This window comes from Phycisphaerae bacterium (genome assembly GCA_017999985.1).
Lineage (GTDB): Bacteria > Planctomycetota > Phycisphaerae > UBA1845 > Fen-1342 > JAGNKU01.
On record JAGNKU010000009.1, the window covers coordinates 57,672 to 173,014 of the forward strand.

Consider the following 115,343-nt stretch of genomic DNA (forward strand, 5'->3'; position numbering starts at 1 on the left):
CTCCTTGCCAGTGAAGTTCGTCCAACGGTTGACTATCACGTCGCAGTACAGCGGGTCGAGCTCCATCAGGAACGCGTGCCGGCCCGTCTGCTCGGCGGCGATCAGCGTGGACCCGCTGCCGCCGAACAGATCGAGGACGTTTTCGCCGACGCGCGATGAGTACTGGATCGCGCGCACCGCGAGCTCGACCGGCTTCTCCGTCAAATGCACCATGTTCTGCGGGTTGACCTTCTTCACATGCCAGAGGTCGGTGGCATTGTTCGGCCCCAGGAACACGTGCGCCGCGCCCTCGCGCCATGTATAAAAGCACCATTCATGCGCTCCCATGAAATCTTTGCGGGTGAGCACCGGATGCTGCTTGTCCCAGATGATCGCCTGCGAGAAGTACAGCCCCGCCTCCTTCAGGGCGGCCGGGTAATTCGAGCAGTTGGCGTAGCCGCCCCAAATGTAGGCGGCGCGGCCCGGCAGCAGAACGCGTGCGATGTTGCCGAACCACGCCCGCAGCATGGCCGCGAAGGCTTCGTCGCTGACGAAGTCGTTCTCGAGCGGGCGGTCCTTGGGGCGCAGCTTGCGCGCGGCACGCTTCACCTTCCCCGGATCGCGTGCGAGGTCGAAGCCCTGATGGTGCGTCATCGCGCCGTCGCGCCGCGCGCTCTCCGTGGCCTGAAATGACGACAGGCCCGCCGCGATCGCGTTGTTGCTGCGGGGCTCGACCTTCACGTTGTACGGCGGGTCGGTATTGCAAAGGTGGACCGGTTGTCCCCCCAGCAGCCGATCGACGTCCTCGGGTTTGCTGCTATCGCCGCAGAGCAAACGGTGATCGCCGAGGACGATCAGGTCGCCCGGCCGCGTAGTGGCCGCGTCCGGCGGCTCGGGCACGTCGTCCGGGTCGGTCAGGCCCTGCTTGAGCTCGCCACCGAGTAACTTGGCCAGTTCGTCCTGGTCGAACCCGAGCAGCGACCAGTCGATGCCGGCGCCCTGCAGCTCGGCGAGTTCGATCGGCAGCAGGTCGAGGTTCCACTCGGCCAGTTCCGCCGTCTTGTTATCAGCGATGCGATACGCGCGAATCTGCTCGGGTGTCAGGTCGCGGGCAACATGCACCGGCACCTCGGCCAGGCCGAGTTTCTGCGCCGCCTTCCAACGCGTGTGGCCACAGACGATGACGCCGGCCTCGTCCACGACGATCGGCTGGCGGAATCCGAAACGGCGGATGGACTCAGCGACGGCATCGACCGCGGCGTCATTCTGACGCGGGTTCTTCTCGTACGGCTTGATCGCGGCCAGCGGTCGCAGTTCAACGTTCAGCATCGGTGGGACCTCCATGTCTCGCGTTGCGGGCGGAACCTCGGCCGCCCGGGCGGCCCCCAGACCGCGACGTTTGGCCTCGGGGCGTAGCGGGGCCGCCGTCTGGTACCGACGTACCAGCCCCGCCCGGCGCGCGGCCCGGGTTGGCCCCGGTTGCGCCGCCGTGCGTCCGGACCGGCGCAACAAACTCTGTCGCCTTTCGGTGGTGTTCCCGCGGGCCCAGACTGGCCGCAGGCCCAGGGAGGAACCGTTGGTGACGTCCAATAACGTAGCTTGCGCACTTGTGTGTGCGCGCGCGCAAGCACAACGCGTGCGCCGCCGCCTTGTGGCGGCGCGCGCAGCGGGGGGTATAAGGGGGGTGCGCGCGCACACACAAACTCGTCACCAGCGGGGTCATGAACGGTCCTCCAGCGGTTCGGGAATGAGCGCGAAGGCGGCCGGCTTCCGGCCCGTGCCGCCCCAACGGTGAACCAACCCGCGCCCTTCGGCGGTGTACAGCAGCTCCTGCGCGCGGCGGCGGGAGAGCCCCAGCGCGCTCGCCGCGTCCAGCACCGCCATGCGTGTCTGCGGACGCTCGGTGATCAACGTCTGCACGAACCCCTCGGCATCCCAGTCCGCGGGCGTTTCGGCTTCGCCCTCAGGTGGGTCGCTGCGCCGGCGCAGTTTTTCGCTCCGCAGCGCGGCCGGATCGAGCTCCGGTGCAGGTCGCCAGACCGGGAACTCCCAGCGCAGCGCGATCGGCGTGACCGGCGCCCAGGAGCGCACCACGGCCTCAAGCACGACCGCGCCGGGCTCCTCGTGCGGGCGCAGCACGAGATGCGCATCCGCGGCCCGGCTCTGACTGCCCGCCCCGGCCCCGACATCGGTGACCGACTTGGCAGATTGGTTGCCCTTCGTCGTATGGTGAATCGCGATGAAGCAGCAGCCCAGCCGTTCCGCATACGCATCGAGGCGGTTGTAGATGCCCGCCATCGCGCCGTTGTCATTCTCGTCGGTGCCCGCCGGCATGAAGCGGTACATCGCGTCCAGGATGATCGCGGAGTAATGCCTGGGTTCGATCGCGTCGAAGTACGCCGCCATCGCCAGGATGTCGCGCAATTGCCCACGCAGCGGGTGGACGTAGATCTGCTCGGCGATCTCGTCCATACCGATCCCCAGCGCGGCGGCCACCTGTGGGATGCGGTGGGCGATCGTCTCGGGGTGGAGCTCGTTGTCGAGGATCAGCACGCGGCCGCGCTCGGCCGGGAACAGCCCGAGCCACGGTCGGCCCGTGGCGATCGCCATGGCCTGGCCCAGAACCAGCCAAGACTTCCCGGTCTTGGGCGCCGCGATGACGTTCATGGTCTCGCCGCGGCGTAACAAACCGCGGATAACCGGCTTGCGCAACGAATGCAGCTTCATGATCTCCCTCGACGATAAGGGGCCGGCGGCCGGTTGCCGGCGGTCCTGTCCGTAGTGGTCTTCGATCAAGGCGACCGCGATGCTGTCGGGGGCATAGCGTGCGATACTCGCGGCGATGCGTTCGACTTCGCGCTGCGGCATTGGCGGGTGACAGCGGTCGATGTTGACGCGCAGCAGGGCCGCGAGGATCTCGGCCTGCGACATGCCGACGCGCCGCATCGCGCCGGCGAGCCGGGCCAGCGTTGCGTTGCGCTGCCCGGTCGGGATCGCGGTTTCGCTCACTGGCGTGGCGGACGTGACGCCGTCGCGCGCGGCGATACGGTCGAGCAGTGCGACGAGCCAGTCCGGCGGCGGGTCCAGCTTCTCGGCGGCGGGGAGATCGAGACCACCGAGCCAGCGATACGCAGTGCCGGCGACGATGGACGGCGCCACGACGACATACCCGCCATTGGCGCGGGTATCGACATGCGCGGCGAGTTGCCCGGCGGTGTTGCGCCAGGCCCGCCCGGCGGGCTGCCGGAAGATGTACTGCCGGCCGCCGCGCGGTGTCAGCGACGTGGGAGCGATGGCGAGCCGCTGAAGCTTGTCAGGCTCGTCCAGGAGCCAGGGATTCTCGGCGCCGTCGACGTCGACGACGAGCAGCCCGTTCGTGCGGATGGCGACATTGGCCTGCGGGTAGCTGCTCCACCACTCGGAAATCTGCTCGGGCTCCGTTGTGGCGTCGAGCAAGCCGTGATCGGTGATGGGCGTCTTGCGGCCCGGCGCGCAGGGGAAGACGGGATAGCCGAGGTCGGCATACCAGAGCGCTGCGTTGAGCAGAGCGCCGGACATCAAAACGGCACCTCGCGCTCATCCAGCGGTGCCGCGTACTCCGGCAGGCCATCCTCGCCGTCGAGCCGCGGAGGTTTGGGGCCCAGCTCGTGTCGCATCACGCGGTCGAATTGCTCACCGGGTTTGCGCTCGACCGTGATGCGTTGCGTCGGCGCGAGCGCGCCGGCTTGGGCGAGCTCGACGGCCTCCTCGGCGGACGCCGGCACGGGCTCGTGCGAGCGCCGCGCCCACCACTGCGCGGCCTTCTGCCGGGCGAAGCCGTTATGTTCGACGCAGATCCACTCCGTGACGTATTGGTTGAAGCCGACGCGGTAGTCGACGCGCATCGTGCGGGGCGCATCGGGCGGGGCGTTGCGTTTCGTGTGGACGGCGTAGAAGACCTCCTCGACGTCGTAATCGACGCGCGTCACCTGGTCGGACAGGATGCCGGCGTCGCTGGCGCGACGATCGTGCTGCCGCATCTCGCGCGGCGGGAAGACGTGCCCGCAGGCCGGACAGGTCGCGTACCCGGCCGCGACAAGTTCGTGGCAGGTCGGGCACTCCTTCACCGGCGCCTCGCCCTCGCCATGGGCCGCGTCATCCACGCGCAACTGGTCCACGGGCCCATGCCGCAGAGCATTGCCGCCAAAGTCGAGCACCAGGCAGTCCGTCTTGCCGGGATGCAGCCGGAATCCGCGACCGACCATCTGGTAATAGAGCCCGGGCGAGAGCGTCGGCCGCAGCAACGCGACGCAGTCGATGTTCGGCGCGTCGAACCCGGTGGTGAGCACGTTCACGTTGACGAGGTACTTGAGGTCGCCACTGCGGAAGCGCTGCAACGTGTCGGCCCGCTCGAACGGCAACGTGTCACCGCAGACGAAGCCGCATTCGGCACCGTGACTCCCGCCGAGCACGCGCGCAACGTGCTGCGCATGGCGGATGCCCGACGCGAAGATCAGCACGGACTTCCGGTCCACCGCATGGGTTACGATTTCGCGACACGCGGACAGGACGAGCGTGTCCTCGTCCATCAGGGCTTCAACCTCGCTGGCGACGTACTCTCCGGCTCGCACGTGCAGCTTCTCGGTGTCGGGCTTCTGTGTGCCGGCCTTGGTGCGCAGCGGGCACAGGTACCCCTGCACGATCAGGGTGCGGACGCCGATTTCGTAGCAGACGGCGTTAAGGATGTTCTCGGGCGCACAGATCGTGCCCGTCTTCATCCGGAACGGCGTGGCCGTGAACCCGATCACCCGCACCAGCGGGTTGGTCTGCTGCATTTCTGCCAGGAACTGCCGATACATGCCCTCGCCGTCTGGCGGAATGAGATGCGATTCATCGACGATGACCAGATCAACCGCCCCGACGTCGGCCGCGCGCTGGTACACCGACTGGATGCCGGCGACGGTGACGGCGTAGCCCAGGTCACGGCGGTTGAGGCCGGCCGAATAGATGCCAAAGGGCAGGTCCGGCGCCACGGCGCGCAATTTCTCTGCGGCCTGCTCAAGCAGTTCCTTCACATGCGCGAGGATCAGTACTTTCCCGCCCCAGCGCTGCACGGCATCGCGGCAGATCGTCGCGATCACCGGCGTCTTGCCGCCCGCGGTCGGGATGACCACACAGGGGTGGTCATCCCGCTCGCGCAGGTGGCGATAGACAGCCTCCACGGCCTCGAGCTGGTAGGGACGGAGCTGCATCATGCGGCCGCCGGCTGGGTTTCCTCGGGCAACGGGAACAGCTCCTGGCGGGCCGGATACAAGCGCGCGAGTCGCTCGTGTCCCAGGAATGCAGCGAGCGCACGTTCGGCGAGGCCGTAGCACTCGCGACGGCTGGCAGCCTTCCGGTTGCCGGCCATTCGGGCCAGTGCCTGAAAGAGCAGCATGATCGGCTCGTCGTGCTCGCCAATGGGACGCCCGCTCATCAGCACGTCAGCGAAGTGCCGCAGTTGCGCGTGGTCCGCCGAATACCAGGCCCGGGCCAGCACGGCGCGCGTGACGGCGGTAGCCACGTTCTTCACCCGCCCCTGGTGTCCCAGGCACGCTAGTGCAAAACGCACCGCGTCGAGATGCCGGGCCAGCAGCGTCCCCTCGTCGCCAGGCGAGCGCCGGCGCGTCAGCCCAATTCCGAGGTACATCGCGCGCAGCGTCGACAGCTCGTTGCAGGTCACATCGCCGAGGCCGGCCGTGAGCGACAGAATCTGGTCATTCCGCCTGCGTTGGCCGGTGTCGAGCACCTCCATTGCCTCCGGCGGTTCATTGACGAACACGCGGATCGGAACGGTGATGCCGGCCAGGGCCGCGGCCCACAGCCGGTGCTGACCGTCGAGCAGCACGCGGTTGGAGCTGAAGGCGATGCCCTGGTGTGTGAGCCTCCAGCGCCCGGCCTTCATCTCCTCCACCAGGTACTCGACGTGGGAGTCGACGAGCTTGCGGTTGTGCGTGTTGCAGTGGTCGATCCAATCCGTGGCCATTTCGGGCGTGAGCTCGACGACGAGGTTATCGCGATCCGTGTGAGCGAACAGTTCTTCAAGTTTCATGCGGAGACTCCTTCAAGGTGCTTCGTGAGGAACACGACCAGCGCGCGGAGGTAGGTCGCGTCGAACAGCTCAATCAGTGTGCGGGCGCCCATGACGGGGTCCCGGGGCATGTTGAGGGCGCGCATCGGTTGGGGGGTGCTGTGTCCGCGCACGGGCTGGAAGGCGTTCTTGGCAATGCCGCCCCGGCGAGCGCGCCGGCCAATCTTGGACGTGTTCACGGCGCGCCCATCGCGCCCCACCCGGGTGGGTGTCTGCGAGACCGGCGACTTTGAATTCTTCAAAGTGGCGTCGAGCGCGGCCCGGTGATTCCCGACCATGCGGTTGCTGACGCCCACGTGCGAAGCGATGGCCATGTCGCTCAGGTCGGGCCTCATTCTCAGCGCCTGGGCGACGGCTTTCGCTTTGTCCTCATTCGATCGTCGCACCCCGTGCGCCTTGTTCGCCGCCAAGCTGAGCCAGCGGGCTTCAGTCAGCTCGCCGGTGATGACCTCCGCCTTGATCTGCTGGCGGCTCAGCCGCCGATGCGCGAAGAAGCGGTGGAAGCCGTCCACCAGCCAGTGCGCTGCTCCGTCGTGCACGACCGTGACGGGCGGGAACTGCACGCCAGCCTCCATGGCTTCGGCGTATTCCTGCACGATCCCAGGGTTGATGGCCGTGCGGGGCTGGGTGTCGCCATCGATCCGCACGATGGACATATCGAGCATCTGCTCGCTCATTTCGTGACTCCTTCAGTTGAGAGAGGGGGACCAGATCGCCGCGTCGTCGGGCGGCTGCTGGCCGGCGGCCAGATCGCGGATCGTGACAACCACGCGCCCGCCGCGCACCACCTGGGTGCGGCGGATCAGCAGCCAGACGATGCGGCTGTCATCGGGGAACGCGCCGCCGTGCTGGCACGCGTCGAGCACGGCCTTCAGCAAATTGTCGATATCGCGGCGCCGGCGATCGGGCGGAAACACCTCGACCGTGACGGCCAGTCGGCCGAGCGCCGGGGACAGGCGGCGGGCCGCGAGAATGCGGCCCACCTCCACCCGAAACGCGCGCCCGGCGCGGCTGATCAGCGTCCGCGACCCCACACGCCGGTAGTAGTGATTCACCGACGGCGGCCACGGCAGCTCGATCTTCGTCGGCGCTACCGCTGCCATGGCGCCTTCCCGTTCGCGGCGCCGGCCGTGGCCGGACGCGGCGCCGCGGCGCTCGCGCTGGCGTAGCTCTTGATGACGTTCGCCGGTTCGCCCGTGTCCTTGCGGTTCTTGCAGTCGACCTTGAGCACCAGTGGAACGTTGTGCAGCTCCACCGAGTCCTTCGGCGCGAGCACGCCAACGGCCCGGCAGACAGCGGACAACTCCGCCCGGGCGATCTTCACCGCCTGCGCATCGGGGTTGTCCAAGTTCAGGCGCGCCCACAGCAGCCGGCCCTTGTGCTCACCCTCGACAACCTGGAACGTGAGCTCCAGATACTGCCCCGTGCCCTTCTTCGTCGGCTTCATCTCGCTGGCCGTGATCACCGCCGTGTAGTTGCCGGGCGGGATTGGGTCGAAGGCGAAATTCGGATCGACATCGTTTGCGTTGAAATTGTTCAGACCGGCCATGGGTCTATGCTCCTTGTGCAGCAGGTTCGGGTTCGGAAACGATGGGGTTTTCACCGCGCACGAGCGCGGCGTAGAGGCGGTAATCGAGGGGGAGTTCATCCGGCAGCCCGAGGCGGTTCTTCGCCACGTGTGCGGGGCGCTCAGTGGTGCGGAGGATGCGTTCGCCGGTGCCAAGGCCCTGTACACGCTTGCGATCGAAGGACTCGGTCGTGGTCTTGGTGAGGACCTTGTACGTGGCGAACAGGACTTCGTCACACCATTCCTGCACCAGCGCCGACGCCAGCTTCTGCAAGCGCGGGCTGTAGCGGTCGTACGTGTCCGTCTCGGGATTGGCGAACCTCTCGATCTGGGCGTGGGCGATCAGGATGATGCCCATGCCGCGCTCATTGCGCAGCGCGTCGAGACCCGCCAGCACTTCGCGCCAGGGGGTCAGTGCGAACATGTAGCCCTTGCCGTAGGGGATGTCCTCGATCGACTCGACGTTCCGCTCTTTGCAGATGCGGGCGAAGATCAGCGTTTGCAGCCAATCGAGCGAGTCGAGCACGAGCGTGCGATACTCATGCGGCTCGGTGTAGAGGGCTGCCAGGGCATTGAGCACGTCGCCGCAGTTCTGCGCGAGCGGGAAGCGCTCGCACTCGATGCCGCCCAGGCCATCCTCGGTCGGGAGGAAGATCGGCGCCTCGGCCATGGCGCCAAACGTGCTCTTGCCGATGCCGTGCGTGCCGTACACGAGCGTGCGGCGGGGGGCCGTGACGCGGCCCCGTTGAACTTGCTCCAGCAGTGTCATGCGTTCTCCTTCATTCGTTTGACCTCCGTTCGTACCGTGAATCCGGGCGCGGGGCCGGTACAGGGAGTCCGGGCCGCAAACGAGCGAGGAGGAGGTGGGGGAGCCACGGCCACGCCACCCGGCCCCGGGCCCGGGTTCACAGGCGATCAATCACGCGCAGCTCCTCGTAACGGGTGAACCAGTTGCCGGTCGCGCGGCAGCGGCCGAGCTCGGCCATCGCGGCTTCGTTCTGGCGCTGCACCTCGTCCAGTACCGACGCGACGACATGCCAAGCGCCGCAGCGGAACGGCTCGCGCTTCTCGACAGCGACAATGTGCACGGGGACGACGTAGCTGCTGACGAGCGCGACGAGCGCCCGGTAGAACGCGACCTGGTGGATGTAGTCGAAGGCGCGGACGGCCAGCTCGAATTCGTCGAGGTGGTCGCAGGTCTTCAGGTCGACGATGCCGACGTCGGTGTGCGGGTTGATCCAGTCGATGCGCGCCTGGCAGGGGAACTCCCCATAGCGCGCCCGCACCACGCCCTCGGCCACGCCGTCAGCGAAGAGTGGGCCGGCGACGCAGTGCGCACGCACCGCCGCCGCCATCTGCTCGACCAGCGCCCCCTGCGCGTCGCTGAGCACGGACCTGCTCTGGCGCGCCGCCCATTCCGCGAATGTCTTCGTCTGCGAGCCGAACGGCTGGCCCGTCTTCGGGTTGATCGGGCCACCGACGGCGAACTCGCGCTCGTAGCGCTGCCGGCCCTCGAGGATCAGGGCGTGCGCGGCGCGACCGATGAGGTACGCCGTCGTGTCCCGCTCCGGCACCAGCCCGAGTTCCTTCTTGCGGTACAGCAGGGGGCAGCGGCGGAAGTCGTTAAGGGTGTGGGAGGTCAGGAAGTCCTTCGCCCTGGCGTGATAGACCTCGGCGGGTTCGCGGATCAGGAAGTGAAGCCCCAGCACCGGGCGCTCCGGTGAGTCCGACGCAACCGGACCAGCCGAATAGTCGCGGCGATAGTCCCCTTGACCGAGCGACACGAGTGGCGGGTTGTGGGGAGGCGCGCTCATCAGTAGCCCGCCTCATCAAGCTCGCGCCGCGCTGCCGCAACCTGCTCGCGACGTTGCTCCTCGAATCGGGATTGTGAAACTCGGCGGCGTCGGCGCGGTGCCGCAGCGGAGGCATCTGCCGCGGCTTCGCACAAGTCGAAGTACTTCGCGTCGGCGTCTGCCAGCGCGCGGCCGAATTGCTCCAGCCAGCCCGGCGTCGTGTAGATCATGCCGCCGATGCGCAGGTGCTGAAGCCGAACGCGCTCGCCGTTGCGGCTCTTCACGCCGCGGCGGCACCACCGCCAGACGCAGTTGGTGGACGGCCGCCCCGGGGCGATCTTCGCCGCCTCCGTCAGCGTGATGTAGTTTCCAGTTGCTGTCGCTTGCTCGTGCATCGGAACCTCCTGAGGCGTGAGTGCCTTGCGTCCGATGCACGCGTTGTAAGAGCCAGTTTTTAGCCCTAACCCGCTAACCCGAGTTAGCGAGCATCGCGCGGACTGCCCGGCGTGCTAAGTGCGGCGGCACTCGGCATTTCCGGACCCGAAGGATGTTCGAAGAAAAGCGCGGCCAGTGTCGGCGGCTAGCGAAGTTGCACAGTTAGCGGCAACGCAGCGCCTTGCGCGCTGCCTGCCGCCAATCGCGATAAAATGGGAAACGCCGGGTGAGCCCTGCATGGCACATCCGGCGCTCCATGTCTCAGCCAACTGGGACTCAGCTCAACCGACACGCTTCATGATTTCAATCACCTTCGCGCGATCGCGTTCTGCATAGACAGCGTCGGTGACCGTTGCGCTGGAGTGGCCCAGCGTGAGTTGAGCGGCCTCGAGCCCGAACTCCCGCCGTAGCACCGTCGCGGCGGTGTGCCGCAACTGATGCGGATGCCACCGGTGCTCGCACCGCCAGGCCAGGAGGTCTTTCCACAGGTGCTCCCGCTTCAAGCGCGCCTCCCATTGCTTGGTCGTCTCGCCAGCCATTCTCGCCAACGGCGCCGGTGGCGGGAACGCTCGATCGCACGCGTACCGAATGGCGCGGCGGTAGCTGGCAGTCGCGTAGTGTTCGCCCGGGGTGCGCCGCGGCGTGTCCCGGCGATTCGTTCCGGGCCGGTTACCCTGATTGAGCGGGGTGCATCGCGTCGCGGTCAGACGGGCGCGCCGCTCCACATCCGCCTCAGCTGGGCTGAAGAGGTACGCGGTCATCGGCCGCCCGACGAGAAACCGTCGCAGTATGCGCTGGGCGCGCGGGCCGAGGTAGATCGTCCGTTCGCGCTCGCGAAAGGCATTCTTGTGCTGCTCAGGCCGGTAGGCCCAGATGTCGCTGTGCGGGTCGATCTCGATGTCGCAGGCACGCATGCCGACCAGCTCGCCCGCCCGCGCCCCGGTCAGCAGTTGCAGCCGCACCAGGGCCCGCGCCGGCCGGCTCATGTATCGCAACGAGCGGCGCAGCAACGTGCTGGTCACCGGGCCGACCCGGACTGTCTCTCGCGCGGCGGTCCGCCCGCGCTTCAGCGGCTCGAGTGTCGCCAGCGCCTGGTGGACCGTTGCCGGGATCAGCTCGCGGGCGACCGCCCACTTGAAGAGATGTCGAATGCGCTGCACGGATGCGTTGATGCACGTGCGCGACCACGGCTTGCGCGGCGGATCGGCGCTGGCGTCGCCGAGAATCATCTGGTCACGAAGCATTCGCAGCTTGTTCGGGCCGAAGTCGGCGGCCGGTGTGCTGCCGTAGTACTTCCGCAGAACGCCGAAGACCATCTTCAGGACGTTGATGTGTTCCGGGCAGTAGTAGCTCTCCCCCCAGCGCCGGTACTCGACGAGCAGCTCGTCAATCGTCATCGCCGCAGGCCCGGCGGCCGGTGGGGCATCCCCCGGCACCATGGGCCAGCACCGGCCGCGTGCTTCCCACTCGGCGATCAGCCGGTGGTAGAGCTCGCGGCTCTCGGGCGTGCCATACTCGCCGAGCCAGAAATCGCGGGCCCGGCCGGTGGCGGAGTCGCGGAGCGTGACAACCGCGCGGTCGCGATCCGGGCGGTACCGATAGGCGGGGGGCTTGGTTTTTCGGTGTTTTTTGGTCGACATCGCGGCACCTCCAACGCTTAGCGCGGTCAGTGACCGCGCTAACTTGCGTCTTAGGCCGCGCTGCCGACTCTCGGCAGGTCCCCACAACTATCGGGGGCGGCGTGGTTTACAAAAAATGGAGCCGATGAGATTCGAACTCACGACCTCTTGCATGCCATGCAAGCGCTCTCCCAACTGAGCTACGGCCCCAGGAGGTTATCAGTTTTCAGTTCTCAGTATCCAGCTAGCGAAGCTCCTCACGCTACCAGCCGCGCCGTCCACCACGGCATCATCCGCACCACACCGCCAAGCCACTGGTCCGGCTGATAGCTGACGGCTGACGGCTGATGGCTTCCTCAAGTGGTCAGGGGCGGATTTGAACCGCCGACACACGGATTTTCAGTCCGTTGCTCTACCAACTGAGCTACCTGACCAGCCGCCCCGCCACTGCCGTGCCAGGGCCCTTCGCAGACCTCGCAACTTAAGGCCCAGCCCCCCTCCGAGTCAAGAGCCGGACCCCTCCGCCGGACCTTCCGGCGTCACTCCCGCCGGTTCACCGGGGCCTCCCGCTCTGCCAGTGGCTGCCGCGCCATCCGGCTCGTCCGACCCCGGTTCCGGCTCGTCCCGCGCGCCGCGCGCCGCAAGCCACAGCCCCAGCTCAAACAAGACAATCATCGGCCCCGACAGCAGCAGATGGCTCATCAAATCCGGCGGTGCCAGCAGCCCCGCCATGAACACGATCACGACAATCACGATCTTGCGGTACTTCCTGAACGTCGCTACCGACACGATCCCCGCCCGCGCCAGGAACACCACCACCAGCGGCATCTGAAATGCCGTCCCGAACGCGACCGTGAGGATCAGCACGAACGACAGGTACTCGCCGATCTTGAAATGCGTCGTCACCATCGCCCGCCGGTCATCGCGCAGGAGCTGGAACGAGTACGTCTCCTGCGGCCACCGGACCTTCAGCTTCCCGTCCGGCATGTTCACCCAGATCGTTCCCACCGGCGGGTCGCACGGGTCCGCCTCCAGCAGCGGCACGACCGGCGCCTGGGCCATCCCCGGCTGCGACGCCGGCGCCACGAATTCCGGCATGTCCAGCAGCGCCCGCTCGATCGCGTTCGGACTCGCCTTCGGCAGCGGCAGCCACCCGCTGAACCCCACCAGGAAATTCAGGCTCAGCAACAGCGCGAAGATGTACATGAACGCCACGCCAGCAAAAAACAGCCCGACGCTCACCGGCACGATCTGCCAGACCCACTTGCGTTCGTGCCGATACAGCCCCGCCGCCACGAATTTCCAGAGCTGGTAGATGATGTACGGACCGGCGATCACCACGCCGAAGATGAGCACGACCTTGATGTAGACCATCAGGCTTTCGACCGGCCCGGTCGCGAGAAAGCTGTCCGGCTGCCCGTGGCGGCGCAGCGCCAGCACCATCGGCCGCGCAATCAGCTCCAACAGGTACTTCGCCGGCCAGATGCACGCCAGGCACGCCAGCACCAGCGCGATCAGGCAACGCCCCAGGCACCCGCGGAGCTCCTCCAAATGCTCCCCGAGCGTCATCCGCGACTCGTCAGGATTGAGAATGGCCTTCCGCCGAAACAGCGCCATGCGGCGATGATAACCGCTGCACGCCGACTAGCCACCCACCCGGCTCCCCCGCCTCCTACTTCGGCCGGGGCCAGAACACCAGGTCGTTCGTGTCGCCCTTCGGGTCGTGCACGCCCGCGTCGTCCGCCCCGTTGCCGCCGACCGAGTACAGCAGGAAGCCGTCGCCCGAGCGCCGATACACAAAGCCGCCGTTGCTGTACGGATCGATCGTGAAATCGCCCCCCGCGAACGCCTCCAGCGACTCCGGGTACTCCCCGTGCGTCTGCTGATACGCGTGCAGGTTCGTCACCAGCAGCGCCGCCCGCCGGACGGCCTCGCCGCGCGTGCGCAGCGTTTCGTAGCGTGCCAGAGAAGGCGCCATCACTCGGAGGATCGGATTCGTGTTCGGGCTGCTTGCGAGGACGTTTTCCAGCGACTCCAGGCGCCGGCGCGCCTCCGGGTGCGGCTGGGCCAGCGCTTCGGTGATCGCGTTGTAGTACAGGTTGACCTCCGCCACGGTGTCTTCGTATCCGACCCGCGCAAGGTGCTCGGCCAGTTCGGGCGTGTCGGCGTTCCCGACCTGGGCGAACAGCGACTGCGCGAATTCGACGTTCGGCGTCACCGCTCCGGTCCGGGGATCGACGTCCCACATGCGCTGCACCGAATCCAGGGCCATCGCACGCTCACCCTGCACCGTATCCGCCGCTGGCCGCAACGGGCGGTACGCCGTCGCCGCGTCCTGCGCCAGCGCAGTGAAGTCCAGCGCCTCCGCTCCCGGGGCCGCCTGCAGATCGAGCAGCGCGTCGGCGGCCGAGGCCTGGATCGCCACCCCAACCAGGTTTTCGATGATGGTCATGCCGCCGCCGGCGTCGGCCCCCGCCGCGAGCACGTCCATGAAGAGCTGGGCAGCCTCCGCCGGCCGCCCCGCGTCCGCCAGCCTGCGTCCTTCGATCACACCGGCCCGCGCGAGGGTGCGCATGCCGGCCAGATCCGGCAACAGGATGCCGATCAGACTCCCGTCGTTGCTCTGGAAATTCCAGCCCCGCGCCCCCACCTGCGATGCCGCGCGAAACGTCGCCAGGGCGTCCGCGTTCGACGCCAGCCACTGCGCCAGCTCCGGCGCCCGCAGCGCCGCCGGATCACCGCGCAGCGCCGCCTGAATCAGCCCACCATCATCCTGCCAGGGCACAATCCGCGCGATGGCGTCCTGATACAGTGGATTCGCGTCCGGACCCGACACGCGGCCCAGTTCGTTCAGCCACGCGACGTAGTCCACCCGCTCTGCGAGGTTCGGCATCGGCACCGCAACGCGCGTGTACGGCGACGCCGTTGCCGCGGCGGCTGCCACCTCCGGCGGGATCGAGTGCGGGGCGGCGGCCGCATCGTGGTCCGCTCCCGAAGCCGCGCGCGACTCGGGACTGGAAGCCTCCGTCACGCGCCCGTCGCCGGCAGCCGGTGCTGTCTCGGTTGGCTGCTCCTCCGTTGACGCGCCGGTCTCCGCGGACACCTGCTCGGCGATCGCCGCGGCTTGCGCCCGCTCTTCCGGACTCATCTCGGTCAAGCCGGCCAGCGGCTCCGCCGGCGGCGTCTCATCCGCCACCCCGTGATCCAGGAGCAGCGCCAGCACCTCCGCCGGCACCGCTCCCTCATCCGCGCCCGCTGTCTCCTTGCCCCGCACCACGCGCAGCGTCTTGAGGTCGACCCGAATCGTGCGCCCCGACGCCAACTGAATGACGAACTCGTTCGCCGCGGTGTCAAACGCCGGCCGCGCTTCCTGTAACCACCGCACCGCGCGGCGCTCGACCGTCACCTTCGACCAGTCCACCTTCTCCAGCAGATCGGTCAACACAAAGTGCCGCAGCAACTCACCTTGCGCTCCGTAAATCACCAGCGCGTGCCGTGCCCCGCCCCGCCGGTATTCGTCCAGCGTCACAACGAAACGACCATCATCCCGTATCAGCGCCTGCGCCGGAGCCACATCATTGACCAGCGTCCGTTCCCACACCCGTCGCCCCCGGCTGTTCAGGTCCGCGCCGTCCACCAACGTCGCCTGGCATCCGCGGGCCGTCCGGCCCGGTCGGCCCGGCTCCACACGCAGCGTGAACCGCCCGTTCGCCGAGCGGGCCTCGCGCAGCGGCCGCTCCCCCTCGGCCACCGCCGCCTGCACAACCAGACCAATCCCGGCCCCCACCATCCAACGCAGGCAAGTTCTCATCGCCACATCCTCAGGCCCCGACGCTGCTCCGGCCGCCGGTATAATCACCTACGTAATCCCAACATGATACCCGCAACGCCTGAGGAGGTGCACCGCGCATGCCCCCACGCTGGCTCGTCTCCGGGGCCTCCGGTCAGCTCGGCAGCCACGTGGTGCGTCGCTTGGCCCGCGACGCGCCCGGCGAACCGATCTGTGCCCTGGTCGGCCAGAACGCCGTCGGCACGGCCGGCGTCGAGGTCCAACGGGTGAGCCTGGCCGACGCGATCGCGCTGCGCCGCATCGCGCACGCTTTCCGACCAACCCACATCCTGCACCTCGGCGCCATGACCGCCGTCGGCGACTGTCACGCCCGACCCGCGGAGGCCGAGGAGGTCAACGTCAGCGCCACCCGGGCGCTCGCCGAGGCCGCGACCGACCTGCACGCGCGGCTGGTGTTCTCCTCGACCGACATGGTCTTCGACGGCGACCACGCACCGTACCGCGAATCCGACCCCACGCATCCCCTCAGCTATTACGGCCGCACCAAGGCCGCCGCCGAGCGCGTGCTCGCCGAGTTCGATCACACGCTCGTCGTCCGCATCCCGCTCCTGTACGGCCTGCCGTGCTCGACGCGCCCGACAACGTTCAGCCAACAGCTCACCGCGCTGCACAATCGACAGCCGCTGCGCCTGTTCACCGACGAATTCCGAACCCCCGTGTGGCTGGCGGACGCCGCCCGCGCGCTCATCGGCCTCGCACGCGACGACCTGACCGGCGTGATTCACGTCGCCGGCCCCGAGCGTCTCTCGCGCTACGAGCTCATCGCCCGCTGCGCCGCGCTGCTCGGCATTTATGCTCCGAACCTGATCCCCGTCTCACGACTCGAGATCGCCGCCGCCGAGCCGCGTCCGGCGGATCTGTCCCTCGACGGTGCCATGCTGGTTCGCCGGCGGCCAGATCTGCAACCCGGGGCTCTGCGAGCCGCCGTCGTGCAGCCCCCGACTTGAAACCCGGCGGCAGGCGCGGCTTACTTCACTTCCTCGAGCTCGAAATCGCGTGTCAAAATCGGTTCGGGCTCCCGCCCGCTGTAGACCTTGGCCGTGAACGCCTCAGCACCCGCGCCGGTCAAGGCGGCGGTCGGCACGGGGAACGACATCCCCTGCGCCCCGGACGTGCCGGACCAGACGAACTCCTGCTCGAACAGGGTCTCACGCCCGTCCCGCGGCACGATCGCCACGCGAAAGTAATTGCGGTCGCACTCTTCCGGCAAGTCCCGCACGACCAGCATGAACTCCGCCTGATCGCGCGGCAGCTTCTTCGGCGTGTCGTACTTCCCGTCGTAATAGTCCGTTGCAACCAGCAGCATGTCCTTCTTCAGCTTCACTCTCGTGCGCGTCGGCGCGATCAGCTTGTAGAACTCGACCGACAACTCGCGCGCCGCTTCCGCCGCCAGCTCCTCCGCGCCCGCGCCCGCCGGCTGGTTATACGAGGTGACCGGCCGCGGCGCCACCCGGGCGGAATGGCTCAGCAGGATCTTCCCCGTTGCGGCGTCGATCACCCGCACGCTGGCTTCCACCTCTGCTCCGGTCGTGTAGATCCACGTGATGTCCTCACCGACCACGATCGGCCGCCCCGCCCGGTCACGCAGCGGGAACCCGCGCCGGTTCAGCGCGTACCGCGGGACCGCACGCCGCTCGCGCTCCGAAATCAACCGGTAGTCCGTGATCTTTGTCGCCACCAGGGCCTGCGCGATCTCGATCTTGTTTTCCGGCAGCAGCGTGCCTTCGTCCACCCCATCCGCCAGCCGCGACAAATCCTGCTCGGCAAAGACATCCTTGAGCTCGGACCGACTGAGCACCTTGAACGCCCCGTTCTGCGCGAGCGCCGTCGTGAGCCGGTCCGCCAGCAGGCGCGCCTCGCGCACTGCCTGCGGCGTCGACGCCCGCCCCGGCAAGACGGCCAGCCGCTCGTAGTGCTGGTAGTCCCACTGCGGGTACTGCGTCACGTACGTACCGCGCGAGCGCCCACTGCAGCCCATGAGCCCGCCCAGCACGACCAGCAACCCGAGGGTCGCCACATGTCGGTTCATCGCCCGCCTCAACGCATAGAGTTCCCACGACCACCGGTGCCGTCGCACACCCAGGCCGCAGCCGCCCGCCGCACGCATCCACCGGCGGCGCTCACACCCCCGTTTCTCGGGGCTAGGCGCCGGCTTGCGCGTCGATCATGGACTGCAACACGTTCGCGACGATCGTGTTGAGCCCCGTTGACAGGACCGAAGACCAGATCGACGACAACTGCTGATCGCTGAGCCCACACCCTTCCAGCGTGAATAGACTGCTGGCCGCCAGCGTCAACGCATAATAACGCACGCGCGTGTACCAGGTTCTCATCGCACAATACCTCTCTGTACCTGCTGCGCCCAAGCCGCGGCAGTTTACCTGCTTTCAAGGCCCTTGGCGAGCCGGCTGCGTCGTCGTCTGCGTCGTCGTCTGCCGGGCCCGCTCAATCAGCTCCATTTCACGCTCATGCTGGGCCCGGTCGCGCGCTGCACGCCGCAACACTTCCTCCGCGTCGCGCACCGCGGCCTGGTCCACCCGCCGGCGTTCCAGTTGCTCAATCCACGCCTGCGCCAGCCGCGCCACCATCGGCTCCGCACGCTGCGCGGCGATCGGCTGGAGCCGCGCCACGGCGTCGTCCCACTTTTGCTCCACCAGCGGCTTGCGCCCCTCGGCCGCGATCGCCGCCTCCACCAGTATCAGCCGCTGCCCCCACGGCCCGTGCAGGTCGGGCCCCTCCACGGGGCGCGTGGCCGCTGCCGGGCGCGAGGCCCCCGCCGCCGGGCCGCCGGCCCTGTCCGCGACGTGCGATCCCGCGCGCAGCCGCGCCGCGGCTTCGTCACTGATCGGCTCCACGTGCGCATCGGAGACGTACAGGCGCACCTCCGCCGGCGGCTCGATCTTCAACCATTCGCCCTGCTCGCCCACGATCCGCACAACCGTCCCCCGCTCCAGCAGCACCTGCACCTCGGTCTCCCGCGGGTCCACGTCCTGCACCAGGCTGCCCACCCGCACCCGCAGCGCCCCGCTCCGCACCGAGACGATCCCCTCCGTCGGCCCGCGCCGGTCCACAAACTCGGCGGCCACGAACGAGAACACATCCTCCGGCGGCACAATCGCGTACCACCCGTAAGGATCGCGCCCGGTCGCACGCAACAATGTGTCGCGCTCCACCCGCGCCACGGACAAGCTGTTGGCATCCGGCCGCGAACGCAGGTTCACCTGGTCCACGATCACGCGTAACCAGACCGGCCCCGCCGACGGCTGCGTGACCGGCTGTGTGGCAGCCACCACGTCCGTCACCTGCGCAACCCCCGGCCCCGGCAGCACGCCCAGCACCACCCCGACCAGCATCGTCAGCCGCATGTTCGTCCCGCACCCGACCGTCATCTTCCGCACCCAACCTGCCGCACCAGCCCACCCTGCAACCTACCGGTCGCGCGCCAGGCTGTCAAACCCCCCGCCGGCGGATGCTCCCCGGCACGACATTCATGCCGCGCGCCCTTGGCGCCGCACCCGGCCTGCGGGACATTCTAGCTATCATGGCCAAGCGTCGCCGCCCCGCGGATCCCATCGTCGTTCTGTTCACGTGCATCGGACGCCGCGTGGAGTTGGTCCAGGCTTTTCGCGCCGCCGCCCGGCGCCTCGGGTTTGCCCTGCGCGTGGTCGGCGTCGACAGCGACCTCACCGCGCCGGCCCTCACCTGCGTGGACGAACCAGTCATCGTCCCGCGCGCCAGCGCTCCCAACTACATGCCCGCCATCCTCGCCGCGGTCCGTGATCAGCACGCCCACCTGTTGATCCCCACGACGGACACCGATCTCGCGGTTGTCAGCCAGCACCGTGCCGCCATCACCGACCTCGGCTGCGTGCCGCTCATCGCGGAGCCCGAGGTGATCAGCATCTGCCGCAACAAGGTCCAGACCTTCGAACACCTCCGCCGCTGCCACATCGACACTCCGGATACGTACACGCCGGCCACCCTGCCGCCCCCCGGCGCCCGGCGATTTCCGCTGTTCATCAAGCCGCGCACCGGCAGCGCCAGCCAGTGGGTCCACAAACTCGAGGATGAGGTTGATCTCGAGTATTACGTCCGCCACGTCGCCGACCCCATCATCCAGGAGTTCGTCACCGGCGTTGAACATACGCTCGACGTCTACGTCGGCCTCAACGGCGCACCGCGCTGCGTCGTCCCCCGCGCCCGCTGGCAGGTCCGTGGCGGCGAGGTCTGCAAAGGCGTCGTCGTCAAAGACCTCGACATCATGAACGCGGGCCGGCACCTGGTCGAGACGCTCGGCCCCTCCGTCCGCGGAATCGTCACGCTGCAGTGCATCGTCACGCCCGAGCACCGCATCCGCTTCATCGAGATCAACCCGCGTTTCGGTGGCGGCGCGCCGCTGGCCATCGCGGCGGGTGCCGACTTCCCCGGGTGGCTGCTCCAGGAGCTCCGCGGGCAGACCCCCGCGATCGCATTTGACGGCTTCCAGCATGGGCTGTGCATGCTGCGCTACGATTGGTCCGCGTTCGTTCCTCTGGAGGCTGACCTCCAGCCGCGGCTTGCCCCGCCGCTGCGTGGCAGCCCCGATTTCGCATAGCGCGCCGCACGGCGCCGGTGCCGACGCCGCCCACGATCGCCCAAAAGAACAGGCAGCTTGCGGTACCGCGGCGGTCACGCAAGCTGCCCGGCTCACACTCCCCAAACCCTGTCCCCGCCGACGGCTTCTCTCCCATCCACGTTAATCGCGGGGCAGACTCACCCGCTGCGCCCAGATCCGTCAGGGGACTAATCGACGTTCGCTCGCCGCTGCAGACCCTCTCCGACTCTTTTTCCGGACAACGCTTCTCGGAAACAACGATCCCTCGGAAAGCACCCGAGCGACGCCGGTCACCCAAGCTTCTCAGCAAGATCGGTACCGACGAGTCCCCCTTTTTCCACATGTTCACGAAGATGACCGTAACCGCTTCCCGGAAAGCGGCTTGCGGATAGTCTCCACCCCACCCGCACCGATGCCTCTCCGCAGCCATGTGGCGTCAAGACAGCACCAAATTTAATCAAAAATTAACAATCAGACTTAAACGGCCACCCGCAAAAACCTTCCAGCGTGTTGCCGATAATCAACGCCATCCTGGAACCGCCTCACCAAGGATTGCTCAACACTCGACATTATAAGACTATCATCCGACCGTGTGCGCGCAGGATTGCCCAGGTTCACTCGTACGCCGCGCCGTGCGACCGAGAAATCAGCCCCACCACGTCCTTCACCTGCTCGACCGCGTCCCTCCGGCACACCAGTGTCGCGTCGCCACTATGCACGACAACCACATCCGATACACCAATCATGACGACCAGATGCTGGTCCTCGCTGACCACCACATTCCCCTGAGTCTGCACAAACAGCCCGCTGGCCCCCACCACCACGTTGCCATCCGCATCGGCCGGACGCGTCGCCGCAACTGCGGCCCAGGATCCGAGATCCTGCCAGTCACAGTCCATCTCCACGACCAGCACGCGTGCCGCGCGCTCCATCACGCCGAAGTCAATCGAGACCCTGCGCAGACGCTCGAACTGCTGCCTGGCCGCCTCCGTGCCTGCAAGCTGCGCCCAGTCCGCGCCCAGCTCGGCCAACCCGCGCGCATTCTCCGGCAGCAGCCGCCCGATCTCGGCCAGGATCGCGCGCGCCCGCCACGCGAACATACCACTGTTCCAGTAGTACGCGCCCGATCGCAGGTACGCCTCCGCCACCGCGCGCGTCGGCTTCTCCTTGAACTCGGCCACCCGATACGTGCCCGGCCCCAGCACCGCCCCACGCCGAATATACCCATACCCCGTCTGCGGGCTGTGCGGCTTGATGCCAAACGTGACCAGACTCTCCGGCAAACTCTCCGCCGCCTCCAAGCCCGCCTGAATCGCCGCCGTAAATCGCTCCTGCGGCCGGATGATGTGGTCGGCGGTGAACACGGCCATCGTCGCATCCGGGTCGCGCCGCGCGAGCAGGTTCGCGGCCAGCCCGATCGCGTTCGCCGTGTCACGCCCCATGGGCTCGCCAATCAGATTCCCGCGCGGCAGATCGGGCAGTTCGGCCGCGACCTGATCGATGTAGTTCGCCGAAGTGATGACCCAGATATTCTCCGGCGCAAACAGACCCTCCAGCCGCCGGCGCGCAAGCTGCAGCAGCGACGCGCCCTCGAACAGGCGCAGGAGCTGTTTGGGCCGCCGTTTGCGACTCAGCGGCCAGAGCCGTGTCCCCGACCCGCCGGCCATGATCACCGCGTGCCGCATGCCTGTCGTCCTCCGGCCGGTCAGACGAGATACTTCCCGCCGCGCTTCGCGAACCGCTTGTATTCGGCCGCCTGCTTCTCGTAGCCGCGCTTGCCCATCAGCGCAAACGTAAACTCCTTTCCCGTCTGCACCGCCGGCTGATCGTACGGGTTGATGTTCAGCAGCCCGCCCGCGATTGACGTCGCCGCTTCCCAGAGCATGATGAACTGGCCAACCGTCTCCTCGCTGACCACCGGGAAGCGGATCGTCAGGCACGGTCGCCGACTCGCCACCAGCGCGAACTCCGTCGCCCGCTTCTCCGCGTTGAGCAGGGTCCCAAGCGTGCTGCCCTGCAGGTAGGCGAGGTCCTCGGGCAACCCCGCCACACGCGGGATCTTCACGTCCCGCGTGAACTTGCCCACCTCCAGGAAGATGAACACCTTGTCGTTCGGCCCTTCGCGGTAGAGTTGTACCTGCGAATGCTGATCCGTCGTGCCCAGCGCCTTGATCGGCGTCGGCCCCACGACCACCGGCTGCCCTTCCAGGTCCTGCTGCTTGCCCAGGCTCTCCGCCCACATCTGCCGGTACCAGTCCGCCAGGTCCTTGAGTTGGTAGCTGTACGGCATCATCACGTGCAGCCGCTTGCCGCGTACATAGAACGCGTGCAGCAGCATGGCCAGCATGCCCGCCGGGTTTTTGCGCGCCGCGGACTGCCCGACCCGCGCTCCCATCGCCGCCGCCCCCGCCAGCAGCCGGTCGATCTTGATCCCGCACATCCCCGCCGAAAACAGCCCCACCGCCGATAGCACCGAGAAACGCCCGCCCACGCCCGGCGGCACCGGCAACGCATCGTAACCCTCGGCGTCCACGATCCCGCGCATCGTCCCGCCCGCCGGGTCGGTCGTCACCACGATGTTCGTCTTCAGCCCCCGGCGCCCCAACTTGCGTGCCACCAGGTCGCGCACGATGACGAACTGCGACGCCGTCTCCGCCGTCTCGCCCGATTTGCTGATGACGTTGAACAGCGTCTTGCGCAGCTCCGGGCCGATCACGTCGAGCAGGCTGCCGAACTGCACGGGATCCACGTTATCCATGACAAACAACCGCGGCCCGCGCCGCGCCCGAGCCGCCAGCAAATTGTGCAGCGGCGGATTCAGTGCCGTCTGCAGCGCCGTATTGCCCAGCGCCGACCCGCCGATGCCCAGCACCACCAGGTTCTCGAACTTGCCGGCATAGCGCCGCACCGCCGCCCGCACCTGCTTGAGCATCTCCGTGTCGTGCGGCAATTCGCGGTAGCGGTGCTGCCCGGCTTTGCGTTCGCGCTCGATCCGCGCGACGACGTCGCGCGCCGCCGCCTCTGAGCGCTTGATCTCGGCCAGGCTCAGCCCGTGCGCGGGGCCGATGACGGAATCCAGGATGTTCGCATAGTCCAGTTGCAAGGCAGGTATCGGCATCGGATGACACTCCTTCAACGGCCAAGGCTGCAAGGACGCCAGCATACCGCCTGGCACCCAACACGCCACCGACCGCTACTTCTCGGTCAGCTCCAGCGCCCCGCTCCAGTCGTCCGGCGGGGGCGCCGCGATGAAATGCTGCACGGCAGCCGCGTATTGCCGCGCTGCCAAGTCGTCCGGCCGCTGCCGCAGGCACGCTTCGAATGCCGCCCACGCTTCGGTCCACGCACGCTGCTGAAACGCCGCCACGGCCGCACCGAATTGATCGGCGTACCGGCACAGCGACTCCGGCACCGCGCCGCGCCGCCCCAAGAGCTCGAAGATCGGCACCGCCTGCGTCTTGCCCTTGACCCGCACGCCGCCGAGCGGTCGTACCACGAAACCGTCGCCAGCCTGCGCATACGTCGGACCGCTCACCAGGATGCGCGTGCCGTAGAACTTGTTGGCCGATTCGAGCCGCGAAGCCACGTTGACCGAGTCGCCGATGCACGTGTAGTCGTATTTCTGCTCCGAGCCGCACGGCCCCACGACCGCGTTACCCGTGGCAATCCCGACCCGCAGTACGAGTTCGCCGAATACCTCGTCGCCGCCCGTCCGCCGTTGCTCATCGATCAGCGCACGCAGCCCCGCGCCCAGATCCACCGCCGCCTCGCACGCCCGCCGCGCATGGTCCGCCTGCGGGTAGATCACCGGGTTCCAGAACGCGAAGACCCCGTCGCCGATGAACTTGTTGATCATCCCCTCGTGCCGCAGGATCACGTCGCTGAACCGCCCCAGCGCCAAGTTGAGCACGTGCTGCGTGCGCTCCGCCCCGATGCGCTCCGAAATCCGCGTGAACCCTTCCAGGTCCGTGAAGACCGCCGTGACCTCGCGCGACTCCGCCCGCCGGCACAGCTCCGCATCTTCCGCCATCTTCCGCGCCAGCGTCGCCGACGTGTATTGCCCCAGCGCCGTCGCGATCTGCCGCGACTCGCGCTCCAGGAACACGTAGCGGTACAGCAGCACGGCGACGTAGCTCACGGCCACCGCGATGATCGGCGGCACGAGCGCAATCCAGCACGTCCAGAAGTAGAACGCCACGCCGCCTGCCGCCACCGCATAGAGCCCGATGAGCAGCACCAGTCCCACCGCCGCCGTACGCGGCGCCCGCCGCACGCTGATATACGTCGCCAACATACCCAGCGTGACGGTCAGCAAGGCATCCAGCCACATCGGCGCCCAGTACGCCATACGCCCGCTGAGCATGCCATTGAGCAGGTTCGCGTGCGACACCACGCCCGGTGCACGCTCACTCGTCGGGATCGGCGTCATGTCGGCCAGGGCCGTCGCGGTGTAGCCCAGCAGGCCGATCTTCCCCGCCAGGCGCGCGCGCAGCCGCGCCAGCGTCGCGTCGATCTCCGCCTGGTACGCGGCGTTGGCAGCCAGCGCCCGCCCCAGCCGTTCGAGCGCCTGCCCCACGCCGGCTGGCTGTGTCGCGTCTGTCACAGCGCCGTTGACGGCCGCACGCAGCGCCGCCGCCCCCTCCGGCAGCAGCCTGCGATACTCGGCCAGCCCCTGCGCCTTGAGCCGGGCCTCTGCCCTGCGCCCCAGGCACCGCGCCCAGCGCAGCTCCGTCTCCAGCCGCAGCGCATCACGCAGGTCCACGAGATACTGCTCATGTTCACGCAGGTAACCGGCGCCGATCAGCTCGCCCAGCTGCGCCGTGATCCACTCATCGTTATGCAACATCGCCTGCCGCTGGTCGTATATCTGCCAGACGCTGCCCACCGGCACGTGCTCCCCAAACTGCCGCGCCCAATCCCCCTGCGGCACCCACGGCACCAGCGTGTAGCCGGCGTCATCGAGCTGGATCACCACGGGCTTTGCCCCACCCGGCGGTCTCAGCATCAGCCGCCCGGGCTCCGCCGTGACGTCCTCCGCCTTCAACTCCAGAACGTCCAGGGCCACCGCGAAGGCCAATTGCGGCAACACTCGGCCCCCGTGCTGCACCAGCAGCCGCGTCCGCCGCATGATCCCGTCCGCGTCCGGCTTGAACACCACGAATCCGCACCGCCGCGCCGCTCGCGCCAGCCGGAAATACACCGGCGAAATCGCGTCGACCGGCGGCGCGGCCGCCCGCACGCGCTCCAGCGGCAACGGCGTCGCCGCCATCGTCGCCCGATACCCCAGGACTTCGCGCAATGCCGCCGCCAGCGCCTCGCCATACGCCGGTGACTGCGGAATCAGCGCCTCCTCCAATGCGGCGAACAGCGCCGGCTCACGTTCCTGCCAGCGCGCCGGCTCCGCATCGAGCCAATCCTCGATTCGGCGTTCGAGCGCCAAGGCCCGGCACGGCTCGCACGCCAGCGCCACGGCCTCGGCGTCTTGGGCGCCCATCTGCCGCGCCAACGCCGCGGCGTCGAGCGTGGGTTCGCGCTCCAGCGCGACAACGATGCGCGCCCAGAGCAGTGGCGCCCGCGCCGGCTCGGCGTGGTGCCCCAGCCGCAGACCCAGCTCCGCGGCCCGGTGCGCGGCCTCGTCATTCTGGTTCGCTACGAGGGCAGCGATCACGCCGACGAACGCATCGCTCCGCAGTATGTCCTCCCAGACGTTCCCTGCTGCGTAGTCCGTCGCGAGATACACCTGCCCGAAGTCCGCCAGCGCCGCCTGCAATTCCAGGTCCGGCAGTGCCCGCACCGGCTCCGCTTCGAGCAGCGTCGTCGGCTCCTCCACGATGTCCACTTGCCGCGGCACAATCGTCCGCAGCGGCTCCGGCTCGGCCAGCGTGATATCCGTGAGCAGCGCCTTGAGCCCCGCCTCGTGCAGCACACCCAGCACGCCCGCCTGGATGTCCCGTGCCCAGGGCCAGCGCCCGACCAGCCCGAGCGCTGCATCGTCAATGTCGATGCACACCAGGTCGGCGCGCTCCGAAATCGAGTTCGCGTAATGGAAGCGCAGGTCGAGCGTCTTCAGCTCGAGCCAGTCGAGCCCCCCGACGGCATAGGCGATGAGCACGACGACCGTCGCCGTCAGCCCGATCCCCAGCGCCTGCCACCGTGCTGTCCGCCGCTGCGTGCTCACAGGCAACCATTGTGCCCGCCCGCGCCCCCCAGTGCCACTGCTCTCGAGCAGTGCGCGCTCCGCAGTACCCACTCGCTCGCGCTCGGGGCTCTGATTGCGCGCACCGGGTGGCACGCCCTGGCGCAGCCAAGCCGTGGCGGACGCGGTCACGGTGCGCCTACTTCGCCGCCACCTCTTCCACCCCTGCGCACGTGCAGAAGAGGTTCCGGTCGCCCCAGACGTTGTCGATCCGCCCCACCGGCGGCCAGAACTTGTGCGCCTTCACCCACGGCGCCGGAAACGCCGCCTGCTCGCGCGCGTACGGCCGGTTCCACTCCGTCGCGCATACCGCCGCCGCCGTGTGCGGAGCATGTTTCAGCGCACTGTCCTCGTACTTCACCCGGCCGGTCTCGATGTCGCGAATCTCCTGCCGGATCGCGATCAACGCGTCGCACAGCCGGTCGCACTCCGCCCGCGACTCGCTCTCGGTCGGCTCGATCATCAGCGTCCCCGCGACCGGCCACGACATCGTCGGCGCGTGGAACCCATAGTCCATCAGCCGCTTCGCGATGTCATCGACCGTCACGTGCGCCGTCTTCTGCACTTCGCGGCAATCCAGGATGAACTCGTGGGCGACTCGGCCGTTCTGCCCCGTGTACAGCACCGGGTAATGCTCGCGCAGCCGGTTCGCCATGTAGTTTGCGTTCAGGATGGCAACCTGCGTCGCCTTCGTCAGCCCGGCCGTCCCCATCAGCCCGATGTACATCCACGAGATCGGCAGGATCGACGCGCTGCCGAACGGCGCCGCCGCCACCGGCCCGATCGCCTGCGCCCCGCCGCACGCCACCACCGGATGCCCCGGCAGGAACGGCGCCAGGTGCACCGCGCACGCGATCGGCCCCACGCCCGGCCCGCCACCGCCGTGCGGAATGCAGAACGTCTTGTGCAGATTCAGATGCACCACGTCGGCGCCGATATCCGCCGGCCGGCACAACCCGACCTGCGCGTTCATGTTCGCGCCGTCCATGTAGACTTGCCCGCCGTGCTCGTGGACGATCTGGCACAGCTCGCGAATGCCCGCCTCGAACACGCCGTGCGTCGATGGATACGTCACCATGATCGCGGCCAGCCGGTCGCGGTGCTCGCTCGCCCGCGCCCGCAGATCGGTCAGGTCGATGTTGCCCTGCGCGTCGCACGCCACCGGCACGACGCGCAAGCCCGCCAGCGCCGAGCTCGCCGGGTTCGTCCCGTGCGCCGACACCGGGATGAGGCACACGTCGCGCTCGCCCTGCCCGCGCGCCGCATGGTACGCCCGGATCACCTGCAGCCCCGCGTATTCGCCCGCCGCGCCCGAGTTCGGCTGCACCGACACCGCCTGGAAACCCGTGATCTCGGCCAACCAGGCCGACAGCGTCCGCATCAGCTCGGCATAGCCCTCGGCCTGCTCCGGCGGCACGAACGGGTGCAGGTTCGCGAACTCCGGCCACGTGATCGGCAACATCTCCGCCGTCCCGTTCAGCTTCATCGTGCACGAACCCAGCGGGATCATCGACTGGCACAGCGACAGGTCGCGCGCCTGCAGCCGGTGCAGATACCGCAGCATTTCATGCTCGGCATGGTAGCTGTTGAACACCGGATGCTGCAGGTAGCCGCTCGACCGCGCCAGCGGCGCCGGATACACAATCGCGCCCGCCCCGGCCAGGTCTTCGACCGAGAACGGCACCTCGTGCTTGCCCGCGAAAATCCCCCACAGCTCGGCCACCTCAGCCTTCGTGCTCAACTCGTCGAGCGACAAGCCGACGGTGCCGTCGCCGTAGTCCCGCAGGTTGATCTGCTGCTTCCGCGCGCGGCTCAGCACGCCCGCCGCCGCCCGCTTGCCCACCTTGATCCGCAGCGTGTCAAAGAACGGCTCGTTCCCGAGCTCGATCCCCAGTCGCCGCAGCCCCGCCGCCAGCACCTGCGTCAGCCCATGCACACGCTGTGCGATCCGCCGCAAGCCCTGCGGCCCGTGGTACACCGCGTACATGCCGGCCATGATCGCCAGCAGCACCTGCGCCGTGCAAATGTTGCTCGTCGCCTTCTCGCGCCGAATATGCTGCTCGCGCGTCTGCACGGCCAGGCGATACGCCGGATTGCCGTGCGCGTCCTTCGATACGCCGATCAGCCGCCCCGGCATCTGCCGCGCGAATTCGTCGCGCGTCGCCATGAACGCCGCATGCGGCCCGCCGAAGCCCATCGGCACGCCGAACCGCTGCGCCGACCCGACCACGATGTCAGCACCCCACTCGCCCGGCGGCCTCAGCAGCGTCAGCGCCAGCGGGTCCGCCGCCACCACGGCCAGCGCCCCGGCCGCGTGCGCTGCCTGCACCAGGTCGCTGTAGTCGTAGACGCGCCCGTCCGTCGCCGGGTATTGCAGCAGGACGCCGTACAGGCCCTGCTTCTCGAAATCGATGTCCTGCACGTCGCCGACGTGAATCTCGATCCCCAGGGCCTTCGCCCGCGTCTGCACGACAGCGATCGTCTGCGGGTGGCAGTTCGCCGCCACGAAGAACCCGTTCTGCGGGCGCTTGGCGACGCGGTGCGCCATCGTCATCGCTTCGGCGGCCGCCGTGCCCTCGTCCAGCAGTGACGCATTCGCCAGCGGCATCCCCGTCAGGTCCGCCACCATCGTCTGGTAGTTCACCAGCGCTTCCAGCCGGCCCTGCGAGATCTCCGCCTGGTATGGCGTGTACTGTGTGTACCAGCCCGGGTTCTCCAGGATGTTCCGCTGGATGATCGGCGGCACGATGCAGCCGTAGTAGCCCATGCCGATCAGGCTGCGCTGCACCTGGTTCTTCGCCGCGATCGCGCGCAGCGCCGCCAGCAGCTCGTATTCCCCCCGTGGCGGCGGCAGATCGAGTGGCTTCTGCACACGGATCTCCGCCGGCACCGTCGCCTGCACGAGCGCGTCGAGCGACTCGTAGCCCAGCGTCGCGAGCATCGCGCGGATGTCGTCGTCGCTCGGGCCGATGTGACGATGGATGAACGTATCGGAGGGGCTCAGAAACTGCGCGGCGTTGAATTCATGCGACATTGCGGTAGGAACTCCCTGCGGAGCAGCCAGCTGTGCAAACGGGCGGCGAGCAGGCAACAACCGCGCCGCGCTCTCGCGCGGCGCCCTTGTCACCTTGTCACGTTGTCACCTTATCACTCTCTAGTGTTCCGCGATCATCCGGTCGTAGGCGGGCCCGTCCAGCAGCTTCGCGAGCGGGCTGAGATCGCTGCACTGGATCCGGATCATCCACCCCGCTTCCAGCGGATCCGTGTTGAGCAGCCCCGGCTCGTCGGCGAGCTTCGTGTTCACCGCCGTCACCGTCCCCGACACCGCGCAATACAGCTCGCCGGTCGCCTTGACCGATTCGATCTCGCCAAAGTGGCTCCCCCCCGTCACTTGCGCCCCCACCTTGGGCAGATCGACGAACGTGATATCGGTCAACTCATCAGCCGCAAACTGCGTGATGCCGACCGTGACCGTGTCGCCCTCGACCTTGAACCATTCGTGCGTCTGCGAATACTTGCGATCGTTGGGCACCGCCATGCCGGGACTCTCCTAAAAAACCCGTCCTGCCCGCCGGCCGGATGACCGGCGGAACGAGCATTCTATAGCTCACCTCGCCCCAGCGGTAGCCCCGGCGCGCCCTATGGCGAAACGCCCCCCGTCCGCTGCCGGGCCGCCTCGAGCGCTGCCCGTGCCCCGGCGTTTTCCGGATCAAGCCGCAGCACCTCGCGGTACTCCGCGATCGCCGCCGCCAGGTCCCCCTGCTGCTCCAGCGCCAGCCCCAGCTTCAGCCGCGCGCTTGCCCGCCGCGCATCGAGCGCGAGCGCCATCCGGTACTGCGCTGCTCCCTGTGCCAGCCTGCCCTGCCGGCACAGCAGCAAGCCCAGGTCTTCGCGCAGGCCCGCGTCCTGCGGCTGCACTGACACGAGCATCTCATACTCGCCGATCGCTTCCTCGATCCGCCCCTGCTGTATCAGCAATGCCGCCAACGCGGCCCGCAGCTCGACTTGCCCCGGCTTGAGCTGCAACGCGGCCTGCAACTGCGCCGCCGCCTCGTCCAGACGCCCACGCTGCGCCAGAATCCGTGCCCGGGCGGCATACATCTCGCTCGCGCGCAACGCTCGCGGGTCCAACCGCAGCGCCTGGCTCAGATACGTGTCCGCTTCTTCCAGCCGCCCCTGTGCCAGGTGCGCAAATCCCAGGTTCGCCTGCGCCCGTGCGTAGTCCGGCTGCACGCGCACCGCGGCCAGGAAGCTCTCCACCGCTTCGTCCGTCCGCCCGCGGTCCAGCAGCAACGCGCCGCGATTGTTCAGCGCCAGCGCATAGCCGGGCTGAATCTCCAGCGCCCGGTCATACGCTGCCAGCGCCGCGTCCACGTCGCCCGTCATCGCCCGCACGTCGCCTACACAGCGGTACATCGCCGGCTTGAAATCCAGCCGTTCCTCCACAAATGGCCCCGGCACCGTGCCCAACAACACACATCCGCCGAGCACGCCACCAGCAAGCGCGCTCTGCCCCCACCGCCGGCGAGCCACCAGGTCCACCAACGCCAGGGCCCCCGCCGCCGCCAGCAACACAACCACCGGCACCAGCGGCACGCGATACCGCCCGGTCACGAACACCAACACCACCGCCAGCGGATACAGCGTCAGAAACAGCCAGACCGGCGCAGGAACCCGCCGTGCCCGCCAGATCAATCCTACGACCGCCAGCGGCAGCACCACGCCGAACGGAAATCCAAAGCCCCCGAGCTTCCATACCAGCAACCGGATCAGCCCCGACCACTGCGCGAACAGGTACACGTTGACATTGCGCGGAATCTCGCGGGAGTTCACGAACTGCAGCGCCTTGTGCGCCAATCCCGCGACGAACGCCCCGGGCTGCGTCGCCGCGTAGTCGCGCGTCTGCGCATAGAACCAATCCGCCTTGTCCCAGAACGCTGTCCGCCCATCCTGCTCAGGCAACAGCGTCAGCCGCTCCCACTCGTCGCCTGGCTGCACCGTCACCAGCTCGTCATAGTGCGGATTGTTGCCAATGTAGAAGTTAATCCCACCCGACGCCGGCAAGATCGTGAATCGCCCGCTGGCGCGAGAGCTCAGGCTCGCCACCGGCAGCGCCACGCACGCGAAGCCCGCAGCCACCACACCGGCAACCTGCCCTGCCCGCTTCCCGCCGCCGCGTCTCCACGCCACGACCAGGAGCCACACGCACGCGGCAACGAATGGCGGCAGAAACGTCGGCCGCGTCAGCACGCTCAGTGCCCCACAGACGCCCAGCGCCCCACAGGCCCCCATCCCCAGCGTCGCCTGCGCCCGCAGCAGTAGCAACAGCAACACCACGCCCCACAGCGCCGCCCACCCCTCCGCCAGCAGCTCCCCCTCCAGGAAGATCAGCGGGGCGTAAAACGCGACCACGATCCCCGCGACCACGCCCGTCCGGCGATCAAAGATGCGCGCCCCCAGCCGATACGTCAGTACGCACGTCAGCGCCCCCAGCCCCGCCTGCACGATCTTCGCAAACAGGATCGACGATCCGCTGACTGCGTACACCACGGCCAGGTACATGGGATAGAAGAAGGGTTGCCAGAACCACTCCTTGGTCAGCGGCTTGCCCGCGACCAGACTCCGCGCCAGGTTGTGGTACGTATCGGCGTCGACGATTGGTGCGTAGAACGTCGGGTTGGCCGCGCTTTGGTACAGGTAGATCAACCGCACCAGCAGCGCGAGGACGAACAGCCCCACGACGACCCGCAGGTCCCCGGTCACCCGGGCAGAAGTGTCCTGCACCGCGCCGCGCGGCGACTCCGAAGCTGCACGGCGCTGTGCCCGCCCGCGCGACATGTCCCGAGCCTAGCCGCAACATCCGGCCCGGGTCAACGCCGCCTCGCCGCCCGCGGCGGTACGGCGCGGCGCCCCTTCACCGCCCTCCAGCTCCCTGCGTCGCCCGCGGTCGGCCAGTTGTCAGAGTGCCCCCGCCGGCTCGGCCGCCGTATGCGCCACTGCCGGTGCGGCGTACGAGCCGCCCTTCACCATCGCGACCAGTTGCCCAACCATGTCCTGCACGGCCGCGGCCTCGCGGCCCAGACCCTCGGCCAGCGTCTGCGTGTCCGCCGCCCCGACCGCGTTCTGCTGGGTCATCTTGTCCATCTGTGACACGGCGGAGTTGACCTGCTCGGTGCCTTGCGCCTGCTCCTGCGACGCCTTCGTGATGCCGTTGACCAGCTCGGACACCCGCGTCGCATCGCCGACGATTGCGCTGAGTGACTTGGCCACATCGCCCGCCACGGCCGTGCCCTCGCGCGCCCGCGCGACCGAGTTCGCAATCAGCTCGCCGGTCTGCGCCGCCGCTTCGCTAGCCCGCTTGGCCAGGTTGCGCACCTCTTCCGCCACCACCGCGAAGCCCTTGCCGTGCTCGCCGGCGCGGGCCGCCTCTACCGCCGCGTTCAGCGCCAGCAGGTTCGTCTGGAACGCGATCTCGTCGATGGCCTTGATGATCTTGTCGATCTTGCCGGCGGACTCGTTGATCGCCGCCATCGCCTGGTTCAGCCGCACCGTGTTGCGGTCGCCCTCCGCGGCGGCCTCACGCGCCTTCGATGCCAGTTCGTTCGCCTGCTTCGCGTTCTCGGCGTTGGTGCGCGTCATCGCCGCCATCTGCTCCAGGGCGCTGCTGGTCTCCTCCAGCGAGGAGGCCTGCTCACTGGCCGAGTTGGCCAATCCGGTGCTCGACTGCCCCAGCTTCTGCGCGATCTCCACCAGCGCCTTCGAGCGCTGAGTCAGCGCGTCAATCATGTTCTGTAGCGCCCGCACCAGCGGCCGCACGACCACGGGCAGCAGCGTCGCGGCCATGACGAGGATCGCCGCCAGCGCCAGCCCCGCCGAGACCCACAGCGAGCGGCGCACCCCGGCCTCGAACTTGCCCTGGGCTTCCGCCAGCATGGCGTTGATCTTCTCCTTCGAGAAGCGCAGCCGCAGCAGGCCGTAGAGCTGCCCCGGCTGCGTGTCCGGCCGCAGCCGCACCATGTCCGCATCCACGCGCAGCGGGTAGTACATGGTGTAGGCCTGCGTGTCTTCGACCACCAGCACGTCCGTGGCCGTCTGGGCCTGGTCCAGGATGCCCCGCTCGATCACCTGGCCCACGCGCTCGGGTGGCGACGAGTGCTCGATCGTGCCGTTCGCGCCGACAAACGAGAATTCGTCGATGTCGGCATGCAGGCGCTGCTGTTCCGCGAACTGCACAAACTGCGTGTATTCGCCGGTCTGCAGCATCCGCTGCGTGGCCGCCACCTCGCCCTGCACGAGGCCCTGCGCCCCATCGCGCTTCACGCTCAGCGACGAGTCCTCCACGCCGCTCAGCGTGTTCTCGAAGCTCCGCACGTACAGCCGGTGCTGGATCGTGAACAGCACCGCCATGAACACGCCGAACAGCACCAGCGTCGGCAGAAAAATCCGCTTACCCAGGCTGGCCTTGCGAAACATCATGACTGGGTCCCCTTTCGATCCTGGTCGCTGTACGCGACGGCGTGATACTTCTCACCCTTCCGGTAGAACGCAAACGACTGCTTGTGGGCGAAGTCCTTGCTCGTGCAGGCGATGCACGGCGCGCCCGCCCGGATGCACCAGTTCACCCCGCCGTTCCACTGCCGCCGCGGACAGTTCGTGTGACTCAGCGGACCGAGGCACCCCAGCTTGAACAGGCAGCCCTCGTCCCCGAACTTCTCCGCGAACTCCTCTTTCTGCCAGTAATGGAAACGCGGGCAGTCGTCATGCACTGAGTGCTTGTAGAACATGTCCGGCGTAAACAGCTCCGGGTCGACTTTCGGATAGCCCTTCGCCGCCGCGTACGCCAGTGTCCCCACCAGCGATTCCGGATGCACCGGACAGCCCAGGCAGTTCACCAGCCGCTTCTCGACCGGGATCCCCTTGCTCTGCATGAACTGCACCAGGCCCACCGCGCCGGTCGGGTTGCCCTCGGCCCCCGGGACGCCGCCGAACGCCGCGCACGTCCCGGCCGTGACGACCAGGTCCGCGCGCCGCAGGGCGTCCGGCAGAATCTCCGTCAGCGGCCGACCGCCGACCACGCACGCCTCCGGCATGTCCGCCGGCAGCGCGCCTTCCAGGATCAGGTAGTAATTGCCCTCCTTCGTCACCTGTTGAACCGTCTCCAGCACCTGCGCCCCCTGGGCTGCACCCACCGTCGGGTGGAGCACCAGCGAGATCATCTGCGTCAGGATCTCGAACGGCCCCGGCTCGGTGGAGTTCAGAAACGACACGGAGCAGCCGCTGCACGACATCCCCTGCAGCCACATCACGCGCTTCTGCCGTTCAAAGATCTTCTGCAACCCGTCCGCCAACGCGCTTGCGACTCCGCGACTCAGCCCTGCGCCGGCCGCGAGGAACGCCGCCATCCGCATGAAATCACGTCGTGAATATGTGGCCATGACTCCGCCTTCTGTACGTTGCCTGACACACCCGCTGCACGTCCGCACCCGGCTCAATGCACTGCGCACGCAAGGCAGGGATCGTACGAACGCACCAGACGCCCGACCTCGATCGGCTGCTCCGGATCCTGTATGTGCATGCCTTCCAGCGCCTTCTCCACCGGCCCCGGCTGCCCCTGCGCGTCGCGCGGCGAGCAGTTCCAGGTCGTCGGCACGACGCACTGGTAGTTCGCCACGCGGTAGTCCTCGATGCTCAGCCAGTGCCCCAGCGCCCCGCGCGGCGCCTCCGTCAACCCAAACCCCTTCGCGCTCTTGGGCAGCTCGAAATCCGCCGCGGCGGGCGCATCAATCTCGATCTCGTCGAGCCAGCGCCGGGCCTGTCGCGCCAGCCAGGCGGCCTCCAGCGCCCGGGCCACATGCCGCCCCAGTACCGAGGTCAGCTTCTCGAGCGGGACGTTGGCCTGCGCGCAGAACGCGTCCACTTCCTTCTTCACCCAGCCGCCATCGCCCGCCAAGTAGTTCACCATGACCCGCGCCAGCGGCCCGACCTCCAGCGGTCGCCGCCGATACCGCGGCGCCTTGATCCAGCTATACGCCCCGGCTTTCGCCGGCTTCGGCTCCGTTGCTCCTTCCCCCGGGTGCCGCGCGGCGGCGTCGGCATACCGCGCACACGACGCCTCCTCCGTGATCTGCTGCTGGTCGAACGCTTCCCACTTCCCGTCGACCACGACACCCGGCTTGAAAAACCGGTTGCCGGCGTCGTCCATCTCGAACACGCCATAGCTCAGGAAGTTCCCGTAGCCCCCGCCGGTCTCGAGGTATTGCGGGAACTCGGCCGCCACTTCGAGCAGGTCGGGCACGTACGTGCCCTCCACGAAGTCCAGCACGCGGTCAAGCCGGGCGCGGTACGCCAGCACGCTCTCGACGGTCGGCGTCTGCGTGCAGCCGCCGGGCACCAGCGCTGTCGTGTGGGGCAGCCGCGCGCCAAACACGGCGCCCATCTCATGGCACACCTGCCGCAACCGCAGCGCCTGCACATAGTGGGCCAGCAGCGCGGCGTTGCGGTCGGTGCTCTTCACATAGTCCACCTCGTAACGCGGCAGGAACGGCGCCGCTGGAAACGTGTCCTGGCGCCCCAGTGCGGCTTCCACCCAGGTCCTGACCGTCTTCAGCGTGCGGTCGCTGCCGGCATACTGCAGCACGGCCTTCACGTCGACAAAATCCAGCGCCGCGAGCTGATAGAAGTGCAGGATGTGTGAATGCAGGTAGTTCGCGGTTTGAATCAGGTTCTGCAGCAGCCGGCCATTGTGATTCGGCTTGATCCCGTACGCCGCCTCCTGCGCGCGAACCGAAGCGATTCCGTGTGACACCGGACAGACGCCGCAGATGCGCTGTGTGATCTGCTGCGCATCCAGCGGATCGCGACCGTGGAGAATGCGCTCCAACCCCCGGAACATCTCGCCTTCACAGCGCGCTGCCGTGATGCGCACGCCCTGGCCTGCATCTCCCTCCACCGGCTCCGTCTCTGTGTGAACCGCGAGGTGCCCCTCAATCCGCGTCACCGGGCTGACCGTCACTGTGCTGCTCATGTACGACCTCCAGTCGCCTGGCGTCTACCGCGCCGAGGCCACGCCATGTCGCCAACGCATCCCTGCCTGCACGCGTGCCGGACCACGGACACCACCCCTCCGCACCCAGATCAGACAGACCCGAGCGTTTGCGGGCCGACTGCGCCACACGCGCCTGCCAACGACTGCTGACAGCGTCGCGACGCGGCTGCATGCGCGCTATCGACTCAACGCCCGCGCGAAATCAGGCGCAGCTCTATAGCGCAGTGGGATTTGCACCATCTCGATTCTTCGCTCTACCACGTAAACCTGATGCCGGACGTGGCAAGCGTGTGAGAGCGTGCCAGAGTTGAAACACCCCCGCTCGTAGTGGCGCTCCAGCGAATCCGCAAGTTGAGCGCACGCACTGCGCACGGACTGCGCGGCGCGCATGGCCGTGCGCACGGCGCCGCGCACCGCCAACACCCTGTCGGGACACCCCGCCTGACAGACCGCCGCGCCGACGAAACCTTACGCCAGATTCATCGTCATCAGGAAGAGCCGGTTGCTCTCGACCTTCTGCAGCCGGTTGCGCAGCAGCTCCACCGACTCCACCGGATTCATGTCGCTCAACACGCGACGCAGCATGTAGATTTTTTCGAGCTCCGCCGGATGCAGGAGCAGCTCTTCCTTGCGTGTGCCCGACGCCGGGATGTTGATCGCCGGCCAGATGCGCTTGTCGACCAGGCGCCGATCCAGGTGCAGCTCGCTGTTGCCGGTGCCCTTGAACTCCTCGAAGATCACCTCGTCCATCTTCGACCCGGTGTCGACCAGCGCCGTCCCGATGATCGTCAGGCTGCCGCCCTCCTCGATGTTGCGGGCCGCCCCGAAGAATCGCTTCGGCTTCTGCAGCGCGTTCGCATCGACGCCGCCCGTCAGGATCTTGCCCGAGTGCGGCACTTCGGTGTTGTACGCGCGGGCCAGACGCGTGATCGAGTCCAGTAGAATCACCACGTCATGCCCGTACTCCACGAGGCGCCGCGCCTTGTCGATCACCATCTCGGCGACCTGCACGTGCCGACTCGCCGGCTCGTCGAAGGTCGAACTGATCACCTCGGCCTTCGTCGCCCGCTGCATCTCGGTCACTTCCTCCGGCCGCTCGTCGATCAGCAGGATGATCACCTTCGCGTCCTCGTGGTTCGCCGAGATCGCGTTCGCCATCTTCTGCAGCAGCACCGTCTTGCCCGTCCGCGGCGGGGCCACGATCAGCATGCGCTGCCCCTTCCCGATCGGCGTCACCATGTCGACGATGCGCATGTTCAGCTCGTCCGGCGTCGTCTCCAGGAACAACCGCTCGTTCGGGTGCAGCGGCGTCAGGTCCTCGAAGTTCGTCTTCTCGGTCACCGACTCGGGCGACTCGTAGTTGATCGCCTCGACGCGCAGCAGCGCGAAGTACCGCTCCGACTCCTTCGGCGGACGGATCTGTCCCGCGACGATGTGCCCATTGCGCAACCCGAACCGGCGAATCTGCGACGGGCTGACGTAGATGTCGTCGGGGCACGGCAGGTAGTTGTACTCCGGGCTGCGCAGGAAGCCGAAGCCGTCGGGCAACACCTCGAGCACGCCCTCGCCGTAGAGCAGGCCGTTTTGGCTGATGCGGCGCTTCAGGATCTGGAAGATCAGGTCCTGCTTCGGCAGGCCCACGTATTCCTCGATCTCCTCCTTGCGCGCCACCTCGTGCAGTTCGGCGACCGTCATTTTCTGCAGGTCGGTGATGTGCAGCTCGCCGCGCTTGATCCGCTCGTACTTCTCGTGCGTCTCGCGGTCAATCGGCGAGCTCTCGTCGTAGTCACCCTTCTTCTTCTTGCTCTTCTTCTTATGCTCCTCGCCGGCCGTTTCCTCTTCCGCGGCGGGGGCTTCCACTGGCGCGGCAGCCTCCGACTCGGGCAGGGTCTCGGTCGCGACGAACTGCGAGTCGTCGTCGCCCGACGCCTTTTCCGGCTCGGTCTCAGCCGCGGCGGCCTCAGCCACCGGGCTTTCGCCCTCGTTGGGAATGCTTTCGATAACGTCTTGCAGCTTCTTCTTGCCGCGCGCGCTACGTGTCGTTGACTTCGCCATGCTCAACTCCAGAAAACGTGCCGGTTCCACATCGGCCCGACGGCGCCCTACGGAGGGCCCTGTCGGCCGGCTACCGGCGTGCCGCACTCGCGGTGTCTACGAGTGCCGCGCCAAAATCGCCGCAAGGATGTCGGCCACCTGGGGGCGGAGTTTTTCGGCCGGCCCGTCGTTCTCCACGACGAACGCGGCCCGTGAACGCTTCTCATCCAGCGGTAACTGCCAACCTTCCCGCCGTCGGACTTCCTCGGCCGTCCAACCGCGCTCCCGGCGCAGCCGCGTCAGCCGCTGGGATTCGCCCGCGTTTACAAAGACAATCGTGTCGCACTCGCGATCAAGATGGCTTTCTAGCAGGAGCGGGGAATCGATGACGATGGCCTTGACTGCTGATTCTTCTTCAACCGCTTGTATCATAGCGGCCCGGCGCTGGGCGATCAAGGGGTACACCAGGCTTTCCAGCCGCGTCTTCTCGCCCGCGTCCGCAAACACGATTTTCGCGATCCGCCGGCGGTCCGGACCCCCGTCCGGAGCTACAACCGCCTCCCCCCACCAGTCCCGCAGCGTCGCCAGCACCTCCGGCCGCCGGAGGATCTCGTGGTTCAGCCGGTCCGAATCAACGACCAAGCACCCCTGGCGCTCAAACTCCGCCGCCACGCGCGATTTACCGGCGCCGATCCCCCCGATGATTCCGATGACCGGCTTTGTGCGCTTCACGTTCTGGTCCGGAACTGATAAGTGGCAGGGAACTCCCGCAGGCTACCAGCCGCCTGCGTTCTGTGGCATGGGTGTTCCGCGGGAAACCGCCATCCCATGCGGCGTGGGCGCCCCTTCTGCGCGCACGGGCGTCCCGCCCGTGAACCCTATTTGCCCGATTCCGCCTGCCTTGTCAACCGCGGGAGCGCTCACCTCCCGTTCGGTTCAAGGCATTGTGGCACCTGCCTCTGGAGATTCCGCCGTCGTGCCTCCGTACCATCGTCTCTTCCACCTCCCCACCCTGCCCGCTAAATTACGCCTTTCGCCACCGCTCCGCCGCCGGGCGGCGCGGTCGGCCGTCTCTGCTTCCGGGAGCCGCTATGAACCGCCCCATCCGTGTCCTCATCGCGAAAATCGGCCTCGACGGCCATGACCGCGGCGCCAAGCTCATCGTCCGCAACCTCCGCGACGCCGGCATGGAAGTCATCTACACCGGCCTCTGGCAAACCCCCGCCGCCACCGTCCACGCCGCCTTGCAGGAAGACGTCGACGTCCTCGGCGTCAGCCTGCTCTCGGCCGCGCACCTCACGATCATGCCCGAGCTGCGCCGCCTCTGCACCAACGCCGGCATTGCCCAGTTGCCCATCACCGTCGGCGGCATCATCCCCGAAGAGGACCACCAGGCCCTCCGCAACGCGCAGATCGACGGCATCTTCAACCCCGGCACGCCGACGCAGGTGATTGTCGACGCCTTTCGCAAGCTCGCCGCCGATTACCGCGCCCGCCGCGCTGCCGTCAGCGCCGCCCCCGACATCAAGACCCCCACGGGCCTCGCCCGCGCCATCACGCTCATCATGCAGGGTGACACCGACCGCCTCGGAAGCGTCCCCGCCCCTACCAATAACACGATCACGCTCGGCATCACCGGTTCCCCCGGCGTCGGCAAGAGCACCTTCATCGGCAAGCTCGCCCGCGGCCTCCGGGAACGCAATCACCGCGTCGCCGTCGTCGCCGTCGACCCCACCAGCCCGATCACCGGCGGCTCGGTCCTCGGCGACCGCCTGCGGATCATGTCGAACCAGCCCGACCACGACCTCTTCGTCCGCAGCCTCGCCTCTGAAGGCCAGGCCGGCGGACTCGCCCCGCACTGCGCCGAAATCACGCGCCTCTGTGCGGCGGCGGGTTACGACATCATCCTGGTCGAGACCGTCGGCGCCGGCCAGAACGACACCGACATCCGCAACCTTGCCAACCACGTGCTGCTGCTGCTCATGCCCGGCGCCGGCGACGCCATCCAGTTCGCCAAGGCCGGCGTGTTCGAAATCGCCACCGGCTACGTCGTCAATAAGGCCGATCTCCCCGGTGCCGACGTGACCGTCCGCCAGCTCCACGAATCGCTCGAAGACCAACGCCCCATCTGGCAGGTCAGCTCGCTGCGCAACGAGGGCCTGGCACCGCTGTGCGACTGGCTCGAGGAGCAGCTCTCGAAGTAGGCGCGCGCATGCCGCATCCAGCCCCCACCTCCGGAGCGGACCGAGCGCCGTTCAACCCGCGCTGGTTGCCCTGGGTCGCCATCCCTGCGCTGCTCCTGCTCACCGCCGTCCTGGCCGTGACCTCGCTGCTCGGCGACAGCGTCACTTATGACGAAACCAGCCATCTCACCGCCGGCATGAGCGTGCTGCAGACCGGCGACTTCCGTCTCGCGCCCGATCACCCGCCGCTGGCCAAGCTGTGGTGCGCCTGGCCGTTGCGGTTCATGGATACGCAGTGGCCCCCCGCCGACAACAAATATTGGCTCGCCGCCAACGTCTTCGCCTTCGGCCGCGTGTGGCTCTTCGAGCTCAATGACGGCCAACGCCTCATGACCATCGGCCGCTGCATGATGGTCATCCTGCTCCTTGCTACCTGCGCGACGACCTACGCGCTCGCTCGTCGTCTCTTCGGCCCGGGCGCGGGACTGCTGGCACTCGCGCTCGCGGCATTGAGTCCGACGCTGCTCGCCCACGGTCGGCTCGTGACGACCGATCTGCCGATCACGCTCGTCACGGCGCTGACGCTGCTGACCTTTGATCGCCTCATGGAGCACAACACGTGGGCGCGTCTGCTCCTGGCCGCCGCCGCCCTCGCCGCCGCCAGCGTGACCAAGATGTCCTGGCCGCTCGTGCTCCCGGCGCTCGTCGTGATGGCGATTGTGGCCATCGTTCGCCGCGTCCCCGCTGACAAACGTACTCGCCGAGCTCGCGCCGGCGCCGCGTTCGGCAGCCTTGGCTTCATGGCCTTCGTGACGTGGCTCGGCATCTGGACGTGCTACGGCTGGCGCAGCGCCGTTATCGCGCCAGTAGTGCCGACGGGCAACGTAGCGGCGACGCAGGCCCAGGTAAATCAAGCGAACGAGGCCCTGGCCCTGCAGTGGCACCGCGTCGTGCTGAATCCCGACGGCACACCGCGCCGCGGCTGGCTCCGCGCATTTCTGCGCTTTGCCGCCGACCACGGGCTCCTTCCCGACGCTTATCTGCTCGGCCTCGCCCAAACGCTGGAGGCCACGAGTCAACGCTACGCCTACCTCATGGGCGACTACTCCACCACCGGCTGGCGGTCGTACTTCCCGATCGCATTCGCGCTCAAGACCCCCCTGCCGACCATTGCCCTGATCGTGATCGGCGTCGCCACCCTCGTACGTTTCCGGCTCCGCAGTCGGGCGCCCACCCTGGTCGCCGGCGTGCTTACATTTGTCATCATCTACGGTCTATACGCGGTCTTCGGCCACCTCAACATTGGCCATCGCCATTTGCTCCCGCTCTACCCGCTGCTATTCGCACTCGCCAGCGCGACCACGCTGTCGGCGGCGTCCCCCCTCCGCGAGAGGACGTCTGGCAGCAATCCCCTCCCTCCCGGGGAGAGGGCAGCGGGACGGTCAGAATCCGGTACCTCCAGCCAGCGCCCCGCCGCGCCGCTGAACCCAAGCGACCTCGCAAGGGCTCGCATCGGATGGGGTCTCATCGGCTTCGCGCTCCTCTGGCTCCTCATCGCCAACCTGCAGATCTACCCCCACTACCTCGCCTACTTCAACGAGCTGATCGGCGGCCCCGCCCACGCCTCCGCGTACCTCGCCGACAGCAATCTCGACTGGGGCCAGGACCTGCTGCGCCTCGCCGACTACGCCCGCGCGCATCCGGACGAGCAGGTCAAGCTCGCCTACTTCGGCAGCGCCGTTCCCACGCGCTACTTGTCCTGCACGGCACTGCCCAGCTGCATGGACTTCACGCCCCGCGCCGACCTCTCGCCGGGCACGTACGTCGTCAGCATCACGCAGCTCCTGGGCGTCTACGACCCGGAGATCCGCCCCGGTTTCTGGAACGACGTCACTCGCACCGCCTACGCCAGACTCGGCGAGCTCGCCGCCGCCGGCACCGATGCCGCACAACGTGCCGAAGCCCAGCGCGAATACGGGGACCTGCGCGCCAAACGACTGATAAGTCGCTTGCGCGAACGCCCGCCCGATGCGCGCGTCGGCTACTCGTTATTCATTTACCAACTGGATACCGACCACATCGCCAGACTTACCGAGCCCTGAGCGCCGCACGTCCGGAAAAACACCGATCGCGCCACCACAGTTCGCGCGCGCCCGGTCGGGGCATATTGATCCAAACCTCCCAGTTTGCCCATCCCGCCGGACGCTTTGAACCATCTAGCAAGTGGGGAAGGTGAGCCCGTGTGGCGAGGTACTCCACATGGTTAGTGTGTGCGCACGGATCGGAACGCTGCTTGCACTGGCCCTCGGGGGCGTGGCTCTGACGGGCGGCTGCGGTGCCCTCCCGGCCGATTGGGGCGATCCCGCATCCTGGACGGCCGCCGGCATTTGGTCCGGCCAGGCCACAGGCGACGTCGGGGACGATGGCTCATCAACGGCCGGTGCGGACACCGCGGACACGGACGGCGAATTCCTCACGGTGGTATCCGGCACCGAGCAGATCCGCGTGCTCGTACAAGCCGGTGACGACCAGGTAGTCAACGCGGGTGCCCACGTCGTGCTGGACGGCTCAGCAACGCGCAGTGGAGCACCCATGGAGTTACAGTACTACTGGTCGCAACTCGACGGGCCGGCGGTGACCCTCGACGCGCCGGAGTCATTGCGGCCTAACTTTCGAGCCCCGGCGGCCACGGCAGACCTGACGCTGATTTTTGAACTGCGGGTCTCGCTCGGCACGCAATCTGCGCGCGATACGGTGGCAATCACGGTCCTCGGCTCAGGAGAGCCAGATTCTCCGCCCGGCGATGGCGTCTCCCCCGGAGAGGAACCTCCCCCACCAGGGGATTCGTACCCCCCGCCACCTGCATTCGAGCCACCGGTGGCCTACGCTGCGGACTGGGGCTTCGACCCGGAGGATTCGACGGAGTACATCCAGGCGGCGATCAATTCCGGCGCGCGGACGGTCGTGATCCAGAACATGGGCGCCGATTGGGTGGTGGAGCCGATCACGCTCGTGAGTAACCAACTAATTGTCTTCGAGCCGGGTGTCGTGGTCGTTGCCAAGCCGGGCTCGTTCCACCAGTTATACGACTGCCTCTTCACGGGAAGCGCAGTCAGCAATGTAACGGTCCACGGCTACGGTGCGACGCTGCGCATGCGGAAAGAGGATTACGCCGGGCCCAACTACGCGTTCAGCCAGTGGCGGAGTTGCCTGGCGTTCAGCGGCCCCGTGAATCTCGCGATTCGCGGCCTGCGCTGTGAGAAGTCCGGCGGCGACGGCATCTGGATCCGCTACCGCTATGACGCGTACGGTCGGCGCTTCCCCGCCGAGAATGTGGAGATAACGGACTGCGTGTGCGACCAGAATTACCGCCAGGGTATCAGCATCACTGGCATTCGAACGCTCCGAATCAATAACTGCGTGCTAAGCAATTCGAGTGGCAGCCCGCCGCAGTCAGGCCTCGACATCGAGACGGATTTCGAGGACGGTGAGCTGTCCGACATTGTGGTCAGCAATTGCGTGGCGCAGAACAACGCTGGCTACGGTTTCTTTGTGCAGACCAAGAGCATGACCACGGCCGCGCCACCGTTTTCTGTTCTCCTCCAAGACTGTTACGCCACTGGGAATCTGAGCGGCGGCCTCGGCGCGATGACCACCGCTGCGGGCCCCGCCGGACTGGTGGAATTTCGTAACTGCGTCATCGACGGCGGCGGGGCACCGGGAATCAATGCGCGTTGGGGCGGAGCCCTGAGCCAGGTGCGCTTCACGGAGTGCATCGTGCAGAATATTGGTGGGGCAGTGCCGCTGACCGGCGTTCCGGTCAACGTGGCGATGCCGCGCGTGTCCGAACTCAGCCCGGACGGTCGGGTCCAGTTCATTGACTGCACCGTGTATGACACCGGAAATCGGCACTTCATGGGGCTGGGCCCCGAGGCCGAAGAAGGCATTTACGACATCCGCGGCACGATCGACGTGTACAACTCGCTTGACTATCCCGGGCGCTGGTACGACGTGGAGGAATACCCCGGCTTGAGCGTGACCTACCATGCGTACCCCTGAGGTGCGCGACACGCCGCCCCCGCAGCCTAACGCCCCGTATGCCCAAACCCGCCGCTGCCGCGCGCGCTGTCCGTCAGTTCATCCACCAGCTCCACCGTTACCCGTGCAACCGGCGCAATGATCAACTGTGCAAACCGCGTCCCCCGTTCGATCGTGTAAGGCTCACGCGCGCAGTTCCCCAGGATCACCTGCAGCTCACCGCGATAGTCCGCATCAATCGTCCCCGGCGAATTCGGCAACATCAATCCGTGCCGCAGCGCCAGCCCGCTCCGCGCCCGCACCTGCCCCTCGTACCCCGGCGGAATTTCCACGAACAACCCCGTCGGGATTAGCTTGATCTCCCCCGGCGCAATCGTGATCGGCTCATCATTCGCTGCGTACAGGTCCAGCCCCGCCGCGTGCGCCGTCATGTACTGCGGCAGCGGCAGGTCATCCAACCCTGCCCGCCGGCGAATCTTCAAAATCGGGTCCATGCCTTCATCCCATGCGAGAGCGCGGTTCCTGCGCGGCGCCGCTGAGTATAGCGCCGCCCGCGCCCCCTTGACAGGCGTGCCGCCGAATCGCGAAATACAATCTGGATTGCGTGGACTGCGGCGTGCGCGACCCGCCGGTGGTCGGCATGTGGATCGCGCCTGGTATGTTGTCCCTATGCCTTGGAGCTGGCCGCCGTGGCTGCCTTGCCGGATTTGACCCCGCTGGGCGTGCAACGCACAGGTGACCACCTGACGTTCACCCTCATGAGTTCGGAGGACATCCTCCCGGAGCTGCCCGCCGACTACGAGCAGCTCCTTTCCATGCGTCTCCAGGAAATCCTCGCCGAGCCCCGCAACCTCACCGCCGAGGTCAACCTCGCCGACCTCACCGGCATCTCCAGCCGCCAGCTCGGCTCGCTCATCGCCCTGCAGAAGGTGCTGCGCCCTCGTTTCGGCCGCGTCCCCGTCACCGGCTTGAGCGCCAACGTCCGTCACGTACTCACGCTCACTCACGTCGATCGGCTTTTCGAGCTCCCCTGAGCCGCCCCGGCCTCTCCGCGAGGACCATCCCATGTGCATGGAACGCTACATTCGCCTCTTCGCCGGCGTATTCGTTCTGGCCAGCGTCCTGCTGGCCCACTTCCACAGCCCCTACTGGCTGTTCTTCACCGCGTTCGTTGGCCTGAACCTCTTCCAGTCCGCCCTCACGCGGTGGTGCTTGATGGAGGACATCCTCCGCAAGCTCGGCGTGCCTCCCTGCCAGCACGGGCAGCCGGGTGAAAACGTGACCAAGTAACAAGGTGACCGTGCGGACCGCGCCGCCAAGCCGCATGGCGCCGTGCTGCTTGTTACCTTGTCACTTTGTTACCTTGTCACTTCGTGGTAGAGCGTGTCCCGCTCCACCGGCGTGCACCCCGCCTCGCGCAGCAGCCGCCGGATCTGGTCCACCGACAATTCCTGCCGGTTCGTCCCCTGCCCCTCCCGTTTCGTGATGTCGTACCACACCACCGTCCCGTCAAAATCGTCCACGCCCCAGTTCAACGCGACCTGTGCCAGCTTCGGCGACTGCATGATCCAGAACGCCTTGATGTGGGCGAAGTTGTCCAGTATCAGCCGCGCCACGGCCAGCGTGCGCAGATCGTCCAGCCCGGTCGGCCCTGGCAAGTGCGCGAACTCGCTGCCGTCCGGAATGAACGATAGCGGCACGAAGCACTGAAACGCCGCTTTGCGCCGTGCCAGCGATACATCCTGGTGCTCGCGCAGCTTGATCATGTGCCCGATGCGTTCATCGACCGACTCGATATGCCCGTAGAGCATCGTCGCATTCGACGGAATGCCCAGCTCGTGCGCGACCCGGTGCACGTCGAACCAGTGCTGCTCACCCACCTTCGCCTTGAACGCCTCACTGTGCACGCGATCGTCAAAAATCTCCGCCCCGCCGCCCGGCAGGCTGTCGAGCCCGGCGTCACGCAACGCAGTCAGCACCTCGGCCACGCTCAGCCGCGGCTTCGTGATCCGCGTGAAGTGTACGATCTCGATGGCCGTGAACGCCTTGATATGCAGCCCCGGGCAGCGCGCCTTAATCGCCCGGCACATGTCCGTGTAGTAGGAGAATGGCAGTTTCGGATGCAGTCCCCCAACGACGTGCACCTCGGTTGCCCCGCGCTCCGCCGCCGACACCGCCTGCCCCACGACATCCTCGATCGAAAGCTCATACCCCTCCACCCCTGCGTGGCGTCGTGGCTTCGTGGCTCCGTGGCTTTCCGTCTGATAGGGCCTGTAGAACGAGCAAAACTTACACCGCAGCACGCAGTAATTCGTGTAATTGATATGCCGGTTGATGTTGTAGAACGCCTTCCGGCCATGCCGCCGTTCGCGCGCGAGGTTCGCGAGTTCGCCGACGGTGAAGATGTCCCGCGTCTGGTAGAGCGTCCGGCCATCCTCGGGGCTCAGCCGCTCCCCAGCCTCGACCTTTGCCCGGATCGACGCGAGCGCTGCGTCCGTGATCGTCTCCATCGCCGCCGGCATCGCCATCCTCGCTCAGGTCGGCCCGGTCAGGACCAACGGCTCGAAATTCGCCCCCAGCGCGACAATAATTGTAGCGACCGGCGAATTCCGCGGGAGAGCGAGCCCCCGCCGACCATGTGGTGTCGGCATCCGGACGGTCCTGTAGCATCGGCTCCTGGCGGCCGACGGGCAGCGGCCGACCTCCCGGTCGGCTGTCAGTGTGCAGCCCCGCCGATCAGACGGTGAAACAGAGTGTAGCAGCCGAGATGAGCGTCGCGCCGGACTCCGGCCCCGCAGGGGCCAACGGCTGTTGCCAGGGGCGCAGCCCCTGAACGATCTTTGGCCGCTATGATCAGTTCGACCCCGCGGGGGTCGACAGGCCACCGGCCACCGAGGTGCACATGAAGAACGCCTGGTCCATCGTCCTGCTGCTCGCCCTGGTTGCCTTCGCCTACCTCCAGTTCACCGGCAAGCTCGGCGGACGCTGAGGCGCCCCGGCCGCAGGACCCGGTCCGGGTCGTGCCATCTCCGTCGGCAACAAGGCCAGCCCCTTCCAGGCGCAAACGCTCTCCGGCCAGACCATCAGCTTCCCGGCCGCGTACAAGGGCCGGCTGGTCCTACTCGACTTCTGGGCCACCTGGTGTACCCCCTGTCGCGCCGAGAAGCCGCACCTCGCCCGCGCGTACCAGGAATACGGCCCGCGCGGCCTGGAGATCATCGGCATCAGCCTCGACGAACCTCAAGGCGTCTCGGCCGACCGCGTGCGCAAGTTCGTCCAGGACGAAGGCCTGCCCTGGCCCCAGGTCTACACCCTCGGCGCTGCGCTGGCCAACAACTACGGCGTCACGGGCATCCCCGCGGCGTTCCTCATCGACGGCGATACGGGCCAGTTCCTCGCCCAGGGCGACGACCTTCGCGGTCCCGCCCTCGCCCGCACGATCGAGAAACACCTGAAGCCCATTCCGAAAAAGTGACGGCCACCTATATCCGCCTCCCGTGTGCCCGCATGGTAGGTGGCTGTCCCCGGTTCTAAGTCTGATTCTCACTCTTTCGGATGACGCTTCCCAGCGACCACCCGGTGGCCACCGCCGCCAGCACGCACGCGACCGGTCGCAGGGCTGTCCAACGGCCCATGCCGTTCACCACGACAAGGAGCGCGACAGAGTAGGCGCACACCTTCGTCGCAGTCGACCTGATCCGCAGATCAGCCGCTGGCTCGTCCGGCCCGCCGGAAATCCCGCGTGCCCGGCACTCCCGCGCGACTTCCCGCGGCCAGAAATGCGACAGCACGCCGGGGAGGAACATCAGCAGCGCGAGAGCCGCGGCGGCGATGCTGATCCAGATCCACAGCGTACTCCACCAGCCGGGTTCACTCAGCAGCATTTCCAGCAGCGCGGAGCACGTGAGCACGACCGCGGACAAGGAGAGGCCGGCGAGAAGCTCCGCGCGCCGGCCCTGCCGGCACAGGATCTCGGGCGACGTCTCGTCTGCATAGCGCCAGATCGGCAGGTGGGCCAGGCGTTTCAGCCTCTTGAGCGGCATCGCAGGCCCCTCGCGATCGCACTCGTGATAACCACAATGTGGGGCGTGTCTATGCTGCGACCGAGGCGACGCCGCGGTCGCCCACAACGGCGCCGAGTCGTCTCATAATCTGCGCCGGCCTCGACGGGCCCCGACGCCGGCGCGGAATTGGACCGGTTTTTCCGGCGCGCGGTTGACGGGGCGAAAGACGCGCCTACCCTCATAGTGTGTTCGGCCGAGGGCATCCAGCGCGTGGGCACACCCAGGGTGTGCGCCGACTGGGACTCGTTCCCCCGGCATGGTTCAACAGCGCGCGGGCGGCACGGTGTCGGCCGCGCGCCTGGCTCTAAGAGGAGAGGGAGGCAGATCCATGGTTATGCGCAAAACGGCGGCCGGCTGGGCCGCGGCACTGGGTGCACTCGCGGCCGTGTCGGGGGCCGTCGCCAGCCCGATCACGTTCTCCGCGACGTTCGGGAGCCGCGCGGCCCAGGCGACGTTCGACACGTCCGGCTCGGACCTCGTCATCACTCTGCAGAACACTTCCTCCGCGGACGTGTTCCAGCCCGACCAGATCCTGACGGCGCTGTTCTTCGACGTCAGCGGCCCCGCGCTGGGGCTCACCCGCACCAGCGCCGTGGTGCCGCCCGGCTCGACAACCTGGTTCGGCATCACGGACCCCGGCGGCGTGGTCGGCGGCGAGTGGGCGTATGTCGAGCAGCTCGTCGGCGCGCCGCTGGGCGCCGCTTACGGCATCAGCTCCACCGGGCTCGGCCTGTTCGGCCCGGGCGATGTGTTCCCAGGCAGCAATTTGCAGGGCCCTGCCAGCCCGGGTGGGTTGGAGTACGGACTCACGTCCACGGCTGATAACACCGTGACCGGCAACACGCCCGTCACGGGCAGCTATGCCTTGGTCCAGGACACGGTGGTCTTCACGCTATCCGGCCTGCCGGGCGGCTTCGATCCGTCCCAGGCGATTCGCAATGTGGTCTGGCAGTACGGCACGTCGCTGACCGAGACGCGGCTGCCCGAACCGGGATCGCTGGCGCTGCTGTGTGCCGCCGGGCTGCTGGTCGCGCGCCGCCGCCCGCGAAGCTAGGAATCGCATCCGTGCGTCACGCCGCGCCTGCCGACTGCACCGCGCGGCCCGCGCGACGCGCAACGGCGTACGGCGTACAATAACGCGTGAACCGGGGACAGTCGCCCATTGTCTGAGTCAGAAATAGGTGACTGTCCCTATTTATTTATTGCTATTTATTACTCGCAGGAGAGCGGCGATTGCACCATCAGTCCCACGAACGGATTGATGTCACCGAACCCCGGCATGCCGTTGCCATCCACGTCGCCGTTCCCGCTCGGGCAACCCGGATACGTCTGCTGCCAGAGCGCGTAATTGCTCAGGATCAGCACAAACGCATTGATGTCGCCGAAGTTCACGACGCCGTCGCAATTCAGGTCGCCCACGCACGGTGGGCACTCGTTCGGCGTGCAGTCGCTGCCCGCCGCGCCGGGCGTGCCGCCGGCGGCCGTGCATTCCGCGCTGGTCAACGTGTGGCACATGCCGCTCGGCAAGCAACAGGCGACCACCTGCGGACACTGGGCCACGCCGCAATCGGGCCATTCGGGATGCCACACGCCGGTGCACGCAGCCTGCGTGGTGACCGCACACGAGCCGTCCACGTAGCAACAGGCGCCGGGGGCCGGCGCCCAGCGGGCGATTTGATTGCAGGGCACGCCGCCGGCGATCGTGAACTCGCCCCCCGCGATCAGCTCGTTGTTCCAGTTCGTCACGGCGAACACGGGCCAGTTCATCCCCGACCCCAGCGCCTGCCAGGTGCTACCATCCCAGCGGGCGATGCGATTACATGTCACCCCGCCGGCGCTCGCGAAATAGCCCGCCGCGATCAGCTCGTTGTTCCAGTTCGTCAGGGCAACCACATAGGGGGAAATACCGCCCATCCCCGACCCCAGCGGCTGCCAATTGCTGCCGTCCCAGCGGGCAATGCCGCTACACGACACGCCGCCGGCAATCGTGAAATCGCCTCCCGCGATCAGCTCGTTGTCGTAGACGGTAAAGGCCTTCACGGTGTTGTTCATCCCCGACCCCAGCGCCTGCCAGACACTGCCGTTCCAGCGGGCGATGTGGTTGCAGGCAACGCCGCCGGCTGTCGTGAACTCGCCCCCGGCAATCAACTCGTTGTTGTAGACGCCCACGGCCCATACGTAGCTGCCCATCCCTGATCCCAACGGCTGCCATCCGTTTTCGGAGGACCAGCGGGCGATGCAGTTGTACCCCACGCCGCCGACGGTCCAGAACCAGCCCCCGGCGATCAGCTCGCCGTTGTAGACCGTCAGGGCCAACACGCTGCTGCCCGTCCCCGACCCCAGCGGCTGCCAGCTGCTGCCGTTCCAGCGGGCGATGAAGTTGCACGCCACGCCGCCGGCGGACGTGAAGTCGCCGCCCGCGATCAGCTCGCCGTTGTAGACTGTCAGGCAGCGCACGAAGTCGTTCATCCCGGACCCCAGCGACTGCCACGTGCTGCCGTTCCAGCGGGCGATGCGGTTGCACGCCACGCCGCCAGCGGTCGTGAATAAGCCCCCTGCGATCAGGTCGTTGTTGTAGACCGTCAGGGCGTACACAAACGGGGCACTGCCTCCCATCCCCGAGCCCAGCGGGACCCATTGGTAATCTTGCCCCAGCGTCTCCGGCGACCCGGCGCACATGGCGGACACTCCGCAGACGATCCACCCCAACACGCGACTACTGACTGAACTCCCCATCGCTCGTGGCATGACCTTCCTCTCCCTGAATTGAGCCCTACTGCCCGCCCCGCCGCTGCGCTCCCATCCTCCACCGCGCGGGCCTGCTGTCTGCCCGTGCCCCAAGCCGCCCAACGCAGGGTAACCATGCCCCGCGCCGCGGCCCTATCGTTTCATCATCCCGGCAGATGTCGCCGCCGATGGGGATTCGGCTACGAAGTGACAACCGCCACACCCAAATGAGACATTCTCAGATGTATTGTACCGCCGCAAACAGCCCATTGGAATTGAATCTCTCCGCCTCCGCGGCCCGAGTGCCCGGCACGCACTGCGCGAGTGATAGCCACCTATTTTGGGGCTTCCTTCCTCACCTTCGGTCGCCCCACCGGCCGCGGACGCAGAATCTGGCCCAGCTTGCGCTCCAGCTTCGACAGCCACTTGTCCGTCGCCAGCGGGCGGCCCGTGTGCACACACCGCCGCAGCCGCGCGATCTCCGCGTCGGTCAGCGGTTTGGCCAGTTGCGCCCGCCAGCGCGCCGGGGTCCAGTCCGCCGCCCACCCCGCCAGGTCCAATAGCCCGCTCGCGTCCGGCCCCACGCCCACGTGCGCCGCCGCACTCGACCATGCGTACCGCCACGGCTTGCGCACCAGCCGTGCCCGCAGCGGATTGCACTCGACATAACGCAGCGCCGCCCACGTGTGCGGCTCGTCCAAGGCCGCCGAATAGAAGCGCCCCTGCCACAGATGCCCGCTGCGGCCGTGCAGGCGATTGATGTACTGCGAATACAGGAAGTGCGTGCGGCCGATCGCGGCGGCCAGCGCAACCTCGTCCGGCGGCACGGCGACCACGTGCACGTGGTTCGTCATCAGGCAGTAGCCGAGGACGCCCACGCCGGCGGCCTCGCAGCGGTCGTGCAGCAGGTCCAGGTAGGTCCGGCGGTCCTCATCGACGAAGAACACATCCTGGCGGTTGTTGCCGCGCTGGGTGACGTGATGCGGGCAGCCGGGCACGACGATGCGGGCAATCCGTGGCATGCCGACACATTACCGCCGGCGGCGGTGCGTGTCAAGATTATCGGTGGCTGTCCCTATTTAAGAGCGGGCATAGAAGCGGGGATAGGCTCATTCTGGCCACGAATGGACCTATCCCCTGCTTGAAAGGCCTACTGCGGAATCGCCGTCGTGCCGCTGCCGGCCGGCGCCGTGGTCGGCGGCCGCGCCGGTACGAGCGACGCGTCCCGCGCCGTCGGCCGCAACGAGCCCGGTGTCACCGGCGCCGCCGTCGGCGTCGCGGTCGGGGCGCCCGGCGTCGCCTGCCCGCCCATCGCGAACACCGGGATGGTCACCACGGGCACCGCCGGATCATCCGTCTTCAACGTCACCTGCACGGCCCTGCCGCGCGGCGGCGTGTAGCCGGTCGGCACGTTCAGCACCACGATCTCCTGCCCGTTCTGCTCTTCGATACTCACCTTCAGCTCTTCGGCGTTCACGCTCGACTCGACCACGTGTCCGGGATTGTCATCATCCCAGTTCAGCCGCGCCACCAGCCGCAGATCCGACGCCGCCGCCCCGCGCAGCACGAACCGCTGCGGACTGACCTGCAGGCGCGGCGCGATGTTCGCCGTCACCAGCAGGCTCTCGTTCGCCCCTTCCGGAATGCCCGTCTTGAGCTGCATGTTGCCCCGCAGCATGCCGTTCGGCCACGGCGGCTCGATCGTCACGTCCAACTCATACTTCTCGCCGGGCTCGATCTCCCGAATCTCCGCCTTAATCTGCGGGTTGCCCGTCGAGAGCACCTCCGGCTTGATCGGCCCCGCGTCGCCGCGCGAGATCTTCACCGTGTTCTTCTGCGCCGGGTAGCTCCGCTTCACCTGTCCGAACAGCACGTTCTCCGGCTCGCACTTCAGCGCGGTCAGCACCTTCGCCACGCACTCCAGCGTGACCTTCGCATTCGCGCGATCATTGGTCTCCACGAACACGCTCTTCGTGACCTGGCCACGGCGGTTGCCGGTCGGAACGTTGATGACGACTTCTTCGGTTTGCCCGGGCTGAATCATTCGGTCAGACTGACCGATAATGCTCATCCCTCAGCCCTTTTTCAGGCGTATCGCCAGCGGCGCCTGACCCTCGTTGCTGATCGCGAACTTGAACTCCGCCGCCTTCCCCTGCCACACGCCGTCCGACGTGATCTTCTTCTCCTTCACCGCGAACTTCGGCTGCGGCTGATCCTCCGGCGGCGGCGTCAGATCGACCGGCTGACTCGGCACCGTCGGGCCGCAGCCGGCCTTCTTGTCCTCGCCTTCCGCCGGCGGGTTCGGCCCCATCACGGCCGGCGCGGACGATGGCGGCGCCACCTGCTTCTTGGACGCGACCGGCGCGGGACGCGTGGCGACCGTAGGCGCGGCCGGCGTCTGCTCGGCCTTTTCCTTCTGCGCCGCGGTGACCGCCGCGCGAATCATCTCCGCCAGCGCCTCGCGGTCCGCATCCGACATCGGCTTGCCATCCTCGGGCGGCGTGAACGTCACCGGCTGGTCCGCAGTGGGTGCCGGCGGCCTCGGCGCCGGCGTTGGGGCGGGCGCCGGTGCCTGCGGGGTGGGCGTCACCGCCGCCGCCAGTTGCGTCGGGGTACGCGTTTCGGCAACCGGCTCAGACTTGTCAGCCACCAGTGCAAACTTCTCCGACGCCGGGGTGAATGCCGCCGGCGTCGCGGACGCCTGAGCGGGCTCCTGCGGTGCCGGCGCGGGGGCTGGTGTCACCGCCTCCGTCGGCGCGGCCGCGTCAGTCGCCACCGCCGTCTGCTCCGCCGGCGCGGGCGCCGCTGCGGTCTCGGTGCCGCTCTCACTCCTGCGCGTCTCCGCGCAACCCACCAGAAACGCCGCCAGCACGACCGCAGCGGTCAACCACCGCGCGCGACCTGACTGCGTTAGTCTCGTTTTCCCTGCTGCTGTCATACGTACGTCCTCACTATGCCGTCGTCTGCTCGCGGACGGAGTTACGATCGCCCTCACACGCCGACCTTCCTCGGCCCGCTGGAGCGGTCGGCGGCGCTACGTCCCAGAACCCATAATTCTAACAAGCTACGCTTTCGGATCGAAGAGCCGGCAAAAAAAAGCGCCCCGCGCCAAAAACCGCCGGAGCACCCCCGCGCGGCCGGTTATGCGCGAAATTCTCATTAAGTTAGGGTCCTCCGTCCACGCCCGGCCCCTCCCCGAGCGGTTCAACCACCCAGCAGTCGAGTGTCGCCGGCCGCGTGCACTCCACCGTGAGCGCGTTTTCCCCAGCTTCCAGATTGACCGTCCCGACGGCGTACATCCCATCGGCCGCGCGGTCGTAGGTGACGACGCCGATCTGGGTGCCGGTGCCATCCGTCACGGTGATCGTCTCGAACGCGCGCCGCGGATGCACACGCAGCTTCAGCCGTACGGTCTGCGCAGCGCGGCCCGGAAGTATCATCCGCACCGGCTCGGTCGTCGCGATATGCGCCGCCGCGGCCCCGGAGAACTCCACACCCTCCGCGTACTTCTGCTTGACCACGTTGCCCCACCCCGTGCCGACGATCCGCTCCTCGCACTCCACCGCCCCTGGAATCCGCAGCCCGGGCGGTTCCACGTCCGCAACCTTGAGCGGCTTGAAAAAGCTCGTCGCACCGGCGGTCGCATACCAGTACACGACGCTGCTGTAGTACGTGTCCCGCGCCCCACCTGCCTGCAGGTTCTCCAGCGTGAAGCGCACCGACTTCTGAAATGCAATCGCGTCCGCGAGCTGCCAGCGGTATGTCGCGAACTTGCCGTAGGGCCCCGTGCGCGTCACGCCCGCGAACGGCCGGACGCCAGCGTGCAGCCCCCCCGCGTCGTCAAAGAAATCCGCCGTGCCCGTGCCGAAATACGACGGGAAGCGTTCCCCATCAATCCAGACCTGGTCGTCGCCCTCGCCCCACCACGCGGCCCGCGGGCAGTCCACGCTCAGCACGCACCCCACCAGCCGCCCGCGCCCGCGCGCCTCCAGCAGCGCATAGTCGCGCCCCTGACACGGATCCTCCCGGCGAAATCGCGCGTGGAAACGCAGCGCGTCGGGCGCCGGCGGGCGCGGATCAGCCTGCATGAGCAGCATCAGGCCAATCTTCCGCTTCGCGCTGTTCCCATTCTCGATCTCGACACGCAGCCCGTCCCGAAACGGCATGGGAAACAGGCAGTACATGTAGCGGTTTTCGCCGCGCCGCCGATCCGGCAGCGGCACCGACAACTCGCGGTCCGTGCCGAGCACCAGGCTGTTGTACGCCACCAAGTCGAAGCCCGCGCCGAAGAAATCACACAGCGGCGCCTCGATCGCCGGAGTCTCCTCGCCGTCTGCGTACACCCGCAAGAGGCAGCGTCGGAGCGCATACAGGTCACGCGGGCCGCGCTGGTCCGTCAGCGCGACGTACAACGCGCGCACCGTCCCCGCCCCGGACAGCGATTCACTCATGGTCTCGCCCGGCCCCAGTTCCTGCTGCACCGCCACCGGGCGCATGCGCTGTCCGCCAAAAAGCTGCCCCTCGGTCAACCCGTCACTCAGCGCCTGCCGCACCTCAGCCAGCGCCGCGTCGGCCTCCTCATCGAGCTCGCTCCGGAAACGCGTCACCGTCGTCCCCGGCGGATAGCAGACCACGTTGATCTGGTAGTACGAGCTGCACTCACGCGCCAGAACCTGGCAGCTTCGGCTGAACCCAACCGGAAAATGACAGGTCATCCCCCGTTCAACCAGCGGCGTCTCGAACGGCGGCACCCGGCCGGAGAGCAATTCGTTAAACGCAGCCTCAATCACCGGTTCGCCGTCCAGCACGAAACGGATGTGCCCGCCGGGATCCGCCGACCACATGCGCGTGATGGCGCCAGGGCCGTCCACCTCCGCCAGCACCTGCCAGCCGTCCGGCGTCACGCCGCTGAATTGCCCGTGGTCCTCGTTCGCACCCCATCCGGCAATCTCGCCCGCCGCGCCCGCCTGCGAGCGCCGGTCGTAACTGGAAAACAACCGTGTCCGTTCGCCCGGCGGAGGCGGCGTGGCGAGCCGCTGCACGTCAATCACGCGTCGCAGCAATTCCGCCTGCGTGATCGTCTCTTGCGCCGCGGCCACCCGCGCCAGCGCGAGCACAAGGATGCCCAACCCGAGCAGCCGAAATGCCGACTCGCGCTTCATGGCCACTCAAACGTTGAACTTGATCGTGATCACGTCCCCGTCCTGGACCACGTAGCCCTTCGGCTCCAGGCGTACCTTGCCCGCCGCCTTCGCGTCGCGCATCGAGCCCGCGGCCTGCAGATCATTGAACGCGATCGTCTCCGCCTTGATGAACCCGCGTGCCAGGTCCGTGTGAATCTTCGCAGCCGCATCCACCGCCGTCGTGCCTTTTGGCAGCGGCCACGCCCGCACTTCCTCGGGTCCCGCCGTCAGCATCAGCATCATGCCCAGTGCATCAAAGCACGCCCGCACAATCCGCACCCGGGCCAGGGCCTGGATCCCGTAGTCCGCCATGAACGCCGGCCGATCCGCCGCATCCATCTGCACCAGTTCCGCCTCGAGCGTCGCGCACACCGCCAGCGTGTCGGCCGCGTGCGGAGCGTGGAACGGCAGCGCCTGGCCGATCTGCTGCTCGCCAATGTTGATCACCACCAGCACGGGCTTCTGCGTCAGAAAACCGAAGCTGCGCAGCGTCTTCTCCTCGTTTCCCGGCTGCACCACCGTGCTGAGCGGCTGCTCGTTCTCCAATGCCGTCTGGCAGCGGAGTAACAGCTCCAACTCCAGCTTCTGCTGGTCACGCTCCTTGCTCGGCTTGGTGAGCGCCTTCTGCAGCTTCTCGACGCGCCCCGCACAGATCGCCAGATCAGCCAGGAGCATCTCATCGCGCAACTGCCGCAGATCACTCTCGGGATCGATCCGCCCCTGATGCATCGGAACCGATCCCGACTCAAACGCCCGCAGCACGACCACCAGGCCATCCACTTGGCGAAGCGTCGGTAAGTGCTTTTCCAGGCCAGCCTTATCGACATCGCCCTCCGCGCTGCCCGGCAGATCAATGAAATCCATCGTCGCTTCGGTGCGCTTCTTCGGCTTGAAGATCTTCTCCAGCAGCTCCAGACGTGGTTCGGCGATGTGGACCGCCGCCAGGTTCTCTTCCGCCGCCTTCAAGTGCGCGAGCGGCACGCCCGAGATCGCCCTGAAGACCGTCGTCTTCCCCGAGTACGGGAACCCAACTACCGCCACGCGCATCGCATCCTCCCGCGTCAGTCCCACCGGGGGCCGCGCCGGCGCCGGGCTTGGACACCGCCGCCACCGTGACTGCGGGCAGTCGCCGCCGCTGTCCGATAGCTATATCATAACCGGACACTTGGCGAGCGCGTAGGCTTGGTCTGGAGGCCGGTCGCGCGCCGCCGGCGAGGACGCATGGCATAAGGTGGTAAGCGCAATGCGACGTATGCTCGTCGTGCTGGTGACGTGCGGAGCCCTGCTGGGTCCGGGCGGCTGCCCTCCAGAAGACTATCCCGACTTCGCGCCGGTGACCCTCAAGGAAATCGACCTCGTTCGCAACGACGCGACGCTCACTCCGCAGGAGCAGCGTGTCGCGCTCGCCGAGCTGGGCCTGTCTTCCGCAACCATCGATGTCCTCCTGAAGGACAAGTCGTTGGCCAACCAGGGCGGCGGCGACCTGCGCACCGCGTACACCAAGCTCGTCGCCCCGGACTTCCTTGCGCTCACCCCCGACGAGATCCAGATCTTCGCAAGCACCGCCAGCAGCGTCGACGATGACCTCAGTTACACCCTCACCGACGTGCAGGCTCGCGCCATCGTCGATTTCTTCAACGACTACGACATGGGCTCGCCCGAGGCCCTGGCCGCGTTTCTCGAAGACACACCCGACGCCGTGCCCGGGACAATCCCGGACGACGTCCTCCAGGATCTGTTCATCGATTTTGATTTGAGCCTCCTTCTGCCCGAGCTGCCATGAGGAGAACGCGCCATGTCTGCACGGAGGCAAACGCCACGGTGGGTGCTTGGGGGTTTGACGTTGGTAGCCTTGACCGGCTGCTTCTCGCTGCCGTGGGAGCGCACGGGAAACCAGGGCGGTAGCAGCGTGATTCAGGCCGTGTCCAAGATCACGGCGAACAACCTCGGCGGCATGAACCCGGATGACATCCAGATACTCGCCGATCTCGCCACGCAGATCTCGCGCGCGGACCTTCCCCTGGTCACCGACGAGCAGGCCCAGGCCGTGGTGGACTTCATCGGCGCCAACGGCATCACAACGGTTCAGAGCATCCAGACCCTGATCGCACAGGCCCAGCAGAATCCCGGTTCCGTCGTGATCCCCGACAGCGTCCGCGAGGTGATCGAGGCCATCCTGGCAAACCCGGACGCCTACATCAGAGCCATCGATCAATACCAGATCTGACGCGCGCCCCGTGTCAGCACGGCACCGCAACCGGGACGCCTCCGGCGTCTGCGGAGGTGTCTCTCCGAGCTAAGATCAGCTATGCTGACGGCTTGCCAGGCCGGGACTGCGCCTCGACGCCCGGTCAGACATCGTCGCTGCGACCGAGGAAGCGGATGTTCACCGGAATCATCGCTGCCGTTGGGCACGTCGTCGCCGTCGATGCCACGCCGCGCCGACACGGCGACGGCGGGCACGCCTGCCGCCTGGAGCTTGAGCTGGGCGCGCTGGCAGACGGCTTGCCGACCGGCGCCAGCGTCGCCGTGAACGGCGCCTGCCTCACCGTCGCCACCGTGCGCGGCACCCGCGGCGTGTTCGACGTCGTCCCCGAAACCTGGCAGCGCACCACGCTCAGCCGCCTGCGCACCCGGGACCCGGTCAATCTCGAGCGCTCGCTGCGCGTCGGCGATCCCATCGACGGGCACTTCGTCCAGGGCCATGTCGAGGCCGTCGGCAGCGTCGACCGCCTCGAACGTGGACAGGGCGAGTGGAAGTTGTGGGTCGCGGTGGATGCGGCGCTCATGCCCGCGATCGTCCCCAAGGGCTCAATCGCGCTCGACGGCACCAGTCTGACCGTTATCGACGTCGCCGCCCAGCGCTTCTCCGTCGCCCTCGTGCCCACCACGCTCGACCGCACGGTGCTGGGACAACGCCGGCCCGGCGATGCGGTGAACGTGGAGACCGACATCCTGGCCCGGCTCGTGGCGCGACGACTCGCCGAGCTCACCGGGGGTCAGCCGATTGCGGAAGCCGGCAGCGCGGGCCTGAGTTGGGACAAGCTGCGCGCGAGTGGATTCCTGCCATGAGCGCTAGCCCCCCCCGCCCGACCTCCGATCGGCCGCTGATCGGCATCAGCATGGGTGACCCGCTGGGTGTCGGCCCCGAGGTGATCGTCAAGACACTCGCCGACCCGATCCTGCGCAGCCGCGCGCGGTTCCTTGTCTTTGGTCTCCACGACGTACTCGAGGTCGCCGCCGACCAGGCCGAAATCAGTTGCTTCTGGTGGCGCGAGCCCTACGACGGCACGGCCCGCGTCGGCACCGGCGTGCTGGCCGCCGACTTCGACGAGCTCCAGCCGGTGCGCTGCAACGGCATGCGCGGCCCGGATGCGCTTGCCGGCCACGCCTCGTTCCGCTTCGTCGAAGAAGGCGCGCGCCACCTGCACGGCGGGGCCATCGACGCCCTCGTGACCGCCCCCATCTGCAAACAGAGCTGGCACCTCGCCAATCACCGCTTCCAGGGCCACACTGATTTTCTGGCGCGGCGCTTCGATACGCGGCGCGTCAACATGCTCTTCGTCGCCGACACGCTGCGCGTCGCCCTCGCCTCAGATCATGTCCCACTCTTCGAGCTGCGCAATCGCTTCACGATCGGCCTCGTCCACCAGCCCATCGACCTGCTCGATCACGCCCTCCGCGAGTGGTTCGGCATCGAGCGCCCCCATATCGGCGTCCTCGGCCTGAACCCCCACGCCGGCGAGGCCGGGCTCTTGGGCGACGAGGAACACCGCATCGTCGAGCCCGCCATCGCCCTCGCGCGCAACGCCGGGATCCAGGTCAGCGGACCCCTGCCCCCGGATACCGCCTTCGTCCCGGACGTGCTCCAGCGCTTCGACGGCCTCGTCGCCATGTACCACGACCAGGGCCTCATTCCCGTGAAGATGCACGCCTTCAATCGGGCCGTCCAGGTCAGCCTCGGGCTCGGCGGCATCCGCACCAGCCCCGATCACGGCACCGCCTTCGACATCGCCGGCAAGAACCGCGCCGACCCCGGCAGCATGCGCGCCGCCATCGAGCTCGCCATCGAGCTGGCCACCCTGCGCCAGCGGCGCGCCAGCAACGCCCTGGCCACCCGCTGACACCCCGTCCGGCGTGGGGTGGGCACCGCCTACCAAGTCGGGACGACCACGCAGCAGCCGAGCTGCGGAGCGTGGCCAAACTCCGAATAACAAACCAGCCGGGCGCAGCGCTCGATACGCCACGCCCGGCTGATAGTCCGGCTGTCCGGTGAACGCGCCCGCGCCGTCGGCGCTACGCGAAGAACTGCTGCGCGCAATCGATAATCGCACGCACCGTCGTCGCCGTGTCCTCCGGCTCGGAAGCCAGAGACTCGAAGAACGCCTCTATGAATGTCGTCGCCAGCCCGGTCGCCGCGCTGCCAATCCCCGAGAGCACCGTGTCACGCACCGTCGCGTCACACGCGTCCAGCGCCAACAAGCTGCCCCCGCTCATAAGGCCCAACAACCAGAACCGGGTGCGTGTCAGCAACGTCCGCATAACCATCTCCTTCGCGCGTCACCCGCCGCGGCTGCCGCACAAACGGCCGTCCTCGGCCCGGCGCCCCTCCCCGATCTATCGGCGGCATCCGCACTCAAGTTGATCTCACGCCTAGCCCGGAGGCACCTCCGGCGGCGGCACGGGCTCCGGCTCCGGCTGGGGCGGCGGTTCCTCCTCCGGCGGCATCGGCGGCGGTTCCGGGATGGGCTCCGGCTCCGGTTGTGGGGGCGGCTGGGGCTGAGGCTGCGGTTGCGGTTGCGGCCGAGGCTGCGGCGGCGGTTGCGGGGCCGGCTGCGGCGGCGAATTCGGCGCGGGCCGCACACCCGGTCTGCGCCCCGGGGCCCCCACGGCCGGCCGACTCGTGGCCTCCGCCGCCTGGCGCTGCGCCCGCGTGGGCAGTTTCTCCAGTCGCGGCTTGAGCTGCCGCTCAAAAACCTGGTCGATCGGCTCCGTCAGCTTCGTCCGCCGGGCGTTGATTTCCGTCAGCTCCCTGAGCTTGTCGCCCTCCTTGGATTGCCCGAGCTCCAGCACTTTCTTGTCGAGTTCCTCGATCGCCGCCTTGTTCTTCTGCATAATCCGCTGCGCCATGTCCTGGCAATCTTTCAGGATCGATTGCGCGCGCTGCGTCTGTCCCTCGTCAAGTTGGTACCTCTGGATGAATTCTCGGACGTACGCCTCCCACTGGCTCTCAAAGTTCGCTCCGGCCCTGCCCGCGCTGACCGGCGAACCGCCGCGCCCCCGCAGGCGCCGCTCGCCGCCGCCCGGGCCGCGCCCCGGTCGCCCTGGCGCCCCCGCCGAATCACCCACCCCCGGCTGCGTCGGGCGCGGTGTTACGTGAGTACGCGTCGTACGCTCCGTCGCCGGATCCGCTTGCGGCGCCACCGTGCCCGTGGTCACCTCGGCGGGCGCCGCGCGCGGCACCTGGCGGGCCGGCCCGCGTCGAAACTCGTCCAGCGTCATCTGACCGGTGACGATCCGCTGCAACTGGTCCTCGGTCGTGACGAAGCTGTTGTACATCTCCTCGAGGTCCTTGTCGTGCGTCTTGCGCTGCTCCTCCGTCAGGATCTCGCGCCACTCGTTGTTGCCTTGCACGATCAGCGCTTTCGCCTCTTCGTACAGCGGCTGGGCGCGCTTTCCCCACGTGATCAACTCCTCGCTCGTGATCTCGCCGCCGGCCCGTACCTCGAACAGCCGGTCCACGAGGTCATACAACTCTTCCCGATGCCGCGACAGGAACTCGTCTGCCTTCTGCCGCAAATAGGCCTGCGTGTACGCCTCCTGATCTTCGCTGAGGTTGTAGTGCCGCGCCAAAAACCGCGCGTGGTGCTCGATCAGCGCGTCGATATTCAGCAGGCGCGCGTAACTCGGCCGCGCCGGCTCGTCCTGACCGCGGGCGGGCACGCCCACCGCCAGCAACAGCGCGCCCAGAGCGATCGGCAACGTCCTGCGTGGAAATAGCATGTGAAATACTCCCATCCGGCCGTCGCCCGGCAGGCAGCGGCCGGTAGCCTATCTTCCATCGGTATTATAAGGTAACCTGCCTAGGGGGTTGCAGTCCGCTCGTCAGCGGACCACCCACAGGATTTGACAATGCCGGAAACGCTCCCGATGCCGCGTGCCTGCGTCTTCGACCTCGACGGCACGCTCGTCGATTCGCTGCGTGACATCGCGGATTCGCTCAACGCTTGCCTCGACCTGCTGGGGCTCCCCACGCACCCCGTCGACTCGTATCGGTACATGGTCGGCGAGGGCATCCCCCGCCTGTGCGAACGCGCCATCGGCGCCAGCCATCCGCACCTCGTCGCACGACTCGCCGAGCTGGCTCGCCCGGTTTACCGCACCCGCGCCACGCGGTTCACCCGTCCTTACGCCGGCGTCCCCGAGCTCGTCGCACGCTGCCACGCCCGCAACATTCGCCTCGCCGTACTCTCCAACAAGCCACACGACCTCACCCTGCGTGTGGTCGAGGCCTTCTGGCCCAACGGCGTCTTCGACGTGATTTACGGTTACATCGAGGAACAGTTCCGCAAACCGTCGCCGGTCTACCTCCAGCGCATCTGCGACGAGTTGCACATCCCGCCTGCGCGGACCTGGCTCATCGGCGATACGCCGACCGACGTCGAGACCGCCCGCGCCGCCGGCGCCGTCCCCATCGGTGTCACCTGGGGCTTCCGCACCCGCGCGGACCTCGAATCCGCGGGCGCCGCCCGGATCGTCGACCATCCCGCCGAGTTGCCCTGAACGCCACCAGCGCCCACGGGCCCGCTTTCCGCCCCGGCCGCCGCGTGGTACCCTGCGGCCTGCGCGCTGCGCGCGACTACATGCAACTTGCGCTCGAGGATCACGCGATGCCCCACGGAACTGAGTTCGCCTTCACCAGCGGCGGCAAAGGCCCCGCGACCGGCGATGTCCTGCTCGTCCCCCTGCTCGCCAAGCCACAACCGCCGCTCGAACTCGTCACCCGCGTCGATCGCGTCTGCGATGACGCCGTCTCCGAGCTGCTCTCCGTCCGCGCCTTGCGCGACGAGACCGGCTATGCCATGCATACGACCTGCGGCGGAACCTGCCGCGGGGTGCTCGTCGTCAGCCTCGGCGACGCCAAGAAGGTCAGCGCCCACGAGATCCGCAAGGCCGCCAGCGCCGCCGCCCGCTGGATCATGACCGAGCGTCTGACCAGCGCCACCCTCTGGATCGACGGCCTGGCTACGACGGGCGTCGAACGCGCCACCGCCGAATGGGCTGTCGGCATGGCCCTCGCCGGCTTCCGCTTCACAGGCTACAAGCAGCCGGATGAGAAGATCCCGGCGAAGGTCCGCGTGCAGATCCGATCCAGTGAGAGCGGGCACGTCCACCGCGTCCATCCCGAAGTGCGCGAAGCCACCATCATCGCCAACGCCGTCAATTATGCCCGCGCGCTCGCCCACGAGCCCGCGAACGTCATCAATCCGGCCACGCTGGCGACCGTCGCCCGCAACCTCGTCCGCGGCACGAAGCTCAAGTGCCGGGTGTTCGACGCCGCCCAGCTCCGCAAGCTCGGCATGCGCGGCCTGCTCGCCGTCGGGCAGGGCGCGGCCCACCCCGCCTCCCTCATTCAGATCGAATATCGCGGCACGACTGGCACCCGCGCCCAGACCGTCCTGATCGGCAAGGCCCTCACGTTCGACACCGGCGGCTACTCCATCAAGCCGGCCGCCGGCCTGGAAGGGCTGAAGTTCGACAAGTGCGGCGGGGCCACCGTGCTGGCCGTGATGAAGGCCGCCGCGGAGTTGAAGCTCAAGTGCAATCTCGTCGGCCTGATCGCCGCCGCCGAGAACGCGATTTCCGAGCACGCGTACCGCCCCGGCGACATCCTGCGCATGATGAACGGCAAGACCGTCGAGGTGACGAACACCGACGCCGAGGGCCGCCTGGTCCTCGCCGACGCCCTCACGTACGCGCAGACGAAGCTGCGTTCGACCGCGCTGATCGACGTGGCCACGCTCACCGGCGGCGTGGGTGTCGCGCTCGGCACGGTCGCCGCCGGCCTGATGAGCAACGACGACCAACTGGCGGCCGATCTCGGCGAAGCGGGCCGCCGGACGTACGAGCGGCTCTGGCGTCTGCCGATCTGGGACGAGTACAAAGAGCTGCTCAAGAGCCAGGAGGCGGACCTGAAGAACTCATCCGGCAAGCGCGACGCGCAGGCGATCGTCGGCGCGATGTTCCTCAAGCAGTTCGTGAAGGACGACGTGCCCTGGGCGCATCTCGACATCGCCGCCGTGGCGACGGACGAGAACGGCAAAGGTCCGAGCGGCAAAGGCGCGACGGGCTTCGGCGTCCGCCTGCTGCTGGAGTTCCTCCGCCTCCGCGGCGCGTAGGGTGGGCACCGCCCACCACCTCGCAGGGTGGGCATTGCCCACCGGTCTTCCCGTACGGTCGGCACCGCCCACCGGTTCGGATGGGCGAACGCGGGAATCGGGAGGGCGAAGCGCCCGCTGAGCCGCATAGTGTGGCACGGGCGTCCCGCCGGCGTGGGGAGGGCGAAGCTCCTGCTGAGCCGTGCAAACCGGGACGGCCGCGCGTTCGACCGTCGCGTTGCGCGCGCGAAGCCGCTATGCTGATGTCCCGGGAATCGAACTCATCCATCGCAAAGCGTACGAGGGCGCCACCATGGTGAAGGCGATCGTTGGGGTAATCGTGGTCGGATTGATTGCGGTCGGGGCGGCGTATTTCTTCGGCGGCACGCGGAAGTTCGACCCCACGGCCCAGGGTAAGCAGGCCAAGGCCGCGGTCCAGCCGGGCATGACGTGGCAGCAGGTGATCGACGCCGCCGGCAAGCCCCAGAATGTGCGCATCGCGCACCGCGTGACGAAGAAGATCGCGGGCGAAGAGCAGGAAGTGATCGAAGAGGCCGCGCCGTTCAGGTTCGAACGTGAACTCTTTGAAAACACGCTCACCGGTGCCACCAACCAGGCCGGCTTCCGGTTCATGTACAACTTCTCCGCGCAGGCCGCGTTCTCGGTCTACTTCGACCCGAACGGCATCGCCGAGGGCGTCTCCGACGACAAGACGATGGCCGACCTGCTGGACACGCGGCGCTGAACGAAAGGCGCGAGAAGAGCTGAGTGTCCCCGTCTTGTCCTAATCTCGAAGGAGTCCGTGTTGCACGAGCATAGGCTCTGCTCAGTCGCTCTCCTCCTAACGGCGATGTCGCTTGTCGCGGCCAGCCTATTCACTGGTTGGTATGGCGTATCCTGTGGCATAGAGAACAAATTCATGATTTTTGCCAACGAGGGGCTTCTTGGTGCGTCTTGGCGGCCGCCGCCGGAAAGTTGGGAGAACTGGTACATCCCCGGCGGAGTCTGTGTGACTGAGCACAAGTTCGAGTTGGCGTTACTCAGCTTCCGGCTCTCTGCTCATAATCACGACCTGTATCTTCCCATGTGGGTGTTGGCTGCTGGTTGCCTCATTGCATACGTGTGGCCCCGGCTGGCGCGCAAGCGTCGGCGTAGCGGGTCTACGTGCCAATGTGGGTATGATCTGACGGGCAACACGTCCGGCGTTTGCCCGGAGTGCGGAACGCCCACCCCAACGGCAGCGTCAGCACACAGATGCACGGAGCGCCCGGGTTCAGGGAATTAAGGGGACAGAATTAAGGGGACATTCTGCTTTTTGGCGATCGCAGAGATGGCGAGAAGAGCAAAACGTCCCCAATGCCTGCTGACACCGCTCGCACGCGTGAATCCGGCTGGCGGCCGGGCTCGGGCGAGCGGCCCTCATTGCGCTGCGCGATCCGCTCGCTCACGCAGCGCGGCTCGGATCGCGCGCTGCGCGGACCGGTCGCTGGCGCTCGCAGCTCTGACGTTCGCGCTGCGCGGACCTCGCGCGTTCTCGGCCCGGCGTGCACGACAACCCTCGCCCGTCCGCGTACCATGCCGCCCAGCACAACCAGGAGATGCCCCGCCATGCGCGACCTACACCGCTCACTGCCGCTCACGTTGTTGATCATCGCACTGGCCGCCCACGTCGCCGCCGAGACGCGCCCTGTCCAGTTCGTCGTCATCACCCCCGACCGCGCCGCCGATCAGCCGCCGCGCATTTTCCTTTCCTCCTCCGCCGACAACTGGAACGAGCAGGGCCGCCCGCTCGACAAGATCGCCCCCGGCGTCTACAGCGCCACGTTCAACTTCGATGCCGGCGTGACCCTCGAATACAAGTTCACCCGCGCCGGCTCCTGGTCCACCGTCGAAAAGGCCGCCAACGCCGACGAACGCCCCAACCGCGCGCTCCTCGTCGACGCCGACGCTGCCGAGCACACGGTCGTGGACATCGTCGCCCGCTGGGCCGACCGCGTGCCGCCCGACGACCGCCGCATCCTCGCCGGCGAGCGCCCCGCGTCCTCCGAGCCCGCCAGTCGCCCCAGCACGCTGACCGGCACGATCCGCTACCACCACCTCTTCCATTCGCCGCAGCTCCACAACGACCGCACGCTCATCGTCTATCTCCCGCCCGGCTACGACGACCACCCCGACCAGCGCTACCCCGTCCTCTACCTGCACGACGGCAACAACGTCTTCGACGCCCGAACGTCCTTCCTCGGCAGCGCATGGCGCGCCGACGAAACCGCTGAGCGCCTCATTCGTGAGCAACGCATGCCCCCGCTCATTATCGTCGGCATCTACAACACGCCGGAGCGCATGGACGAGTACACGCCGTTTCGCGACGAACAGCGCGGCGGCGGCCAGGGCGACACCTATCTCGCGTTCATCGTCGAGACGGTCAAGCCGTACATCGACCAGACCTACCGCACGCGCCCTGAGCGCGAGCACACGGCCATCGGCGGCTCATCGCTCGGCGGGCTGATCTCACTGTACGCGGCCTACCGCTATCCCGACGTGTTCAAATGCGCCGCCGCCATCTCGCCGACGCTCCCGTGGGCGGATGGCGCGGTGCTGCGCTACATCGCCGAGCACAAGCCCGCGCAGCCCCCGAAAATCTGGCTCGATATGGGCACGGAAGAATCAATCGGCGACGCGGACAACGCCTCGCCATTCCTGGCCGCCTGCGACAAGGCCGTCGAGGCATTCAAAGCCGCCGGCCTGCGCCCGGATGTCGATTTCCACTACGAAAAAGTCTCGGGCGGCCGCCACAACGAAGACGCCTGGGCCCGCCGCTTCGATCAGGTGCTGCTCTTTCTGTACGGCCAGCCGCAGCGCTGACGCAGCACTTACGCGCCCCCGCCCGGAAGCTGGTACTCCACCGCCCCTCCCCCATTGATTGACACCCACACCGTCCCGTCCACCGGCGACGCAGTCGTGAACAGTACCTCAACGCTCACACCGAGCTCAGGCAAATCGAACGCGACCGTCCCGCCCGCCGGCACGAAGTTGCCGTGCGTGATCGGGTCGATCAGCAGATAGCTGAGCGTGGTTACATAGCTCGCCCCATCCTCGACGACGGCCAGCGAAGCCGACTCGAAGACATACGCCCCGCTCCGTTCGTACGCGATATCCACTGCGCCCGCTGCCGCCCCAATCCCCTCCGTCGTCACCATGCAGGAGCCCTCCAGGCCGGCTCCGTTCGACGACGTGGAAATGCGAACTTCCAGGTGCCCGGTTACGCCATGGCCCGCGATGCTGAACACGTTCCACTCCAGCACCGTGAAGCGCGTCGCGAGCGCCATGTACCCGGCGATATCGCCCTTGAAGAGCAGGCCCCCGGTGGCCGCACCGCTGCAGCCAGCGTCGCGCCCGAAATCCAGCGCGATCAGCCCCCACACGAAATCCGACGCATAGCGCGTCACCGGACACGTGCCGTACTCGTACATCGTCCATTGACCGAAGTGAATCCGCTCGTCCGCCAGCCCCGCCGCCGCCCCCAACGCCGTCGCCGCGGTGATCACCTGCCGCGCCACGGCATCGATCTCCGCTGTCGGCAGACCGGCGGCCGCGTTCACATTAACTGGTGACTCATCGTCGTCATCCTCCGCCGCAGAGTCGTCCGCATCATCGTTGGGCGGATCCCAGCGCGGCAGGAAGGAGAAATCCTCCGAGTAGGACGGGATCGGCGTCGGCGCTGCATCCGCGGGCGTGTTTCCAGCTGTCGCCGGCGTGTCCGTATCGGCCGCGGCACCGGCCGGGTTGTCCGCAGCAGATTGCCCATCCGTCGTGGGATCCGTGACGGCCGGCTCTGGGGCGGGTTGCGGGCAACCCCCAAGCGCCAACAATGCCGAAATCGCAAAAAAGCAGACCCAGCCCGACCGCGGCATAGCATGGCCTCCTGTACCCGGACTCCAGGACGCTGCCGCTCAGCGGCCACGCTATTATGGGCGGCGAGTCAAGAAACACCATGTGCCCCCCGCGGCTCTCCCGGCTCCCCGTGCGGCCTTCGGCCAGCCCCCGCAGCACGCGCCGCACCCGGCGCGCACGTTTGGGTCCGCGCACCACGCGCCGCGTGTCATAAAGAGGAAGTGGGCGATACGACTAGAACCGGGCGTCGCAAACAGCATAGCGGTCATGGGCTTACGCCAACGGGCCAGCTCGCGCGCTGCAGATTTCGACGCATCGCGTCGCACGGGTGTGCTGGCGACAGGGTGGTTGATGGCACTGGGGCGGTTGGTGTCGCAGTGTCTCGGCGTGTGCCCGTAAGGCCGTGCGGGCGACCAACGTGCTGCGGTTCATGTCCCTGTCCTGCGCTTGATGCCGTGCTCGAATCGTCTTTCGCGCCCGTATTCCACCCGCCAAACCGCTCCTCGGCACCGGCAGCCGGTCCTTGACGCCCGCTCGAATGCGCCTGCCACTTCGGCCGCCCTGCACTCGTCCGCCGCGCTCGCGCTATTCAAGCCTGCCAGTTGGGACCGGCTCCTCCTCTGCCTCGATTGGGAACAGTGCCTCCAGCCGTGCCAGGCGCGCCCGGAAGTCGGGCCGCAGGACCAGACGGTGCTGCGCCGCGAACCGGCGAATATCCTCCGGTCCGATCCACCCATCGCCATCCAGATCCGCCGCCGGGGCGCCTGGGATACCCAGCGCCGCCACCGGCATGCGCACCGCCAGCGGTTCCACTGCCACCTCGGGCACCATTTGGTTCTGCTGCTGCGCAAGGGTCCCACAGCCGCTCGGCGGATCGCTGATCTGACCGAAGTTGATCTGGATCACCGTGAAGTCGCCTGTGCCCTGCCAGCCGTCCCCGGTGGCGTCAGCGAGCGAGCCGAGATTGGGGTCGACCGGGTCATTCCAGTAAATTGCCAATATCGCGAAATCGACGATGTCAACGAGGTCGTCCTGGAGGACCGACGGCGGGTTTGAAAAATCGCCCGAGCGCAAGTGATTGTCGCCCGTGAAACTGACGGTCGCGCTGCAATCGACCCCGAATTGCAGGGGCAGCAGCGTACCGAGCGTGTGGCCCTCCCGGGCCTGGATCCAGTCCGCCGTCGTGTCGATCCCGGGCAGCACGATCGTGACCGGGTTCGCGGTGAACGTGACGTCGACCGCGATCGTCTCCTGGTGGCTGGTCACACAATCCGTCGTGATGAACGTCACCGTGCGAGTCACAGGCGGGTTGTACACGCCCAGTCCTTCGACGTGCAGGGTGACATTGATAATCCCGTTGTGGTCGCAGGCAGACTGGAATTCGTATGCCCCCATGTCCACGACGGCTGGGTAGTCGGGCAGGTCGGGGAGACCCGTGTCGCCTGTGCCCGGCTCGTCCACGAAACGCGGCAGTCCGTCCAGATCGAACGGCATCCGCTCCGTGGTGTCGCCGTCGCCGTCGAGGTCGAGTGTGTCCAGCGGGACTGCGGCGTTATTGCCCGCGTCGATGCAGGGCGAACCCGGTTGCAGATGGTAATTACCGACCACAAAAACGTCGTCTGATACGTCAGGCGTACCATTGTCGTCCCAGTAACCTGGGTCTTCGAACAACGGCTCCAAGCCGATATTGCCCGGCTGTGAGGCAAACAGGTCGAGCCCCGCGATGGCACTATAGCTCACGGCAACCTGGCCCCCCGTGATTGTTATCTGACTCGCTTCGTCAGCTCCAGCGGCATTTCGATTGTCCCAGAAAATGCAGTTTGTCACCATCGCGGCGCCGACATAGTTTCGCAGCCCCCCCGCGCCGTCGTCACTCGTGCGGTTACCGATCAGCGTGCAGCCAGTCAGAGTAATGCTGCTTCCAGAACTAAATATTGCACCTGCGAGGTAGTCTGCTCTGTTACCAACGAATATGCAATCGTTCAAGGTGCAGTCCCCCTGACCGTGGTAAAGGGCACCTGTGTTCTGGCCATAATTGTTAATAAATTTGCAGTTCGTTAACACTCCATCGTCACCAATAATCAAGGCACCGCCATCATCCCACGAATAGTTATCGCTGAAGATGCAGCCGTACAGCTCGGCATGGCCTCCCCAAATGACGGCTGCGCCATAATTCGTGGCGGCGTTGTACTCGATCCGACAGGAACTGAGCACAATACCGCTGTTAGTACTGTACAGAGCACCTCCGTTGCAGGCGACGTTTCTTACAAGACGACAATCCACCAACGTAGCGTCGGACTGTAGGAGCACTATGCCTCCGCCCTCCCGAGAGTATGCGTTCCCGGCGGTAATGACGATCCCATCGAGCAGCACCGAGTGGGCACTGTCCGCCCTCGCGACGCCATAACAGTTGTCGGACAACGTCGGGCCCCACGGAAAGTCCGCTTCAAGGTCGTCACCGTTGAGATCTCCGCTCAGGATGGTCTCGTACAGGGCGATCTCCCGAGCATCGGGGGCAGGCTGCCCGCATCCGGCATAGCCGCCCTTGATCGCAACACCGCTCAGAAGTTGAAAGACGGCCTGACGATCACCAGGTGTCTGACCTTCCCCTTGATCTGGCTTGTACGTGCCTTGGGCTATTCGAATTTCGGTCGCCACTCCACCGGCGGCGGCTGCCATCGCATCCTGCAAGTAGTTGTATGCATCGCACCAGGTCGAGCCGTCATTGGCGCCGGTGGCCGAGTCGTCCACGTAGATGACCCTTTGGAACTCGTACGCCCCCATGTCAACGGTTGCGGTCCCATCCTGATCGCCGTCACGAACGCGCGGGTTGCCGTCGAGGTCCGTCAAAGCTGTCACCGGCGTGTTGTCACCAGAGTCGATACAGGGCGACGTTGGAGAAAGACGAAAATTGTTATCCTGGCAGGTATTCGGATCATCATCCGGCCCGTCGGGATCGACGAAGAGTGGATCGTCACCGATGTTGCCGATGCCCCCCAGGTTGCCGGTCCAGCCCTGAATGCAGTTGTAACTGTGTGTGCATTGCCCAAAGCACTCGATTTGGGCGCCCTCTCCTGAGCCTGTCGAGTCGCTGTTACCCCACAGGACACAGTTCACGAAATCCCCCACCTCCATATAAACGCCACCGAATAGTGATGACGCAGTATTGTTGGTGAAAGTGCAGTTGATGGCACCGAGATAGCTTGAGTCGTCGTCATAGTTTGTCGCACCGCCGCTCACGGCGTGGTTGCCATTGAACAGGCAGTTGATCATCAACGTATTGGAGCTTTCACCATTGAGCCAACCCCCACCCAACAGTGCGGTGTTACCAAAGAATTTGCAGTCGATGACAAGCGGAGCGGAGTCGGAGCAAGTGGACGCGACGCCGCCGCCCCTCTGGCCGGCTGCGTTGTCCATGAACGTGCAGCGCTCCAGTGTGAAATCACCGGCAAAGTAGAACAAGCCCCCTCCATCCACATCGGCCCAGTTTTCGGCGATAGTGCAATTCTCGATCGTTGCATCAGCAGTATCGAGATACAGCCCCCCTCCCGAAGTGCTGAATACACCATCCGCGTTGCCGCCTCGTATGGTAAAGCCATCTAGCCGTGCCGACGGGCCAACTAACGTGGCGCGGATAACGTGGTACGCGTTCTCATCGTTATGTGCGAAGTCCGGGCCATCATCGCCGCTCAGGTCACCGCTGAGGATGGTCTCGTAGCTGTCCACGTCATGAGCGTCAGGATCTGGCGCCCCACACCCGGCGTAGCCGCCCTCCACGGTCACGCCATCTACGAGTTCAAACGTAGCGTCCCGTGGATCGGCCAATGCGGCCGGGTTCGGCGTGTAGATACCATCGGCAACGTGAATTGTCGTGCCACTGGTCGCGATGGCGAGGGCCTCGTCGAGCGTTCTCAAGGCGGTGCACCACGCGGTTCCATCGAACTCGGGACCCACCGCAGCCGCGTCCACGTAAATCACGGCCGTACTCCGCAGCTCGGGCAGCATGAGGAAGTCGGAACTGGAGAGCGAGCGGTTGTGCACCTGGACGGCGAGCACATTCGTGCCCGCCACGAGCTGGTCGATGAAGCCGCTGAGGTCCACCGCCACCGGCGGACACGGCCCGGCCGGCGGGCTCGTCCCGCAGCAGGCCTCATGATCGCCCGTGGTGGCCGGCTGGTCATGGGTCGGGGGATTGGGCGCAAACTGGGCATCCACCTGCACACCGTTGAGGTAGGCGATGTAGCCATCGTCCCAGTCCATGGTGAACCCGAGGCTGGTCAGCTGGGCCGGATTCTCGATGTGGAACGCGCGGCGCGCATAGACGCTCATGTAGTTGTTCTGCATGTCGGGCAGGTTGGTAGCGATGCAGCCCTCATAGCCGGTGGCCGCCTCGTAGCCGATGGGCGTCGGCCCGGCCAGCCAGGTCGAGTCGTCGAAGAAGACGTCCTTCCAATCCGCCGGCGGCTCCTCGATGCCCTTGAAGTACAGCCACCCGTCACCCTCTACGATCGGCAGCAGCGGGGCAAACTCGTAAGCGCCCATGTCGACGGTGCGGTTAACGATTCGGGGGTTGCCCTCCAAATCCGTACTTCGCGTAACAACCGAGTTATTACCCGCATCAATGCACGGAGAGCTGGTAGACAATCGTAGGTCGTCATCGTCGGTGCCGGGGATGTCATCAGGCCCGTCAGCATCAACGAACAATGGGTCAGCGTCGATGTTCCCTGCGCCGGTCCAGCCTCCCTGGACGTCGCAGTAGGTGACAACGGGCGCGCCCTGAGACAAGTAGATCTCTTGCCCGTTGTCGCCCCACAGGACGCAGTTGGTCAAGTTCGGGCTGGAGCCGTAACCGCAGACCACGCCGCCGCCCCCGTCGGCGGCCGTGTTCCCGCTGATCGTGCAGCCGGTCAGCGTGGGGCTGGAAGAGTTGTAGCAGCACACGCCGCCGCCGTATTCGGCCGTGTTCCCGCTGATCGTGCAGTTGGTCAGCGTAGGGCTGGAGTACTCCTGGCAGGACACGCCTCCGCCGTCCTCGGCTGTGTTGCCTGTGACCGTGCAGTTCGTTAGCGTCGGGTTAGAGTTGTCGTCACAAGACACGCCTCCGCCTTTGCCCACGGCCGTGTTGCCTGTGATCGTGCAGTTGGTCAGCATTGGGCTGGAGTGGTCTTGGAAGTACACGCCGCCGCCGCTCCAGCCGGCTGTATTGCCCGTGATGGTGCAGTTGGTCAGCGTCGGGCTGGAAACGTCGCAGTACACACCGCCGCCATTGCTCACGGCCGTGTTGCCGCTGATCGTGCAGTTGGTCAGACTGGAGTGGGAGCCGCCGCTGGAGCCGCAGGACACGCCGCCGCCGGCGCGGTAGGTGGCCGTGTTGCCCGTGATCATGCAGTTGGTCAGCGTCGGGCTGCCGTGCACGCCGCCACCGGCGTTGTCGCTGATCGTGCAGTTGATCAGCGTTGGGCTGCCGCCGTCCACGCCGCCACCGCCGTAGGTGGCCGTGTTGCCCGTGATCATGCAGTTGGTCAGCGTCGGGCTGGAGGACCAGCCGCAGTACACGCCGCCGCCGCTCCAGCCGGCTGTATTGCCCGTGATGGTGCAGTTGGTCAGCGTCGGGCTGGAACTATCGCAGTACACGCCACCTCCATCGCCCGTGCCCGTAATACTCCCGTTCCGTATGGTCATTCCCTGCACGACCGAGGTAGCGATTTCACCACTGTGGAAGTAAAACCCCCGCCCGCTGCCCCCGCAGTCGATGATGCACGTGGCTGGATCGCCGCTGGCGGAGCGGACGGTGATCGCCTTGCCGCCGAAGTCGAGGTCCTTATTGCCAACCCCCGTGTACACACCATCGGCGATCACGACCTCGTCGCCGGGGACCGCCGCATCGATCGCCGCCTGAATGGTCGCAAACTCGCCGGGCACCTCCAGAACACCGTCACACGCGTCACCGACGCCGTCGCCGTCGGAGTCGGCCTGATCGGGGTTGGGCACGTCGGGGCAGTTGTCGGCCGCGTCAGGCACACCGTCGCCGTCCGAATCCGGAGGGAGGAAGGCGACACGGAACCCTAAGCTGGAGTACTCATCTGTCGGAGGCTTGTTGCTCCGGTTTGAGGCATGCAGGTGCAGATGTTCGTGGCTATCGAAGACAAACGCCCCGCCCCGCATGCCGCGCTCCGAGCCGCTGACCAGCGTCTCGTTCCACTCCCACACGTTGCCGCCCTGATCGAACGTGCCGTACGGACTGTCGGACAGCTCGAAAAACCCCACATTTATGCGCCAGTATGGGCCTCCGATCGTGTAGTCGCCGTCGAAGAAGTTTGCCGAATTTCCTGTATCGCCTTCCGGATTACCGTTGTTCGGGATCTCGTTAGTTCCCGTCGGGTAGTCCCAGTAGTTGCCCGTGACGCCGTCGTTCTTGTGATATGCCGCCTTGTACCACTCGTCCTCGCTCGTCACGGACCACTGCCAACCGGGGTTGCGCTGAATCTCGTAACCATCTGGCCCGTTGTAGCCGTTGAGCGTGTACGCCCCGGTCTCCGTCGTGCCCGGCCCCTGCGCGCCCGTCGGCTGGCCGTTGTGCAGCCAGTTGGCGAACCGGCATGAGTCCCAGTAGCTCACGTAGTTCACCGGGCGGTTCGCCCAGTAGCCGCCGGTGGCGTCATCGGCCACGCGGTACTGATACGGGTTGGCGGGAGTGCCGTCGCCGGCGTAACGCTCGATCTTGCAGCCATAGCTGTCCGACCACATGGACGTGTTGTACAGCCCGTACGTGTCCACGCCCGCCACGGCGTTCAGAAACGCCGTGTACTGTCCGGCCGTCACCTCGTACTCGCCGACGTTGTACGTGTAGCCCACGCCGCCGAAACTGGCCACCTCGCCGTCCGGATACCGCGTGTCCCCGGGGTTACCCGGGTTGCCCACCGGGAGGGCTTCGATGATAGTCGCTGGGTGTGCGTGGACCGCGCAGGCAGCGACCGCGAGTGCCATCAGAACCTTGCTCGTTCGATCCATGTCACGGCCTCCTCTTCTGTCACGATGTGCACTCGCGCGCCGAACCCACAGAGTCAACCGCCCGCGAGCAGCGTCACGAACGGGTTGATGTCGGCGAAGCTCACGTACCCGTCGCCGTTGATGTCGGCCAGCATGATGTCGCAGTTCGGGTACTGCTCCTGGTAACCGCCCCAGCTTGTCAGCGCGAGCACGAATGGATTGATGTCGCCGAAGTCGATCTCGCCGTCACAGTTGAGGTCACCGTAGGCGTGTGAGCCGAACTCGTAGGCCCCCATGTCGACGATCGCCGTCCCGTCGCCGTTGCCGTCCCAGACGCGTTGATTGCCGTCCAGGTCGGTCTCGCCCGGCGTGGGCACGAAGTTCGGGTCGCCGGCGTCGATGCAGGGCGAACTGGACTGCACGCGGAAATCGTCGTTGTCAGGTTCGACGAAGAGCGGATTGCTGTTGATGTTTCCCGTCCCGGCATAGCCGCCTTGAACGTCGCAGTAGGTCACGACGGGGCTGCCCGAAGAGACGTAGATTTCCTGAGGCGTGTTGGCCCAGAGAATGCAGTTGGTCAGCGTCGGACTGGAGGTGGAGGTGCAGTACACGCCGCCACCGTAGAGGCTGGCTGTGTTCTCTGCGATCGTGCAATTGGTCAGCGCCGGGCTGGAGTACGAGCAGTACACGCCGCCGCCAGCCCCGAGCGACGTGTTTCCACTGATCGTGCAGTTAGCAAGCGTCATGCTGGAACCTTCCTCCGAGGCCACCCCGCCGCCAGCGCCGAGCGATGTGTTTTCACTGATCGTGCAGTTAATCAGCGTCGCGCGGGAGTACTCCCAGCAGCGCACGCCACCGCCACCACCATTATCCGTGATCGTGCAGTGGGTGAGCACCAGGTCGCATGATTCGCACCCCACGCCCCAGGCGTTCTGCGTGATCGTGCACTGGGTCAGCGTCGCGTTGGAGGCTTCGAAGTAAACGCCACTCCCATCGTTACCCACGATCGTGCAGCAGGTCAGCATCGGGCTGGAAAACGAGATGTCCGCGCCATTGCCGTTGCCCATGATCGTGCAGTTGGTCAGCGTCGGGCTGGAGAACTCGCCACTCACACCGTTGCCGTTGCCGGTGATGGTGCAGTTTGTCAACGTCGGGCTGGAGTTGTAGCAACACACGCCTGACCAGTAGTTACCGGTGATCGTGCAATTGGTCAGCGCCGGGCTGGAGCCATAGCAGTACACGCCGCCGCCGGTGTTGCCCGTGATGGTGCAGTTGGTCAGCGTCGGGCTAGAGGAGTCGCAGTACACGCCGCCGCCGGCGTCCATGTTCCCGTTGCTGATCGTCAGACCCTGCACGATCGCAGCAGCGCTTTCCCCGCTATGGAAGTAGAAGCCGCGCCCGCTATTCTCGCAGTCGATGATGCACAGGGCCGGGTTCCCGCTCGCCGAGCGCACCGTGATCGCCTTGCCGCCGAAGTCCAGGTCCTTGTTACCCAGTCCGGTGTAGATTCCATCGGCTACCAGGATCTCGTCGCCGGGAACCGCCGCATCGATCGCGGCCTGAATCGTCGGGTATTGGCCGGGGACGTGTCGCTCCGTCGCCCACGCCGGCAGACTCACCGATCCGACGAGAATCAACGCCGGAAAAACCAAGCCAATTCGCGGTCTTTTCATTGTCGCCACCCTTTCCTTTCGCCCCATGGCGCAGATGTGCAGCTGTCACGGTGAAACACCGCGCCACCCTCATCGGGCACGCTCATGTTCATCTTCTGACAGCGTTATGGCGGTCAGTGTACCGCCGGGCCTCCCGGGCTGCAACGAAAAACAGCCGGCGCACCAGCCAAGCGGGGCGTGCTCGCATCCCACGAGGCTGCCTGGCCGCGGTGGCGCCCACGTCGAACGAGAGTTCGGCTCGGCCCGTTCAGTCCGCGCGCGCATCGCGTGTGCTGAGCGCTCCAACGCGCCAGAATCCGTGTATCACGATACTCCCGCGGCCACTCGATGCGGGACCATTCACCGCGCAGCGGACGGGTTCGGACTGGAAGTGGCGCTTGACGATGTTGGATCTCCGCTGCGTGCCGCGCAGATACGACCGCACGCGCGCGGTTTTTCGGCCCGCGTCGCGGAACTTCTCGTCGGGCGCCATGAAGCCCAGCTCGCCGCGCATGGTAACCGTCGACGTCACATTGCAGCGGAACCGTTGCTCCGCGCCGAGGATCAGGTTTCCAGAAGTCCCACCGCCTTGAACACGGTCAGGATATTCTCGGCTCCCGTATCCGGGGGCATGGCAACGACGATCCACGTTTCCTGCCTCGTTCGCCTCACACGCAGGAGGCGGCCACGAGGCTCGTGCTTGAGCAGGCGGAAGTGCTTTGCGAGAGCATGGCGGCGTGAGGCACGTCCGGCGGCATGCCAGATGTTGCTGCGACTCGGCCGACGGAAACACGGCTCCCGTATCAAACCACACACATCGCGGGGGCGCACACGGCGCCGTCACCGTGGATTGGAGTCGCGCGACCGCGACGTCGGAGAACGAGCTATCAGCGTGTATCTGCGCCTGCGCGACCCGGGGGGAGTGATTCAGATCCCGGATTCGGTTTGGGGCCCCGTTGGCGCTTCCGGGACTCCTAACGTGGCCGCTGGCGTGTCGCCGGGGCCGCCGCCGCGCGGCGTGCGGCGCGCAGAATCAACGCAACGGCGCAGGGTGGGCAGGGTGGTGCGAACCGATTCGGGTTTTGCCCGTTTTGGCGACTGCGCCGTCGTTCGTGGTGCCTTCCCTAGCTCGGGGGGGACCGTCCCGGCCCCGGTGGCGCCGGAGGTCGCACCCCACGCCACGCAGGAGTCGGGCGAAATCGGCCGGGGCACTCCCGGCCGTCGCGGATCAGCCGATGCGCTGGGCGACCTCGATTGCGAGTGCCCGGTCGCGCTCGGCGTACAGTTGCGACGTCTCCAGCTTGCTGTGCCCGAGACAGGCGCCGACCTGCTCCAGCCCGTACTGCCGGCGGACGGCGGTCGCGAACGCGTGCCGAATCTGATTCGGTGCCCACGTGTGCTCACGGCGCCACGTTCGGCGTTCATCGTCGGCGAGACCCGCAGGGGCGGGGAATGCCAGGTCGCACGCCCGCCGGATCGCCCGGGCGTAGCTCATGGTCGTGTAACGCTCGTGGGGCCGGCGGCGCGGATTCGCCCGGCGGTTGGTCCCGGGGCGGTTGCCACATGATGCCGGGGTCTTGCGTGCCTTGTGCATGGCATCGCGGCGCTCGGCTTCGGCTTCGCGCGGATCGAATAGGTAGGCGTTCACGTCCGCGCGCATGAACCGCCGGATCACGTCCTGCCCCTTGGGGCCGATGGCGACAACGCGCTCCGTGCCGCGCCAGTCCAGCTTGAGTTCGGTCACCTTCCAGAGCCACACGGGACCGCTCATGTCGATATCGACCGCCCGGCAGCGGACCGCTTCACCGGGGCGACAGCCCGTGAAGCGCTGGAGTTCGATCAGGCCCCACACCTGCCGCGACACGTGCGGCTGGACAGCATCTACCAGCGCGTCGGGCACCGGGCGGACCGGTTCGGTCTCGGGGGCATCGGTGCGGCCGCGCTTCAGACCTTCAAAAGCGGTCAGAGCATGATGCACGCTCGGCGGGACCAGTTCGCGGGCGACGCCCCACTTGAACACGTGGCGCACGCGGGCGACGTAGCGGTTGACGGTGGGGCGGGACAGTCCCTCAGACACGAGCCGCGCCTGCACGAGTTCCAGCTTGCGGGGACCGAATTCGGCGGCGGGTGTCAGACCGTACAGTACGCGCAGGGGCCGCAAGACGCGTTCGATGTTCGCGATTCGCGCCGCATTCATCCCGCCGTCTCGGTCGCGATAGTACGACTCGGCGTACTCCAGGTACCGCAGGATCAGTTCGGACACGACCAGGGCGGGGCGCTCGGGCTCGGGGGCACGCCGGCCGTTGGCGAGCCATGCTGCGACGGCCGCGTTGTACTTCTCGATGCTCGCAGCAGTGGCGTAGTCGCCGAGATACACGTCGTGGCGGTCGATCGTCACGACGGCGTAGACGCGGCGGTTGACGACCTTGCGACGGTAAGCCGGGACGCCGGGCTGTTTTGGGGGGACGGCGGGAAGTGGCGTTTTTGACGTTCTGCGGGGCATTTGTGCGACCTCCGATCGACCGCGACGGTAAATTACCGTCCGTTCCCGGTCTCTCAGGCCGCACCGCCCCACGCGGGCGGGTACGCTAAGTTGTGCGTTCGGCAGAACTTACGTCCACTGGGCGTTACAGGACTCGAAGCTCAAATCGTAAGCTGTATACGTGCCAAGCTCTTACGAAAACAGCTCCCTGGCGGCGCTGCAAATCCGACGCAACGCGTCGCAAAGGTGGCGTGTTCCCCGGCTGGCCGGTTGTCGGATTCGGCCACGCCGCGCAGCAGGGCCTCGGCCGATGCCCGTAAGGAGTCTGGTTTGTGTAATGTTAGCAAGTTATGATGAAAAACCAGCGTTGTCGCCGCTTCTGCACAGCCCGTAGCGTTTCGGAGACATCAAACCGCAACCAATTGTAAATCATCGAGTTGAGACAAATTGAATTCTCAACACGAATGCCTTTGACGTCCACAACATCTTGGGCTATATTAATGGTTGCCCCCTAGATGTGGTCCCCACATTAACGACGCGATCGACTCCGCTGTCGTCGCGGCCACGTGTGAATGCCGTCTGTCTTGGCGGCCCCCCCTTTTCGGCGGAAGCGTCTTTACACGCTACACGCCAGGGTGAACACATGCCAGAGAAGCTGTTGTCGGTCGGCGCCATCGCGCGCGCGCTGGCGGTGCCTGTGCACCGCGTGAAATACTTGATTCAAAGCCGGCGGATTCAGCCGGCGGGACGCGTCGGCAACGCCTGGGCATATCCGGTCGAGGTGCTCTCGCGAATCCGCACGCTGCTGGAGCACGGCGGATCGGGCAGGGAGCGCGACCTGTGAGCCTCATGAGTCGGCTGCGGTCTGCGGACCGCGCGGCCGCTCGGCGGCGAGAACGCGAGGGCTGCGGGCTCAAGTGCCCGATGTGCGGCGGGTGGCTCCGTGGGCGCGTCAGCAGCCTAACGGGGCGCGGGTTTCTGGGGTGCGAACGCTGGCCCGACTGCACTTTCACGATGACCTATGGCGAGGCGAGGGCGCTGCCGACAGTGCGCAGACGCTCAAAGAAGCGTCCTAGCCGACCGGTTGGAACTGTGCACATGGTGGCGTGCGAGCGGTGCGGGTCGGCGTTCCCGATTCGGTCAAAAGAGGTGCCGCCGCCGCCGCTGATCTGCACACGCTGCACGATGATGGCGCCGACACGGACAAGCCAACGATGGGTCTAGCGTGCCCACCGTGCGACGCGGACGGTCGGCTGGTACTGGCGGTGCGGCCGTCCGCGCCACGGGGCCGGCGGGTCCTTCCGCGCGCGGATCGAAACTGGACTCGCGTCGGATGAATCACACATAAGGGTTGATTTGTATGATATATTACACTGAAAGCCAGCGGGCCTATGGTTGACGCAGATCACGCGTCCGGCTCGCGCTGGCGGACGTTTAACCGGTTCTGCGACGGGTGCCTGCCCGGTCTGTCGCGGGGCGCGCTGGTGACGTGGTGCATCCTGTTTCGGCACGCGAAGCCAGACGGAAAAGTGCGGTTGTCCCAGGCGCGTTTGGGACGGACGGGCGGTATGAGCGTGGCAACGGTGCGGCGGGCGATTCGGGAGCTTGAGCGGCGTGGGCTGCTTGTCACGGTCACGCGTGGGGATCGCAACAGCGGGCCGAGCTGGTACATCGTCCATGCGCGTGAACGGGTTCCAACCGCTGACAACGAGTGCCCATCGGGTAGCGCCGATGAGCGCTTTACGGGGCGCGTGTGTGATTGCCTTGCGGCTAGCGCCGGTGAGCGGCATTACAGAAGAAACAGAGGATCGGGCAAGCACTGGCGCTTGAGCGGTCGCGCTGGCGTAGCCCCCAGCGAAGCCACCGCGACCGCGCCCCCAGCTCGTGGCACACGGGGCTGCGGAGCTTGCGGGGACGATCGATCCGGCCAAGGGCGTTTGACGGCGCATGGAACCGGGGGCACAGTAAATGAGCGTCGGCGAGCTGCCGGCGTGACACACGAACACGCGGCAAAGCGCCGCAGGCGGTGAAGTGTGGAACGAAAAGATGGGCGTCAACGAATGGGTGCCGGGCGGGGACGTTGCCCCGCTGGCGCTGCGGCCGCGCGAGGCGGCACGGGCGCTCGGCGTGTCCGAGCGGACCTTGTGGGCACTGACAAAACGTGGCGACGTGCCACACGTGCGGATCGGGCGCAGTGTGTTATACCCGTTGGACCTGTTGCGTACCTGGCTCGCGGAGCGGGCGACAGCAAAGGCAGGGTAGATGCATGGCGAGCATAACGACACATGACGGCCGACGTGCGATTCAATTCACAGGCGCGGACGGCCGGCGCAAGACCTTGCGGCTCGGCGTGATTTCCCAACGCGACGCCGAGAGCGTGCGCGGCCACGTTGAACGGCTGTTGCAGGCAGCTCAGTTGGGAACGGCTGCCCCGCCGGACGTGCTCGCGTGGGTGGCGACGCTCGGAGACTCTCCCTACAGCCGGCTGGCTCGCGTGGGGCTAGTGGCGTCGCGTGAGAACGCAACGCTTGGAGCATTCGTCAATCGGGTGCGCGACAACATGACGGGCAAGGAATCGACGCGCACATCAGACGGACACACACTGCGGAACCTCGCGGACTACTTCAGCGACGGGAAACGGCTACGCGATATCGCGCCGGCAGACGCCGATGCGTGGCGTGTGTGGCTCGTGGAGCATGAGAAGCTATCCCAGCCGACGATTGCGCGGCGTGTGGTTGCGTGTCGGACGCTCTGGCGTCGGGCTATCCGCTGGGGACTCGCATCGGTCAATCCATTTGTGGGCGTGAAAGCCGGGCACCAAGCGAACGAAGCTCGCAAGGCGTTTGTGCCGCGTGAAACTATCGACCGCGTACTCGCTCAGGTACCCGACACTGAGTGGCGAGTTATTATCGCGTTGTCGCGGTACGGCGGACTGCGGTGCCCGTCCGAGATATACGCGCTGCGCTGGGGCGACCTGGATTGGGAGCGCGGGGCTCTTCGGGTTCCATGTCCGAAGCTCGCTCATATCGAGTCGTGCGCGTTCCGCACCGTGCCGCTGTTTCCCGAACTCCGCGTGCCACTACTGGAGCTGTTCGCGGAAGCTGAGCCGGGCACGGAGCACGTTATCACGCGGCACCGGCTCGGGTGTGAGAATCTGCGGCAACAGCTCATGCGCTTCATAACGCGAGCCGGCCTGAAGCCGTGGCCCAAGCTGTTCCACAATTTGCGAGCAAGCCGGGAAACCGAGCTGATGCGTGAATACGACCTCGCGACCGTCTGCAAGTGGATCGGCAACAGCCCAGCAATAGCGGCTAAGCACTACGCCATGTCCATCGACCTTAACGCCGACTTCGCACGGGCTACGGGGGGCACAGTAGAAGCGACGCAAAAAGCGACGCAGCAAGCGTCCGCATTGGCTCGCACGGCGCAACCGCCGAAAACGGCTCATGGCGATAACACAAGCGATTGCGAACACTTGCGGGACAGTGCGGAGAAGTGCGAAAACGGACAACCATATCCAATGGGCGATACTGGGCTCGAACCAGTGACCTCGTGCATGTCGAGCACGCGCTCTAGCCAACTGAGCTAATCGCCCGGCACCGGCACGTCCGAATGGACTTACGGCCCGGACCACTAATATTGCCCCTCAGCCACGCGTGTGTCAAGCCGCCTCCGCCCACAGCGCCACCCGTACCTGCCCAGCTCACGCCGTTTGCCTATTCTCCCAGCGTTTTGAATACTCCCTCAGGGCGACCCGACAGCCAAACGCGCGACCAGCGCAGGATCGCCTATGAGCACACTGACTCCACAAACCACCGTCTCGAACCGTCCGACCATTCCTCCCGCCGGTCCGCGGTTCCGGCTCTCAACCGCCGGCCCCAGCGGACATGCACAGTGCGAGACCACCCAACCCGTCCTGCTCATCGGCAGTCGCCGCGATTGCGATCTGCCGCTGAACGACCCGGAGGTCTCCAAGATCCACTGTGCCGTCATCCACACCGGCCGCGGACTGCTCGTTTGCGACCTCTGCAGCCGCAGCGGCACCTACCTCAACGGCGCCGCCGTACGCGTCGCCGCGCTGCGTGCCGGCGATGCCCTCCGGATCGGCGGCGCGAACATCACACTCGAAGCCCTGCCCGCCCCTGCTCAGCACGCCGAGCAGCCGATTTCACGCGCGGATACTCCCGCGCCACGGCTGACACTCGGCGCGCACACGGTGGATCTCACCGCGGGCGTCGTCGTCGTCGGTCGCCGGCGCACCTGCGACCTCGTCCTCGACACGCCCGATACCTCGCTTGCACACGCCCTGATCTTCGTCTTCGACGGCTATCCTGCGGTCTGCGACCTCGGCAGCCGCAGTGGCACCTTCGTCAACGGCGAGCGGGCACAGCTCGCCTGGATACGCGGCGGCGATCACCTCGTGATCGGCGGCGAAACCCTCGCCGTGGCGTGCGAGTCCGGGGCTCCTGCAGCGCCACCTGCGAGGACGACGGCGTCACTTCAGGAGACCACCGCGTCCGTCACGCCGCAGGCTCATCCTCCTGCCTCCGCCGCCAGCGATTCACGCACCATCGAGCACTGGCTCCGCGCCGCGCTGAGCGATCTCGCGGTCTCCCGCCAGAAGGCCCAGGACCGCGCGCTACGCCTCGACCGCCGCGCGGCCGAGCTCGAGACGCTCGCCACGCTGCTCGACGTGCAATCGGCGCATCTCGAACGCACAAAGGCCGAGCTCGCCAAGCGCGCCGCAGAAGTCGAACAGGCGGCCAACGAGGCCCGCGACCGCCTGGCCCTCGCACTCAGCCACGAACAGGCGGTGACCGCCGCGTGGGAGGAGCTGGACCGCTGGCACGCCCGACGCGAAGCCGCGTTCCAGGATCACCTGGCGTCCCTTCCGCCGGCACCCCGCCCGAAGCGGCCGGGTGCCGACCTGCCCGGGCTGCCCGATGCACCCCCTGTAGCGCGCCCGTTCCCGCGGGCCGACACACCGCCCCCCACCGCACCGGGTGCCGGCAACGCCTGAACCCGCCACGACGCCACCCTCCCTGTCAGGGAGGGCGTAGGTCGCATCCGCCGGCGTCCCGCACGCGCGGGCTCAGACGCCGGCTCCGTGCGCGGCGCTTCATGATCGCACCGAGCGCGCCGCAGCGGCGCTTGTGCAACGCCGGTTGGCCCTGCGGGTCCAATCGGCGTATACTTTGATACGAACGTCTGGCGTCGTGCCGGCGAATGATCTTTGACAACTGGCTGGCGGTTTCTGGGGGCGATTGGCTTCGACCGGGCAGGTTGAGGCTTGGGTGGCATGTCGAGGTGGTCAGGAGGCCTCGTTAAACACCTGGCAAAACCCTTAAATGCCAATGATGGCTACAGACTGGCTGCCTAACAACTAGGTAGCCCGTCGGCCGGCGACACCTGCTAGCCGGTCCCGACGCTGACAGCAGGCTGGCACACACGTTCCCGTCGGGCGGCGTGCGTGCGAGAAATAGCCGGGCTCGGCGCGCGGATGACCTGTCGGCCGGTCTGCCAAGCGCTTAAAGCAGTCAAATCAGCCGACTAAACATGTAGAGGCCCAGGCTGAAATGCTTCGGGACGGGGGTTCGATTCCCCCCGCCTCCAATCGAACAGCTCCGGCGTGTGCGGGCTGAACAAGCGCTCGCGTCGCCGGAGCTTTTTTCTTCCGCCGGGCCGGGAGCGCCGGGTCCGCGCCGCGCGACCAATCAGAGCCCTAATCGCCAGCGAGCGGGTCCGCGCAGGAAGCGCGGCAAACCGGATATCGGGGCCAATGTCGGCCTAGGGAACCAGCCGTGCCGCGCCATATGCAACGCACATCGACACCCGCGCGCCTGATCATCGGCCTGCTCTACGTGCTCTCGATGAACGTGCCACCCGGTGTGGCGTTCGTCGATGCCGACGAACCCACGCCCGCGGCGGCCTGGGAGCTGCGCGTGCTCGGCGTGAACGAGCCTGCCAAGCTCGACCAACTGCGTGCGCAGCCGAAAGTGCGTTGCGTTCGACTCGCGATCGTGGGCCAGAGCGGCGTTTCCGCCAAGCACCTCAGGCCGCTACTCACCTCCGGCAACAGTCTGGTTTACCACGACTGCATCGACCCCGACACCAATTCGCATGACACGCAGATGGCGCGCGTGATCCTGGAACTCACACGCCCGCTCGGCGTGGTGCTTGAACTGCACGTGTGGCAGGCCAGCCCGTCGCTTTCGGATTACGCGGACAAGTTCCGTCAGGCAGCCAAGGTCGCCCAAATCGTCGCGCTCTACAATTCCTTCTGGGGTGAGAAGGCCGCTGCCATCACCCAGGCCATCCGCGAGTCGCCGACGGCGTTGTTCATCTCGCCCTACGTCGAGCACGGCGGCCGCCCCACGAGTGAAACGCCGCAGGGCAGCGCGTGTAAACCGTGGGCCGCCGACAGCATTCCGCACTTTATCACCGTGGTGCCGCTGGCCCGCCAGCAGTCTCAGGGCGGGCTGCTGACGCCGGCGGATCGTGGTCCCACCGATTCCGAGGCCATCAACCTCATCGCACCGTCATACCATGCCAACGGCCCCGGCGGGACCTGTCCCTCGGCCGCCACCGCAGCGGCCTGCGCCGCCTACCTCTACGCCGTCTTGCCAAAGGAACCGCCCCCGACGGATGCGGTCGACCGCTTGCGTGCGATCTCCCGCATCGACCAAGCCGCCTTGACCTCGGCTGAGGAATTTGACGCCGCCGCGATCGGCCGCTTGGAAAAGCAAATCGAGACCCTGCGGCAAGCGGCAGCGGACAGGCAGCGCAAGCTCGACGCCCAGGGTGTGCTCAACCTCTACGAGGCGTGGCGAAGCCTCCCCGCCGCGGATGGACAGTGATACCGCCTGTGCGGTAGCCATGCTGAAGAGATCGGTGACGACTCAGCGACGACCGGCAGAGCCGGCGGGCCGTCAGTTGGAGCCCAACCCGCTCGAGATGGCCGTCGACCGGGTTGTCTCTATCGCGCCGCGCCGGCCTGGACCTGCCGCTCCAGGTTCTGCAAATCAGCGCCTTCTCGCCCGCCGTGTGAACGCCGTCTGCAGCATCCGTGCCTCTTCCAGAAACTCCGCGATCCGCGACACGTTCACCCGCTTGCCATCCCGGTAAATCACCAGCCACTCGCCGTCGCTCTCGATGCTGATCCCCGGTGTATTCTCTACCGCCGTGATGATCGACTCGTCGAACGCGTCGCGGATCGCCTGTTCGTCCGCCCCGCGCACGAGATAGTGCTTCGAAAACCCCGGGTACAGCGCGAAGTCGATGTCCTGGTATCCGAACGCCGCCCCGATCTTGTGAAACACATTTTCCGGCCGCAGCTCGAACCGCGGCAGCACCGGCCGCGCACCCAGCGAGAACGCCGCCACCGTCTGGCGGTGCGTGTGCCGGTTCTTGCCGTGGCCAATCACGTACTGGTAGTCCAGCAGCAACGTCGTGTCCCGCCCGCGCGTGTCGCGCAGGCAGTTGCCGACGTGGCGACTGTGCCCCTGCCGGAACAAGTGGAGCCGCTCGCTGTCGAAGGGCATCCGCTCGGAAGCGCCGTCCATGTGCTCCATGCCGAGCTGTCCGGCGAGTTGCTGGAAGCCCTCGCGCCGCTGCCTTTCCGCCCGCCGCGTCAGGACGGTCACGACGATGACAAGGCCGACGAAGCCGAGCACCGCGCCTCCGAACACCAGAAACCCAAACGCCCCTTCGATCGTTTCGATCGCTGCCATGTCCGCCACCACCTCCAGCCTGAAACCGCGCCCAATCCTACGCCCCGCAGCGAAACCCGGCTACCGCCGCCGGCCGCGCGTGGAAATCACGCCGACGTTGCCTATAGTCCCGGATGTCAGCGGGCCGAACGCGGCGCCGATCATCGTCGCCACCACCAAAGGAGGAAAAACATGGGCCGATTCGCACCGTCATTGGTTTTCGTCTGCGCGGCACTGGGGAGCACCGCCGCACAAGCCGATGTCTTTCACGACTACGAGGACCTCACTGAAGGCTTCCTCGGCACGTCGTTGAGCCACGCCGCCGTCACGTATCGCGACGCGAACACCGTCAGCGGCTTCTATCCCGACGGCAACCCCTTCAACGATACCGAACTGGGCAACCAGTTCATTATTGAAAACGCCACCCTCTTTTATAACGACTTCCCCGGCTACGGCAGCCCCGTGAACTCGCTCACCTTCGGCAGCGCCTACATCCCCGGCACGAATCTCACCATCGGCGCGCTCGCGTCGGCGTGGATGGACCTCGACATCCCGGGCACCGCCGCCAGCCTTGATCTCGCGTACTACGAGAACGGCCCGTGGGGCGGCATCGAGTACATCCTCGCCGCCGTGCAGGGCGGCAACGTCGTCGCCACCGACTCGTTCGTCATCAGCGACCTCGGCGGGCGCGACAACCCGACCTATGCGACGCTGTCCGTCAGCGGCGTCGAGTTCGATTCGCTGCACCTGTACGCCTGGCTGAACGGCGCCTACACCGCGCCGCGCGGCATGATCGACAACCTCTCCATCACCAGCATCCCCGAGCCGACCGCACTGCTTGGTCTCGCGTTGCTGGCTGCCCTCCGCCGGCGTTAGCAAAGCCATCAGAGCCCCGAGCGCGAGCGCGCCGGTTTCCGGAACCTCGTCACCCGTCCGGCCGCCGCGCGCTTGCGCCACGGGCTCCGTCCGCGCGCCAGCCACAGCGCCGGCCACGCGGCCCAACGGACGCGCACCGTAAGCCGCCGGACGTTACACTACGTGCCCGCCAACCGTCGCGGCGCGCAGTGCCTCGCGGTGCGGCAGGAGCACGGTGCCATGCGTCGATTGGCCCTGAAGATCCACGGCTGGGCGCGCAACATCGAGCCCGTCGTGCTGCTTTCGCTGCTCGTCGTCGTCGCGGGCGTCTGGGGTTTTGTCAGCCTGGCGGACTACGTGCTCGAGGGCAAGACGCAGGCCTTCGATGAGCGGATGCTGACCGCCCTGCGTCGGCCGGACAACCCGGCCCAGCCGATTGGACCGGTCTGGCTGGCCGAGGTCGGCCGCGACATCACCGCGCTCGGCGGCGTCGCGGTTCTGGTCCTGGCAACCACCGCGGTGATCGGTTTTCTCTGGCTGCGCCGGCAGTTCGGCATGTTGACCTTCGTGCTGATCGCAACGCTGGGCGGGCTGGGGCTCGGCGCGCTACTGAAGGCCGTCTTCGCGCGCCCGCGTCCGGCCATCGTCCCCCACTTGTCGCAGGCCTACACGAGCAGCTTCCCGAGCGGGCATTCGCTGATGTCGGCGGTCGTCTACCTCACGCTGGGCGCGCTCGTCGCCGCGGTTGTTTCGCAGCAGCGGCTGAAGATCTACGTGCTGGCCGTCGCGCTGTCCGTGACCGGGCTCGTAGGCCTCAGCCGCGTTTACATGGGCGTGCACTACCCGACGGACGTGCTCGCGGGCTGGATGACCGGGCTGGCCTGGGCCGCGCTGTGCTGGCTCGCCGCGCGCTGGCTCCAGCGGCGCGGAGCGGTCGAGGCGCCCGCGAATGGGGACCTGCTCTGACGCCGGCCGCGCGCCGCCTCATTGCAGCACAAACGACACCACGTCCCGCGCGGCACTCACGAGATCGTGCACGACAAGCGCGTTGGGCAGCGATGACAGCCAGTACACGCGGTCACCCTCAAGGCGCGGGTTGAGCGTGCTGGTGAAGATGCCGGTCTGCTCAGTCAGCGTCGTCCGTGCGCCGGTCGCGCGGGTGATGACCTCCACGCGGTCACTCGCCAACGGATTCAGGTACTCCACGAGCACGCGGGTCTCATCGGCCCCGCACACGTAGACCGCGCGCGACGACAACCGGCTCGGGGTGTACGCGTCATACGTCGCCCACGTTTCCCACGTCAGGTCATCCAGATCCAGGGCCAGAATCTCATTGCCGATCGCCAGGCCGTTCTCGTCGACCAAGCTGGCACCCGTGAAAAGCTCTTCGCCGACGATCGCGGCGTCGAAGAAAAGCGCCTGCCGGCCGGCCGGTTCCGCAGGGATCACGCGCGCCGCACCGGTGTCGAGCCGGACCAGCAGATGATCGCCGCTCGGCACCGAGTTGCGGGTTACCAGCGCCCAGTGTGCGTCCGCCGCCAGGATTTCGACGATCGGGTCGTCGACGGCTACCGTCCGTTCGATCGCGCGTGTTGCGAGGTCATATACGAGCAGGCCCGTCTCGGTGCGCGCCACGACCCGCGCGCCGGTCAGCACGAACGCGCGATCGTAACGACCGCCGAGTGACACGTTGCGTTCGAGGATCGTCAGCTCAGCGCCGGTGCTGATCTGCACGGCGACAATCCGACTCGCGTGATTGTCGTTCATCGGGCGCTCGGCGACGAAGTAATCGCCGGCAGCCTGCACGTCGTACTGCACGCGCGCCGCCTGGAGCTTCGTCGCATCGCCGGTGGACAGGTCAAGCCCCCAGAGGGTCGATGGCAGCGTCGTGTATCCCGAGTACGAGCCGAAGTTCTGCAGATAGACGGTGTCGCCCGCTGTGCCGACGAGGAACAGCGCGCTGTCGTCAAAGAGCGTGCCGCAGCCGGTGAGCGTCGCGAGCAGCACGCTGCTCAAGACCATCCGTCGCGCGGTCTGTAGTTTGACCATGCCGTGTCCTCCGTATGTTCTGTGTGACCCAGAATCGCGCCCGTTCTCACGCGATTGTAGCCCCAGGCGTCAAGCGGCCCGAGAGTCCTGCCGCGGCACGGTCAACGCCGTGCGGACGATTGGGGATTGACGCCGGCGCATACACTTGTTACGTACATTCGTCCGCGGCGCGTGCGCTGCGGAGCGGGAGGACAGCCGTGCGCACGGCGCAGCGGCGACCGCCGGGGACGTTTCAGAGTCGAAGCGCTGCGATAGACGTGGTTCTGTATCACGGTCTCGTTCTTGTCAGGTCAGGAGGAGACTCATGCGCGCCTGCAGAGGGATTTGTGTGACATTGGTCGCCGTGTTCGCAACGTCAGCGATGGCGGCTGAGATCTGGACCGACTTCGGCGGAATGATCGCCCATTTCGATTCGGCGAACCCCACGATAATCACGAATGTCGGCCAGACCGGCGAGCTGCCCATGGACGGCATGGACTTCACGCCGGACGGGATCCTGTGGGGCGTTGCAGACCAGGAACTGTTTCGTATCAGCCAGGTGAACGGATCCGTGGAGAGGATCGGCGTGGCGACGCTGCCGCCCGGCGAGATCTACATGGACATCTCGTGGGATCCGAGCACGCACGCGATGTACGGGCTGGGCAGCGGCGCGAGTGGATTCCTCAACAACCTCTACACGATCGACCTGAACACGGGTGCGGCGACGCTGGTAACGACCTTCCTCACGCCGACGTGGAGCGGCGGGTTGGCGACCACCGCGGCCGGCGTGCGGTTCATCGACAACACGCTTATGGACGGCCCGAGCCGGATCGACGGGAACACGCTCACTTATCTCGGGCCGCAGGGCTTCGACTCCAACTTCTTTGGCGGAATGACCATTGATTGGTCGCGTGACGGCACGCTGTACTACTGCACCTGGAATGCGGGAGCGGAGCGCACGGAAGTGTGGACGTTGAATACGACGACGGGGCAAGGCACGCTGCTCGGTCCGATCGGCCCGGACGGGCAGACGGTACTACTGAGCGCGGCGATCAAGCCCTTGCCCGAGCCGGGTGCCGGGGCTGCGCTGATCCTGCTGCTCGCGTGCCGCCGGATGCGCTAGCGCTGCCGGCGGATCAGCAGCGCGGTCAGGTCGTCGGCCTGCGGAGCACCAGCCCGGAAGCGGCGCACCTCGGCATGCAGGCCCTGGATGAGACCCTCCAGCGGGACGTCGCCGCAGCGCGCGAGAAACGCCGCGACGCGCTCCTCGCCGTATTCCGCGCCGGCGGCATCGAGCGTTTCGTAGAAACCGTCGGTGAGCAGCACGACCGCCGCGCCGGGTGCGAAATCGAAATGCTCAGCCGCGAACTCGCAGTCATTCATGATCGCGAGCGGCAGCCCCCCGGCCCCGCGCACCTCCACGCCGGTTGGCGAAATGAACAGCAGCGGGCCCTGGCCGGCGGAGACGTAGTCCAGACGATGGCAACGCGGATCGAGCACCCCCACGACCGCCGTGACAAACCGGCCGTCGAGCAGGTCATGCGCCAGGAGCTGATTCACGCGCGTCGCGACCGCCACCAGGTCCTGCGTCACCGTCAGCATGGCGCGGACCAGTGAGCGGCACTGCGCGATGACGAGCGCGGCCCCGATGCCGTGCCCGGTCGCATCGGCCAGCAGAAACGCCAGGCGTCCGTCGCCGAGCGGCATGAAATCGTAGCAGTCTCCACCGGTCTCATCGGTGGGTCGGTTCCAGCCGGCGATGTCGTAGCCGGGCAGACTTGGGTTGGTGGCCGGGAACAGCGCCTGCTGAATCTTGCGGGCGAGTTCCAGGTCGCGTGCCATGCGCTGCTTCTCGGCGTACTGCTCCAGCAGGACGTAGCGATGCAGCGCGACGCCGGCCTGCGCGCTCAGCACGCGGGCCAGCTCCTCGTCGGCCGCATCGAACGGCCCGCCCGCGCGGTTGAGCGCCTGGAGCACCCCCATCAGCTCGCCATCCAGGTTTTCCAGCGGAAACGTCAGCAGATTGCGCGTGCGAAAACCCGTCTGGCGATCGATCTCCGGATTGAAACGGCTGTCCGCGTATGCCTCTGGCACGTTCACAACGACGCGCTGCTGCGCCGCCGCCCCCGCGATGCCGCGATCGGCCGGAAAGCGAATCGACTCGACGCCGGTCGCAACGCGGCTGAATAGCTCGTTGGTCGCGCGGTCGTACAGGAAGATGGTGGCCCGCTCGCAGTTCAGCACGGCGCGCGCCGCGTCCACGATGGTGCCCAGCAGTTGCGACAGGTCGGTCGTCGCGGCCATCTGCCGCGTCACGTCCAGCAACCGCCGGAGCTGCATGATCTGCTGGTTCGGGTCGGCCGTCATGCCGTGTAGGGTATGTCCGGCGCACGGCGATGGCAACCGGACGCGGTAGCGCGCGGGAAAGCTGCCGCGGACAAAGTCGACGCCCGCAGCCCTTCACGGCTTCTCACGTTCGAGCTTGCGGACCGGGGCGTACTCGAGGATCAGCGTCTTTTCGCCGTAGCCGACGAACTTTAAGCCCGCCCGCGTCTGCCCCGGCGCCGGCTTGATCCAGAGCACCTGCCCGACGCCATAGCGCTCGTGCCGCACCAGCGTGCCCGGGCCCCAACCGGCAAATGGCGAATTCGAGGTGGACGCAGGCTCACTCGGTTCCGGCGCGCGGCGCCGCGCGGCCGGCTCAGGCTCCCCGCGCAGATCATCATCCGGCGTCGCCCGCAGTCGCCGCTTCGGAACCAGCCGCGCCGCCTCCTCCGGCGACAGGTCGTCAACCAGCGGCACCAAACCGTCGATCTTCTGCCAGGCCGGACCGCCGCGCAGCGTCTGGAAGTCCTCGCGTATCAGATGGCCATCGTCGAGCTCGCGGAGAAACTGCGACGGCGGGCGCGGCATCGGCCGCCCGCGAATCAGCCGCTCGTGGGCCATCGACAGGTGCAACCGTTCGCGGGCGCGCGTCACGCCGACGAAGCATAGACGCCGCTCTTCCTCGACGTCGGCGTGCATCCCGAGCGCGCGTTCATGCGGCAACAAGCCCTGCTCCAGTCCGGCCAGGAACACCACCGGGAACTCCAGGCCCTTCGCCGCGTGCAGCGTCATCAGCATCACGCAGCCGGCCTTTTCATCGACGGCGTCCTGGTCGCTGACCAGGCTGATGCGGTTGAGGAAGTCGGCGAGGTTCGCCTCCTCGACTTCCTTCTCGTAGCGAATGGCCGCTGTCACCAGTTCCTGCACGTTGGCCAGCCGGTCTTCACCGCCGGTGTCCTGTTCCGCGCGCAGCGCCGCCTCGAGTCCGGACGCGGTGAGGACCAGGCTCACGGCTTCCGAGACAGGCAGTTGCAGCGCGGGCTGCAGGCGCGCGAGCAGGTCCACGAACGCGCGCACCTTTCGGGCGGCGCTCTGCAGCGCGGGCACCTGCTCGACTTCGCGCAGGATGTCCATCAGCGGTTGGCCCGTCTCGTTGGCGTGCGTCCGCAGACGGTCGAGCGACGTCTTGCCGATGCCACGGGCCGGCGTGTTGATGATGCGCAGCAGCGCGACCTCGTCCGCCGGGTTCACCAGCACGCGCAGGTACGCGAGCACGTCGCGGATCTCGCGCCGGTTGTAGAACTCGACGCCGCGCGCGATCCGATACGGAATCGCACGGGCCCGCAACGCGTCCTCGAACCCGCGTGACACCGCGTTGATGCGGTAGAAGATCGCGAAATCGTTCCAGGGGCGGCCCTGCGCGTGCAGGTCCGCGATCGTCTGCGCGATCCGCTCCGCCTCGTCCTCGCCGCCGGTGAATTGCCAGACGCGCACCGGCTCGCCGGTCGCGTTCTGCGTCCACAACTCCTTGGCCTTGCGCTTGCGATTGCGGGCGATCAGCCGGTCGGCGGCCTGCAGGATCAGGCCGGTGGAGCGGTAGTTCTGCTCGAGTCGCACCACGCGCGCGGACGGGAAATCCCGCTCGAACTCGAGGATGTTGCGGAGGTCGGCCCCGCGCCAGGCGTAAATGCTCTGGTCCGGGTCGCCGGTCGCACAGATGTTGCCGTGATGCTGCGCCAGCGAACGCGCGATCAGATACTGGGCGTGGTTCGTGTCCTGGTACTCGTCGATGAGCAGGTACTGGAAGCGCACGCTCAGCCGCTCGGAAATGTCGGGCTGATCGCGCAGGACCACCGCCACGCGCAGCAGCAGATCATCGAAGTCGACCGCGTTGCGCTGCCCCAGGAGGCGCTCGTACGTCTCGTAGACCCGGGCCGTCAGATCGTCGTGGAACCCGCGACTGATCTCCGCGAGTTCCTTCGGTCGCAGGAGGCGCCCCTTCGCGTCGCTGATCTTCTGGCGCGCCTGGTCGGCGGTGAGCAGCGCTTCGCTGACTTGCTCGATCTGCAGCGCCTCCTTGACCACCCGCAGGGCGTCGTCCTCGTCGTAGATCGAGAAGCCCGGCGCAACGTTCGCGAGCGCGCCGAACTCGCGCAGCAGGCGCACGCCCAGCGCGTGAAACGTGTAAACCCACATCCCCTGCTTGACGCCCAGCGCCTCGATCCGCCGCTTCATCTCGTCCGCGGCCTTGTTGGTGAACGTGATGGCCAGGATGTTGCGGGACGGCACGCCGGTGTGCACGAGATACGCCGCCCGCCGGGTAATGACCCGCGTCTTGCCGCTGCCCGGGCCGGCGATGACGAGCAGCGGGCCGTCGCGGTGCGTCACGGCCTGCAACTGGGGCTCGTTCAGGTCGGCGAGCAGGGCCGCTGTTCGGGCGTCGTTCGGTCTCATGCCCTCATATACCCGGTACAGCGATTGGCGTCCATCCGGCGGGGGTGCCGGTCGCGAGGCGGCCTCGCACAGGGAGTGGAAGCGTGTTCGGCGGCTTCCCGGGTAAAGCCGTGCCGGGCGTCGCTGCCGATAGAGAGGACTGGATCGGCCGCTGTCCGCAGGCGGCCCAACAAGGAGCACAACATGTTCTGGATCGCATTCTTTGCCCTGCTCGCCGCGCTGTTCGGCGGCTTCATCAGTTTCGCGTAACAACCTGTTGTCGTGCCGTCGTCTCGGCGTTGGCCGTGGCGACCACCCTCCGGACAGCTCTCCTCCCATGAATGGGGCCTGCTTTCGCACTGACCGCGAAAGCAGGCCCGTTCTTAGGGAGTCCAGCTCCGCACGTCGGAAGAGTTCAGCAGGCCGCCCAGCCGCAGGCCTGGTTCGAGCACTTCCGACAGCCTTCCTGCAACATCAACGGGCTGCCGCACTCGGGGCACATGACCTTGTAGTGCGTCGCCGCGTCGTGCCGATGCGTGACGGTACCCAGCACCGCCGTGATGTCCGAAGCCGTTAACGCGCGCCGCTCGCTCGCCGTTGCTGCCGCGACCGGCGCCGCTGCGGTCACGGTCGCCTCCGTCCAGACGGCCTGCTCGGCCACGTACTCGGTTGTCGCCTCCTCGAGCTCTGCAATCGCGAGGGCCGTCTCCAGCGCCTGGTACCCGTCTCCGTGGCCGTTCCCGCTGTTGCCATTGCCGCCGTGAATGGCTTGCGGCGGGGCCGCGCGGGTCGAGCGCTGTGCCGCGCGCGCGGCCAGCACGTCGATCGGCCGATCGACACTCAGCGGTGCCGCGCGGACGCCGGCTTTGGGCGCATTGCCGAGGTCGGGCGTCACCGGCCGATCCACCGGCGTGGTTTGCGGGTGATGCGGGGGCGGGTTCGGGTTATCGAGCTCGCGGAGGTCGATCTCGCCCAGCAGCAGGCTGCGGAGGCCGAAGCGCTCCTTGGCCCGCAGGTACTTCTTGATCGCGCAGGCCAGCCCGTCGGGCAGGGACATGATGCGGCCGCTGCGGGTCGGGATTTGCAGCGAAGAGCCGATGCCCTCCCACTGCTTGATCAGCGGGCGGATGCCGCCGCCGGCCCGCAGCCAGAGCGACGCCGTTCGGCAGATGGCCTCGAGGTCGCTGTTGGCGACATCGCCGCCCTTGCCGAGCTGGGCGAAGATCTCGATCTCGCGGTTCGTGCACGGATCAACGGTGATCTTGACGTGCATGTTGCCGAAGGGCGTCATCTGGCGGATGCGCAGGCCGGACACGATCTCGGGCAGATCCATGGGCTCGATCGGCGGCGGCACGGCCAGCGGCTTGCCGGAATCGCTGGCTGCCGCCGGCGCGGGGGCCGGAGACGGCGCAGTGCGCACCGGGACGGTTGCCGGTTCGCGCGCCGCGGCGCTGGCGGACGGCGCCGCGCCCGTCGCATCTTCCTCCTCTGCGTTATCCTGGGCCGGCGCCGCATGGCCCGCACAATCCTCCTGCGGCTTGAGCGACATCGGCTGCTGGGCGCGGCACTGATCGCGGTAGACCGTCACGCCTTTGCAGCGCAGGCCGTACGCCAGGCTGTAGATCTGCTCGACGTCCGCGCGTGTGGCGTCCTTCGGGAAGTTGATCGTCTTGCTGATCGACGAATCGCAGTGCCGCTGGAAACCGGCCTGCATGCGCATGTGCCATTCGGGCGTGATGTCGTGCGCGCAGACGAAGACGCGTTTCACGTCCTCCGGCACCTCGTCGATGTGGGCCAGCGTGCCTTCGCGCGCGATCCGCTCCAGCAGCGCATCGCTCAGGAACCCGCGCCGCTGCGCGACCTCGCGGAACGTCCCATTCACCTCGACCAGCGGCTTGTCACCCTGCACCTGGCCGCGCAGCACGTTGCGAATGAACGCCAGCGAGAACATCGGCTCGATGCCGCCGGAGCAGTCCGCGATGATGCTGATCGTGCCGGTGGGCGCGACGGTCGTGACCGCGGCGTTGCGCATCACGCGGTTGTGCTGCATGTGCCAGATGCTGCCCTTCCAGTTCGGGAAGCAGCCGCGCTCGCGGGCGAGCTCCTCGCTGCAGCGATGGGCCTCGTCATTCAGGAACTTCATGAAACGCTCGCCCCAGGCGACACCCTCATCGCTGTTGTACGCTACGCCCAGCTTGAACAGCGCGTCGGCGAAGCCCATGACGCCGAGGCCGATCTTGCGGTTATCGTGGCAGATCCGCTCGATTTCGGGCAGCGGATAGTTGTTCGCGTCGATGACGTTGTCCAGGAAGCGCGTCGCGACGTGGATGTCCGCGCGCATCGCGTCCCAGTCCACGTCCGCCTCGGGCGTGCACGCGCTGCGCACGTACTTGCCCAGGTTGATGCTGCCGAGGTTGCAGGCCTCGTACGGCAACAGCGGCTGCTCGCCGCAGGGGTTCGTCGCCTCGATGCGCCCCAGCGCCGGCGTAGGGTTGTGCTCGTTGATGCGATCGATGAACACCACGCCCGGCTCGCCGGTCTGCCACGCGTTGTGGACGATGATGTTCCAGATGTCGCGCTTCGTGTAGACGCGGTCGCGCAGTGCCTCGGGCAACGGGCCGGTCAGCCGCGGCGAGCGATAGTAAGTCTCGCGTGTGTTCGGCGGTACCGGCTCGACGCAGTCCACCTCGGTCAGGTCACGCACCGTGTACTGCCAGATCTCCACGTCGCGCGGGATCACGAAGGCCTTGCCGTTGCGCGGGTTGCGCACGACGTGCGGCGAGTCGGCGTCCGCCAGGAACTCGTCCATCCAGGCGTCCGTCACCTTCACCGAGATGTTGTAGTTGGTGAACTGATTCAAATCCTGCTTCGCGTGCAGGAACTTCAGGATGTCGGGGTGATGGATGTACATCATCCCCATGTTCGCCCCGCGACGGAACGCACCCTGCTGGATCGCGTTCGTCGCCTCGCTGAAGGCGCGCCAGAAGCTGATCGGGCCGCTGGTCGTGCCGCCGCTGGACTTGATGAAGTCACCCGTCGGCCGCAGCTCGTCAAACGCGAAACCGGTCCCACCACCGGCCTTCTGAATCAGCGCGGTGTGCTTGATGCTGTTGAAAATGTCCACGATGGAATCGCGGACCGGCAGCACGAAGCACGCCGACAGCATGCCCATCTCGCGCCCCGCGTTCATCAGCGTGGGCGAGTTTGGCATGAAGCCGCCGCCAGTCATCAGCTTGTAGAAGCGGTCCTCCCAGCGGCGGCGGTCGATCTCCGTCGCGCCGTAGAGCGTCTCGACATTGGCGATGGTCCGCGCGACGCGGTGAAACAACTCGCCGGGCCCCTCCACGCAACGCCCGGACTCGTCCTTTTTGAGGTAACGGGCCTCGAGCACCTTGCGCGCATTTTCCGTCAGATCGGGCTCATCCATGAAGGGCGCATTGGCGCAGTCCACAACTGCCATCCTAGAACTCCTGTTTCCGGGATGCGACGTTTATCTCTAGTGCCAATCAGGACCGACGTGCCGGCGAATGGAACAGCGACGCCGAATCGATGCCCCACCCAGGTCGGACCGAGATGGCCACATCTAGGGGGCAACCATTAATATAGCCCAAGATGTTGTGGCCGTCAAAGGCATTCGTGTTGAGAATTTGATTTCTCTTAAATCGAGTATATACAATGGGTTGTGGTTTTGTGTCGCCGAGACGCTACGGGCTGTGCAGAAGCGGCGACAACGCCGGTTTCTCATCACATTTCGCTAACATTACGCAAACAAACCGTCCCCCTCCCCACCCTGAAGAGTCCCAAGTCTCGGGCTCCAAAGGGCCTTCGCGTTCGAACGCCCTACTCGGGGAAGAGATCACCGCAGTCTTCGGTGTACCCGCAGTTCGGACACGTCACCTTGCACTGCCGCGCGGTCATGGCGGCTCCGCAGATCGGGCACCCGCCGGGCGGGCGGCGGACCGGCTCGACCGGCCTCTCAGGAGCCGGCTCTGGGCCGGGCTCCGGCGGCTTCTGTCCGTCCGGCGTCGCACTCGCGATCATCGCTCCGTCTCCGCGTCGAGGGCCAGTTGGGTCAGCAGGGCTACCCCCAGCGGCAGCACAGCCTCGTCAATGTCGAAGAGGGCGTGGTGGTGCGGGTACTTGCACCCCTTGGCTTCGTTTCGCGCTCCGAGGAACAGAAACGCGCCCGGGACTTGCTGCAAATAGTAGGCAAAATCCTCGCCGCCACCTTGCGCGGGCAAGGTGAGTAACTGGTCTTCCGTGAACCCCAGTCGGCGAGCCGTCGCCAGTGCCCGTTCCACCGCCCCCGCATCGTTCACCAGGACGGGATAGCCCTCCTCGACTGTCGCCTCGGCCGTCGCGCCGTACGCGCCGGCGATCCCTTGGGCGAGCTCGCCGATCCGCCGGACGATTGTCGCCCGCGTCGCCATGTTCAACGTGCGCACGGTCCCGGCAAGTTCGGCGGTCTCAGGAATGATGTTGGTCGCCGACCCGGCCTGGACGCGGGTGACGGAAACGACCGCACTGTCGGTCATGGCAATGTTACGGCTGACGACCGTCTGGAGCGCGACGACCAGTTGGGCCGCAACGACGACGGGATCGACGCACTGGTGGGGCATGGCCGCGTGGCCACCCCTGCCGCGGACGGTTATCCGCAGGGGGTTGGTGCTGGACATGAACGGGCCGACCCGCGTGCCCAGCGTCCCGAGCGGCATCTCCGACCAGACGTGTAGACCGAAAATGCGCTGCACGTCGGCGAGCACGCCACCCGCAACCAGCAACTCCGCTCCGCCACCGCCTTCCTCCGCCGGCTGGAAGATCAGCCGGACGGATTGGCGGAGGTCCGCCTTCCGCTCGGCGAGCATCCGTGCGACGCCGAGCAACATGGCCATATGGGCATCGTGCCCGCAGGCGTGCATGACGCCGGCGTTCTGCGACGTGTAAGCGGCCCCGGTCAGCTCGGTGATCGGCAGGCCGTCCATGTCGGCCCGGAGCGCAACGAATGGCCGGCCGGGCACGACAAGGTCGGCGCTCAGGCCGCAGGTGCCGCCGATACGCTCGCGCGGCTCGCAGCCCAGCTTGCGCAGCTCCTCCGCAATGAACGCGGCGGTCTGCTCCTCCTGTCCGCTCAGCTCGGGATGTGCATGAAAGTGTCGTCGCCACGCCGTGAGCTGCTCCGCAAGCTGCCCCGCAGCGGCCCGTGTGGTGGACGGAGAGTCGTCTCGCATGGTGCCGCTATCATAAGCGCGTCGCTGGCGAATGTCCGCGCGGCGCGGAGGAAGGCGGTGGCCACTGCGCTGCCTCAGAATTGCCCCCACCACGGGTGGTGCGGGCGTCTTGCCCGTCCGCACGACGGGCGGGACGCCCGTACCACCCCTCCAAGCGGTAACTTTCGAGGCGGCAGCACGCCGGCACTGCTCCAGAGCAGTGGCACGGCGACGGGTGCGCCGACACAATACCGTCCATGATCGCAGCGGAACCACGCCGGCGGCCGCGGATTCGGTTCATCAATCCGAATTCGCCGCTGTCGAACATCACGATGCCGGACGTGATCCGGAACATGACTTCGCCGCTGGGGCGCTATACGCCGGCAGCGCTGCGGCGCGTGCAGTTCACGCGTAAGGCGCTGTTCGCGCCGACCGGGCTGATGATCGCCGCCGCCGTCGTGCCGCCGCATTGGGACGTCGAGCTGGTCGACGAATGCACACTCGACCGGCCGCACCAGCCGCGGGCGGACGTGGACCTCGTCGGCATCTCGGCCATGACCACGCAGGCCCGGCGGGCATACACCATCGCGGATGAGTACCGCCGACTCGGCGTGACCGTCGTCATGGGCGGCATCCACCCCAGCGCCCTGCCCGACGAAGCGTTGCAGCACTGCGACGCCGTGTGCCAGGGTGACGCGGAATCGACGCTGCCGCACCTGCTGGCGGACTACGAAGAGAAGCTGTCAGCTTCCAGCAGTCAGCGATCAGCCGGAAAAGACACGGGCCTGCGGCGCGTCTATGACTGGGCGGCGTTCGAGACCGCGCCCATCGCGACGCCGCGCAAGGACATCATCAACTCCGCCGACTACCTGGTCGCGAACCCGATTCAGACGACGCGCGGCTGTCCGCACAACTGCAATTTCTGCACGACGCCGGCGGTGTTCGGCCGCAAGTTCCGCCAGCGCGCGGTCGCGGACATCGTGGAGGAGATTCGCGCGGCGCACGAGCGGCACCACGCGTGGTGCTACATCTTTGCGGACGACAATTTCGCCGGGAACCAGCAATGGGCGCTGGAGCTGTGCGAAGCGCTGCGGCCACTCAAGGTCGCGTGGGCGACGCAGTGCGATGTGCTCATCAGCAAGAACGAGCGCCTGATGCGCGCCATGCGCGAGAGCGGCTGTGTCGGCCTGATCCTCGGCCTGGAAAGCCCGAAGCAGGACACGCTGGCGGAAGCCGGCAAGAAGTTCGTCCGCAGCGATTCGTACGAGTGGCGGATCCGGAAGATCCAGAGCTTCGACATCGGGCTGTGGGGGGCGTTCATCTTCGGCTTCGACCACGACACCTGGCAGGACTGCATGTTCGCCTGCCGGTTCGCGCAACGCATGAACCTGGCGATGAGCTGCTATCCGATCCTCACGCCCTACCCGGGCACCGAGTTCTTCCGCCAGTTCGAGCGCGAGGGGCGCTTGCGCACGCGCGACTGGGAGAAGTACAACGGTGCAACGGTGGTTTTCGAGCCACGGCAGATGACGGTGAAGCAGCTCCGGCACGCACAGATGGCGGCGTTCGCGGAGTTCTTCGCGCCGCGGTCGGCGCTGCGGCGGCTGGGGGCGTGGCCGCTCAAGGGGCGGTCGTGGGTCGCGAACCTCGCGATCTGGAAGGGTATTCGCTACTACTACGCGAAGAAACGCCGGCACGTGCCACTCTTCCGGGATTTCCTCAACCCCGACGCGCCGGCGTGGAACTACGCGGACGATGCCTGGACGCACGAACGCGCCGAAGCGGATGTGCGCTGCGCGGAAGTCGCACGTCTGGCCGGCGTCGTCCGCGCGGCGAGCGATCCGCTGGTGCAGGCCGCGCTGGCGCTGACCGCGCCCGACAGCCCGGGCGCCACCGAGAGGTGAGCTGTGAAAGCCCATCGTCAGGAACTGTGGTTCGAGACGCCAACACGCCGGGCGTTCATCAACATCACGTCGCAGATCGAGGACGCGGTCCGCGCGAGCGGCGTTCAGGAGGGCCTCTGCCTCGTGAATGCGATGCACATCACCGCCAGCGTGTTCATCAACGACGATGAGCCCGGCCTGCACCGCGACTACGACGCGTGGCTGGAGCAACTCGCGCCGCACGAGCCCACCGCGCGCTACCAGCACAACCGCACCGGCGAAGACAACGGCGACGCGCACCTCAAGCGGCAGATCATGGGCCGCGAGGTCGTCGTCGCCATCACGGGCGGCCGATTGGATTTCGGACCCTGGGAGCAGATCTTCTACGGCGAGTTTGACGGGCGCCGCCGAAAACGCGTGCTGGTCAAAGTGATCGGAACGTGACTTGGCCGAGTGGTCGGCCCTGGCGCGCTCCCGGAGGCACACCGGAGATTGCGGCCCTCGAACGTCCGAGAACGATGGCCCGCCAGACACTGGGGGACATAACTTCATTATCAAGAGCCATTTACCTGGCGGTCGAATCCGGCGCGGCGGTGCAAAAAAGCGTTGACCTCCGCGCGCCGGTTCGCATATACTCAGCGTGGAGGAGTGAGTGAAGGGAAAAGAGGAGCGCAAGCACTTCCCACCACCTCACTTTCCAGGCCGTCGGATTCGTCTAGCCCGACGCAGCCGCGCTGGCGGCAAAGAGTCGCCCTGAGAGGCAATCGACGCAACACGTCTGATCGCCGTCTTCCAGGCGAACCAACAAGCGGCCATAGACGATCGCGACGCGGGCGACCTGAGGAGTGATCGCCGCGGCAGGCCTGAATTTGTGGAAGAGGAGGTCTTGGGTCGGTCCCGGGCCGAATCGGCAATCTCACGTCACGTTTCTTAGGAGAAGGAGAAAGGGATGAAACGAACTTTGGTTGTGTTGGCAGTAATGGCACTGGTGGTGCCGGCACTGGCAGGCACGCTGACGGCCGACCCGGGCCGTCCGCTGTACGCCGGTGGTCAGCAGGCAACGTCGCGCGGGATCACGGTGTATGACAACACCGTCAATGGCCCCACCGGTGCGTTTTCGCAGTTGCCGGGCGCCATTATCGGCGATGAGCTGATCCTGCTGCAGGGCGGCATTCTCGATGACCTGTCGTTTGCGATCTACAACAGCAGCTCCGCCACGACGATCATGGACTCGCTCGACGTTGACATCAATATTTACAACTACGATGCCGACACCGGCAGCTTCGTCTTTGCGGGCATGGTTCAGTTCCCCGGCCTGACGCCGGGGCTGTTCCCGGGTTATTTCACCACGTACTATGCGGATGGCCTGGCGACCGAGAACATCGTCATCACCGATGACATCCTCATCACGATTGAGATGTACAACACGCAAGCGGGCGTCCGCCCCGGTCAGGTGATGTACGACCCGCCAGTCGTCGGCATGAGCAGCAACGATTTCTACCTTGACAACACGCCTGCCGGCGGGACGAACGTCGGCTGGTACTGGTTCGGCGGCAGCCCGGTTGCCAACTTCTACTGGGGCGTGAGCGTGGTTCCTGAGCCCGCTTCACTCGCCCTGCTGGCCCTCGGCGGCCTCGCGCTGCTCCGTCGGCGCTAATCGCAGCATAGTCTGACGCTCATTGCTTCCTCACCCCCGGCGGGTCTCTCACCCCGCCGGGGTTCTTTTTGGGCGCCGCGCGTCGCGCACATGCGGACACCCGCCCAACCCTGCACACCCGTCAGTACCCCCGTGCGAAAACCGCAAGTGGTTGTTCAACGCCGGGCGAGACCCGCAAACGCCGCGCTGGCCGCGATGCACGGCAGCTCCTGGCCCGCGTAGCCGCTGACATCGAGCGGAAACAAGGGCTGTCCGTCCGGCGTAGTCAGGGTACCCCCGGACGCGTACAGCAGCGCCCATCCGGCCGCGACGTCCCACAGCCGCGGATTGTCGGCCAGGGCGGCGTCGAGCTCCCCGGTCGCGACCAGCAGCAGATGCAGGGCCGTCGAACCTAGGCTGCGACAGACATAGCGGTCGAGCCAGTCGTGGGCAATCGAAGCCACGACGCCGGGGCTGGAGGGAATCGCGACGACCGGCTTGGGGTTGAAGCCCGCGGGGCGGGCCGCGGCGGGGCCGCGCGCCGGCTGCGGCTGACCGTCCACCAGCAGGGCGCCCGGATGCGTGGCAGAATATAGTCGATCGTGCTCCGGGACGCAGATCGCCCCGCAGATCGGCCGGCCATCCAGCATAGCCGCCACGCAGCACGCATACAGCGGGATGCCGCGCACGAAATTGCGCGTACCGTCGATCGGATCGATGACCCAGCACACCCGGTCGGCGGTCGGCGGGGGCGGCACGGCGGCGCCATCCGGCAGGCGCAGGGTCTCCTCGGCGATGAACGCATCGTGCGGCCGATGGGTGCGAATCACACTCACCACCGCGACCTGCGCGGCCTCGTCAGCGTCGCTGACCTCGCTGCGGTCGGCCTTCAGGCGCACCCCGCAGTCGGTGCGGAACGCACGCCGGGCGACTTCCCCGCCGGCGCGGGCGGCCTGCTCGGCGATATGCCGTAGCGCCAGCCGTTCCGCGGGCGCGCGGGACTGGGGAGGGACCGGCGGCATCAGGGCTTCCCTTTGCCGCTCTTCCTGCGGGGATCGTCGCTCTTGGCGAGCTCGTCGGCCTTCTTCTGCAGTTGCTCGGCCTGGGCCGCGACGTGCTTGAAAAACCGACTGATGATTCCGCCGCGCGGCGGGCGCGGGCCCTCGCGCTCGCGGCGGGCCTTCTCCTCGGCGATCTGTTTGCGGATGATCAGCGACTCGCCGATGCCGAAGACGGTGGTGGCGAGCCAGTAGAGATTCAGGCCCGAGGGCATCTTGTAGAACAGAAGCGGCATGAGGATCGCCATCATGTAGGCCATGATCTGCTGCTGGCGGAGCTGGTCCTCGGGCGACATCCCGGACTTGGGCTTGCTGCCCGCGGCGGCCTGCTGGCGAGCGGCGTCCAGCTTGGCCTTCATGTGCGGCTTGGGCATGTACTTCTGCTGGAGCCACATGCCCAGGCCCATGACGATCGGCAGGAGGTTGAGCGAGACGATGTTGGAGAACACGCTGCCCAGCAGCGGGATCTGGCCGAGGATCGGGATGGTCACTGGCGGGTTGAACGTCAGGAACGCGTCGGGCGCCGACAGGTCCACGATCCACCAGCCGTCGAACGGCGCGTGCCGCAGGTTCACGTTGGTGTTCAGGGCCGTCCAGAGCGCCACCAGAATCGGCATCTGGATGAACAGGGGCAGGAACGACACCATGCTGGCGGCCGGGTTCACGCCCTCCTCGCCCCAGACCTTCATCATTTCCTGGTTCAGCCGGACCTTGTCATTGGCGTAGCGCTCCTTGATGGCGTCCATCTTCGGCTGGATGCGCGCCATCGACTCCTGCATGCGGAACATCGACTTCTGCTGCCAAACGCTCAGCGGATGCAGCAGCCCGCGAATGATTACGACCAGGATCATGATCACGACGCCGTAGTTCCGCACGAGCAGATGGATCTTCTCCATCAGCCAGACCATCAGCTCTTCAAGCCACAGGAACGTGCAGAAGCAACGGGTGTCGGCCGACTGCGCGAGCTGGTAGTACAGCTTCGTCTTGTCGGCGTAGACCGGGTTCACCTGCTCGAGGTGCTCGGCATCCTTGGGGCCGGCGTAGATCTCGAATGGGAAACGCAACACACCGCCGGGCGTCACGACCATGGGTCTCGTCGCCAGCCGCGCGACGAGGTCTCCGCGGGCCAGCAGGTCGGCGGGATCCGTGAGCAGGTCAGGGGCGGCCACCTGGCCTGTCGCAGCGATTACGTAGTCCTGCGCCGCGCCCGTCAGGGGCAGCGGCCGGGTGAAGACGGCGAAGTACTTGTTGGCCAGGGCCGTCCACAGCAGCGGACCCTTCTCGGGCGCGACCAGGCGCACCGGCTCGCCCCGCTGCGTCGCCTTCTGCAGGTCGCTGTAAACGTAGCCGCGCCCGAGCTGGATGCCGCTGGTCGTCATCTGGGCCCCCAGCAGGCGGCGCATGTCGTACTGCTGATTCTCCTGCCGAATCCCCAGCGGCCCGTCCTGCTCGACGGTCAGCTTCAGCGGGCTGCCGCCGGCGTTCTCAATCTGCAGTTCGAGGTCGATGACCGGCTTGTTCGGATGCAGCGTGTACGTCTTCGTCAGGCGCAACAGCTCGCCGCCCGGCGCGCCGCTGCCCAGCGTCGTCGCGAACACGGCGCGCCGCGGCGACTGTTCAATCACGGTCCACACGACATCGGCCAGGCTCCAATGCCGCGCGTATTCCTCGATCCAGATCCGCGCGGTCGCGAAGGAATAGTGCATCCGCGTGCCGTCGTCGAGCGGCGCGAGCAACTGGTACGGGGCCTCTTCGTCCGGCTTCGTGCGATGGACGAAACGGCCCTTCTTGTTCCGGGCGAAGAACTCCAGCGTGGCCAGCCCCGCGCTGCGCGGATTGAGCGTGATCCGCAAGGCATCGCCGGTTTCGCCGCCGAGCGTCAGCGGCGTGGTGTCCGCGTTGGATGTGAACGCGAGCTCGGCCCGCGGCGCCGTCGCCGGCGCAGGGCCCGGGGCCGGCTGGGCACCTTCCGGAGCCTCGGCAAGAACCGGCCCGCTCGCGGGCGCAGCCGTCTCGGGCTGCGTCGTGGCGACCTGCGCCGGTTGTTGTCGCGGCGGAAAGAACCTGTTGACGAGGTAGTTGTATGCCAACAGCACCGCCATTGCGATGAACATGGCCATCATGATGCGGCGCGTATCAGATTGCATGGCTACCGGCTGCGGCGGCGTGCCCCGGACCCGGAGCGCGGCGCGTATTCGTCGTTGATCTTGATCACTCGGCCGGTCCGTGCCGAACGCCGCACCGCGTCCAGCACACGCATCAGCCGTAACGTCTCACGCGGTTCGATCGCGGGCCGGGCCCGGCCGGCGAGCACCGCACGGAGATTTTGATACAGGATGTCCCAGTCCGGGCGCGCATTCCTGATCGGCCGTACGATCGCACGCCCGCGGCCGTTGTGCGAGTACAAGGAACTGCGTTTTTCCTCATACCGGAACCCGGCGTCCCGGCCATTCACCGCCCAGTCCACCTGGATGGGCACGTGCGCGTTCTGCGAGTACTCGACCTGCGCGACCACCCCGTCCGTCGTCCGCAGGATCGCCAGGAACTGGTCGTCCGCGTCCCGCGTCCAGCGCCGGCCGCGCAGATCGCCGAAAACCGTCTCGATCCGGCCCGGCAGGAGCTGGAGCAATTGGTCGAAATAGTGCGCTCCGAAGTCGAGCAGCGTGCCGCCACCGTAGGCCGCCTCGCTCCGCCAGCCCGGACGATAGCTCCTGGCACCGAACGTCCGCATGATGTCCGTAAAGCCCCACCGCACCACGCGGATGTCGCACAGCGGGCCCAGCCGGCCCGACGCCACCACGTCGCGGACGGTCCGGAAGTCTGAGTCCCCCCGGCGGTTCTGAAACGCCATCAGCGCGCGGCCCGCGCGCCGGGCGGCGGCGAACATGCGCCGCGCCTCGGCCTCGGTCCGGGCCAGCGGCTTCTCGCACAAGACGTGCTTGCCGGCACGTAACGCGGCCACGGTCGGACGCTCATGCGCATGCGAGGGCGTTGCCACGACGACCAGGTCGAGCCGGTCATCCGACAGGAACTCGGCCAGGTCGGCGTACGCCCGGCAGCCGTACTCCCGCTCGGCCAGCCGGCGCTGGGCCGGCGTGATGTCACACACGCTGTGCAGGGCAAACCCGGGCAGCCGGCGCGCGCGGTCGGCGTGCCAGACGCCCATCGCCCCCAAACCCACGATGCCCACACGGATCGCCACTGCCGTACTCACCAAGCCCCGAACCGGGAGCCTCCCCCGCGCATCCCGGCCGGAATCGAGGCATTGTAGGGCGTCGGGCGGGTTCTGCAACGCGCGCGTTTGCATCGCCGTGCAGGGCTGGGCACAATGGCGGTCTTGACGCGATCCCGGAGAGGCGTGCGATGCACTGGCGAAACTACTTCATCCCCACCACCAAGGAAACCCCCAAGGACGCGACCGCCGCGTCGCACATCCTCATGCTGCGGGCCGGGCTCGTGCGGCAACTGGCGGCCGGCGTCTACACCTACCTGCCGCTGGGATTCCGGGTGCTGCGCAAGGTCGAGGCAATCGTGCGCGCCGAAATGGACCGGGCCGGGGCCATCGAGCTGCGCATGCCCGCGCTCACGCCGTGGTCGCTCTGGGAGGAGACCGGCCGCAGCCAGACGATGGGCGACGTCCTGCTCCGCATCGCCGGGGCGCCGAATGACTGGCGCTCGGGGCTCGTGCTGGGGCCGACGCACGAGGAGATCATCACCGAGATTGCCCGCGCCTACCTGAAGAGCTACAAGCAGCTTCCGGTCAACCTCTACCAGATCCAGCTCAAATTCCGCGGCGAGGCCCGGCCGAAGAGCGGCGTGCTGCGGACGCGCGAGTTCCTGATGAAGGACGCATACTCGTTCCACTTCGACAAGCCGTCGCTGGATCGCGAGTACGAGAACATGTACGCCGCCTACTGCCGCGTGTTCGGCCGGTCGGGGCTGCCGTACACCGCGGTCGAGGCCGAGAGCGGGGCCATGGGCGGCGACTCGTCGCACGAGTTCATGGTCCTCACCGACGCCGGCGAAGACCAGGTGGCCATCAGTGAGAATCGCGATTATGCCGCGAACCTGGAGCGCGCCACGGCGGCGGCCCCGGGGCCGGCCCCGGACGTGCCGCTGCGCGGCGTGTCGGAGGTGCACACGCCCGGCGCCGGCCGCATCGATGACGTCTGCGCGGTCCTCGGCACGCAGCCGCGCGAAATGATCAAGACACTGATCTATACGTCGGTGGTGGAGCCGGGATCCAGGGAGCGCCCACAGCGCGTCGTCGCTCTCGTCCGCGGCGATCACGAAATCAATGAGCACAAGCTGGGCAAAGCCGCCGGCCTGCCACTGGTGCTGGCGGAGCCGGGGGTCATCGAGGAAGTGACCGGGGCGGTCGTGGGTTTCGCCGGCCCGCAGGGCATCGTCGACCGCGTGGACAAGCTGCTCATCGATCGCGACGTGGCGGTCATGCGCAACGCCGCCACCGGCGCGAACAAGAGCGACTATCACGTCGTCGGCGTGAACCCGGGTCGCGACTTCCCGCTCAGCGGCAACAAGGTCACGGTGGCCGATCTCCGGAGCGTGGTCGATGGCGACCTGTCGCCGACCGGCAGCGGCAGCCCGCTCCACCTGCGCACCGCGATCGAAATCGGCCACGTGTTCAAGCTCGGCACGAAATACAGCGACGCGATGGGCGCGACGTACCTCGACCAGAACGGCAAGGCCCAGCCGCTGATCATGGGCTGCTACGGCATCGGGCTCAACCGCATCATGGCGGCGGCGGTCGAAGCCCATCACGACGCCGACGGCATCATCTGGCCGATGTCAATCGCCCCGTTCGAAGTCCTGGTGATCAACCTCGATCCGAAGGACGAGGCGGCCATGCAGGTCGGCACGCGGATCCACGACCAGCTCGCGGCCGCCGGGATCGACGTCCTGTTCGACGATCGCGACGAGCGCGCCGGCTTCAAGTTCAAGGACGCCGACCTGATCGGCGTGCCGCTACGCATCGTCGTGGGCAAGAAGAGCCTGGCGGCGGGTGGCGTCGAGGTAAGCACGCGCGGCGTCGAGGGCAAAACCGTCATGGCACCGGCGGCCGCGGTTGAGCACGTCGTCGCGCGCGTGCGGGCCGAGTTGGCCCGGCTGGCCTCGTAGCGGCCGGCGCCGCGCCGACATCACGTCCACTGGGGTGCGCGAGGTCGAACCATGCGTATCCGCTGGAAGCTGTTGCTGCTCCTGCTGGGCATCGCGCTGATTCCGCTCGGCGTGACCGGCTGGCTGGAGAACCGCGCGCTCGAGCGCATGGGGCACGAGCTCGGCGCGCAGACCCGAGATGCGCTCATCGACCGCGCCGGCCGCCAGTTGGCACAACTGGCCGGCGAATACGGCACGCTCGTCCGGCGCGAGCGCGAGACCATTCAGGTCGCACTCCAGGCCCAAGCCCGCGAAGTGGAGCACTGCCTCGCCATGCCTGTGCCCGTGCCCGCGCCGCGCGTGCTCTGGGCGGCCGATTACGAGACCGACACGCCTCCGGCCGGGGCCACGCGCTCCGAGAAGCTCCTTCGCCCGACCCCCGACGGCCGCCAGGAACCCATGCTCGTCACGCTCGACGAGCCCGCCCTGTACTTGGCACCCGGCGTGACGCGGGCGGCCGTGGCGGACGACGTCGCGCGGCTCGCCAGTCTGCGCGCGGGGTACCAGTTCCTCCGCCAGGGCCACCCCAAGCTGATCTGCTGGCAATACACGACCCTCGCGAGTGGCGTGCACTCGGCGTACCCCGGTCACGGCGAGTATCCAGTCGATTTCGACCCGCGCCAGCGGCCGTGGTACCGCCGTGCGGTCGAGCAGGGCGATCTGACCTGGAATCCCCCCCTGATCGACGCCTCGACGCGCGAGGTCATGATCGCCGTGACGATGCCCGTGCGCGACCCCGCCGGCAGAATCGTCGGCGTGACCGGCATCGACATGATGCTGCGCGACCTGTTCCAGGGCGTGCAGGTGCCGGTCGCGTGGTCACGCGACGCCCACACGCTGATCATCACCGCCAGGGACGCGCCGCGCGCTGACCACCCCGGCCTGCTGGTCATCGGGGAAAAGACGTACCTGGCCGCCGGGCAGCACTGGGATGTGCCGATCGAGGTGGACTGGCTGGAGTCCGGCGATACGGTGCAGTTGCAGCAACTGGCGGACGACGTACGCGCCCGGCGTCCGGGGCTGCGTGAAATGCCCTACGACGGGCGCAACAGCCTGTGGGCCTACGGGGCTGCCGACGCCCAAAACGCCTGCGTCCTGCTGGTCGTGCCCTATGACGAGCTCGTCGCGCAGGCCGCCACGGCGGAGAACCAAGTTTTGCAGCGCACGCAGCATCAATTGCGCCTGACCGGCATCACGGTCGTCGTAGTCGCAGTCCTGGTCTTCCTGGTGGCGTTCTTCGGCTCCCGCACCGTCACGCGGCCGATCGCGGAGCTGGCGGAGGTGGCCCACCGCGTGGCCCGCGGCGATCTCGCGGTGCGCACCCACATCCGCACCCGCGACGAGCTGGGCGAGCTCGGGCGCACCGTGAACCGCATGATTCCGCAGCTCGCGGACCGCATGCGCATGCGCCACTCGCTCGCGCTGGCGATGGAAGTGCAGCAACGCCTGCTGCCGGAGTCGGCCCCGCACATCGAGGGCCTCGACGTCGCCGGGCGCAGCATCTACTGCGACGAGACCGGCGGCGATTACTACGACTTCCTGCAGCTCGACGCGATGGGGCCGCGGCAGCTCGGCGTCACCGTCGGCGATGTCACGGGCCACGGCATCGCCGCCGCGCTGCTGATGGCCACCGGCCGGGCGCTCCTGCGCAGCCGGCTGCATATCCCGGGCAATCTCGCCCAGGTCATCACCGACATCAACCGGCAACTGTCAGCGGATACCGACGCCGGCCGCTTCATGACGCTCGTCTACGTGCTGATCGACACGGCCGCGCGCACGCTGCGCTGGGTCTCCGGCGGACACGATGCGCCGCTCACGTACGACCCCACGACGGGCCAGTTCGGCGAGCTCGGGGGCGGCGGACTACCGCTGGGAATCGAGGCCCATTGGCAGTACGAAGAATACAGTGCGCCGCTGCTGCCCGCCGGCGCAGTCATCGTCCTCGGCACGGACGGGATCTGGGAGGCCCGCAGCCCGTCCGGCGAGATGTTCGGCAAGGACCGGCTCCGCGAGGTCATGCGCGCCAACGCGCAGCGCAGCGCCGACGACATCAGCGCCGCAATCACGACCGCGGTCGCCGCCTTCCGCGCCGGCGCCGCGCAAGAAGACGACATCACACTCGTCGTCGTGAAGATCCTCCCGTAGGGTGGGCACCACCCACCTCCCCGGGGAGAGCGAAGCCCTTGCTGAGCCGCGCACATGGGAACGCAGGCCCCGTCGGGGGAGTTGAGCCGAGACGGCCGGCTCTGGCTGACTGCTGACCGGTGACCACTGATAGCTGGATCCGAGGGCGACGCTCCCGCCGATTCGCGCGCGGCATCATCACACGCCCAACATCCCCGCCAACGGCGTCACCCGCCAAATCACCTGCCCCACCAGATTCGCATACACCCCCGCAATCAGGTCATCGGTCAGAATACCCCACCCCGCCGGCAGCGCCTCCGCCTGGCGCGCGGGCGGCGGCTTCACCACGTCAAACACGCGAAACAGCAGGAACTGGCCGACCAGCACGCCCGCCACTGCCCATCCGCCGGACGCGTACGTCAGCGGCAGCATCAACATCCCGACCCACTGCCCGGCGAACTCGTCCAGCACGAACGGCTTCGGGTCGCTCCGCCCGAAACGCGCAATCGCCCAACCCCCCCACCGCACCGACATCCAGCTCGCCGCCACGATGCCGGCGAGCGTCACCACTTCCAGCGCGCCGCGGGGCGCCGTAGTCGCAACCGCCGCCAGCCACAGCACGGCGAACGCCAGCGTCGCCACCAGCGAGCCCCACGTCCCGGGCGCAAGCGGCATGAACCCGCTCCCCAGCACGGTGATGCATGTCGTCTTGAGCGGATCGCCCCGGCCCGTCACGCGGGTCCTCCCGGCGGCGGTTCGGATGGCTGTGGTTTGGCGTCTTCCGGCAGCGGCGTCCCGCCGAGTGCCGCGCTGGTGAGCAGGAAGGACCGGGCGCGGTGGACGTAGGAAATCGCCGACAAAGCCGTCACGGCCACGGTGAGCCAGACGCACGCCGTCCGCACCGGCTGTAGCGCATCGAGCTGCCAGGCGAGCTGGCCGAGGATGAAGCACACGGTAGCCGATTGGATGAACATCTTGACCTTGCCGAACCACGACGCGCCGAACTCCTGCCCGGTCGATTCCGCGTGCGAACGGACGGCCGAGACGAGCAGCTCGCGGGTCAGGATCACGACGACCATCCAGGGCTGCACATCGGTGATGTTGACATTGGCGCGGCTGTCCCAGAAGTGCCGGCTGGCAAACAGGACAAAAGCGCCGCAGACCATAACCTTGTCGACGACGGGGTCGAGGATGCGGCCGAACGAGGTAACCGACTTCAGCATGCGGGCCAGCAGCCCGTCGACGATGTCGGTCAGCGCCGCAACCAGGAAGATCCAGAATGAGACATGCAGCAGCCAGCGCAGGTTGTCGATGCGTGCCGCATCGAAGCAGGAGAGCAGCGCGAAGAACACGACCGCCAGGCCCAGCCGGGCAAGCGTGATCTGGTTGGGGATGTTGATGGTCATCGACTCTGCCTGCCGCCTCGCCCCGCGACGACAACTCGACTGACGATCAGAGGTCCGCAGGGCGCATCAGCAGGCGCTGCGGCGGTCACGGATTCTCAAGGCGTGCAGCGCCGGATGGCCCGCAGTGGTTGCGAACCACGCCCGCCGCGCACCCGCACGTCCGCCATCACGCCCCGGCCGCGTTACGGGCCTGGTCGAGGGCGATGATCACGAACGCGCCCAGGAAATTGAGGATCTCATAGATAATGAAGAACCACCAGAATGGCATTATCGGGCTCCCGATTCCGAATTCGCCTGCCCAGCGGACATTACGCATGATTAAGCGTATCGCCCGCCGCACTCGCCGCAAAGACCTGCCCGGCGGAAACCTGCCCGGACCGCCGACGGGGGCCGTGCGTCACGGCCGCCAGACCAAGGCCGAATTTTGCGGTTCTGCGGCCGGCGGCCACCCGCTATTATACGGTGGAAGCTGAGTCTTGTGTGCAGCGGCGGGGGAACGGAGTGAGGGCGCACGCCATGTCCGCAGTCCATCGCCACGGCGTACTTGTGAAACTGTCGATCCTGCTGACCGCGCTGGGTTTCGTCCAGACCGCAGCGGCCCAGGAGCGCCCGATGCCGGCGGGTACGCCCCTGCCGGATTATGCCCAAGTCCGGCCGACGGACGGCGGCGCCGGATTGGCCCTGCGCGCGGGCCTCGTGGACAACAACCTGCCCAACATCATGCTCACGGGCTACTGGCCGCCGACCAACGAGATGCTCCGTCGCTTCAGCCCCAGCCTGACCCAGAACCCGGAGGGCTGGATCGGCGAGAACTGGGAAGGGCGCGGCTACAACATCTATGCCTTCTTCCCCGAGTTCCCCAATGGGATGGGCAAGGGCGAGGGCGACTTCGAGGTCGATTACCAGGACACGTCCGCGGACTTCTGGTACTACACCGCCGCGCTGCAGCCCATCGCGGTGATGACGTACGGCCGCGCTGCCGATGACACGACCTGGCAGGTGGAAATGCGGCAGCGCAACCTCCCCTGGCACATGTGGCTCGACGACTACCTGGCCCCGGTGAAACCAACGCCGGCGCCGCCCGACAGTTCCGCCCCGCCCAGCTATGTGCGCTATTCCAGTCTCCCGGTTGACGACATCGCGGCTGCGGTGAACGCCGCCAACCTGGGGATCACCGCCTACGTCGACACCGTGGATTTCTGCGGCGAGTTTCTGTGTGAGTACGTGGCGTATCACGGCGTGTGGTACCACGGGCTGCATATGGACCCGCTCGATCCGGCGTCGGTCTGGGCCGCCGGGCACATCCACGTCGGCGGGCTGGTCAGCCTGGCCGGCGCGACCGAGGCCGCGAAAATCAGTCTGCGGCAGACGATCGCGTCGATTGACTGGCAGCGCTACCTGCCAGGCGATCTGAATTGCGACCTGATGGCGGATTTTGGAGACATCAACCCGTTCGTGCTGCGGTTGAGCAACCCCGACGCGTACCAGGCCCTGTACCCGCGCTGCCTGAACGCCAACGGCGACATCAACGCGGATGGCGCCGTCAACTTCGGCGACATCAACCCGTTCGTGACGCTGCTCACAAACCCGTAACGCGGCCCCAATTGCGGCACCGCCCACGGGTCATCATCCAGCTGAGCGCCGACGGCAGACGTGCGAAAACGTCTCGTCGAGCGTGATCCGCGCTACTTC

At 67.1% G+C, this 115,343-nt stretch carries 87 protein-coding genes, 3 tRNA genes, 1 other RNA gene and 1 pseudogene (2 of these 92 cut by a window edge); 34 read left to right on the plus strand and 58 right to left on the minus strand.

Going from position 1 to position 115,343, the window contains the following annotated elements; all coding sequences use genetic code 11:
• The 15 genes from KA383_13200 to KA383_13270 all read right to left on the minus strand — a co-directional run.
• Positions 1–1,305 carry the 5' portion of a ParB N-terminal domain-containing protein gene (locus tag KA383_13200; GenBank protein MBP7747077.1) on the minus strand. It extends 57 nt beyond the left edge of the window, so only the first 1,305 of its 1,362 coding nucleotides appear in the window; it begins with the start codon at positions 1,303–1,305; the stop codon falls past the left edge of the window.
• A gap of 393 nt (positions 1,306–1,698) precedes the next feature.
• Positions 1,699–3,537 carry a bifunctional DNA primase/polymerase gene (locus KA383_13205; GenBank protein ID MBP7747078.1) on the minus strand — a complete coding sequence of 613 codons (1,839 nt, stop codon included), beginning with the start codon at positions 3,535–3,537 and terminating at the stop codon, positions 1,699–1,701.
• The gene (locus KA383_13210) at positions 3,537–5,213 is read right to left on the minus strand and encodes a DEAD/DEAH box helicase (protein MBP7747079.1); all 1,677 of its coding nucleotides are present in this window, start codon (positions 5,211–5,213) and stop codon (positions 3,537–3,539) included. Before KA383_13210 ends, KA383_13205 begins: the two co-directional genes overlap by 1 nt.
• Positions 5,210–6,049 (minus strand): hypothetical protein, encoded by an 840-nt coding sequence (locus KA383_13215; GenBank protein MBP7747080.1) that lies wholly within the window; start codon positions 6,047–6,049, stop codon positions 5,210–5,212. The genes KA383_13210 and KA383_13215 overlap by 4 nt, the downstream gene beginning before the upstream one ends.
• Complete coding sequence (locus KA383_13220) at positions 6,046–6,765, minus strand: ParB-like nuclease domain-containing protein (GenBank protein ID MBP7747081.1); 720 nt, start codon at positions 6,763–6,765, stop codon at positions 6,046–6,048. The genes KA383_13215 and KA383_13220 overlap by 4 nt, the downstream gene beginning before the upstream one ends.
• Positions 6,766–6,777: 12 nt before the next feature.
• Positions 6,778–7,191, minus strand: a complete 414-nt coding sequence (locus KA383_13225; protein ID MBP7747082.1) for a RusA family crossover junction endodeoxyribonuclease — start codon at positions 7,189–7,191, stop codon at positions 6,778–6,780.
• Positions 7,179–7,637, minus strand: coding sequence for a DUF669 domain-containing protein (locus KA383_13230; protein ID MBP7747083.1), 459 nt, complete (start codon positions 7,635–7,637; stop codon positions 7,179–7,181). The genes KA383_13225 and KA383_13230 overlap by 13 nt, the downstream gene beginning before the upstream one ends.
• Before the next feature lie 4 nt (positions 7,638–7,641).
• Positions 7,642–8,424, minus strand: coding sequence for an ATP-binding protein (locus KA383_13235; GenBank protein MBP7747084.1), 783 nt, complete (start codon positions 8,422–8,424; stop codon positions 7,642–7,644).
• Positions 8,425–8,560: 136 nt separating this feature from the next.
• Entirely contained in the window at positions 8,561–9,469 is a 909-nt protein-coding gene (locus KA383_13240; GenBank protein MBP7747085.1) for a PD-(D/E)XK nuclease-like domain-containing protein, read from the minus strand.
• On the minus strand, positions 9,469–9,843 hold the full coding sequence (locus KA383_13245; protein MBP7747086.1) for a DUF1580 domain-containing protein: 375 nt from the start codon (positions 9,841–9,843) through the stop codon (positions 9,469–9,471). The genes KA383_13240 and KA383_13245 overlap by 1 nt, the downstream gene beginning before the upstream one ends.
• A gap of 321 nt (positions 9,844–10,164) precedes the next feature.
• Positions 10,165–11,523 carry a tyrosine-type recombinase/integrase gene (locus KA383_13250; protein MBP7747087.1) on the minus strand — a complete coding sequence of 453 codons (1,359 nt, stop codon included), beginning with the start codon at positions 11,521–11,523 and terminating at the stop codon, positions 10,165–10,167.
• Positions 11,524–11,639: 116 nt separating this feature from the next.
• Positions 11,640–11,712, minus strand: a tRNA-Ala gene (locus KA383_13255).
• Between the two features lie 151 nt (positions 11,713–11,863).
• Positions 11,864–11,936: transfer RNA gene (locus KA383_13260), tRNA-Phe, on the minus strand.
• A 70-nt stretch (positions 11,937–12,006) separates the two neighbouring features.
• Positions 12,007–13,119, minus strand: a complete 1,113-nt coding sequence (locus KA383_13265; protein MBP7747088.1) for a preprotein translocase subunit TatC — start codon at positions 13,117–13,119, stop codon at positions 12,007–12,009.
• A 55-nt stretch (positions 13,120–13,174) separates the two neighbouring features.
• Positions 13,175–15,313, minus strand: coding sequence for a hypothetical protein (locus tag KA383_13270; GenBank protein MBP7747089.1), 2,139 nt, complete (start codon positions 15,311–15,313; stop codon positions 13,175–13,177).
• A gap of 98 nt (positions 15,314–15,411) precedes the next feature.
• On the opposite strand from KA383_13270, the gene KA383_13275 reads away from it, so the two are divergent.
• Positions 15,412–16,299 carry an SDR family oxidoreductase gene (locus KA383_13275; GenBank protein MBP7747090.1) on the plus strand — a complete coding sequence of 296 codons (888 nt, stop codon included), beginning with the start codon at positions 15,412–15,414 and terminating at the stop codon, positions 16,297–16,299.
• 20 nt (positions 16,300–16,319) lie between these two features.
• On the opposite strand, the gene KA383_13280 is transcribed toward KA383_13275, so the two are convergent.
• From KA383_13280 to KA383_13290, 3 genes are all read right to left on the minus strand, one after another.
• Entirely contained in the window at positions 16,320–17,381 is a 1,062-nt protein-coding gene (locus tag KA383_13280; GenBank protein MBP7747091.1) for a hypothetical protein, read from the minus strand.
• 112 nt (positions 17,382–17,493) lie between these two features.
• Positions 17,494–17,685, minus strand: a complete 192-nt coding sequence (locus KA383_13285; protein ID MBP7747092.1) for a hypothetical protein — start codon at positions 17,683–17,685, stop codon at positions 17,494–17,496.
• Between the two features lie 54 nt (positions 17,686–17,739).
• Positions 17,740–18,741, minus strand: a complete 1,002-nt coding sequence (locus tag KA383_13290; protein MBP7747093.1) for a hypothetical protein — start codon at positions 18,739–18,741, stop codon at positions 17,740–17,742.
• A gap of 152 nt (positions 18,742–18,893) precedes the next feature.
• On the opposite strand from KA383_13290, the gene KA383_13295 reads away from it, so the two are divergent.
• Positions 18,894–19,946, plus strand: a complete 1,053-nt coding sequence (locus tag KA383_13295; protein ID MBP7747094.1) for an ATP-grasp domain-containing protein — start codon at positions 18,894–18,896, stop codon at positions 19,944–19,946.
• A 614-nt stretch (positions 19,947–20,560) separates the two neighbouring features.
• Here the strand turns inward: KA383_13295 and KA383_13300 are convergent.
• The 11 genes from KA383_13300 to KA383_13350 form a co-directional block, all read right to left on the minus strand.
• Entirely contained in the window at positions 20,561–21,631 is a 1,071-nt protein-coding gene (locus KA383_13300) for a mannose-1-phosphate guanylyltransferase (GenBank protein MBP7747095.1), read from the minus strand.
• Between the two features lie 20 nt (positions 21,632–21,651).
• On the minus strand, positions 21,652–23,064 hold the full coding sequence (locus tag KA383_13305) for a glucose-6-phosphate isomerase (GenBank protein ID MBP7747096.1): 1,413 nt from the start codon (positions 23,062–23,064) through the stop codon (positions 21,652–21,654).
• A gap of 75 nt (positions 23,065–23,139) precedes the next feature.
• A complete protein-coding gene (locus KA383_13310; protein ID MBP7747097.1) occupies positions 23,140–26,124 on the minus strand; it encodes a CHASE2 domain-containing protein in 2,985 nt (994 codons plus the stop codon).
• Between the two features lie 157 nt (positions 26,125–26,281).
• Complete coding sequence (gene gcvP / locus KA383_13315) at positions 26,282–29,176, minus strand: aminomethyl-transferring glycine dehydrogenase (GenBank protein ID MBP7747098.1); 2,895 nt, start codon at positions 29,174–29,176, stop codon at positions 26,282–26,284.
• 120 nt (positions 29,177–29,296) lie between these two features.
• Positions 29,297–29,680, minus strand: coding sequence for a glycine cleavage system protein GcvH (gene gcvH, locus KA383_13320; protein MBP7747099.1), 384 nt, complete (start codon positions 29,678–29,680; stop codon positions 29,297–29,299).
• Positions 29,681–29,781: 101 nt separating this feature from the next.
• Complete coding sequence (locus tag KA383_13325) at positions 29,782–31,980, minus strand: tetratricopeptide repeat protein (protein MBP7747100.1); 2,199 nt, start codon at positions 31,978–31,980, stop codon at positions 29,782–29,784.
• Positions 31,981–32,100: 120 nt separating this feature from the next.
• Entirely contained in the window at positions 32,101–33,618 is a 1,518-nt protein-coding gene (locus KA383_13330) for a methyl-accepting chemotaxis protein (GenBank protein MBP7747101.1), read from the minus strand.
• Positions 33,615–34,577, minus strand: coding sequence for a hydrogenase small subunit (locus KA383_13335; GenBank protein ID MBP7747102.1), 963 nt, complete (start codon positions 34,575–34,577; stop codon positions 33,615–33,617). Before KA383_13335 ends, KA383_13330 begins: the two co-directional genes overlap by 4 nt.
• 53 nt (positions 34,578–34,630) lie before the next feature.
• The gene (locus tag KA383_13340) at positions 34,631–36,166 is read right to left on the minus strand and encodes a nickel-dependent hydrogenase large subunit (protein ID MBP7747103.1); all 1,536 of its coding nucleotides are present in this window, start codon (positions 36,164–36,166) and stop codon (positions 34,631–34,633) included.
• Between the two features lie 489 nt (positions 36,167–36,655).
• Positions 36,656–38,242, minus strand: a complete 1,587-nt coding sequence (rho, locus tag KA383_13345) for a transcription termination factor Rho (protein ID MBP7747104.1) — start codon at positions 38,240–38,242, stop codon at positions 36,656–36,658.
• A 96-nt stretch (positions 38,243–38,338) separates the two neighbouring features.
• The gene (locus tag KA383_13350; GenBank protein ID MBP7747105.1) at positions 38,339–38,953 is read right to left on the minus strand and encodes a dephospho-CoA kinase; all 615 of its coding nucleotides are present in this window, start codon (positions 38,951–38,953) and stop codon (positions 38,339–38,341) included.
• A gap of 359 nt (positions 38,954–39,312) precedes the next feature.
• On the opposite strand from KA383_13350, the gene KA383_13355 reads away from it, so the two are divergent.
• From KA383_13355 to KA383_13365, 3 genes are all read left to right on the plus strand, one after another.
• Positions 39,313–40,425, plus strand: coding sequence for a cobalamin-dependent protein (locus tag KA383_13355; GenBank protein ID MBP7747106.1), 1,113 nt, complete (start codon positions 39,313–39,315; stop codon positions 40,423–40,425).
• A 116-nt stretch (positions 40,426–40,541) separates the two neighbouring features.
• A complete protein-coding gene (locus KA383_13360; protein ID MBP7747107.1) occupies positions 40,542–42,506 on the plus strand; it encodes a glycosyltransferase family 39 protein in 1,965 nt (654 codons plus the stop codon).
• Between the two features lie 157 nt (positions 42,507–42,663).
• Positions 42,664–44,463, plus strand: coding sequence for a right-handed parallel beta-helix repeat-containing protein (locus KA383_13365; GenBank protein ID MBP7747108.1), 1,800 nt, complete (start codon positions 42,664–42,666; stop codon positions 44,461–44,463).
• Between the two features lie 26 nt (positions 44,464–44,489).
• Here KA383_13365 and dut read toward each other — a convergent pair whose 3' ends face one another.
• Complete coding sequence (gene dut / locus KA383_13370) at positions 44,490–44,936, minus strand: dUTP diphosphatase (GenBank protein ID MBP7747109.1); 447 nt, start codon at positions 44,934–44,936, stop codon at positions 44,490–44,492.
• A 195-nt stretch (positions 44,937–45,131) separates the two neighbouring features.
• On the opposite strand from dut, the gene KA383_13375 reads away from it, so the two are divergent.
• Complete coding sequence (locus tag KA383_13375) at positions 45,132–45,476, plus strand: STAS domain-containing protein (GenBank protein ID MBP7747110.1); 345 nt, start codon at positions 45,132–45,134, stop codon at positions 45,474–45,476.
• Between the two features lie 31 nt (positions 45,477–45,507).
• A complete protein-coding gene (locus tag KA383_13380) occupies positions 45,508–45,732 on the plus strand; it encodes a DUF2892 domain-containing protein (GenBank protein MBP7747111.1) in 225 nt (74 codons plus the stop codon).
• Between the two features lie 68 nt (positions 45,733–45,800).
• Here KA383_13380 and mqnE read toward each other — a convergent pair whose 3' ends face one another.
• Complete coding sequence (gene mqnE / locus KA383_13385; protein MBP7747112.1) at positions 45,801–46,952, minus strand: aminofutalosine synthase MqnE; 1,152 nt, start codon at positions 46,950–46,952, stop codon at positions 45,801–45,803.
• A 515-nt stretch (positions 46,953–47,467) separates the two neighbouring features.
• Between mqnE and KA383_13390 the strand changes: the two genes are divergently transcribed.
• Positions 47,468–47,917, plus strand: a complete 450-nt coding sequence (locus tag KA383_13390; protein MBP7747113.1) for a TlpA family protein disulfide reductase — start codon at positions 47,468–47,470, stop codon at positions 47,915–47,917.
• Between the two features lie 55 nt (positions 47,918–47,972).
• Here the strand turns inward: KA383_13390 and KA383_13395 are convergent, their stop codons facing one another.
• On the minus strand, positions 47,973–48,485 hold the full coding sequence (locus KA383_13395) for a hypothetical protein (GenBank protein ID MBP7747114.1): 513 nt from the start codon (positions 48,483–48,485) through the stop codon (positions 47,973–47,975).
• A 349-nt stretch (positions 48,486–48,834) separates the two neighbouring features.
• Between KA383_13395 and KA383_13400 the strand changes: the two genes are divergently transcribed.
• The gene (locus KA383_13400) at positions 48,835–49,560 is read left to right on the plus strand and encodes a PEP-CTERM sorting domain-containing protein (protein ID MBP7747115.1); all 726 of its coding nucleotides are present in this window, start codon (positions 48,835–48,837) and stop codon (positions 49,558–49,560) included.
• A 158-nt stretch (positions 49,561–49,718) separates the two neighbouring features.
• Here the strand turns inward: KA383_13400 and KA383_13405 are convergent, their stop codons facing one another.
• The 6 genes from KA383_13405 to KA383_13430 form a co-directional block, all read right to left on the minus strand.
• On the minus strand, positions 49,719–51,185 hold the full coding sequence (locus tag KA383_13405) for a hypothetical protein (protein ID MBP7747116.1): 1,467 nt from the start codon (positions 51,183–51,185) through the stop codon (positions 49,719–49,721).
• Positions 51,186–51,568: 383 nt separating this feature from the next.
• Positions 51,569–52,255 (minus strand): transposase, encoded by a 687-nt coding sequence (locus KA383_13410; protein ID MBP7747117.1) that lies wholly within the window; start codon positions 52,253–52,255, stop codon positions 51,569–51,571.
• A 128-nt stretch (positions 52,256–52,383) separates the two neighbouring features.
• Positions 52,384–53,304: a hypothetical protein gene (locus KA383_13415; protein ID MBP7747118.1), complete on the minus strand. Its 921-nt coding sequence runs from the start codon at positions 53,302–53,304 to the stop codon at positions 52,384–52,386.
• A gap of 3 nt (positions 53,305–53,307) precedes the next feature.
• Entirely contained in the window at positions 53,308–54,120 is an 813-nt protein-coding gene (locus tag KA383_13420) for a hypothetical protein (GenBank protein ID MBP7747119.1), read from the minus strand.
• A 277-nt stretch (positions 54,121–54,397) separates the two neighbouring features.
• Positions 54,398–56,395: a DUF2961 domain-containing protein gene (locus tag KA383_13425; GenBank protein ID MBP7747120.1), complete on the minus strand. Its 1,998-nt coding sequence runs from the start codon at positions 56,393–56,395 to the stop codon at positions 54,398–54,400.
• A 6-nt stretch (positions 56,396–56,401) separates the two neighbouring features.
• The gene (locus KA383_13430; GenBank protein ID MBP7747121.1) at positions 56,402–57,463 is read right to left on the minus strand and encodes a DUF933 domain-containing protein; all 1,062 of its coding nucleotides are present in this window, start codon (positions 57,461–57,463) and stop codon (positions 56,402–56,404) included.
• 196 nt (positions 57,464–57,659) lie between these two features.
• Here KA383_13430 and KA383_13435 point away from each other — a divergent pair, with 196 nt between their 5' ends.
• The 4 genes from KA383_13435 (at position 57,660) to pdxA (ending at position 60,540) form a co-directional block, all read left to right on the plus strand.
• The gene (locus tag KA383_13435) at positions 57,660–58,199 is read left to right on the plus strand and encodes a hypothetical protein (GenBank protein MBP7747122.1); all 540 of its coding nucleotides are present in this window, start codon (positions 57,660–57,662) and stop codon (positions 58,197–58,199) included.
• Positions 58,200–58,211: 12 nt separating this feature from the next.
• On the plus strand, positions 58,212–58,643 hold the full coding sequence (locus tag KA383_13440; protein ID MBP7747123.1) for a hypothetical protein: 432 nt from the start codon (positions 58,212–58,214) through the stop codon (positions 58,641–58,643).
• 155 nt (positions 58,644–58,798) lie between these two features.
• On the plus strand, positions 58,799–59,488 hold the full coding sequence (locus KA383_13445) for a riboflavin synthase (GenBank protein ID MBP7747124.1): 690 nt from the start codon (positions 58,799–58,801) through the stop codon (positions 59,486–59,488).
• A 50-nt stretch (positions 59,489–59,538) separates the two neighbouring features.
• Positions 59,539–60,540 (plus strand): 4-hydroxythreonine-4-phosphate dehydrogenase PdxA, encoded by a 1,002-nt coding sequence (gene pdxA / locus KA383_13450; GenBank protein ID MBP7747125.1) that lies wholly within the window; start codon positions 59,539–59,541, stop codon positions 60,538–60,540.
• Positions 60,541–60,712: 172 nt separating this feature from the next.
• Here pdxA and KA383_13455 read toward each other — a convergent pair whose 3' ends face one another.
• Positions 60,713–60,958: a hypothetical protein gene (locus tag KA383_13455; GenBank protein ID MBP7747126.1), complete on the minus strand. Its 246-nt coding sequence runs from the start codon at positions 60,956–60,958 to the stop codon at positions 60,713–60,715.
• A 111-nt stretch (positions 60,959–61,069) separates the two neighbouring features.
• Positions 61,070–62,419, minus strand: coding sequence for a hypothetical protein (locus KA383_13460; protein ID MBP7747127.1), 1,350 nt, complete (start codon positions 62,417–62,419; stop codon positions 61,070–61,072).
• Positions 62,420–62,548: 129 nt separating this feature from the next.
• Here KA383_13460 and KA383_13465 point away from each other — a divergent pair, with 129 nt between their 5' ends.
• From KA383_13465 to KA383_13480, 4 genes are all read left to right on the plus strand, one after another.
• Positions 62,549–63,199 (plus strand): HAD family hydrolase, encoded by a 651-nt coding sequence (locus KA383_13465; protein MBP7747128.1) that lies wholly within the window; start codon positions 62,549–62,551, stop codon positions 63,197–63,199.
• Between the two features lie 107 nt (positions 63,200–63,306).
• Complete coding sequence (locus KA383_13470) at positions 63,307–64,815, plus strand: leucyl aminopeptidase (protein ID MBP7747129.1); 1,509 nt, start codon at positions 63,307–63,309, stop codon at positions 64,813–64,815.
• Positions 64,816–65,107: 292 nt separating this feature from the next.
• The gene (locus KA383_13475) at positions 65,108–65,539 is read left to right on the plus strand and encodes a hypothetical protein (protein ID MBP7747130.1); all 432 of its coding nucleotides are present in this window, start codon (positions 65,108–65,110) and stop codon (positions 65,537–65,539) included.
• Positions 65,540–66,402: 863 nt separating this feature from the next.
• Positions 66,403–67,656, plus strand: a complete 1,254-nt coding sequence (locus tag KA383_13480) for an esterase (protein ID MBP7747131.1) — start codon at positions 66,403–66,405, stop codon at positions 67,654–67,656.
• An 8-nt stretch (positions 67,657–67,664) separates the two neighbouring features.
• On the opposite strand, the gene KA383_13485 is transcribed toward KA383_13480, so the two are convergent.
• The 4 genes from KA383_13485 to KA383_13500 form a co-directional block, all read right to left on the minus strand.
• Entirely contained in the window at positions 67,665–68,705 is a 1,041-nt protein-coding gene (locus KA383_13485) for a hypothetical protein (protein ID MBP7747132.1), read from the minus strand.
• Between the two features lie 565 nt (positions 68,706–69,270).
• Positions 69,271–75,696: a right-handed parallel beta-helix repeat-containing protein gene (locus tag KA383_13490; protein ID MBP7747133.1), complete on the minus strand. Its 6,426-nt coding sequence runs from the start codon at positions 75,694–75,696 to the stop codon at positions 69,271–69,273.
• Positions 75,697–75,749: 53 nt separating this feature from the next.
• Positions 75,750–77,348 carry a right-handed parallel beta-helix repeat-containing protein gene (locus tag KA383_13495; GenBank protein ID MBP7747134.1) on the minus strand — a complete coding sequence of 533 codons (1,599 nt, stop codon included), beginning with the start codon at positions 77,346–77,348 and terminating at the stop codon, positions 75,750–75,752.
• 1,207 nt (positions 77,349–78,555) lie between these two features.
• Positions 78,556–79,830 (minus strand): site-specific integrase, encoded by a 1,275-nt coding sequence (locus tag KA383_13500; protein MBP7747135.1) that lies wholly within the window; start codon positions 79,828–79,830, stop codon positions 78,556–78,558.
• A 622-nt stretch (positions 79,831–80,452) separates the two neighbouring features.
• Here KA383_13500 and KA383_13505 point away from each other — a divergent pair.
• The 5 genes and pseudogenes from KA383_13505 to KA383_13525 all read left to right on the plus strand — a co-directional run bounded on the left by KA383_13505 (position 80,453) and on the right by KA383_13525 (position 83,131).
• Positions 80,453–80,653: a hypothetical protein gene (locus tag KA383_13505; GenBank protein MBP7747136.1), complete on the plus strand. Its 201-nt coding sequence runs from the start codon at positions 80,453–80,455 to the stop codon at positions 80,651–80,653.
• Positions 80,650–81,033 (plus strand): topoisomerase DNA-binding C4 zinc finger domain-containing protein, encoded by a 384-nt coding sequence (locus tag KA383_13510; protein MBP7747137.1) that lies wholly within the window; start codon positions 80,650–80,652, stop codon positions 81,031–81,033. Before KA383_13505 ends, KA383_13510 begins: the two co-directional genes overlap by 4 nt.
• A 167-nt stretch (positions 81,034–81,200) precedes the next feature.
• Positions 81,201–81,839, plus strand: a complete 639-nt coding sequence (locus KA383_13515; GenBank protein MBP7747138.1) for a helix-turn-helix domain-containing protein — start codon at positions 81,201–81,203, stop codon at positions 81,837–81,839.
• A 16-nt stretch (positions 81,840–81,855) separates the two neighbouring features.
• Complete coding sequence (locus tag KA383_13520) at positions 81,856–82,071, plus strand: helix-turn-helix domain-containing protein (protein ID MBP7747139.1); 216 nt, start codon at positions 81,856–81,858, stop codon at positions 82,069–82,071.
• Between the two features lie 4 nt (positions 82,072–82,075).
• Positions 82,076–83,131: pseudogene (locus KA383_13525) on the plus strand (site-specific integrase).
• A gap of 199 nt (positions 83,132–83,330) precedes the next feature.
• Here KA383_13525 and KA383_13530 read toward each other — a convergent pair.
• Positions 83,331–83,404, minus strand: a tRNA-Val gene (locus KA383_13530).
• A gap of 195 nt (positions 83,405–83,599) precedes the next feature.
• On the opposite strand from KA383_13530, the gene KA383_13535 reads away from it, so the two are divergent.
• The 3 genes from KA383_13535 to KA383_13545 all read left to right on the plus strand — a co-directional run bounded on the left by KA383_13535 (position 83,600) and on the right by KA383_13545 (position 86,666).
• A complete protein-coding gene (locus tag KA383_13535) occupies positions 83,600–84,829 on the plus strand; it encodes an FHA domain-containing protein (GenBank protein MBP7747140.1) in 1,230 nt (409 codons plus the stop codon).
• Positions 84,830–85,065: 236 nt separating this feature from the next.
• Positions 85,066–85,423, plus strand: a transfer-messenger RNA (tmRNA) gene (gene ssrA / locus KA383_13540).
• A gap of 274 nt (positions 85,424–85,697) precedes the next feature.
• Complete coding sequence (locus tag KA383_13545) at positions 85,698–86,666, plus strand: hypothetical protein (protein ID MBP7747141.1); 969 nt, start codon at positions 85,698–85,700, stop codon at positions 86,664–86,666.
• Positions 86,667–86,831: 165 nt separating this feature from the next.
• On the opposite strand, the gene KA383_13550 is transcribed toward KA383_13545, so the two are convergent.
• Complete coding sequence (locus KA383_13550) at positions 86,832–87,539, minus strand: hypothetical protein (GenBank protein ID MBP7747142.1); 708 nt, start codon at positions 87,537–87,539, stop codon at positions 86,832–86,834.
• A gap of 171 nt (positions 87,540–87,710) precedes the next feature.
• Between KA383_13550 and KA383_13555 the strand changes: the two genes are divergently transcribed.
• Both KA383_13555 and KA383_13560 read left to right on the plus strand, forming a co-directional pair.
• Positions 87,711–88,394, plus strand: coding sequence for a hypothetical protein (locus KA383_13555; protein ID MBP7747143.1), 684 nt, complete (start codon positions 87,711–87,713; stop codon positions 88,392–88,394).
• Positions 88,395–88,613: 219 nt separating this feature from the next.
• Complete coding sequence (locus KA383_13560; GenBank protein ID MBP7747144.1) at positions 88,614–89,339, plus strand: phosphatase PAP2 family protein; 726 nt, start codon at positions 88,614–88,616, stop codon at positions 89,337–89,339.
• Positions 89,340–89,357: 18 nt separating this feature from the next.
• On the opposite strand, the gene KA383_13565 is transcribed toward KA383_13560, so the two are convergent.
• Positions 89,358–90,422: a hypothetical protein gene (locus KA383_13565; GenBank protein ID MBP7747145.1), complete on the minus strand. Its 1,065-nt coding sequence runs from the start codon at positions 90,420–90,422 to the stop codon at positions 89,358–89,360.
• A 304-nt stretch (positions 90,423–90,726) separates the two neighbouring features.
• On the opposite strand from KA383_13565, the gene KA383_13570 reads away from it, so the two are divergent.
• Entirely contained in the window at positions 90,727–91,524 is a 798-nt protein-coding gene (locus tag KA383_13570; GenBank protein MBP7747146.1) for a hypothetical protein, read from the plus strand.
• Here the strand turns inward: KA383_13570 and KA383_13575 are convergent.
• From KA383_13575 to KA383_13595, 5 genes are all read right to left on the minus strand, one after another.
• Positions 91,521–92,768 (minus strand): SpoIIE family protein phosphatase, encoded by a 1,248-nt coding sequence (locus KA383_13575; GenBank protein MBP7747147.1) that lies wholly within the window; start codon positions 92,766–92,768, stop codon positions 91,521–91,523. The two genes, KA383_13570 and KA383_13575, sit on opposite strands and share 4 nt — an antisense overlap.
• A gap of 93 nt (positions 92,769–92,861) precedes the next feature.
• Positions 92,862–95,180 (minus strand): UvrD-helicase domain-containing protein, encoded by a 2,319-nt coding sequence (locus KA383_13580; GenBank protein ID MBP7747148.1) that lies wholly within the window; start codon positions 95,178–95,180, stop codon positions 92,862–92,864.
• A gap of 394 nt (positions 95,181–95,574) precedes the next feature.
• On the minus strand, positions 95,575–98,619 hold the full coding sequence (locus tag KA383_13585) for an adenosylcobalamin-dependent ribonucleoside-diphosphate reductase (protein ID MBP7747149.1): 3,045 nt from the start codon (positions 98,617–98,619) through the stop codon (positions 95,575–95,577).
• 380 nt (positions 98,620–98,999) lie between these two features.
• Positions 99,000–99,200 carry a hypothetical protein gene (locus KA383_13590; protein MBP7747150.1) on the minus strand — a complete coding sequence of 67 codons (201 nt, stop codon included), beginning with the start codon at positions 99,198–99,200 and terminating at the stop codon, positions 99,000–99,002.
• Positions 99,197–100,387, minus strand: coding sequence for an amidohydrolase (locus KA383_13595; protein ID MBP7747151.1), 1,191 nt, complete (start codon positions 100,385–100,387; stop codon positions 99,197–99,199). Before KA383_13595 ends, KA383_13590 begins: the two co-directional genes overlap by 4 nt.
• Before the next feature lie 236 nt (positions 100,388–100,623).
• Here KA383_13595 and KA383_13600 point away from each other — a divergent pair, with 236 nt between their 5' ends.
• The 3 genes from KA383_13600 to KA383_13610 all read left to right on the plus strand — a co-directional run bounded on the left by KA383_13600 (position 100,624) and on the right by KA383_13610 (position 103,906).
• The gene (locus KA383_13600; GenBank protein MBP7747152.1) at positions 100,624–102,270 is read left to right on the plus strand and encodes a B12-binding domain-containing radical SAM protein; all 1,647 of its coding nucleotides are present in this window, start codon (positions 100,624–100,626) and stop codon (positions 102,268–102,270) included.
• Positions 102,271–102,273: 3 nt separating this feature from the next.
• Positions 102,274–102,693, plus strand: coding sequence for a secondary thiamine-phosphate synthase enzyme YjbQ (locus KA383_13605; protein MBP7747153.1), 420 nt, complete (start codon positions 102,274–102,276; stop codon positions 102,691–102,693).
• Between the two features lie 505 nt (positions 102,694–103,198).
• Positions 103,199–103,906, plus strand: a complete 708-nt coding sequence (locus KA383_13610; GenBank protein ID MBP7747154.1) for a PEP-CTERM sorting domain-containing protein — start codon at positions 103,199–103,201, stop codon at positions 103,904–103,906.
• A gap of 155 nt (positions 103,907–104,061) precedes the next feature.
• On the opposite strand, the gene KA383_13615 is transcribed toward KA383_13610, so the two are convergent.
• The 3 genes from KA383_13615 to KA383_13625 are packed head-to-tail and all read right to left on the minus strand — an operon-like array spanning position 104,062 to position 108,145.
• The gene (locus KA383_13615) at positions 104,062–104,907 is read right to left on the minus strand and encodes a hypothetical protein (protein MBP7747155.1); all 846 of its coding nucleotides are present in this window, start codon (positions 104,905–104,907) and stop codon (positions 104,062–104,064) included.
• Complete coding sequence (locus tag KA383_13620) at positions 104,907–107,090, minus strand: YidC/Oxa1 family insertase periplasmic-domain containing protein (GenBank protein MBP7747156.1); 2,184 nt, start codon at positions 107,088–107,090, stop codon at positions 104,907–104,909. Before KA383_13620 ends, KA383_13615 begins: the two co-directional genes overlap by 1 nt.
• 2 nt (positions 107,091–107,092) lie before the next feature.
• Entirely contained in the window at positions 107,093–108,145 is a 1,053-nt protein-coding gene (locus KA383_13625; protein ID MBP7747157.1) for a Gfo/Idh/MocA family oxidoreductase, read from the minus strand.
• A gap of 161 nt (positions 108,146–108,306) precedes the next feature.
• Here KA383_13625 and KA383_13630 point away from each other — a divergent pair, with 161 nt between their 5' ends.
• The gene (locus tag KA383_13630) at positions 108,307–110,082 is read left to right on the plus strand and encodes a proline--tRNA ligase (protein ID MBP7747158.1); all 1,776 of its coding nucleotides are present in this window, start codon (positions 108,307–108,309) and stop codon (positions 110,080–110,082) included.
• A gap of 51 nt (positions 110,083–110,133) precedes the next feature.
• On the plus strand, positions 110,134–112,266 hold the full coding sequence (locus KA383_13635; protein ID MBP7747159.1) for a SpoIIE family protein phosphatase: 2,133 nt from the start codon (positions 110,134–110,136) through the stop codon (positions 112,264–112,266).
• A 177-nt stretch (positions 112,267–112,443) separates the two neighbouring features.
• Here the strand turns inward: KA383_13635 and KA383_13640 are convergent, their stop codons facing one another.
• Both KA383_13640 and pgsA read right to left on the minus strand, forming a co-directional pair.
• Positions 112,444–112,920 carry a phosphatidylglycerophosphatase A gene (locus KA383_13640; GenBank protein MBP7747160.1) on the minus strand — a complete coding sequence of 159 codons (477 nt, stop codon included), beginning with the start codon at positions 112,918–112,920 and terminating at the stop codon, positions 112,444–112,446.
• A gap of 56 nt (positions 112,921–112,976) precedes the next feature.
• Positions 112,977–113,651 carry a CDP-diacylglycerol--glycerol-3-phosphate 3-phosphatidyltransferase gene (gene pgsA / locus KA383_13645; protein MBP7747161.1) on the minus strand — a complete coding sequence of 225 codons (675 nt, stop codon included), beginning with the start codon at positions 113,649–113,651 and terminating at the stop codon, positions 112,977–112,979.
• Between the two features lie 516 nt (positions 113,652–114,167).
• Between pgsA and KA383_13650 the strand changes: the two genes are divergently transcribed.
• Positions 114,168–115,244 (plus strand): hypothetical protein, encoded by a 1,077-nt coding sequence (locus KA383_13650; GenBank protein MBP7747162.1) that lies wholly within the window; start codon positions 114,168–114,170, stop codon positions 115,242–115,244.
• A 92-nt stretch (positions 115,245–115,336) separates the two neighbouring features.
• Here KA383_13650 and pepT read toward each other — a convergent pair whose 3' ends face one another.
• Positions 115,337–115,343, minus strand: the final stretch of a protein-coding gene (gene pepT / locus KA383_13655; GenBank protein MBP7747163.1) for a peptidase T. 1,223 nt of this gene lie beyond the right edge of the window; the window shows 7 of its 1,230 coding nt (coding positions 1,224–1,230); the start codon falls outside the window, past its right edge; the stop codon is at positions 115,337–115,339.

Excerpts from the sequence above, each read along its gene's own strand:
- KA383_13205 (MBP7747078.1), bottom strand. The coding sequence starts at position 3,537 with ATGTCCGGCGCTCTGCTCAACGCAGCGCTCTGGTATGCCGACCTCGGC.
- KA383_13210 (MBP7747079.1), bottom strand. The coding sequence starts at position 5,213 with ATGATGCAGCTCCGTCCCTACCAGCTCGAGGCCGTGGAGGCTGTCTAT.
- KA383_13215 (MBP7747080.1), bottom strand. The coding sequence starts at position 6,049 with ATGAAACTTGAAGAACTGTTCGCTCACACGGATCGCGATAACCTCGTC.
- KA383_13220 (MBP7747081.1), bottom strand. The coding sequence starts at position 6,765 with ATGAGCGAGCAGATGCTCGATATGTCCATCGTGCGGATCGATGGCGAC.
- KA383_13225 (MBP7747082.1), bottom strand. The coding sequence starts at position 7,191 with ATGGCAGCGGTAGCGCCGACGAAGATCGAGCTGCCGTGGCCGCCGTCG.
- KA383_13230 (MBP7747083.1), bottom strand. The coding sequence starts at position 7,637 with ATGGCCGGTCTGAACAATTTCAACGCAAACGATGTCGATCCGAATTTC.
- KA383_13235 (MBP7747084.1), bottom strand. The coding sequence starts at position 8,424 with ATGACACTGCTGGAGCAAGTTCAACGGGGCCGCGTCACGGCCCCCCGC.
- KA383_13240 (MBP7747085.1), bottom strand. The coding sequence starts at position 9,469 with ATGAGCGCGCCTCCCCACAACCCGCCACTCGTGTCGCTCGGTCAAGGG.
- KA383_13245 (MBP7747086.1), bottom strand. The coding sequence starts at position 9,843 with ATGCACGAGCAAGCGACAGCAACTGGAAACTACATCACGCTGACGGAG.
- KA383_13250 (MBP7747087.1), bottom strand. The coding sequence starts at position 11,523 with ATGTCGACCAAAAAACACCGAAAAACCAAGCCCCCCGCCTATCGGTAC.
- KA383_13265 (MBP7747088.1), bottom strand. The coding sequence starts at position 13,119 with ATGGCGCTGTTTCGGCGGAAGGCCATTCTCAATCCTGACGAGTCGCGG.
- KA383_13270 (MBP7747089.1), bottom strand. The coding sequence starts at position 15,313 with ATGAGAACTTGCCTGCGTTGGATGGTGGGGGCCGGGATTGGTCTGGTT.
- KA383_13275 (MBP7747090.1), top strand. The coding sequence starts at position 15,412 with ATGCCCCCACGCTGGCTCGTCTCCGGGGCCTCCGGTCAGCTCGGCAGC.
- KA383_13280 (MBP7747091.1), bottom strand. The coding sequence starts at position 17,381 with ATGAACCGACATGTGGCGACCCTCGGGTTGCTGGTCGTGCTGGGCGGG.
- KA383_13285 (MBP7747092.1), bottom strand. The coding sequence starts at position 17,685 with ATGAGAACCTGGTACACGCGCGTGCGTTATTATGCGTTGACGCTGGCG.
- KA383_13290 (MBP7747093.1), bottom strand. The coding sequence starts at position 18,741 with ATGACGGTCGGGTGCGGGACGAACATGCGGCTGACGATGCTGGTCGGG.
- KA383_13295 (MBP7747094.1), top strand. The coding sequence starts at position 18,894 with ATGGCCAAGCGTCGCCGCCCCGCGGATCCCATCGTCGTTCTGTTCACG.
- KA383_13300 (MBP7747095.1), bottom strand. The coding sequence starts at position 21,631 with ATGCGGCACGCGGTGATCATGGCCGGCGGGTCGGGGACACGGCTCTGG.
- KA383_13305 (MBP7747096.1), bottom strand. The coding sequence starts at position 23,064 with ATGCCGATACCTGCCTTGCAACTGGACTATGCGAACATCCTGGATTCC.
- gcvP (MBP7747098.1), bottom strand. The coding sequence starts at position 29,176 with ATGTCGCATGAATTCAACGCCGCGCAGTTTCTGAGCCCCTCCGATACG.
- gcvH (MBP7747099.1), bottom strand. The coding sequence starts at position 29,680 with ATGGCGGTGCCCAACGATCGCAAGTATTCGCAGACGCACGAATGGTTC.
- KA383_13325 (MBP7747100.1), bottom strand. The coding sequence starts at position 31,980 with ATGTCGCGCGGGCGGGCACAGCGCCGTGCAGCTTCGGAGTCGCCGCGC.
- KA383_13330 (MBP7747101.1), bottom strand. The coding sequence starts at position 33,618 with ATGATGTTTCGCAAGGCCAGCCTGGGTAAGCGGATTTTTCTGCCGACG.
- KA383_13335 (MBP7747102.1), bottom strand. The coding sequence starts at position 34,577 with ATGGCCACATATTCACGACGTGATTTCATGCGGATGGCGGCGTTCCTC.
- KA383_13340 (MBP7747103.1), bottom strand. The coding sequence starts at position 36,166 with ATGAGCAGCACAGTGACGGTCAGCCCGGTGACGCGGATTGAGGGGCAC.
- rho (MBP7747104.1), bottom strand. The coding sequence starts at position 38,242 with ATGGCGAAGTCAACGACACGTAGCGCGCGCGGCAAGAAGAAGCTGCAA.
- KA383_13355 (MBP7747106.1), top strand. The coding sequence starts at position 39,313 with ATGAACCGCCCCATCCGTGTCCTCATCGCGAAAATCGGCCTCGACGGC.
- KA383_13365 (MBP7747108.1), top strand. The coding sequence starts at position 42,664 with ATGGTTAGTGTGTGCGCACGGATCGGAACGCTGCTTGCACTGGCCCTC.
- dut (MBP7747109.1), bottom strand. The coding sequence starts at position 44,936 with ATGGACCCGATTTTGAAGATTCGCCGGCGGGCAGGGTTGGATGACCTG.
- KA383_13380 (MBP7747111.1), top strand. The coding sequence starts at position 45,508 with ATGTGCATGGAACGCTACATTCGCCTCTTCGCCGGCGTATTCGTTCTG.
- mqnE (MBP7747112.1), bottom strand. The coding sequence starts at position 46,952 with ATGGAGACGATCACGGACGCAGCGCTCGCGTCGATCCGGGCAAAGGTC.
- KA383_13395 (MBP7747114.1), bottom strand. The coding sequence starts at position 48,485 with ATGCCGCTCAAGAGGCTGAAACGCCTGGCCCACCTGCCGATCTGGCGC.
- KA383_13400 (MBP7747115.1), top strand. The coding sequence starts at position 48,835 with ATGGTTATGCGCAAAACGGCGGCCGGCTGGGCCGCGGCACTGGGTGCA.
- KA383_13405 (MBP7747116.1), bottom strand. The coding sequence starts at position 51,185 with ATGTGCGCCGGGTCGCCGGAGACGCTGGGGCAAGATTACCAATGGGTC.
- KA383_13410 (MBP7747117.1), bottom strand. The coding sequence starts at position 52,255 with ATGCCACGGATTGCCCGCATCGTCGTGCCCGGCTGCCCGCATCACGTC.
- KA383_13415 (MBP7747118.1), bottom strand. The coding sequence starts at position 53,304 with ATGAGCATTATCGGTCAGTCTGACCGAATGATTCAGCCCGGGCAAACC.
- KA383_13425 (MBP7747120.1), bottom strand. The coding sequence starts at position 56,395 with ATGAAGCGCGAGTCGGCATTTCGGCTGCTCGGGTTGGGCATCCTTGTG.
- KA383_13430 (MBP7747121.1), bottom strand. The coding sequence starts at position 57,463 with ATGCGCGTGGCGGTAGTTGGGTTCCCGTACTCGGGGAAGACGACGGTC.
- KA383_13435 (MBP7747122.1), top strand. The coding sequence starts at position 57,660 with ATGCGACGTATGCTCGTCGTGCTGGTGACGTGCGGAGCCCTGCTGGGT.
- KA383_13440 (MBP7747123.1), top strand. The coding sequence starts at position 58,212 with ATGTCTGCACGGAGGCAAACGCCACGGTGGGTGCTTGGGGGTTTGACG.
- KA383_13445 (MBP7747124.1), top strand. The coding sequence starts at position 58,799 with ATGTTCACCGGAATCATCGCTGCCGTTGGGCACGTCGTCGCCGTCGAT.
- pdxA (MBP7747125.1), top strand. The coding sequence starts at position 59,539 with ATGGGTGACCCGCTGGGTGTCGGCCCCGAGGTGATCGTCAAGACACTC.
- KA383_13455 (MBP7747126.1), bottom strand. The coding sequence starts at position 60,958 with ATGCGGACGTTGCTGACACGCACCCGGTTCTGGTTGTTGGGCCTTATG.
- KA383_13460 (MBP7747127.1), bottom strand. The coding sequence starts at position 62,419 with ATGCTATTTCCACGCAGGACGTTGCCGATCGCTCTGGGCGCGCTGTTG.
- KA383_13465 (MBP7747128.1), top strand. The coding sequence starts at position 62,549 with ATGCCGGAAACGCTCCCGATGCCGCGTGCCTGCGTCTTCGACCTCGAC.
- KA383_13470 (MBP7747129.1), top strand. The coding sequence starts at position 63,307 with ATGCCCCACGGAACTGAGTTCGCCTTCACCAGCGGCGGCAAAGGCCCC.
- KA383_13475 (MBP7747130.1), top strand. The coding sequence starts at position 65,108 with ATGGTGAAGGCGATCGTTGGGGTAATCGTGGTCGGATTGATTGCGGTC.
- KA383_13480 (MBP7747131.1), top strand. The coding sequence starts at position 66,403 with ATGCGCGACCTACACCGCTCACTGCCGCTCACGTTGTTGATCATCGCA.
- KA383_13485 (MBP7747132.1), bottom strand. The coding sequence starts at position 68,705 with ATGCCGCGGTCGGGCTGGGTCTGCTTTTTTGCGATTTCGGCATTGTTG.
- KA383_13490 (MBP7747133.1), bottom strand. The coding sequence starts at position 75,696 with ATGGATCGAACGAGCAAGGTTCTGATGGCACTCGCGGTCGCTGCCTGC.
- KA383_13495 (MBP7747134.1), bottom strand. The coding sequence starts at position 77,348 with ATGAAAAGACCGCGAATTGGCTTGGTTTTTCCGGCGTTGATTCTCGTC.
- KA383_13500 (MBP7747135.1), bottom strand. The coding sequence starts at position 79,830 with ATGCCCCGCAGAACGTCAAAAACGCCACTTCCCGCCGTCCCCCCAAAA.
- KA383_13505 (MBP7747136.1), top strand. The coding sequence starts at position 80,453 with ATGCCAGAGAAGCTGTTGTCGGTCGGCGCCATCGCGCGCGCGCTGGCG.
- KA383_13515 (MBP7747138.1), top strand. The coding sequence starts at position 81,201 with ATGGTTGACGCAGATCACGCGTCCGGCTCGCGCTGGCGGACGTTTAAC.
- KA383_13520 (MBP7747139.1), top strand. The coding sequence starts at position 81,856 with ATGGGCGTCAACGAATGGGTGCCGGGCGGGGACGTTGCCCCGCTGGCG.
- KA383_13535 (MBP7747140.1), top strand. The coding sequence starts at position 83,600 with ATGAGCACACTGACTCCACAAACCACCGTCTCGAACCGTCCGACCATT.
- KA383_13550 (MBP7747142.1), bottom strand. The coding sequence starts at position 87,539 with ATGGCAGCGATCGAAACGATCGAAGGGGCGTTTGGGTTTCTGGTGTTC.
- KA383_13555 (MBP7747143.1), top strand. The coding sequence starts at position 87,711 with ATGGGCCGATTCGCACCGTCATTGGTTTTCGTCTGCGCGGCACTGGGG.
- KA383_13560 (MBP7747144.1), top strand. The coding sequence starts at position 88,614 with ATGCGTCGATTGGCCCTGAAGATCCACGGCTGGGCGCGCAACATCGAG.
- KA383_13565 (MBP7747145.1), bottom strand. The coding sequence starts at position 90,422 with ATGGTCAAACTACAGACCGCGCGACGGATGGTCTTGAGCAGCGTGCTG.
- KA383_13570 (MBP7747146.1), top strand. The coding sequence starts at position 90,727 with ATGCGCGCCTGCAGAGGGATTTGTGTGACATTGGTCGCCGTGTTCGCA.
- KA383_13575 (MBP7747147.1), bottom strand. The coding sequence starts at position 92,768 with ATGACGGCCGACCCGAACCAGCAGATCATGCAGCTCCGGCGGTTGCTG.
- KA383_13580 (MBP7747148.1), bottom strand. The coding sequence starts at position 95,180 with ATGAGACCGAACGACGCCCGAACAGCGGCCCTGCTCGCCGACCTGAAC.
- KA383_13585 (MBP7747149.1), bottom strand. The coding sequence starts at position 98,619 with ATGGCAGTTGTGGACTGCGCCAATGCGCCCTTCATGGATGAGCCCGAT.
- KA383_13590 (MBP7747150.1), bottom strand. The coding sequence starts at position 99,200 with ATGATCGCGAGTGCGACGCCGGACGGACAGAAGCCGCCGGAGCCCGGC.
- KA383_13595 (MBP7747151.1), bottom strand. The coding sequence starts at position 100,387 with ATGCGAGACGACTCTCCGTCCACCACACGGGCCGCTGCGGGGCAGCTT.
- KA383_13600 (MBP7747152.1), top strand. The coding sequence starts at position 100,624 with ATGATCGCAGCGGAACCACGCCGGCGGCCGCGGATTCGGTTCATCAAT.
- KA383_13610 (MBP7747154.1), top strand. The coding sequence starts at position 103,199 with ATGAAACGAACTTTGGTTGTGTTGGCAGTAATGGCACTGGTGGTGCCG.
- KA383_13615 (MBP7747155.1), bottom strand. The coding sequence starts at position 104,907 with ATGCCGCCGGTCCCTCCCCAGTCCCGCGCGCCCGCGGAACGGCTGGCG.
- KA383_13620 (MBP7747156.1), bottom strand. The coding sequence starts at position 107,090 with ATGCAATCTGATACGCGCCGCATCATGATGGCCATGTTCATCGCAATG.
- KA383_13630 (MBP7747158.1), top strand. The coding sequence starts at position 108,307 with ATGCACTGGCGAAACTACTTCATCCCCACCACCAAGGAAACCCCCAAG.
- KA383_13635 (MBP7747159.1), top strand. The coding sequence starts at position 110,134 with ATGCGTATCCGCTGGAAGCTGTTGCTGCTCCTGCTGGGCATCGCGCTG.
- KA383_13640 (MBP7747160.1), bottom strand. The coding sequence starts at position 112,920 with ATGCCGCTTGCGCCCGGGACGTGGGGCTCGCTGGTGGCGACGCTGGCG.
- pgsA (MBP7747161.1), bottom strand. The coding sequence starts at position 113,651 with ATGACCATCAACATCCCCAACCAGATCACGCTTGCCCGGCTGGGCCTG.
- KA383_13650 (MBP7747162.1), top strand. The coding sequence starts at position 114,168 with ATGTCCGCAGTCCATCGCCACGGCGTACTTGTGAAACTGTCGATCCTG.